This is a genomic window from Mesorhizobium sp. CNPSo 4671 (genome assembly GCF_057784245.1).
The window spans coordinates 554,563-664,976 of record NZ_JBWLUW010000002.1; the positions used below are offsets into that span (position 1 = coordinate 554,563).

The 110,414-nt window shown below is 63.5% G+C and carries 113 protein-coding genes and 3 pseudogenes (2 of these 116 only partly in view); 66 read left to right on the forward strand and 50 right to left on the reverse strand.

Annotated elements, in window-relative coordinates; all coding sequences use genetic code 11:
- A protein-coding gene (locus AC04SF_RS07190; protein ID WP_488477149.1) for a glucosamine inositolphosphorylceramide transferase family protein crosses the window boundary here: on the reverse strand, positions 1–1,131 show its 5' portion. 372 nt of this gene lie to the left of the window's left edge; only the first 1,131 of its 1,503 coding nucleotides appear in the window; its start codon is at positions 1,129–1,131; its stop codon lies off the left edge, out of view.
- A gap of 346 nt (positions 1,132–1,477) precedes the next feature.
- Between AC04SF_RS07190 and AC04SF_RS07195 the strand changes: the two genes are divergently transcribed.
- Together AC04SF_RS07195 and AC04SF_RS07200 are read left to right on the forward strand one after the other, a co-directional pair.
- Entirely contained in the window at positions 1,478–3,568 is a 2,091-nt protein-coding gene (locus tag AC04SF_RS07195) for a GumC family protein (RefSeq protein ID WP_488477150.1), read from the forward strand.
- A 1-nt stretch (position 3,569) separates the two neighbouring features.
- Positions 3,570–4,898: a VpsF family polysaccharide biosynthesis protein gene (locus AC04SF_RS07200; RefSeq protein ID WP_488477151.1), complete on the forward strand. Its 1,329-nt coding sequence runs from the start codon at positions 3,570–3,572 to the stop codon at positions 4,896–4,898.
- An 86-nt stretch (positions 4,899–4,984) separates the two neighbouring features.
- Here the strand turns inward: AC04SF_RS07200 and AC04SF_RS07205 are convergent, their stop codons facing one another.
- Both AC04SF_RS07205 and AC04SF_RS07210 read right to left on the reverse strand, forming a co-directional pair.
- Entirely contained in the window at positions 4,985–6,262 is a 1,278-nt protein-coding gene (locus tag AC04SF_RS07205; RefSeq protein WP_488477152.1) for a glycoside hydrolase family 5 protein, read from the reverse strand.
- Positions 6,259–7,428, reverse strand: coding sequence for a DUF1972 domain-containing protein (locus tag AC04SF_RS07210; protein WP_488477153.1), 1,170 nt, complete (start codon positions 7,426–7,428; stop codon positions 6,259–6,261). Before AC04SF_RS07210 ends, AC04SF_RS07205 begins: the two co-directional genes overlap by 4 nt.
- Positions 7,429–7,857: 429 nt before the next feature.
- Here AC04SF_RS07210 and AC04SF_RS07215 point away from each other — a divergent pair, with 429 nt between their 5' ends.
- The 5 genes from AC04SF_RS07215 (at position 7,858) to AC04SF_RS07235 (ending at position 13,201) form a co-directional block, all read left to right on the forward strand.
- Complete coding sequence (locus tag AC04SF_RS07215) at positions 7,858–9,027, forward strand: glycosyltransferase (protein ID WP_488477154.1); 1,170 nt, start codon at positions 7,858–7,860, stop codon at positions 9,025–9,027.
- A complete protein-coding gene (locus AC04SF_RS07220; protein ID WP_488477155.1) occupies positions 9,024–10,325 on the forward strand; it encodes an MATE family efflux transporter in 1,302 nt (433 codons plus the stop codon). Before AC04SF_RS07215 ends, AC04SF_RS07220 begins: the two co-directional genes overlap by 4 nt.
- Before the next feature lie 3 nt (positions 10,326–10,328).
- Entirely contained in the window at positions 10,329–11,558 is a 1,230-nt protein-coding gene (locus tag AC04SF_RS07225) for a GNAT family N-acetyltransferase (RefSeq protein ID WP_488477156.1), read from the forward strand.
- Positions 11,559–11,589: 31 nt separating this feature from the next.
- A complete protein-coding gene (locus tag AC04SF_RS07230; RefSeq protein WP_488477157.1) occupies positions 11,590–12,813 on the forward strand; it encodes a GNAT family N-acetyltransferase in 1,224 nt (407 codons plus the stop codon).
- A gap of 79 nt (positions 12,814–12,892) precedes the next feature.
- Complete coding sequence (locus AC04SF_RS07235) at positions 12,893–13,201, forward strand: EthD family reductase (protein WP_488477158.1); 309 nt, start codon at positions 12,893–12,895, stop codon at positions 13,199–13,201.
- Between the two features lie 174 nt (positions 13,202–13,375).
- On the opposite strand, the gene AC04SF_RS07240 is transcribed toward AC04SF_RS07235, so the two are convergent.
- Positions 13,376–13,687, reverse strand: coding sequence for an EthD family reductase (locus tag AC04SF_RS07240; protein ID WP_488477159.1), 312 nt, complete (start codon positions 13,685–13,687; stop codon positions 13,376–13,378).
- Positions 13,688–14,103: 416 nt separating this feature from the next.
- Here AC04SF_RS07240 and AC04SF_RS07245 point away from each other — a divergent pair, with 416 nt between their 5' ends.
- From AC04SF_RS07245 to AC04SF_RS07285, 9 genes are all read left to right on the forward strand, one after another.
- Positions 14,104–14,328, forward strand: a complete 225-nt coding sequence (locus AC04SF_RS07245; RefSeq protein ID WP_488477160.1) for a hypothetical protein — start codon at positions 14,104–14,106, stop codon at positions 14,326–14,328.
- Between the two features lie 265 nt (positions 14,329–14,593).
- Complete coding sequence (ligD, locus tag AC04SF_RS07250) at positions 14,594–17,104, forward strand: DNA ligase D (protein ID WP_488477161.1); 2,511 nt, start codon at positions 14,594–14,596, stop codon at positions 17,102–17,104.
- Between the two features lie 159 nt (positions 17,105–17,263).
- On the forward strand, positions 17,264–17,551 hold the full coding sequence (locus AC04SF_RS07255) for a GIY-YIG nuclease family protein (RefSeq protein ID WP_488477162.1): 288 nt from the start codon (positions 17,264–17,266) through the stop codon (positions 17,549–17,551).
- A gap of 421 nt (positions 17,552–17,972) precedes the next feature.
- Positions 17,973–18,881: a non-homologous end joining protein Ku gene (gene ku / locus AC04SF_RS07260; protein WP_488477163.1), complete on the forward strand. Its 909-nt coding sequence runs from the start codon at positions 17,973–17,975 to the stop codon at positions 18,879–18,881.
- Positions 18,878–20,002: a tetratricopeptide repeat protein gene (locus AC04SF_RS07265; protein WP_488477164.1), complete on the forward strand. Its 1,125-nt coding sequence runs from the start codon at positions 18,878–18,880 to the stop codon at positions 20,000–20,002. Before ku ends, AC04SF_RS07265 begins: the two co-directional genes overlap by 4 nt.
- Before the next feature lie 216 nt (positions 20,003–20,218).
- Complete coding sequence (locus AC04SF_RS07270) at positions 20,219–20,863, forward strand: alpha/beta hydrolase family protein (RefSeq protein ID WP_488477165.1); 645 nt, start codon at positions 20,219–20,221, stop codon at positions 20,861–20,863.
- Between the two features lie 7 nt (positions 20,864–20,870).
- The gene (xth, locus tag AC04SF_RS07275) at positions 20,871–21,641 is read left to right on the forward strand and encodes an exodeoxyribonuclease III (RefSeq protein WP_488477166.1); all 771 of its coding nucleotides are present in this window, start codon (positions 20,871–20,873) and stop codon (positions 21,639–21,641) included.
- Between the two features lie 433 nt (positions 21,642–22,074).
- Positions 22,075–23,769 (forward strand): peroxidase family protein, encoded by a 1,695-nt coding sequence (locus AC04SF_RS07280; protein ID WP_488477167.1) that lies wholly within the window; start codon positions 22,075–22,077, stop codon positions 23,767–23,769.
- A gap of 237 nt (positions 23,770–24,006) precedes the next feature.
- The gene (locus tag AC04SF_RS07285) at positions 24,007–25,200 is read left to right on the forward strand and encodes a hypothetical protein (protein WP_488477168.1); all 1,194 of its coding nucleotides are present in this window, start codon (positions 24,007–24,009) and stop codon (positions 25,198–25,200) included.
- A 1-nt stretch (position 25,201) separates the two neighbouring features.
- Here the strand turns inward: AC04SF_RS07285 and AC04SF_RS07290 are convergent, their stop codons facing one another.
- From AC04SF_RS07290 to AC04SF_RS07300, 3 genes are all read right to left on the reverse strand, one after another.
- On the reverse strand, positions 25,202–25,312 hold the full coding sequence (locus AC04SF_RS07290; protein ID WP_192021935.1) for a putative RiPP precursor: 111 nt from the start codon (positions 25,310–25,312) through the stop codon (positions 25,202–25,204).
- A 326-nt stretch (positions 25,313–25,638) separates the two neighbouring features.
- Complete coding sequence (locus AC04SF_RS07295) at positions 25,639–27,021, reverse strand: phospholipase effector Tle1 domain-containing protein (protein ID WP_488477169.1); 1,383 nt, start codon at positions 27,019–27,021, stop codon at positions 25,639–25,641.
- Positions 27,022–27,123: 102 nt separating this feature from the next.
- On the reverse strand, positions 27,124–27,750 hold the full coding sequence (locus AC04SF_RS07300) for a glycoside hydrolase family 25 protein (protein WP_488477170.1): 627 nt from the start codon (positions 27,748–27,750) through the stop codon (positions 27,124–27,126).
- A 265-nt stretch (positions 27,751–28,015) separates the two neighbouring features.
- Between AC04SF_RS07300 and AC04SF_RS07305 the strand changes: the two genes are divergently transcribed.
- Positions 28,016–29,611 (forward strand): WD40 repeat domain-containing protein, encoded by a 1,596-nt coding sequence (locus tag AC04SF_RS07305; protein ID WP_488477171.1) that lies wholly within the window; start codon positions 28,016–28,018, stop codon positions 29,609–29,611.
- Positions 29,612–29,688: 77 nt separating this feature from the next.
- On the opposite strand, the gene AC04SF_RS07310 is transcribed toward AC04SF_RS07305, so the two are convergent.
- Positions 29,689–30,144, reverse strand: coding sequence for a DUF5071 domain-containing protein (locus tag AC04SF_RS07310; protein WP_488477172.1), 456 nt, complete (start codon positions 30,142–30,144; stop codon positions 29,689–29,691).
- Between the two features lie 107 nt (positions 30,145–30,251).
- Here AC04SF_RS07310 and AC04SF_RS07315 point away from each other — a divergent pair, with 107 nt between their 5' ends.
- The gene (locus tag AC04SF_RS07315; RefSeq protein ID WP_488477173.1) at positions 30,252–30,803 is read left to right on the forward strand and encodes an isochorismatase family protein; all 552 of its coding nucleotides are present in this window, start codon (positions 30,252–30,254) and stop codon (positions 30,801–30,803) included.
- A gap of 334 nt (positions 30,804–31,137) precedes the next feature.
- A complete protein-coding gene (locus tag AC04SF_RS07320) occupies positions 31,138–32,373 on the forward strand; it encodes an amidohydrolase family protein (protein ID WP_488477174.1) in 1,236 nt (411 codons plus the stop codon).
- A 292-nt stretch (positions 32,374–32,665) separates the two neighbouring features.
- On the opposite strand, the gene AC04SF_RS07325 is transcribed toward AC04SF_RS07320, so the two are convergent.
- From AC04SF_RS07325 to AC04SF_RS07340, 4 genes are all read right to left on the reverse strand, one after another.
- Positions 32,666–32,914, reverse strand: coding sequence for a hypothetical protein (locus AC04SF_RS07325; protein WP_488477175.1), 249 nt, complete (start codon positions 32,912–32,914; stop codon positions 32,666–32,668).
- A gap of 61 nt (positions 32,915–32,975) precedes the next feature.
- Positions 32,976–33,182 (reverse strand): hypothetical protein, encoded by a 207-nt coding sequence (locus AC04SF_RS07330; protein ID WP_488477176.1) that lies wholly within the window; start codon positions 33,180–33,182, stop codon positions 32,976–32,978.
- Between the two features lie 300 nt (positions 33,183–33,482).
- A complete protein-coding gene (locus tag AC04SF_RS07335; protein ID WP_488477177.1) occupies positions 33,483–34,478 on the reverse strand; it encodes a DUF535 family protein in 996 nt (331 codons plus the stop codon).
- An 89-nt stretch (positions 34,479–34,567) separates the two neighbouring features.
- Positions 34,568–35,308, reverse strand: coding sequence for a sulfotransferase family protein (locus tag AC04SF_RS07340; RefSeq protein ID WP_488477178.1), 741 nt, complete (start codon positions 35,306–35,308; stop codon positions 34,568–34,570).
- A gap of 236 nt (positions 35,309–35,544) precedes the next feature.
- Between AC04SF_RS07340 and AC04SF_RS07345 the strand changes: the two genes are divergently transcribed.
- Positions 35,545–35,760, forward strand: coding sequence for an exopolysaccharide production repressor protein (locus AC04SF_RS07345; RefSeq protein WP_488477179.1), 216 nt, complete (start codon positions 35,545–35,547; stop codon positions 35,758–35,760).
- 33 nt (positions 35,761–35,793) lie between these two features.
- Here the strand turns inward: AC04SF_RS07345 and AC04SF_RS07350 are convergent, their stop codons facing one another.
- Positions 35,794–35,940: a hypothetical protein gene (locus tag AC04SF_RS07350; RefSeq protein WP_488477180.1), complete on the reverse strand. Its 147-nt coding sequence runs from the start codon at positions 35,938–35,940 to the stop codon at positions 35,794–35,796.
- A gap of 521 nt (positions 35,941–36,461) precedes the next feature.
- Here AC04SF_RS07350 and AC04SF_RS07355 point away from each other — a divergent pair.
- Entirely contained in the window at positions 36,462–36,761 is a 300-nt protein-coding gene (locus AC04SF_RS07355) for a DUF1236 domain-containing protein (protein WP_488477181.1), read from the forward strand.
- A 100-nt stretch (positions 36,762–36,861) separates the two neighbouring features.
- Here the strand turns inward: AC04SF_RS07355 and yghU are convergent, their stop codons facing one another.
- Positions 36,862–37,728, reverse strand: a complete 867-nt coding sequence (gene yghU / locus AC04SF_RS07360; protein WP_488477182.1) for a glutathione-dependent disulfide-bond oxidoreductase — start codon at positions 37,726–37,728, stop codon at positions 36,862–36,864.
- Positions 37,729–38,002: 274 nt separating this feature from the next.
- Here yghU and AC04SF_RS07365 point away from each other — a divergent pair, with 274 nt between their 5' ends.
- Together AC04SF_RS07365 and AC04SF_RS07370 are read left to right on the forward strand one after the other, a co-directional pair.
- Positions 38,003–38,908, forward strand: a complete 906-nt coding sequence (locus AC04SF_RS07365; protein ID WP_202353310.1) for a S1C family serine protease — start codon at positions 38,003–38,005, stop codon at positions 38,906–38,908.
- A 16-nt stretch (positions 38,909–38,924) separates the two neighbouring features.
- Entirely contained in the window at positions 38,925–39,911 is a 987-nt protein-coding gene (locus tag AC04SF_RS07370) for a LysR family transcriptional regulator (RefSeq protein ID WP_488477183.1), read from the forward strand.
- On the opposite strand, the gene AC04SF_RS07375 is transcribed toward AC04SF_RS07370, so the two are convergent.
- On the reverse strand, positions 39,908–40,636 hold the full coding sequence (locus tag AC04SF_RS07375; protein ID WP_488477184.1) for an SDR family oxidoreductase: 729 nt from the start codon (positions 40,634–40,636) through the stop codon (positions 39,908–39,910). The genes AC04SF_RS07370 and AC04SF_RS07375 overlap by 4 nt on opposite strands.
- 126 nt (positions 40,637–40,762) lie before the next feature.
- Complete coding sequence (locus AC04SF_RS07380) at positions 40,763–41,218, reverse strand: MarR family winged helix-turn-helix transcriptional regulator (RefSeq protein WP_488477185.1); 456 nt, start codon at positions 41,216–41,218, stop codon at positions 40,763–40,765.
- Positions 41,219–41,283: 65 nt separating this feature from the next.
- Here AC04SF_RS07380 and AC04SF_RS07385 point away from each other — a divergent pair, with 65 nt between their 5' ends.
- Positions 41,284–41,757, forward strand: coding sequence for a cupin domain-containing protein (locus AC04SF_RS07385; RefSeq protein ID WP_202353313.1), 474 nt, complete (start codon positions 41,284–41,286; stop codon positions 41,755–41,757).
- A 28-nt stretch (positions 41,758–41,785) separates the two neighbouring features.
- Here the strand turns inward: AC04SF_RS07385 and AC04SF_RS07390 are convergent, their stop codons facing one another.
- Positions 41,786–42,397, reverse strand: a complete 612-nt coding sequence (locus AC04SF_RS07390) for a hypothetical protein (RefSeq protein WP_488477186.1) — start codon at positions 42,395–42,397, stop codon at positions 41,786–41,788.
- 132 nt (positions 42,398–42,529) lie between these two features.
- Entirely contained in the window at positions 42,530–42,874 is a 345-nt protein-coding gene (locus AC04SF_RS07395) for a VOC family protein (protein WP_488477187.1), read from the reverse strand.
- A 193-nt stretch (positions 42,875–43,067) separates the two neighbouring features.
- Here AC04SF_RS07395 and AC04SF_RS07400 point away from each other — a divergent pair, with 193 nt between their 5' ends.
- Positions 43,068–43,667 (forward strand): YdeI/OmpD-associated family protein, encoded by a 600-nt coding sequence (locus AC04SF_RS07400; RefSeq protein WP_488477188.1) that lies wholly within the window; start codon positions 43,068–43,070, stop codon positions 43,665–43,667.
- 4 nt (positions 43,668–43,671) lie between these two features.
- On the opposite strand, the gene AC04SF_RS07405 is transcribed toward AC04SF_RS07400, so the two are convergent.
- On the reverse strand, positions 43,672–44,301 hold the full coding sequence (locus tag AC04SF_RS07405) for a glutathione S-transferase family protein (RefSeq protein ID WP_488477189.1): 630 nt from the start codon (positions 44,299–44,301) through the stop codon (positions 43,672–43,674).
- Positions 44,302–44,471: 170 nt separating this feature from the next.
- On the opposite strand from AC04SF_RS07405, the gene AC04SF_RS07410 reads away from it, so the two are divergent.
- Together AC04SF_RS07410 and AC04SF_RS07415 are read left to right on the forward strand one after the other, a co-directional pair.
- Complete coding sequence (locus tag AC04SF_RS07410) at positions 44,472–45,170, forward strand: SDR family NAD(P)-dependent oxidoreductase (RefSeq protein ID WP_488477190.1); 699 nt, start codon at positions 44,472–44,474, stop codon at positions 45,168–45,170.
- Between the two features lie 17 nt (positions 45,171–45,187).
- Positions 45,188–45,817 (forward strand): NADPH-dependent F420 reductase, encoded by a 630-nt coding sequence (locus tag AC04SF_RS07415; RefSeq protein WP_488477191.1) that lies wholly within the window; start codon positions 45,188–45,190, stop codon positions 45,815–45,817.
- Between the two features lie 159 nt (positions 45,818–45,976).
- Here AC04SF_RS07415 and AC04SF_RS07420 read toward each other — a convergent pair whose 3' ends face one another.
- Together AC04SF_RS07420 and AC04SF_RS07425 are read right to left on the reverse strand one after the other, a co-directional pair.
- Positions 45,977–46,330, reverse strand: a complete 354-nt coding sequence (locus AC04SF_RS07420; RefSeq protein ID WP_488477192.1) for a hypothetical protein — start codon at positions 46,328–46,330, stop codon at positions 45,977–45,979.
- A 26-nt stretch (positions 46,331–46,356) separates the two neighbouring features.
- On the reverse strand, positions 46,357–46,668 hold the full coding sequence (locus AC04SF_RS07425) for a hypothetical protein (protein WP_488477193.1): 312 nt from the start codon (positions 46,666–46,668) through the stop codon (positions 46,357–46,359).
- A gap of 388 nt (positions 46,669–47,056) precedes the next feature.
- On the opposite strand from AC04SF_RS07425, the gene AC04SF_RS07430 reads away from it, so the two are divergent.
- Positions 47,057–48,679 carry an ABC-F family ATP-binding cassette domain-containing protein gene (locus AC04SF_RS07430; RefSeq protein WP_027052319.1) on the forward strand — a complete coding sequence of 541 codons (1,623 nt, stop codon included), beginning with the start codon at positions 47,057–47,059 and terminating at the stop codon, positions 48,677–48,679.
- A 71-nt stretch (positions 48,680–48,750) separates the two neighbouring features.
- On the opposite strand, the gene AC04SF_RS07435 is transcribed toward AC04SF_RS07430, so the two are convergent.
- Positions 48,751–49,191, reverse strand: coding sequence for a hypothetical protein (locus AC04SF_RS07435; RefSeq protein WP_488477194.1), 441 nt, complete (start codon positions 49,189–49,191; stop codon positions 48,751–48,753).
- A gap of 251 nt (positions 49,192–49,442) precedes the next feature.
- Here AC04SF_RS07435 and AC04SF_RS07440 point away from each other — a divergent pair, with 251 nt between their 5' ends.
- Both AC04SF_RS07440 and AC04SF_RS07445 read left to right on the forward strand, forming a co-directional pair.
- The gene (locus AC04SF_RS07440; protein ID WP_488477195.1) at positions 49,443–49,793 is read left to right on the forward strand and encodes a hypothetical protein; all 351 of its coding nucleotides are present in this window, start codon (positions 49,443–49,445) and stop codon (positions 49,791–49,793) included.
- A 71-nt stretch (positions 49,794–49,864) separates the two neighbouring features.
- A pseudogene (locus AC04SF_RS07445) lies at positions 49,865–50,770 on the forward strand (translation factor GTPase family protein); the annotation flags it as partial.
- Between the two features lie 41 nt (positions 50,771–50,811).
- On the opposite strand, the gene AC04SF_RS07450 reads toward AC04SF_RS07445, so the two are convergent.
- From AC04SF_RS07450 to AC04SF_RS07465, 4 genes are all read right to left on the reverse strand, one after another.
- A complete protein-coding gene (locus tag AC04SF_RS07450; protein WP_488477196.1) occupies positions 50,812–51,453 on the reverse strand; it encodes a glutathione S-transferase family protein in 642 nt (213 codons plus the stop codon).
- A 91-nt stretch (positions 51,454–51,544) separates the two neighbouring features.
- Positions 51,545–52,252, reverse strand: a complete 708-nt coding sequence (locus AC04SF_RS07455) for a hypothetical protein (RefSeq protein WP_488477197.1) — start codon at positions 52,250–52,252, stop codon at positions 51,545–51,547.
- Between the two features lie 98 nt (positions 52,253–52,350).
- Complete coding sequence (locus AC04SF_RS07460; protein ID WP_488477198.1) at positions 52,351–53,883, reverse strand: FAD-dependent monooxygenase; 1,533 nt, start codon at positions 53,881–53,883, stop codon at positions 52,351–52,353.
- A gap of 262 nt (positions 53,884–54,145) precedes the next feature.
- Positions 54,146–56,749: a bifunctional diguanylate cyclase/phosphodiesterase gene (locus tag AC04SF_RS07465; RefSeq protein WP_488477199.1), complete on the reverse strand. Its 2,604-nt coding sequence runs from the start codon at positions 56,747–56,749 to the stop codon at positions 54,146–54,148.
- 182 nt (positions 56,750–56,931) lie between these two features.
- Between AC04SF_RS07465 and AC04SF_RS07470 the strand changes: the two are divergent.
- A pseudogene (locus tag AC04SF_RS07470) lies at positions 56,932–57,048 on the forward strand (glycerol-3-phosphate 1-O-acyltransferase PlsY); the annotation flags it as partial.
- A 9-nt stretch (positions 57,049–57,057) separates the two neighbouring features.
- On the opposite strand, the gene AC04SF_RS07475 reads toward AC04SF_RS07470, so the two are convergent.
- Together AC04SF_RS07475 and AC04SF_RS07480 are read right to left on the reverse strand one after the other, a co-directional pair.
- Positions 57,058–57,477 (reverse strand): hypothetical protein, encoded by a 420-nt coding sequence (locus tag AC04SF_RS07475; RefSeq protein ID WP_488477200.1) that lies wholly within the window; start codon positions 57,475–57,477, stop codon positions 57,058–57,060.
- A gap of 42 nt (positions 57,478–57,519) precedes the next feature.
- Positions 57,520–59,070 (reverse strand): winged helix-turn-helix domain-containing protein, encoded by a 1,551-nt coding sequence (locus AC04SF_RS07480; RefSeq protein ID WP_488477201.1) that lies wholly within the window; start codon positions 59,068–59,070, stop codon positions 57,520–57,522.
- Between the two features lie 187 nt (positions 59,071–59,257).
- On the opposite strand from AC04SF_RS07480, the gene AC04SF_RS07485 reads away from it, so the two are divergent.
- From AC04SF_RS07485 to AC04SF_RS07495, 3 genes are all read left to right on the forward strand, one after another.
- Positions 59,258–59,953, forward strand: coding sequence for an alpha/beta hydrolase (locus AC04SF_RS07485; RefSeq protein ID WP_488477202.1), 696 nt, complete (start codon positions 59,258–59,260; stop codon positions 59,951–59,953).
- Between the two features lie 566 nt (positions 59,954–60,519).
- Positions 60,520–60,897 carry a hypothetical protein gene (locus AC04SF_RS07490; RefSeq protein ID WP_096448236.1) on the forward strand — a complete coding sequence of 126 codons (378 nt, stop codon included), beginning with the start codon at positions 60,520–60,522 and terminating at the stop codon, positions 60,895–60,897.
- 154 nt (positions 60,898–61,051) lie between these two features.
- A complete protein-coding gene (locus tag AC04SF_RS07495) occupies positions 61,052–62,032 on the forward strand; it encodes a GlxA family transcriptional regulator (RefSeq protein ID WP_488477203.1) in 981 nt (326 codons plus the stop codon).
- Positions 62,033–62,053: 21 nt separating this feature from the next.
- Here the strand turns inward: AC04SF_RS07495 and htpG are convergent, their stop codons facing one another.
- Positions 62,054–63,940 carry a molecular chaperone HtpG gene (htpG, locus tag AC04SF_RS07500; protein ID WP_488477204.1) on the reverse strand — a complete coding sequence of 629 codons (1,887 nt, stop codon included), beginning with the start codon at positions 63,938–63,940 and terminating at the stop codon, positions 62,054–62,056.
- A 236-nt stretch (positions 63,941–64,176) separates the two neighbouring features.
- A complete protein-coding gene (locus tag AC04SF_RS07505; protein WP_488477205.1) occupies positions 64,177–65,061 on the reverse strand; it encodes a hypothetical protein in 885 nt (294 codons plus the stop codon).
- Between the two features lie 342 nt (positions 65,062–65,403).
- Here AC04SF_RS07505 and AC04SF_RS07510 point away from each other — a divergent pair, with 342 nt between their 5' ends.
- Positions 65,404–65,685: a hypothetical protein gene (locus AC04SF_RS07510; RefSeq protein ID WP_488477206.1), complete on the forward strand. Its 282-nt coding sequence runs from the start codon at positions 65,404–65,406 to the stop codon at positions 65,683–65,685.
- Positions 65,686–65,784: 99 nt separating this feature from the next.
- Here the strand turns inward: AC04SF_RS07510 and AC04SF_RS07515 are convergent, their stop codons facing one another.
- From AC04SF_RS07515 to AC04SF_RS07525, 3 genes are all read right to left on the reverse strand, one after another.
- Positions 65,785–67,230, reverse strand: coding sequence for a DUF5939 domain-containing protein (locus tag AC04SF_RS07515; RefSeq protein WP_488477207.1), 1,446 nt, complete (start codon positions 67,228–67,230; stop codon positions 65,785–65,787).
- Positions 67,231–67,433: 203 nt separating this feature from the next.
- The gene (locus AC04SF_RS07520) at positions 67,434–67,772 is read right to left on the reverse strand and encodes a DoxX family protein (RefSeq protein WP_488477208.1); all 339 of its coding nucleotides are present in this window, start codon (positions 67,770–67,772) and stop codon (positions 67,434–67,436) included.
- The gene (locus AC04SF_RS07525; protein ID WP_488477209.1) at positions 67,769–68,230 is read right to left on the reverse strand and encodes an ester cyclase; all 462 of its coding nucleotides are present in this window, start codon (positions 68,228–68,230) and stop codon (positions 67,769–67,771) included. The genes AC04SF_RS07520 and AC04SF_RS07525 overlap by 4 nt, the downstream gene beginning before the upstream one ends.
- A gap of 72 nt (positions 68,231–68,302) precedes the next feature.
- Between AC04SF_RS07525 and AC04SF_RS07530 the strand changes: the two genes are divergently transcribed.
- Positions 68,303–68,944, forward strand: coding sequence for a TetR/AcrR family transcriptional regulator (locus AC04SF_RS07530; protein WP_096448222.1), 642 nt, complete (start codon positions 68,303–68,305; stop codon positions 68,942–68,944).
- 24 nt (positions 68,945–68,968) lie between these two features.
- Here the strand turns inward: AC04SF_RS07530 and AC04SF_RS07535 are convergent, their stop codons facing one another.
- Positions 68,969–69,595, reverse strand: coding sequence for a nucleoside hydrolase (locus AC04SF_RS07535; protein WP_488477210.1), 627 nt, complete (start codon positions 69,593–69,595; stop codon positions 68,969–68,971).
- Between the two features lie 285 nt (positions 69,596–69,880).
- Between AC04SF_RS07535 and AC04SF_RS07540 the strand changes: the two genes are divergently transcribed.
- From AC04SF_RS07540 to AC04SF_RS07550, 3 genes are all read left to right on the forward strand, one after another.
- Positions 69,881–70,963, forward strand: a complete 1,083-nt coding sequence (locus tag AC04SF_RS07540; RefSeq protein ID WP_488477211.1) for a hypothetical protein — start codon at positions 69,881–69,883, stop codon at positions 70,961–70,963.
- 40 nt (positions 70,964–71,003) lie between these two features.
- Positions 71,004–71,723: a hypothetical protein gene (locus tag AC04SF_RS07545; RefSeq protein ID WP_488477212.1), complete on the forward strand. Its 720-nt coding sequence runs from the start codon at positions 71,004–71,006 to the stop codon at positions 71,721–71,723.
- A 216-nt stretch (positions 71,724–71,939) separates the two neighbouring features.
- On the forward strand, positions 71,940–72,923 hold the full coding sequence (locus AC04SF_RS07550) for a methyltransferase (RefSeq protein WP_488477213.1): 984 nt from the start codon (positions 71,940–71,942) through the stop codon (positions 72,921–72,923).
- Positions 72,924–72,949: 26 nt separating this feature from the next.
- Here the strand turns inward: AC04SF_RS07550 and AC04SF_RS07555 are convergent, their stop codons facing one another.
- Together AC04SF_RS07555 and AC04SF_RS07560 are read right to left on the reverse strand one after the other, a co-directional pair.
- Complete coding sequence (locus AC04SF_RS07555) at positions 72,950–74,608, reverse strand: acyl-CoA synthetase (RefSeq protein ID WP_488477214.1); 1,659 nt, start codon at positions 74,606–74,608, stop codon at positions 72,950–72,952.
- 92 nt (positions 74,609–74,700) lie between these two features.
- A complete protein-coding gene (locus AC04SF_RS07560) occupies positions 74,701–75,594 on the reverse strand; it encodes a LysR family transcriptional regulator (protein ID WP_488477215.1) in 894 nt (297 codons plus the stop codon).
- A gap of 103 nt (positions 75,595–75,697) precedes the next feature.
- On the opposite strand from AC04SF_RS07560, the gene AC04SF_RS07565 reads away from it, so the two are divergent.
- From AC04SF_RS07565 to AC04SF_RS07575, 3 genes are read left to right on the forward strand one after another with little or no spacing between them, the layout of a single operon-like run.
- A complete protein-coding gene (locus AC04SF_RS07565; protein WP_488477216.1) occupies positions 75,698–76,438 on the forward strand; it encodes an SDR family oxidoreductase in 741 nt (246 codons plus the stop codon).
- A gap of 8 nt (positions 76,439–76,446) precedes the next feature.
- A complete protein-coding gene (locus tag AC04SF_RS07570; protein ID WP_488477217.1) occupies positions 76,447–77,340 on the forward strand; it encodes an SDR family oxidoreductase in 894 nt (297 codons plus the stop codon).
- Positions 77,341–77,369: 29 nt separating this feature from the next.
- Positions 77,370–77,582: a tautomerase family protein gene (locus AC04SF_RS07575; protein ID WP_488477218.1), complete on the forward strand. Its 213-nt coding sequence runs from the start codon at positions 77,370–77,372 to the stop codon at positions 77,580–77,582.
- Positions 77,583–78,007: 425 nt separating this feature from the next.
- On the opposite strand, the gene AC04SF_RS07580 is transcribed toward AC04SF_RS07575, so the two are convergent.
- Entirely contained in the window at positions 78,008–78,919 is a 912-nt protein-coding gene (locus AC04SF_RS07580) for a transcriptional regulator GcvA (protein WP_488477219.1), read from the reverse strand.
- A 212-nt stretch (positions 78,920–79,131) separates the two neighbouring features.
- On the opposite strand from AC04SF_RS07580, the gene AC04SF_RS07585 reads away from it, so the two are divergent.
- The 3 genes from AC04SF_RS07585 to AC04SF_RS07595 all read left to right on the forward strand — a co-directional run bounded on the left by AC04SF_RS07585 (position 79,132) and on the right by AC04SF_RS07595 (position 81,424).
- Entirely contained in the window at positions 79,132–79,314 is a 183-nt protein-coding gene (locus AC04SF_RS07585; RefSeq protein WP_488477220.1) for a YjiS-like domain-containing protein, read from the forward strand.
- Entirely contained in the window at positions 79,311–80,207 is an 897-nt protein-coding gene (locus AC04SF_RS07590; RefSeq protein ID WP_488477221.1) for an NmrA family NAD(P)-binding protein, read from the forward strand. Before AC04SF_RS07585 ends, AC04SF_RS07590 begins: the two co-directional genes overlap by 4 nt.
- A 122-nt stretch (positions 80,208–80,329) precedes the next feature.
- Positions 80,330–81,424: a KamA family radical SAM protein gene (locus AC04SF_RS07595; protein ID WP_488477222.1), complete on the forward strand. Its 1,095-nt coding sequence runs from the start codon at positions 80,330–80,332 to the stop codon at positions 81,422–81,424.
- Here AC04SF_RS07595 and AC04SF_RS07600 read toward each other — a convergent pair.
- From AC04SF_RS07600 to AC04SF_RS07610, 3 genes are read right to left on the reverse strand one after another with little or no spacing between them, the layout of a single operon-like run.
- A complete protein-coding gene (locus AC04SF_RS07600) occupies positions 81,400–82,065 on the reverse strand; it encodes a 4'-phosphopantetheinyl transferase family protein (RefSeq protein ID WP_488477223.1) in 666 nt (221 codons plus the stop codon). The two genes, AC04SF_RS07595 and AC04SF_RS07600, sit on opposite strands and share 25 nt — an antisense overlap.
- Complete coding sequence (locus AC04SF_RS07605) at positions 82,062–82,538, reverse strand: GNAT family N-acetyltransferase (protein ID WP_488477224.1); 477 nt, start codon at positions 82,536–82,538, stop codon at positions 82,062–82,064. Before AC04SF_RS07605 ends, AC04SF_RS07600 begins: the two co-directional genes overlap by 4 nt.
- A 23-nt stretch (positions 82,539–82,561) precedes the next feature.
- Positions 82,562–86,683 (reverse strand): Pls/PosA family non-ribosomal peptide synthetase, encoded by a 4,122-nt coding sequence (locus tag AC04SF_RS07610; RefSeq protein WP_488477225.1) that lies wholly within the window; start codon positions 86,681–86,683, stop codon positions 82,562–82,564.
- Between the two features lie 319 nt (positions 86,684–87,002).
- Between AC04SF_RS07610 and AC04SF_RS07615 the strand changes: the two genes are divergently transcribed.
- The 14 genes from AC04SF_RS07615 (at position 87,003) to AC04SF_RS07680 (ending at position 96,461) form a co-directional block, all read left to right on the forward strand.
- Positions 87,003–88,064 (forward strand): helix-turn-helix domain-containing protein, encoded by a 1,062-nt coding sequence (locus AC04SF_RS07615; RefSeq protein WP_488477226.1) that lies wholly within the window; start codon positions 87,003–87,005, stop codon positions 88,062–88,064.
- Between the two features lie 153 nt (positions 88,065–88,217).
- Entirely contained in the window at positions 88,218–89,180 is a 963-nt protein-coding gene (locus AC04SF_RS07620; RefSeq protein ID WP_488477227.1) for an AraC family transcriptional regulator, read from the forward strand.
- 168 nt (positions 89,181–89,348) lie between these two features.
- Positions 89,349–89,648, forward strand: coding sequence for a hypothetical protein (locus AC04SF_RS07625; RefSeq protein WP_488477228.1), 300 nt, complete (start codon positions 89,349–89,351; stop codon positions 89,646–89,648).
- Positions 89,649–89,879: 231 nt separating this feature from the next.
- Positions 89,880–90,128: a DUF680 domain-containing protein gene (locus AC04SF_RS07630; RefSeq protein WP_488477229.1), complete on the forward strand. Its 249-nt coding sequence runs from the start codon at positions 89,880–89,882 to the stop codon at positions 90,126–90,128.
- A 41-nt stretch (positions 90,129–90,169) separates the two neighbouring features.
- Positions 90,170–90,391, forward strand: coding sequence for a DUF680 domain-containing protein (locus AC04SF_RS07635; RefSeq protein ID WP_202353354.1), 222 nt, complete (start codon positions 90,170–90,172; stop codon positions 90,389–90,391).
- 129 nt (positions 90,392–90,520) lie between these two features.
- Positions 90,521–91,492 carry an MBL fold metallo-hydrolase gene (locus AC04SF_RS07640; RefSeq protein ID WP_488477230.1) on the forward strand — a complete coding sequence of 324 codons (972 nt, stop codon included), beginning with the start codon at positions 90,521–90,523 and terminating at the stop codon, positions 91,490–91,492.
- Between the two features lie 31 nt (positions 91,493–91,523).
- Positions 91,524–92,003: a tetratricopeptide repeat protein gene (locus AC04SF_RS07645; protein ID WP_488477231.1), complete on the forward strand. Its 480-nt coding sequence runs from the start codon at positions 91,524–91,526 to the stop codon at positions 92,001–92,003.
- Between the two features lie 260 nt (positions 92,004–92,263).
- Positions 92,264–92,785, forward strand: coding sequence for a DoxX family protein (locus tag AC04SF_RS07650; RefSeq protein ID WP_488477232.1), 522 nt, complete (start codon positions 92,264–92,266; stop codon positions 92,783–92,785).
- Between the two features lie 77 nt (positions 92,786–92,862).
- Positions 92,863–93,468, forward strand: coding sequence for a BA14K family protein (locus tag AC04SF_RS07655; RefSeq protein ID WP_488477233.1), 606 nt, complete (start codon positions 92,863–92,865; stop codon positions 93,466–93,468).
- A 107-nt stretch (positions 93,469–93,575) separates the two neighbouring features.
- Positions 93,576–93,899, forward strand: a complete 324-nt coding sequence (locus AC04SF_RS07660) for a DUF2934 domain-containing protein (RefSeq protein ID WP_488477234.1) — start codon at positions 93,576–93,578, stop codon at positions 93,897–93,899.
- 24 nt (positions 93,900–93,923) lie between these two features.
- Positions 93,924–94,073: a hypothetical protein gene (locus AC04SF_RS07665; RefSeq protein WP_013894378.1), complete on the forward strand. Its 150-nt coding sequence runs from the start codon at positions 93,924–93,926 to the stop codon at positions 94,071–94,073.
- A 214-nt stretch (positions 94,074–94,287) separates the two neighbouring features.
- Positions 94,288–95,043 carry a glycosyltransferase family 25 protein gene (locus tag AC04SF_RS07670; RefSeq protein WP_488477235.1) on the forward strand — a complete coding sequence of 252 codons (756 nt, stop codon included), beginning with the start codon at positions 94,288–94,290 and terminating at the stop codon, positions 95,041–95,043.
- Between the two features lie 57 nt (positions 95,044–95,100).
- Positions 95,101–95,829 (forward strand): class I SAM-dependent methyltransferase, encoded by a 729-nt coding sequence (locus AC04SF_RS07675; protein WP_488477236.1) that lies wholly within the window; start codon positions 95,101–95,103, stop codon positions 95,827–95,829.
- Between the two features lie 227 nt (positions 95,830–96,056).
- Positions 96,057–96,461: a hypothetical protein gene (locus tag AC04SF_RS07680; RefSeq protein WP_488477237.1), complete on the forward strand. Its 405-nt coding sequence runs from the start codon at positions 96,057–96,059 to the stop codon at positions 96,459–96,461.
- Between the two features lie 37 nt (positions 96,462–96,498).
- Here AC04SF_RS07680 and AC04SF_RS07685 read toward each other — a convergent pair whose 3' ends face one another.
- From AC04SF_RS07685 to AC04SF_RS07710, 6 genes and pseudogenes are all read right to left on the reverse strand, one after another.
- Positions 96,499–96,996, reverse strand: a complete 498-nt coding sequence (locus AC04SF_RS07685) for a hypothetical protein (RefSeq protein WP_488477238.1) — start codon at positions 96,994–96,996, stop codon at positions 96,499–96,501.
- Between the two features lie 139 nt (positions 96,997–97,135).
- Positions 97,136–98,085, reverse strand: a pseudogene (locus tag AC04SF_RS07690) (DMT family transporter).
- 163 nt (positions 98,086–98,248) lie between these two features.
- On the reverse strand, positions 98,249–98,914 hold the full coding sequence (locus tag AC04SF_RS07695; RefSeq protein ID WP_488477239.1) for a hypothetical protein: 666 nt from the start codon (positions 98,912–98,914) through the stop codon (positions 98,249–98,251).
- The gene (locus tag AC04SF_RS07700) at positions 98,895–99,308 is read right to left on the reverse strand and encodes a phage holin family protein (protein ID WP_488477240.1); all 414 of its coding nucleotides are present in this window, start codon (positions 99,306–99,308) and stop codon (positions 98,895–98,897) included. The genes AC04SF_RS07695 and AC04SF_RS07700 overlap by 20 nt, the downstream gene beginning before the upstream one ends.
- A gap of 14 nt (positions 99,309–99,322) precedes the next feature.
- On the reverse strand, positions 99,323–99,847 hold the full coding sequence (locus AC04SF_RS07705) for a hypothetical protein (RefSeq protein ID WP_488477241.1): 525 nt from the start codon (positions 99,845–99,847) through the stop codon (positions 99,323–99,325).
- A gap of 262 nt (positions 99,848–100,109) precedes the next feature.
- Entirely contained in the window at positions 100,110–100,550 is a 441-nt protein-coding gene (locus AC04SF_RS07710; protein WP_488477242.1) for a VOC family protein, read from the reverse strand.
- Positions 100,551–100,780: 230 nt separating this feature from the next.
- Between AC04SF_RS07710 and AC04SF_RS07715 the strand changes: the two genes are divergently transcribed.
- Positions 100,781–100,924, forward strand: coding sequence for a hypothetical protein (locus AC04SF_RS07715; protein ID WP_488477243.1), 144 nt, complete (start codon positions 100,781–100,783; stop codon positions 100,922–100,924).
- A gap of 165 nt (positions 100,925–101,089) precedes the next feature.
- On the opposite strand, the gene AC04SF_RS07720 is transcribed toward AC04SF_RS07715, so the two are convergent.
- Complete coding sequence (locus AC04SF_RS07720) at positions 101,090–101,869, reverse strand: hypothetical protein (RefSeq protein WP_488477244.1); 780 nt, start codon at positions 101,867–101,869, stop codon at positions 101,090–101,092.
- Between the two features lie 708 nt (positions 101,870–102,577).
- Between AC04SF_RS07720 and AC04SF_RS07725 the strand changes: the two genes are divergently transcribed.
- Both AC04SF_RS07725 and AC04SF_RS07730 read left to right on the forward strand, forming a co-directional pair.
- Positions 102,578–103,393, forward strand: a complete 816-nt coding sequence (locus tag AC04SF_RS07725; protein WP_488477245.1) for a hypothetical protein — start codon at positions 102,578–102,580, stop codon at positions 103,391–103,393.
- Positions 103,386–103,745, forward strand: coding sequence for a hypothetical protein (locus tag AC04SF_RS07730; protein WP_488477246.1), 360 nt, complete (start codon positions 103,386–103,388; stop codon positions 103,743–103,745). The genes AC04SF_RS07725 and AC04SF_RS07730 overlap by 8 nt, the downstream gene beginning before the upstream one ends.
- A gap of 34 nt (positions 103,746–103,779) precedes the next feature.
- Here AC04SF_RS07730 and AC04SF_RS07735 read toward each other — a convergent pair whose 3' ends face one another.
- Positions 103,780–105,426 (reverse strand): RNA/DNA-binding domain-containing protein, encoded by a 1,647-nt coding sequence (locus AC04SF_RS07735; protein WP_488477247.1) that lies wholly within the window; start codon positions 105,424–105,426, stop codon positions 103,780–103,782.
- A 78-nt stretch (positions 105,427–105,504) separates the two neighbouring features.
- Here AC04SF_RS07735 and AC04SF_RS07740 point away from each other — a divergent pair, with 78 nt between their 5' ends.
- From AC04SF_RS07740 to minE, 4 genes are all read left to right on the forward strand, one after another.
- Positions 105,505–105,648, forward strand: coding sequence for a hypothetical protein (locus AC04SF_RS07740; RefSeq protein ID WP_488477248.1), 144 nt, complete (start codon positions 105,505–105,507; stop codon positions 105,646–105,648).
- 292 nt (positions 105,649–105,940) lie between these two features.
- Positions 105,941–106,768 carry a septum site-determining protein MinC gene (gene minC / locus AC04SF_RS07745; RefSeq protein ID WP_488477249.1) on the forward strand — a complete coding sequence of 276 codons (828 nt, stop codon included), beginning with the start codon at positions 105,941–105,943 and terminating at the stop codon, positions 106,766–106,768.
- A 72-nt stretch (positions 106,769–106,840) separates the two neighbouring features.
- Positions 106,841–107,656 (forward strand): septum site-determining protein MinD, encoded by an 816-nt coding sequence (minD, locus tag AC04SF_RS07750; RefSeq protein ID WP_095200673.1) that lies wholly within the window; start codon positions 106,841–106,843, stop codon positions 107,654–107,656.
- Positions 107,653–107,928 (forward strand): cell division topological specificity factor MinE, encoded by a 276-nt coding sequence (gene minE, locus AC04SF_RS07755; RefSeq protein ID WP_202358746.1) that lies wholly within the window; start codon positions 107,653–107,655, stop codon positions 107,926–107,928. Before minD ends, minE begins: the two co-directional genes overlap by 4 nt.
- A gap of 521 nt (positions 107,929–108,449) precedes the next feature.
- Here the strand turns inward: minE and AC04SF_RS07760 are convergent.
- Entirely contained in the window at positions 108,450–110,234 is a 1,785-nt protein-coding gene (locus AC04SF_RS07760) for an ABC transporter ATP-binding protein (RefSeq protein ID WP_488477250.1), read from the reverse strand.
- Positions 110,234–110,414, reverse strand: the end of a protein-coding gene (locus AC04SF_RS07765; protein WP_488477251.1) for a glycosyltransferase family 2 protein. 857 nt of this gene lie beyond the right edge of the window; only the last 181 of its 1,038 coding nucleotides appear in the window; the start codon falls outside the window, past its right edge; the stop codon is at positions 110,234–110,236. Before AC04SF_RS07765 ends, AC04SF_RS07760 begins: the two co-directional genes overlap by 1 nt.

Sequence of the window (110,414 nt, forward strand, 5' to 3'; positions counted from 1 at the left end):
GTCGCGGACGGTGGCGAACAGCCACCAGCGCCCGCCATGCTCGACCAGAGTGGCGTCGCTGGCGACGATGTCGGACAAGAGCGTCGCTTCCTTGACCCAGCCGCCGGGAAAGGCGGTGGCGCGGTAGAGATCGACCGTGCGGTTGGCGCAGCTTTCCGGCACCATCCAGACTTCGCCGTCGCGCTCGAAGACGAAGGGGTAGGAGAGGTGATAGGGCAGGTCGAGCACCGGCTCGGGACGTCCGATCGGCCCTGATGGGCCGAACGGCACGGCGGAGATGATGGCCCGGCCCAGACGGTGGACATAGTCCTCGACAAACAGGGTCACTTTTCCCTGGTAGAGGATCGGAAACGGATCGGCATAGAAGCGGCTGCCATCGTCGGGCAGCACCTGCCAGCCCGTTGCCGGATGGGCGCGCAGGTCGTAGAGGTCGCGGCCATCGGTCTGGCGCCAGCCGACCTTCCAGTGCGGGGCGTTGTAGCAGAGGTGGTAGATCTTTTGGACGACGCGCCGCGCCAGCGCCTTGCCCGCCCTGATGCCGAGCTTGGCGGTGGAAGGTATCTGCGGCGAGGCACCGGCTTGCGCCGGCTCAGGCAGCACTGGCAGGGCGGCGCGTGCCGCGCCGGTCATTGCCGCAAGGATCAGGCTTGCCGTGCGTGCCAGCATATCCTGGAAGGCGGCGAGCGCGATGCCGCCATATTCGGTGCCCAGGCGTCCCTCGGCGACGGTGGCGCCGTTCTCCTCGATGCGGGCAATCGGCGTGCGGCCGTCGAGGATCAGCGCCAGCAGGGCGGCTTCACCGGCGGCGCCGTCATAGGTGACGCGCCAGACGCGTGTTCCTTCCGAGCTCACATCGCCGCAGAGGTCGATCACCAGATCGGGAGAGGCGGGTGGTTGCGTGCGATAGGGAGCGAGTGCCGACAGCGGCAGGCGCTTGGCCAGCCCGTCCGCCGGCAGGCCATGGAGGACCGTCTCAAGCTGGAACAGCGCCGCGATGCTGCCTGGAATGCGGCCCCCGGCCGGGCGGGCGTCGACGAAAACCTCGACCTGCGGCAATGCCGCAAGGCGTTGCAGCAGCGTCAGGTGGAAAGCACGGACGCATTCGCCGTCCAGGCGCAGGCTCACCTGCATGTCGCACCCCTAGCATTTTGTTGTTCTGTGTCTTGATGTTCGGAATCGGGCCGGTGTTCGAAAATTGGGCAGGGAAGATGGCCGCACGGACGGGCCGGAGTGAAGTGCTGCCCCATTTCCATACGTCCCCTGCTCGCCCGCGCCCGTGTTGACACGCTCGTGCCTTTATTAGGCAAACTCCGTGCCAAAAATCAGAAGAGCTCCCAACATAATTAACAGTGTTTTAACAGTTGGAGGAATAGCTAGTTGAAGCTGCAATTTAGACTTGCAGACACATGGAGTGTTGTCGGAGCGACCTTTGCAATCATCCCTGCTCTCGTTGCCGCAACAACATGCTCCCGAGGCAATGCAATATGCTGCCCCGGAGCCCGTGCCGACGGCGTCCTATGCATCCTCGACCGTCGAGCTGGGTGACCTGAAGCGCATATTGGTGCGCCGTCGTTTCCTGATCATCGCCACCGCGGCGCTGCTGACCCTCGTGACGCTGGCCTATGGGTTGCTCACGCCGGCGCTGTACAGCTCGGTGGCGGAAATCATCATCGATCCGCAAGACCTGCAGGTGGTCACCAACGACGTCAATCCGAGCCGCGTTCCGCCCGATGGCGGCATCACCATGGTGGAAAGCCAGGTCAGCGTCGTCCAGTCGACGGGCGTGCTGCTCAAGGCCATCGAGGCAACCAAGCTGACCGAGGATCCGGAATTCAACGGGCAGGGCGGGTTGTTGGGCCGTTTGCTCGGCGGCGTGCTGGGCTCGGGCTCGGCCGAAACCGACAGGACAGGCAAGACGCTCGATGCGTTGCGCCGGGTGCTGGCGGTGAAGCGGGCCGACAAGGTGCTGGTCCTCGACGTGATCGTGACCGCCAAGAGCCCCGACAAGGCGGCGAAGCTCGCCAATGCCATTGCGCAGGCCTATCTGGCCGACCGGGCGAGCGCGCGCGCGAAGATGGCCACGGATGCTTCCGACTCCATCACCGCGCGGCTGGACGAGCAGCGCAAGCGCGTGCAGCAGGCCGAGAACGCCGTCGAGGCCTACAAATCCGCCAACAACATGGTGATGGCGGCGGGCAATCTGGTCAGCGACCAGGAACTGACCGAGATCAACACGCAGCTCTCTGCCGCGCAGAGCCGCACCGCGGCACTGAAGGCGCAGGTCGACCAGTTGCGCCGGTCCGGCGGCGCGCCGGACGCGACCTCGGAAGCCATGCGTTCGTCGGTGATTTCGAGCCTGCGGGCGCAAGAGGCGACGCTTGTCGACCAGGTCTCGCAGCTCGGCACGGAACTCGGGCCGCGCCACCCCTCGATGATCGCCGCCCAGCAGCAGCTGCGCGACACGCGCGCGCTCATCGCGCGCGAACTCGGCCGCATCGGCGCCGCCGCCGAGACCGATTACGAGCGGGCGCTGGCCAACCAGCAGGCGCTGGAAGCCAAGGTCGCCGGCATGAAGAGCAAGTCGCTCGACACCGACCAGGCTTCGGTCAAGCTGCGCGAACTGCAGCGCGACCTCGAGGCGGTGCGCTCCGTCTACGCCACCTATCTGCAGCGGGCGCAGGAAACGCGCGAGCAGATCAATGTCGACAGCACCAATGCGCGCATTATCTCCGAGGCCATGCCCGCTTTGAAGAAGAGCTGGCCGCCCTTGCCGCTGCTGCTGTTCGGCGCCCTCTTCGGCGGGTTGGGACTGGGCACCGCGCTCGCGCTGATCGCGGAATATTCCTCGCCGACCGTGCTTTCCAGCGCGCAGATGCAATCGGTCATCGACGCGCCGGTGTTTGGCGTGCTGCCGGCAAAGGCGGGCAGTGGCCGCCGCTTGTGGCCTTTCGGCGGTGCCGCCGTTGCGGCAGGGCAGAAGACGGATGCGGTCGCGGGCCTGGCGCTGAGGCGCCTGTTCGCGTCCAGCCGGCGTCCGCCGAACTGGCCGCTGGTGCCGTCCGTCCTGCTGACGTCGCCGCCGGAAGACGCCGCGCATCGGGGCCGGGTGGCACGGCTGCTCGCCAATGCCGCGGCCGCCAGGGGCAGCCGCGTCCTGTTCATCGACACCAACAACGCCAGCGGCGGCAAGAAGGAGCCGCAACCCGGTCTCCTCGACGTGCTGCGCGGCGAATATGCCTTCGAGGCGGTGAGCCAGCGCACGGCCGGCAGCAATGTCGCGGTTCTGGGCAGGGGCCGGCAAACGGCCGTCTTCTCCGAGGCGCAGGGCGTCTATTTCACGCAGCACATGCTGGCCCAGGCGGGCCGCAACTTCGACCTCGTCGTCGTCGACGGCGGCGCGCTGGCCGACAATCTCAACGCCTCGCCGCTGGTCGCGATGGTTGACGAGATCGTCATGGTCGCGACTCTGAACTCGACGCCGATGGCCGACGTCACGGCGGCCTCGCAGGCCATTTCCGTCATGGGGCGGTTGCCGACCGGCGCCTTGCTGGTCGACGAGGCGGCCTGAGATGGCTGCCGTCCGGGCCACCAACCCGGCAACCGGCTGGGCCGGTTCGGGTCGAGTCGCCGGCAGCTCCGTCGATTGGCTGACCAGCTTTGGCCTGGTCGCAACGGTGGCGTTGCTGTTCAGCATCTCCGGCGGCATGCTGTGGCTGGTGGGCTACAATTACGATGGCCTGACCGGCAACCCTGCCACCAAGATCCATCCGTCGACCTATCTGCTCGTGCTGGTGTTTGCCTGGCGCGCCTGCACCTTCGGCAATCCGGTCGGCTATATGGTCGCCGTTGCCGACCGGCGGCCGGCCAGCACGCTGATGGCGGTCATGTCGATCGTGCTGCTGGTCGTCGTCATTGCCAGGCAGCGTCCCGGCATGGCCGGCATGATCGACACGTTCGTCGCGCCGGCGCTGCTGGTGATGATGCTGGGCGAGGACGACGAGAAGACGTTTGCCCGGATGCAGACCGTCGTTCACGCCATCATGACCGTGAACGCTCTGCTCGCCCTGTTCGAGTTCGCCACCAAGACGCTGATCTTTCCCTATCGCCTCGACGGCGAGGTGTTCATGAGTGACTTGCGCTCGACGGCGCTTCAGGGCCATCCGCTGTCCAACGCCACGGTCACCTCGATCTATGTGCTGGCGCTGCTCTCCGGTTCGAGATCGCTGTCCATGCCAGTGCGGCTCGGATTGATCGGCCTGCAATTCGCGGCGCTGGTCGCGTTTGGCGGCCGGTCCGCGATGGTGACGACGATCGTGCTCGGCGGTTGCTACCTGCTCATCCAGGGCCTGCGTAGCCTGCGCACGGGGCGCGTCAACCTGCTTGGCGCGGCACTCGGCCTCATCCTTGCCGCGCTGGTGCCGGTGGTCATCGCGGTCGCGGCGTCATACGGCTTCTTCGACGCGCTGCTCGAACGCTTCGTGTCGGACTCCGGCAGCGCCAATGCCCGCGTCGAAATGTTCGAGCTCTTCAAACATTTCGAACTGCGCGACCTGATCGTGGGGCCTGATATCGATCTCATCGAAAGCCTGCGCCGCATCAGCGGCCTCGAGCAGGGCATCGAAAACCCGATCATCCGCCTGATCCTCTACCAGGGCGCCTTCTTCACCCTGCTGTTGTTTGTCGGCTTCGCCCTGTTCATGCACGAAGTGGCGCGCCGCTGCCATGCCGGTATCTGGCTGACGATGCTGGGCTGGCTGATCCTGCTCAACACCTCCGAAAGCCTGGCCTCGAAGACGACGCTGATGACGAAGTTCGTGGTGATCGCGCTGGTGCTGTACCGGCCGGTGCGGGGTGTAGTGGGGCGGCCCCAGACGCAACCCCGCGTTTCGTTATCTTAGGGCCTGCGCCGCGTCGCTTCGCTCCTTGCTCCGCCCTAGGATGACGAACAAAGGGAGGCGCTCAGCCAATCGCCACGATCCACGACCTATTCTGGCATCCTCAGCCCGAGCGCCTCGACCATCGCAGGATCCAGCGCGCGGGTGGTGCCGTCCATCATGCCCATGCCGTCGAAGAGGTCCCAGAAGGCCCAGGGGAAGCCGGCCGCCTCGGCGCTCTGCCGGACATCTGATATGTAGCGGGCGCGGTCGGCGTTGGGGGCGGCGGTGTAGCGGGCGTCGGTGCGCAGCGCGCCGAATTCGCCCATGATGATGCGGTTGGGCGCGATGCCGTGGCTGTCGGCCCAAGCGCGTGCCTGGTTGAGATATTTGTCGATGAACCAGCGATCCGGCTGGGCGTCGAAATAGACTTTCAGCACGCGCTCGGTTTCCGCATAGGCGGCCTTTTTATCCGCTTCGGAGGTCTCGGTATCCCCGGCCATGCGCGCCCGGACGGAGGCGAGCGTCGCGTCGAGCGAACCGGCGGAGGCCGGCCACGGCACATTGTTCAGCGCGCGATAGACCGGCTCGCGCATCCACGGCGCGCCCTGGTGGCTGAACAGATAGGGCTCGTAAAAATGGAAGGTGAACAGGATCGGCTCGAAGGCCGCCAGCGGCGCCGGATCGAGTGCCGCGAGCCCGCTGACCATCGAGCCGCAGCCGCCGGTGACGACCAGCGGCAAGGTTTGGGATGACACCCTGGCCGCCGTCAGCAGGGATGCCTGTACCTGCGACCAGACGTTGGAATCGCAGGATTGCGCCGGCTCGTTGACCGGCTCCAGCGCCACCATGCCCGGTGTGAACCGCGCCAGCCTGCCGGCAAGCTCGCCCACCAGCCCGCGATAGGCCGCGAATTCGGGCGCGGCGGTGCTGGAGAGCATGCGGTCGGGGTTCCAGTAATGGGTGGCGCCATTGGCCTGGACGTTGACGATGATGCCAAGGCCGGCGTCGAGGCTGGCGGCGACGGCGGCGTCCACCATGTCCAGCAATTTTGCGCGCGTCGCGGCGTCGGCGGCCAGGAACGGGCCGGGATCGACGGGCAGGCGGATGAAGTCGAGCCCGGTCTGACGCAGCCGACCAAGGTCGTCTGGGGTCGGCACCGGCCGCTGCGACTGAAAGGGCGGCCAGTCATAATCGGTACGCGGCGCGGGAAACTCGCGCGTCAGCGCAAACCAGGGCCAGGCGTTGACGCCGCGCCGGAAGCGCCATTCGCCGCTGGCGGACTGCGCCGGCTGTGTGGACGAAAGCGGCGCCAGCACCGCGGCAGCGGGCACCAGCGCCGTCGAGAGCGCCGTGCTCAGGACCCGCCGTCGCGACCAGTCGGTCATACGGCGTCGGGCGAGGGGCGGTCGATCGCGGCCGTTCTTGGGGCGCTCACGCCGAGAAGCCGGTAGGCTTCATTCTCATAGGCCAGCAGGACATCGTCCCAGCGGAAGGCTTCGCGGGCGCGTTTCCTGGCGGCCTCGCCGCAGGCCTTGACCAAGGCGTCATCCTCCATCGCCTGCTGCATCCTCTCGGCGCAGCTCTGCGTATCGGTGAAATGGATGGCGGCGGCACCCGCGACCCACCTGTTGTAGGGATTGTCGTGCGCGATCACCATGTTGCCGGCGGCCAGCGCCTCGACCAGCGACGGGTTGGTGCCGCCCACCGTGTGGCCATGCATATAGGCGCGCGCGTGGTAGCGGAGCGCCTTCACCGCCGCCTGATCGTAGATGGCGCCGGGCAGGACCACCGAGGCGTTCGCCGCCTTGCGGACCGCGACATGATAGGGAATCTGGTCGAACAGCGTGCCGAGCACCACCAGCTTCATGTCGCGCTTCTGGCTGCAGAAGGCTTCGACGATCGGCAGGATGTTGTTGTCGGGCTCGATGCGCGCGATCGAGATCAGGTATTTTCCGGGCTCGAGGCCGAGCGCGCGCACCGGCGCCTCGGGCGCCGACGTCACCGGATCGGCGCCATAGGTGATGGTGGCGATGGCGCTGCGCGGCCGGCGCGTCGCCAGATGATCGGCGATGACCGGATGGTCGGCGACCAGGCGGTGCGATGCCCATGCGCCGATCCACTCATTGAGCCAGAACCAGGTGCGCGCCGCTGGTCCCCATTTCGGGCGGCGCCACTCGATGCCGTCCATATTGGTGATGATCTTGCGCCGCATCAGCCTGAGCCAGGTCAGGAAGACCGCGCCATTGTAGCCGAGCACCAGGCAGACGCCGGGCCGGCGCGCGGCGTCGAGCACGCACTGCCAGTCGAATTCCAGCGTCGCGCGCGGGCCTTTCGAGGCGACCTGGACGTGGATGAGGTCGATGCCGCGCCAGCTGTCGAGGCGCACCCGCTGGTCGACCCGCTCGACCTCTTCCTGGCAGTAGACGCCGACCTTCCAGCCGCGTGCGACCAGGAAAAGGGCCAACTTCTCGGCGAAGGTTTCGAAGCCGCCATGGGCGGCTGGGATGCCGCGCGTTCCCAGGATCAGGATGGCAGGCTGTTCCGATTTCATGGCTGCTGGCGCTTTCAAGTCCGCTCGGTCCGCTGAGGAAGGCTGTCTCATCTTAAAACCGCAGCCTTGCAATATGCCTGCCAGACGCGATTCCGGCCATTGTCGCACCCGGGTTGTAAAATATTTGTTCCAACCGCCGTGGTTGTTTCATTATCGGTCAACCTTCCCAACGTATGTGTATCGAAACGAGGCGATGCCGGGGCTAGTCGACCCGCAAATGGATATATTAGCTCGGCATAATCCTTGCAAATGGACTTCTGCGCGCCGGAATCGGCGGAGGGCGTGCAGCATTGATGTGGTGATCCGGGTTCAACATCCGTTTCATGACCACACTGATAACGAGGGAAGTCCAAAGGGGTGTTGGCTTGAAGTTTCCGGCGTCAGGCGGCGGAATCGTCTCACCACCCTGACAGAAAGATGCATGTGAAGATGCGGATTGCTTGCATCCATCAGGGCTACGAACTCTACGGTTCCGACCGCAGCTTCGCGGAGAGCGTCGCGGCGTTGCGCGCCGCGTTTCCGTCCGCCGACATCGAAGTGGTCTTGCCGCGCAGCGGGCCAATCGTCGAAATCCTGGAGCCTCATGCCAGCCGCATCGTCTTCGAACCGCTCTGGGTGCTCAGGCGGCAGGCGATGTTCAAGCTGGCGACCATCGAGATGGCGCGGCTGCCGGTGGCGCTGTGGCGGGCATGGCGGCGCCTCAGCGATTGCGACCTCGTCTATGTCAACACCTCGATCGTCGCCGATTATGCGCTGGCCTCGCGCCTGCTGCCTGCCAAGGCGCTGCTGCACATCCATGAAATTCCCGAAGGCGTGCTGCGCCGGATCCTCGTCGGCCTGATGCACTGGAGCCATGCCGACCTCATCTTCAATTCGAAAGCGACGCGCGCCACCTTCGGCGAGCCCAAATACGCGCGCTCTTACGTCGTCTACAATGGTGTTGCCGGTCCGGCGGCGGCGCAAGCGATGACCTATGACGGCCAACGCCCGCTGCGGGTGCTGCTGCTTGGCCGCATCAACCGGATCAAGGGCCAGGAAGTGCTTCTGGAGGCGATCGCCTCGCTGCCGGCGGAACTCAGATCGAGGATCGAGGTGCGGCTGGTCGGCGGCGCCTTCGAAAGTGTCGAGCGCGAGCGCGCGCTGGCCGAACTGGTCGAAACCATGGGGCTCACCGGACAGGTCAGCGCCTTGCCCTTCATCCCGGATCCTTCTGAGCATTATCGCTGGGCCGACATCGTCACCGTGCCGTCGCGGCGTCCGGAATCGCTCGGCCGCGTCGCCATCGAGGCGATGGCTTATGGCCGGCCGCCGCTGGTGTCGGCGATCGGCGGTCTGGTCGAGGTGGTCGCCGACGGCGAGACCGGCTGGCACGTTGCGCCGGGCGATGCACCGGCCCTTGCCGCGAAATTGCGCGAGATCATCCTCGCTCCTGAGGCATGGCGCGGTTTCATCGCCGCCGGGCGCAAGCGCTACGAGACGATTTTCAGCGAGCCGGTCGCAGCGGCCGCGATCGCGGCCATCGCTGCCGACAAGCTGAAAGCCGCGATCGCAAGGCCGGGCAGGGTGGCAAGCACGCGCCAGGCGGAGACACGGCCGTGAAGTTCCCGATCCATCTTGTGCGACGCCTCGTGCTGATGATCGGCGGCGAGGCGATGCAGAGCGGCTTTCATTTTGCCCTCAACATCGCGCTGCTGCACATGCTGTCGGCGCAAGGCTATGGCCTTTTCGCCATTGCCATGGTGATGGGCGGCGTCGGCCTGTCCTACATCCGGTCGCTCACCGCGGTTCCCGCCTCGATATGGATGGGCAAGAGCACCAACAGCGCCGGCGTCGATGCCCATGACGTGGCCTTCGGAACGGCGGCCCTGGTCGTGGCGCTGCTGATGGCCGTCGGCACGGCCGTCCTGATGCATCTCCTGGGCGACCCGAGCGGCATTGCCGCCGGCTGCTTCGTCGGCGCATGGTCGCTGCGCAGCCATATGCGCACGGCATTCTTCGCGCGCCGTCAGCAGGTGATCGTCTCCATCAGCGACGCGGCTTTCACGATCTCCGGCACCGTGTTCGCCGGGCTGGCGATCTGGTTCGCCGGGGCCGCGCTGCAGACCGTGTTCTATGCCCTTGCCGCAGCCAATGTGATTGGCATCTTCGTCCTGGTCCGGCTGGCGCGCCGCACGGTCCGCATCTCCTTCCGCATGCCGACGCGCCGGCGCTATACCAGGCTGTGGCGCCAGCTGTGCTGGTCGGCGTTCAGCGCGACCACCACCAACATCCAGGGTCAATGCCTGGCGTTGCTGGTCGCGGGCATTGCCGGGCCTGCCGCCTATGCACCGCTGGCGGCGGTGATCGTGCTGTTCGCCCCGCTGCGCATCATCAGCCTTGCTTTCGTCAACATGACGCAGCCGGAGCTCGCCAAGCTGATGCGACTGGGCGAAACGCGCCGCGTCTGGGCGCAGGCGAAAATCTGGTCGGTGGTCATGGGGCTGGGCGGCCTGGCCTATGGATGCGCCATCCTGTTCGTCCTGCCGATGATCAAATCCCAGGCTCTCCAGGATGCTTCGGTCGGGTTCATCGGGCTTTTCGTGACCGCGAATTTTATCCCGATCATGCTCTACATCATGCCCCGCATCGTGCTTGAGATCCTCGGCGATTTCCGCATAGTCGCCTTCATCACCTTGGGCGGCGCGATCGTCGGGCTGGCGCTGATCGCGATCCTGCTGGCAATCGCGTCTCCGCCGTGGGCGCTGCTGGGTTCCGCGGTCTCCGAGATCTTCGTGCTCGCGGCATCATGGTATTTCGTGCATCACCGCATGTGGAACATTGAGCACCCGGACCAGCAGCGCAACAGCCGCTTGGGCTCCTGGCGGCGGGCGGTCACGTTCGCCGCGGCGAGGCGATAGGAGATGGATTTGGCAGGCCAGGCAGTGCAAATTGCTGCGGTGACCGACTTGCCCGACGGGCAGGCCTCTCCCCCCGTCATCGTCGCCGCGAACGACGCCTACACGGCGCGATTGCACACCAGCCTCGAAGCGGTCAGGCCGCTCTGGCTGCGCTTCCAGACGGATGGTGTCTGCACCGCCCACCAGCATTTCGCGTGGGTGGAGGGGATCGTGGCGCGGCTGATGCCGGCAGGCGCGGAGCCGCTCATCGTTGAAGTGAACAACGCGGTGACGGGCGCGCCCTTGATGTTGGTGCCGCTGATGCTGCGGCCAGCCTTCCACCATCGGGTGATCGAATGGCTGAGTTGTGGCGTCTGCGACTATTCGGCACCGCTGCTGGCTGATGCGAGCGGGTGGACCGCACAATCCGCGCAGGCCGCGTGGGCGGCGGTGCGTTCCGTGCTGCCGGCGGCGGACCGTGTCAACATCCTGGGAATTCCGCGGCGGATCGACGGCGTCGCCAATCCGCTGGCACTGCTCGCGGCGTCGCGCGATTCCCTCCAGACCACCTTCGGCCTGGCCATCGACGGCGAGCCGGAAACCGTCCTCAAGCGCCTGTGCAGGCCATCCTTCGTCAAGGAATTCGGCAAGGACTGGCGCCGGCTCGAACGGCTCGGCGGCGTGGAACTGGTCGAGGCCGCCACGCAGGCCGAAGTGGAGCAGATCTTCGGCGAACTGATCCGGATGCGGCTCAGCCGTTTTCGCGAGCTTGGCCGCTTCGACCTGCTGACGCAGGCGGCGGTTGTCGATTTCTACCGCAACGCCGCCCTGCAGGGTCTGTCGGACGGTTCGGTGCGGCTCTTCGGGCTGCGCGTTGGCGATGCCCTGATCGCTGTCCAATATGCGGTGGTCCATCAAGGGACTGTTCATGCTCTGCTGATAGCTATGGACCAGAGCGTGGTACCCAACGTCTCACCGGGCCTCTTGATCATGGGCCGGCTGATAGGCTGGGCGCGCGAGCGGCGGTTCGATTATTTCGACCTGTCGGTCGGCGACCAGAGCTACAAGGAGCGTATGGGCGCCAAGGCTTCGGTACTGGCCGAGCTTCGCCATGGGTTGACGGTGCGGGGCCGTGTCGCGAGCAGTGCCATCGAGCTCCGCAACCGGACCGAAGCCTTCGTGCGTTCCAACCCACGGCTGCGCACTGCGGCCCAGGGGATGATGCGGGGTTTGCGGCGTCTTCGTGGAGGATGACGAGGGCGGGCCTGAACGATAGGAGAACTACGTGGCAGGCCTGGCAATGCGAACAGAAGCGGTGGCTGATGCACCGGGTCAACCGGTTTCTCCTGATGTCGCCGCTTTGGGTGCCGTCGCGCACTATACGGCGCGGCTGCACACCAGCTTCGACACCGTAAAGCCCCTCTGGCTGCGCCTTGAGGAGACAGGCCTGTGCACCGGCCACCAGGGTTTTGCCTGGGTGGAAGGGATCGCCAAACGGCTGATGCCCGGAAAGGCGGAGCTGCTCGTCGTCGAGGTGAATGACGCCGCCACGGGTGCGCCGGTGATGCTGCTGCCGCTGATGCGCCGCCGGGCTCGGGGCCACACTGTGATCGAATGGCTGAGCGGCGGCGTGTGCGACTATTCGGCGCCACTGTTGGCCGATGCGAGACCGTGGACCAGGCAGAGTGCGGACGCCGCCTGGGCGGCGGTGTGCGCCGTGCTGCCGCCAACGGACCGCTTCCACATCGCGGGAATTCCGCGACAGATTCACGGCGTCGACAATCCGCTGGCGCTGCTTTCGGTGGCGCGCGACTCGATCCAGATTGCCTCGGGCCTGGCGCTCGATGGCGAGCCGGAGACGCTGATCAAGCGCATCTGCAAGTCGTCCTTCGCCAAGAATTTCCACAAGCACTGCCGCCGCTTCGAACAGTTGGGCAAGCTCGATCTGGTCGAAGCCGAGACGCCTGACGCGGTGGAGGAGCAGTTCGCCACGCTTTTGGAACTCAGGCTCAACCGTTTCCGCGAGCTCGGGCGCTTCGATCTCCTGACGCAGGCGCCGGTCGTCGAGTTCTACCGCAACGCCGCCCTGCAGGGCCTGTCCGACGGCTCGGTGCGGCTGTTCGGACTGCGTGCCGGTGAAGCCTATCTCGCCGTCATCTACGTGCTGGTCATGAAGGGCACCTTGCACGCGCTTCTGCTCGGGATCGACCAGGACGCGGTTCCCAACGTCTCGCCGGGCCTGACGACGATCGGCAAGCTGATGGTGTGGGCATGCGAGCAGGGGCTCGGTTATTTCGACCTGTCGGTCGGCAGCCAGGGATACAAGCAGCATATCGGCGCTTCGAGCGCGGTGCTGGCAGAGTTGTGCGAGGCGGTGACGCTGAAGGGCAGGGGCTCGACCGCCTACATCAAGCTGCGCGGCAAGACCGAGCTTTTCGTGCGCTCCAAGCCGGGGCTGTACAAGGCCGTGCAGGGCGTGATGCGGCGATTTCGGCGATTGAAGAACTGAGGCGTTCGCCCAGACAGATTGACAAGCTCCCGCCAAAGCCATCACGCTCCCGAAAGAGCAACGGCTTCTGGAGGCAATGATGGCAAGCCTGGTGGTGATGTACGGCACACCCAGCGACCCGGCGGCGTTCGATGCCTACTACCGCAAAAAACACATTCCGCTGGCCAAGACCATCCCGGGATTGCGGCGTTACGAAATTAACCGCGGCCCGGTGATGACCCCGGCGGGACCGGCGAAGGTCCATCTGATCGCCACCTTGCAGTTCGACGACTTGGCCGCCATCCAGAATGCATTTGCCAGCGCCGAGGGGCAGGCGGCCGCAGCCGATCTCCAGATCTTCGCGACGGGTGGCGCCGATATGCTGATCTTCGACAGCGAGGATGTCTGAGACGAAAGCCGCTCGGCGACGGCGTTCTCGCCGAGGCATTTCAACTGCCGCTTGACGGCGCTAGCGCTCCCGTCCGCGCACTGACACGCAAATGGCCTTTCGACGTTGCCGTCAAACCCGCCGCCGCAAGACGACGGGTTTTTCTGCCCTGAGGCCTGCCCGCGAATTAACGATTCACATCGCCTCGGAATCGAAAAGCAGCATCGTCACACGGTCGTCAGGCGCGTATTTGCGACGGTCGACGGCGCAGGCCTTGCCGATCTCGCTGGCAAAGGCCGCGCGCATGGCGTCCAGGCTGTCGAAATAGAGGGTCGCGACAATGTAGGGCGTCTCGCCTTGCAACATGTTCACGATCGGCTGTTTGCTGACATCGTAGCGCCGCAGCCCGGGAAGCTGTTTTGCGAGCGGCAGATGGATGTCGAAATAGTGCCGCTCGAAGGCCGCTGGATCGGCGGGGGTTTTGTAGATGACAAGCATCTTGGCCATGATGGTGCTCCTGTCGTTTGACGTGATCGCGCCTGGTCGGCGCCACACCAATGTCGTTCGCCGGGGGCGGATTTCGACAGGGGCGCGGGATTTTCGCAGGACCAACGGCATGACCCCGCGACCGAAAACATTCCGCGCATCGCCATACTGGCCGCTGGCGAGTGGCTGCATGGCGGCGCACTTGATCCAAGTCAAAGCGGATCGGCGTCGATGCTGTTACCTGAGCCACTGTCTTGGGAAGGACACAAGGCGGTGGGTGGTTCCAGATCGGCAAGCTGAAAACAGCTCCGGTCTGGACTGCCTGCAAGTTTTTGCCGGCCACGCGCCGTGCTCGCGCCCGAAATTGACAGGACAGCGTGTCTCCGTCATCCTTGAGCCCAGTCGCCTGATGTGTCAGGGCGACCGAGGGCAGCGTCATGTTCAGTCCCGTCACCGGCCAGAATGCCAAACGCGCCGCGGTGCGCAAGGCGCTCGACGCCCACAAGGTCTACATCACCGCGCAGAGCTTTTCGGACGGCGCCTACCGCGCACGCGTGCTGGTCGACGGCGAGGCCTACTGGGTGGATGAATTCCGGCTGAGCCAGCTGCAGCAGGGCCTGTCGCCGTCCGAGCTCGAGCTGACGCCGGCTGCCGACGATTGAGCGTGGTGAACTGCACCTGATGCATGCCGCTCCTTTCCTTTCGTCATCCCAGGGCGGAGCAGGAGCGAAGCGACGTCGCGGAGACCCTGGGATCCATGCCGTGACATCAAATCGCCGCTGCGGTCCAAATTCTGCCCGGCCGCACTCTACGGCTGCAGTCACGGCATGGATCCTCGGGTCAAGCCCGAGGATGACGACCGCGGGGTTGGCGGGCAGCGAAGGAACGACGCGGTTGCTGGCTGCCACGCGCTTCGGACGCTGACCCATGCCCGCTCCCTCCAAACTCAAAACCTATCGCGCCAAGCGCGAATTCTCCAAGACGCCGGAACCGGCGGGCGGTCTGATCAGCGGCGACGGCAACCGCTTCGTCATCCACAAGCACCACGCAACCGCCGACCACTACGATCTGCGCCTGCAGGTCGGCGACGTGCTGAAGAGCTGGGCGGTGCCGCGCGGGCCTTCGCTCAACCCGGCCGACAAGAGGCTGGCGGTCGAGACCGAGGACCATCCGCTCGAATATATCGACTTCGAGGGCGTCATTCCCGAGGGCGAGTATGGCGGCGGGCCGATGATCGTCTGGGACACCGGCACCTGGGCGCCGATGGACGATGTCGAGAAAAGCCTGCGCACCGGTGCCTTCAAGTTTCGCCTCGCTGGAGAAAAGCTCAATGGCGGCTGGATGCTGACCCGGCTGAAGCCCAAGCCCGGCGAGGACGAGAACAAGAAGAACTGGCTGCTGTTCAAGGAGCGCGACCTCGCCGCCGACACCGCGCTGAACATCCTCGAAGCGCGGCCGGAAAGCGTCAAATCCGGTCTGCGCATCGAGGAACTGGCGGCAGCCGCGAAACCGGTCGCGAAATCTGCACCCAAGCCGGGTTCCTTGAAACCCGGTACGCTGCCAGGCGCGGTGAAGGCGCCGGCGCTGAGCCGCATTGAACCGCAGCTGGCAACGCAGGTGCCCAAACCGCCGGGCGGTGAAAGCCCTGCCGAAAACACAAACGAGCTCTGGCTGCACGAGATCAAATTCGACGGCTACCGCACCATGGCGCATCTCAGCGACGGGCAGGTGCGGCTGATCACCCGTGGCGGCATCGACTGGACGAAGCGCTATGGCGACCTGCCGCATGCCTTCGCCAAATTGCCGTGCCGCGAGGCGATCATCGATGGCGAAATCATGGTGCTGGATGCCAAGGGCATCAGCCGCTTCGCGCTGTTGCAGGACGCGCTGGCCGAGGGCGCCGGCAGCAAGCTGCATTTCTATGCCTTCGACCTCCTGCATCTCGACGGCTGGGACCTGATGAAGGCGCCGCTCATCCGGCGCAAGGCGCTGCTGGCCGAACTGCTTGGCGGTCTCGGGGCGAATTCCGCCATCCAGTTCTCCGACCATGTCGAGGGCTCAGGGCAGGGGCTTTACGATCAGGCGACGGAACTCGGGCTCGAAGGCGTCGTCTCCAAGCGCGCCAGCGCCATCTACCAGAGCGGCCGCACCAAGAGCTGGACCAAGTGCAAGGCGCTGCAGAAGGACGATTTCGTCATCGCCGGCTACACGATCTCGCAAGCGGCGGAAGGGCTGGCCGCACTCGGCATGGCCGAGTGGGAGGACGGCGAACTGCACTATCGCGGCAAGGTCGGCACCGGCTTCGACCGCGAGACGGCGGAGGATTTGCTCGCCCGGCTGGAGCCGCTGACTTCAGGCGCGACGCCACCCGAAGGCGTGCCGCGCGAGATCATGCGCGAGATGCATTGGGTGAAGCCGCTGTTTTCGGCGCGCATCCACTATGCCAACCGCACGGCGGACAATTCGCTGCGCCATGGCGTGTTTCGCGGGCTCAGGGATGTCGGCCTGTCGACGCCCGTCTCGCCCAAACGCAAGCGGCTGATCTCGGAGGCCGATCTCGCCACCATCTGGGTGACCAATCCGGAGCGGCGGCTGTTCGGCAAGACGGGCCCGACCAAGCTCGACATCGCCGTCTACTACGCGCTGGTCGGCGATTTCATGCTGCCGCACATCCTTGGCCGCCCGGTGTCGCTGGTGCGCTGCCCGACCGGCCTGCCAAAGGACTGTTTCTTCCAGCGCCACGCCTTCACCGGCATGCCGCCGTCGGTGGTGACGTTCCAGGCGACCAACTCCGAGGGCGAGACCAAATCCTATCTCTCGGTCGAGGGGGCAAAAGGCTATCTGGCGCTGGCGCAGTTCGGCGTCGTCGAGTTCCACACCTGGGGCACGCACCGCTTGAGCCTCGACAAACCCGACCAGATCGTCTTCGACCTCGATCCGGGCGAGGGGATTTCCTGGCGCGAGGTGGTCGAAGCTGCTGTCCACATCAAGGGCGAGCTTGAGGGGTTGGGGCTGGTGCCATTCGCCAAGACTTCCGGCGGCAGCGGCATCCACATCACCGTGCCGGTGACGAAGAAGCAGAACTGGAAGAAGCTGCATCAGGCGACCAGCGCCATATCAACCCATCTGGCCGCAACCGCCCCCGACACATTCACCACCACCATGGGCAAGGACAACCGCAAGAAGCGCATCTTCATCGACTATCACCGCAACGCTCGCGGCCACACCTCCGCCGCGCCCTATTCGCTGCGGGCGCGGACCAATCTGCCGGCCTCGACGCCGGTGAGCTGGGCGGACCTGGAGGCGATCGATGCGCCGCAGGATCTGAATTATTCCTCGCTGCCGGGGCTGTTGGAGACGTCGGGCGATCCCTGGGCGGACATTGATGAGGCAGCCCGGGATTTGCCGGTGATATCCGTGAGGGGAAACGAGCGTTGAGTTGGATCTCTAGGATATGGGCTCCTCAGCTTCGTCATCCTAGGGCGAAGCAGGAGCGAAGCTCCGTCGCGAAGACCCTAGGATCCATGCCGTGACAGTTGTCGTAGAATGCATCGGTCCAGAATATTCACCGCGCTCTTTGTCAGTTATGGCTGACATATGACCGGCTATGTTTACATGACCGCGAGCCAGAAGCGTGGTACCATCTACATCGGCGTCACCAACGACCTCGGTCGTCGCATGCCCGAGCACAAGTCCGGCCAGGGCTCGGGTTTCACCAGTCGCTACGGCGTGCAACGCCTTGTCTGGTACGAGGAATATTTCGACGTCACCGACGCCATCCAGCGGGAGAAGTCGCTCAAACGCTGGCCACGCCAATGGAAGATCGAATTGATCGAGAAGGGCAACCCGGATTGGTTCGAACTCTTTCGCGGAACTGGATGGTGAGGAACTTTCGCTTCGTCATCCTCGGGCTTGACCCGAGGATCCATGCCGTGACGGTCGGTCAGGAACTCGGCGGATCAGAATTCTGGACCGTTGCGGCGCTTGAAGGTCACGGCATGGATCCTAGGGTCTGCGCGCGTCGCTTCGCTCCTTGCTTCGCCCTAGGATGACGAAGGGATGGGTGGGGCGGCCAATCGTCAGCATCGCCAAGTTATCGACGCTTAATAAAATTTGAATTATCCTCCACCTCCGACCTCTCCGGCAGCCTAAAAACATTTCGTCAGGGATTTGCCGGTATTGTGCTGGGTCGGTGTAGGATTTGCGCGGCCTCGTTCGTCCTTCGGACGAAAAGCGCTGCAGAGGGCATGATCCCGAGATCATGCTCAAGCTAAAATGTCAGTGCATGGCCGCGTAGGAGTGTATCATGGCGCCCAGGGCAAGTTGGAAGGGTTACCTCAAGCTCAGCCTCGTCAGCTGTCCGGTGCGGCTATACCCCGCAACGACGACCAGCGAGCGCATCTCGTTCAATCAGCTGCACAAGAAGACCCATAACCGCATCAACATGAAGCCGGTCGATCCCGAACTCGGGCTGGTCGAGCGCTCGGACCTGGTCAAGGGTTACGAGTACGAGGACAAGCAGTACATCATCATCGATGATGCCGACCTCGACGCGGTGCGCATCGAATCCAACCACACGATGAACATCGAGGCCTTCGTCGACGAGGGCGAGGTCGATGTCATCTACCAGGACGCGCCCTACTATCTGGCGCCCGATGGCGCGATGGCGGAAGAGACCTTTGCCGTGCTGCGCGAAGCCATGCGCAAATCCGGCAAGCTGGCGATCGCGCGGCTGGTGCTGTCCAGCCGCGAGCGGGTGGTGACAATCGGCGCGCGCGAGAACGGCATGTTCGTGTGCACGTTGAGGAACCCGAACGAAGTGCGTGGCACCGCTGAATATTTTGGCAACATCCCGGCCGGCAAGCCGGATCCGGAAATGCTCGAATTGGCGGAAGCGCTGATCAAGCAGAAGGAAACCACCTTCGACCCGAAGAACTACGAGGACCGCTACGAGATCGCGCTGATGGCGATGATCCGCGAGAAGCTCAAGGGCCACAAGCCGATCATCGCGGCCGCACCTGAGCGAGGCAATGTCATCAACCTGATGGATGCGCTGAAGGCGAGCCTGTCGCAGTCGAAGCCACCGGCCAAGTCGAAGAGCAAGACCGACGAAGTAGCGGCCAAGCCCGCCGCCAAGAAGGCGGCAGCGGGCGGTGCTGCTGAAAATCCGCTGAAGGCCAGTCTGTTGAAGGCGGTCGGCAAGAGCAAGAAATGACGGCACCGGCCGTTTCGGTTCCGGGGGCCGTCTTCGGCACGATCGGCGCGCTGGCGGCGTTTCCCCTACGGCTCGCCGCGCGGGAGGTCGAGCGCCAGCACGGCCAACTCAGGCGCGGCATCACCAGGCGCACAACCCATGTCGTGTTCGGCCGGACACTTCTCGCCAAGGCTGGATTGACGAAAAACGGCGATGCCGGGATCGAGCGCCGCGTCACCGCCGAGCGCGCCGCCGGGCGTGCGCTGCTCAGCGAGAACGGTTTTCTGCGCCTGCTCGGCCTGATGAAGGCGCCGGAGGCGTCGTCACTGTCCAGGCAATCGCTGATCGAGCAATCGCGGGTATCAGGCTCCGATCTTGATTTGTTGTCTCTCTTCGATGCCTTCGAGCATGACAGCGAACCCTATTCCTTCCGCGACCTGATCCTGGCGCGCAAATATGCCGGCCTGGTGGCCGGTGGCGCGACCTGGGGCGCGATCGCGCGCTCCGTGCACCGCTCCGGCCCGGTCGCCTCGCTCACCGCCAAATCGCTCAATGTCGGCTCGCAGCACGGCCGGCCCGACGCGATCTATCTCGAAGGCGGCCAGAGCGAACTCGACGGGCAGTTACTGTTCGACCTGGGTAGCGCGGCACAAGGCGACGACACGCTGGAAGAGTTGTTTGCCGAGGCCGAAGCAGCGGAGGAGGATGGCGACCATGACGGTGCTGCCGCGCTCTACCAGCGCTGCCTCGCCATCGACCCGAGCGACGCCATCGCCGCCTTCAACCGCGCCAACTGCCTGCGCGCCGGCGGCCACGCGGCGGATGCCGCGCATGACTATGCCAGGGCGATAAAACTCGACCCGGCCTTCGTCGAGGCCTGGTTCAACCTCGCCGGGCTGATGAGCGAGCAAGGCCGCGACACCTCGGCGCGAAGGCACCTGCAGAAGGCGATCGCGCTCGACCAGAGCTATGCCGATCCGGTGTTCAACCTGGCGCGGCTGGAGTTCGACGCCGGCAATCTGCTGGAGGCGCGGCGGCTATGGGTGCGGTATCTGGAACTCGACGCGGAGTCCGAATGGGCCGGGGTGGCGGCCAAGGGCGTGCAGTTCGTGGATATGCAGCTGGCGCGGACGGCGGGGTAAACGTCTTTCCTTCTCCTCTTGTGGGAGAAGGTGGATCGGCGCGTCAGCGCCGAGACGGATGAGGGGTGCGTGAAGGAATGAGAGGTTGACGAGCCTGTTGCTTGCCGAGGCGTCGATGAGTGTGCGCGCCAAGCTGGAACACACCTCATCCGACCGAGCTTCGCTCGGCCACCTTCTCCCACAAGGGGGGAAGGGGTCACCAACGCTGGAGTTTCCATGACCAGTTTCCTCTTCGACGGCTTCGACACCGCTCCCGTCACCATCCTGCTCGCGCATGGCGCCGGCGCATCGATGGATTCGCCCTCGATGACCGCCACCGCCAAGGCTCTGGCCGCCGCGGGCTTCCAAGTGGCGCGCTTCGAATTCCACTATATGGCGGCCCGCCGCTACGGCCAGCGCAAGCCGCCGCCGCGCGCCGAGACGGTGAACCCGGAATACGTCAAGGCGATCGCCGACTTGCGCGCCAGGGGCGTGACCGGGAAACTCATCATCGGCGGCAAGTCGATGGGCGGGCGCGTTGCCTCGATGGTCGCCGACGAGATGTTCGCCAAGGGCGAGATTTCGGGGCTGATCTGTCTCGGTTATCCCTTCCATCCGCCCGGCAAACCTGACCAGCTGCGCACCAAACATCTGACCGGGCTGAAGACGCCGACGCTGATTTTCCAAGGCACGCGCGACGAGTTCGGCACGAAGGACGAGGTGGCGGGGTACGGGCTGTCGGAGAGCATCGAGGTGATCTGGCTCGAGGATGGCGACCATGATTTGAAGCCGCGCAAAAGTGTGTCGGGGTTCTCGACTGCCGATCATTTGAGGACGCTGGCGGAGACGGTGAGGGGTTGGGCGGGGCGGTTCGCGTCCTGACCCGCCCATGAAACTCGCCACCTTCAACATCAACAACATCAACAGCCGCCTCGAAAACCTTCTGGTCTGGCTGGCGGCGGCAAAGCCCGATGTCGTCTGCCTGCAGGAGCTCAAGGCGCGCGACATGCAGTTTCCGCGGACCGCACTGGCCGACGCCGGCTACGGCGCGGTGTGGAAGGGCGAGCCGACCTGGAACGGTGTCGCCATCCTCGCGCGAGGATCCGAACCCGTCCTGACCCGGGATGCGCTGCCCGGCGACGATGCCGACCGGCAGAGCCGCTATATCGAGGCGGCGGTCAACGGCATCGTCATCGCTTGCCTCTATGCGCCGAACGGCAACCCGCAGCCGGGGCCGAAATTCCAGTACAAGCTTGCCTGGCACAAGCGGCTCGAAGCGCATGCCGCGCAGCTTCTCGACACCGGCCTGCCTGTCGTGCTGGCCGGCGACTACAACATCGTGCCCGAGCCGCGCGACATCTATGCCACCCGCTCCTATGACGACAACGCGCTGGTGCAACCGGAAAGCCGGGCCGCCTTCGCGGCCCTTCTCGAGCAAGGCTGGGTCGACGCGTTGCGAAAAGTCTATCCGAAGGAGACGCTCTACACTTTCTGGGATTACCGCCGGAACCGCTGGCCGCGCGATGCTGGCCTGCGGCTCGACCACATATTGCTGTCGAAGGCGCTCGCCCGCCGGCTGAAGGGGGCGGGTATCGACCGCGACGTGCGCGGGCAGGATGGCGCCAGCGATCATGCACCAGTGTGGGTGGAGTTGAAGTGAGGGGATGGAACACCGGTCTGTCTCGGCATCCAATCGAAGAAAACCAACCGGTACAACGGGTTTGAATAAAAGGCTGTTTGTCGGTTTTTGATCGTCAGAAGCAGCTTTTGAGAATCCCACCGGAGAGGGCGTCTAGTCCAATGCCCAGCAGCAAATCTGCGAAAATGCAATGATTCCCTAGAGTTGTTTAATACAATAGATTTGTTGGCAGCAATTATCAAGTTTATTGATCAATATCTTGACTGGCGTCATATTTTATTGCGATATTAGCATAGACTGAAAAGCATAGGCCGATCCCAGAGTTAAAATGCGGGACGATCGGCCATTCCGTTGATCTTGATCATGAAATGGTGCCGGGGGCCGCTGCATATGCGTGGCTCTGCACTTTTGCGCGCATATTTTCCGATGAGCGAAATGATTTGCGGAGGCAATCATGCAACCCAGTGCAGCCAAAAGTTCGTTCAGCCCACATGGTGGCGGCATCAGAGGCGCCGATGTCTCGCGTCGGTCATCCCTATTCGAAGGCCGCTTCGGCCGGATGTTCAGGGAGCTCGCCCCAGCGGTTCATTCCCAGAGCGCGCTTCTAGCGCTGGGGGACGCGATGACGGCCGACCCCGAGAAAACCGCGGACAACAAGCCCATGGCCGCGGCGGAGACAATCAAGCATATTCAGGACGATGAAGAAAATACCGGCATCGCGGCCGGATATACCTATCTCGGCCAGTTCATCGACCACGACATCACTTTCGACCCTTCATCCTTGCTGATGCAGATGAACGATCCGGACAGCCTGGTGGATTACAGGACGCCCCGCCTCGACCTGGACAGCGTCTACGGCCGTGGGCCGGCAGACCAGCCCTATATGTATATCGACGGCAAGTTTCGACTGGGGAAGCAGCTGCTTGAGCTTAACAAGGCTTCGCCGTCGCGTGATCTCCCGCGCTACCGCGATCCGGAAAATCCTGGTTCCGCGGCGCGTGCGCTGATTGGGGACAAGCGCAACGATGAGAACGTCATCGTCTCCCAGTTACACGGCATATTCATGCGGTTGCACAACCGGCTGATGGACGAGCCAAAACTGAAAGGAGCCACCTTCGATGAAGTCCAGCGCATGGTGCGTTGGCACTATCAGTATGTGGTTCTCAACGACTTCCTGCCGCGCATCTGTGGTGCTGGGTTGATCGACGAAATACTCCCCCACCGCCGGTCCGTTGCCAGTGCCGCCGAAAAGAAGCCCAAGCTTCAGTTCTTCCATTGGCGCAACATGCCCTACATGCCATTGGAATTCTCGGTCGCCGGCTACCGGTTTGGCCATTCGATGGTGAGGCCGATCTATCGGCTGAATACCGAGCTGAATGGGGGCGACGATCCGTTGTCGGCGACACCTGACGAGAAGGCTCGCGGACTTGCCGGCCGCTTCTTCATATTTGCCGGCGTCGCCAGCAGAGGCTTGAACGGTTTCAACGAATTTCCAACCCAATGGGCCATCGACTGGAGCTTGTTCTTCGACATCGACGGCTCAGGCAAGAAGGGCGGCAAGCATCGGGCTCAGCCGGCGTACAAGATCGACACGTCGCTGGTGAACCCGCTTGGGTTCCTTCCGGAGTTTTCAAAGACGGTGCCGGCTTCACCGCCGCTCACGCTCGCACAACTGCAAGCCCAGCCGATCGACCCGAAGAACGACCCGGCCAATCTCGCGGCCCGCAATCTGCTTCGCGGCCTCGCCTTGCGTATGCCAAGCGGCCAGAGCGTGGCGCGGGCGATGGGTGTGCCGGTTATTCCCGATGCCGATCTGAAGATAGGAAAAGCCGTCCTCGACGACATGAAAACTGCCAGGAGCGTAGTCGATATCGATGGGGAATTCGCTGACAATGCGCCGCTTTGGTACTATGTGCTGGCGGAAGCGCAGCACGACTGGTTCAAGCGCGCGTCGAAAAAGGGCAGCAAGGGCGACGAAGAGCCGGTCCATCTGGGCCCGGTTGGAGGTCGTATCGTTGCGGAAACGCTGGTCGGCCTGGTCTATGGAGACGGTCATTCGTATCTGATCCAGGACCCGAACTGGGAACCGCCTATCGGAGGCAGGTCCCTGACCATGGGCCATCTGATAAAATATGCGCTTGGTGGCTGATCCGGCCCGGTCGGACATGTGAGAAAGTTACCGGTCACGGACCAGGTCACCGCACCGCCCAGGCCGGGTACGTAATGGCGCTGGCGATGCCTTGATGTCTATGCCACCAAATCGCCCGCGCCATCTGTGCAGCGGCTGTATCGCAAGCTAGGCTGCGACAAAGCAATCGCGCAGCCAGATTATCCATGAACGCCGTTCTCAATAGCGACCGTCGATCACTATCGAGACTCTCCCGCCATGCATGATTTCGGCCTCGTCGAAATCCTGTTGGCGGCCGTCGTCATCCTTGTGGTCGCGGCATGCGTCGTCTGGCTGTTGCGCAAGGCGCGTGTTCGGCGTCGCGCCAGGCGACGGGCGGATCCGGCCAACGATTATGCGGTGCGTACCGACTGGGAGCGCAGCACCGGCACGGTCAACTACTCGTCCTTCGTCTATTTCGATATCGACCGCGACGGGACGTATGGAGTGGGCGACCGGCCGATGGCCGGCGTCATGGTGCGGCTGTTCGATGGGCAGTGCGGCTTCGTCGCTTCGACCAGGACAAACAATGGCGGCTTTGCCAATTTCGCCATGTCGACGTCTTCGGCCAATGCCATGATCCGCACGCCCGGCACCTACCGGTTCGCGATTTCAATGCCGCCGGGCTGGCGCTCGCCCAGCGCCAACGAGACGCAATCGCAGGAGTTCTGGCTGGCGCCCGGCTCACCCGCCGGGCTGGTGTCGCAGGACCTGCCCCAGCCGGTCGGCCTGGCGCCGGCGCGCAGCCTGGCCGGCAAGATGACAGCAGGCGGCACGGCGACACTGTCGGTGATGGCGGACGGGCAGGTGCTGGAGAGCCGGGCGCTGGCGCCTGGTTTACCCTTCCGGCTCGACCTTGCCGGCGAGGCCGACATGGTGGTGATCGCCGGCGGCGGGCTTGACCGGCAACTTGCGCTTTCGCCCTATCCGACCGATCTCGGGCTGTTGTCGTCGCATACACTGCCGAACGAGGCCTCGCTGCGGACGGTCGGCTTCGACGACGTCACCGGGCGTGGCTTCCGCAAGATCCCGTGCGGGCATGCCGGGCTGCAATGGCACAACCTCAACGCCATGGCGCAGGACCACACCAAGGGCAGCGAAGGCTACGTCAACGGCAATGTCTCGGGCGATCACGTCGCCTATACCAGCAGCGGCTACCCGGCCGAGTTCAGCCGCGAAACCCCGTTCGGGTTCCACTCGGTGCTGCTGAGCGCCGCGTGGCTGAAGTCGGAAGGGGAGATCGCGCTGATCGAGTGTTGGCTGGGCGAGCAATTGGTCGCCAGCGATCAACTGACGCTGTCGGCACTGACGCCGCTGCACTACGCCCCGATGCTCAAAGCAGTAACCCGTGTCCGTCTTTCGACGAAACACTCTTGGCAAATGGTGCTGGACGACCTGATGCTGACGGGCTGACTTATTGCGGTATCGGAGGATTCGAGGTCACGACCGGGCCGTTGGTCGCAGCCGTGATCGATTTCAGATTGCCCTTCTTGATCAGAGCGGGCCGCTCATAAATCTTCTTCATAGTTTTGTCTCCCGATAATATTGCAGCAATAAAATCATAGGCATACGGAAATCACCCTAGGGGCCCAGAAATCACAACGCCGCCATTAGGCGTGGCCGTGACCAACTTCAGGTTGCCTTTCTTGACCAGAGCAGGCCGCTCATAGAGCTTCTTCATAGTCTGGACTCTCCAGAATATCCCCGGGCCAGAATATCCCGGGGAAGTCTGCCATATTGTCGGCCACTGTCAATCATGCCCGTCTGTATGGCTTGTTGTGAGCGCGGGGCTGCCGGCAGAGCCGACGACAGTATCGTGAGTCCACGGATGATATCCCCGAACCAAGGCGCCTATTTCCCGCTCCACAAATGGCTTGCCTTTTGCACCATGTGCGCCATTCGGCCCCGCTGTCCCAGCCTGCTGTTGGCCGCTGCGATCAAATCGGATCCACGCTTCTTCTCGACGGGTTTGCCATCCCAATCGACGATAAGGATATCGATGTGACCGGCCGGTCTATGGCCTGCGGGAAGCTGGTAGGTTGCCTCGATATGCTGCCATACGGCCAGCAGATTGGGCGGCCTGTAATGGTGCCCACATCGGTCGGTCAACACCATCTGGCCGAGGCGCTCGATCGCCGAAACATGGACCATTTCCGCGATCGGGTCGGCATGGCGATCGCGGCACACCTCCTGTTGCCAGAACCGAAGAGCCGTCACCGGTTTGTTGGCAATCGACCGGAAGGCGGGCCTGAAGATCTTGTAGGCCAGCGTTCTTGAATCGTGTTGCGTTGCCAGCGCGGAAGCGCGCGGCACCTCTTTCCAATGATGCTTCTCGTCAATCGGAAAATCCTTATAGAAAAACTTCAGCCGCCTAATCATCCAGTCGAGCGTGATGTCATCCAGCGCGTTGGGAAAGTCCGTGCTTCTAAGTTCCTCGGGAATGTAGCTGCCGCCGATGTCGGAATGGCTGCCGACGAACCAGACCTGTTCTGTAGTGGTTGCGTATTGCTTGAACTGCGGCTTGCGCCAGATCGTGGCCTGGAAGGGCTGCCTGTGTTCATCGAGGGCGATGGCGTGCAGGTTGAGATTGGTTATCGAGGCCAGGTTGACGTCGTGAAATGCGTAACGGTCGCGATTTGCTCTCCAGAAGGGTTCGAGCGGCACGCCGAGCGCGCCGACGGTTTCGAACACCGCGGTGCATTCGACCCTGAACTTTTTCACGTCGTGGGTGTAGCTCTGCAACGCCATCCAGGCGCCAGGCTGCCGGTCGTTGGGCGCGGTCCGGTAGAAGCCCCACGCCTTGGCCTCGAGTTCATCGGTGCAGTATTGGGTCTTCAGCAATCCCGCGGCCGCTAGATATCCGACCAGCGAACGCGCGGTGTAGGCGCCCCGGGAAAATCCAAAGACGAAGATCTCGTCGTCGGGCTTGTAATGATAGGACAGGAATTTGTAGGCGCGCCTTACGTTCTCGCCCAACCCTTCGCCGAAGACACCGCCGCGAAAGCGGTCCATGGCCCCCGTGCCGACCCCGCGCTCATAAAAGACGATGTTTTCGCGGCCGTCCGCCGAGAAACTTTTGACCAATTCCTGGCCCGAATGACTGGCTTTGGCGGGTGCGACATGTGGGACTGTGGTTTTGGTTCCCAATGTCCTGGCGATGATGTCTCGCAGGCGCACGATGTTGGTGTCTGCCGGCCCGACATCGGCGTCGTTCCAGGTCCCGTCCAGAAGCACAATGATGCGCCGAGGCTTCGGGGTCCCAGATATTGATTGGGGCGCAAGACCAGCGTTGGGCACCATGCACTTCCCGATTCTGTGAGGTTGCTACTCAAAGGGTCAAGAATTGGCCGCCCAGAAGCCAAGCAGGCCCGCTTTGTCGCCATTGTAGAAGTCGCGGTCAGACCGGCCAATCCCGCGAACAGTGTGCGGTTCGGGGCCAAAGGCGCCATCTGTGTATTGCCAGAGCGTCCAGCTTTGCCAGTTCGGCGGAACAACCGGGGTCGGCCCGTATTGCGCCAGCCAGAACCAGCATTGTGAAAGGATCGTGTCGGAGCCTGTGCCCAGCAATTGCTTGATGTAGTGGCCGGAATAGAAGCCCGGAAACCGCCCTGTCTTTTCACGGATATGAGTGACGAAGGCGCGCGCCTCCTCAAGGGTCATGCTCGGTCCAGTGGGGTTTGGCTCGAAATCCAGAACCAGCAGCACCTGGTTCGGATTTCCTACGGTGTTGAGGAAGTTTTCGGCTTGTCTTACGCCGTCGCTGCCGGTTCCGAAATGGTAAGCGCCCCAGAGGAGGTTAGCCGAAGCTGCTCGACCACGATTTCTTGTATAAGTGGGATCAACACCTTGCTGACCTTGCGTTGCTTTTTGGATGACGCCAACGATGCCGTCAGCGGCAGCATTGACGAGATTGACATTCCCATTGTGATGAGAAATATCGACCACACCATTAAAGTTCGGCATAATTGTCCCCCCGCATCTCAATATAATGATAGTCTAATTTAGGATTGCCGACAAGAGATGTTTCTGTATTGCTGCGGGCGGGACGGCCTTGCGGTGAAGGCTTCTGGTGCGGCTGGCGTGTCGTATGCTTGCCGCCTGTGCCGATTGCCGGGTCGGCGGCACTTTGCGGCACGCCTTTTCCGCTGGTAGTCTCAGGACCATGCGGCGCGACAAGGCTCGCGCGCCGTGCGAGACGGGTAGCGCATGCAGCCCGAGCGGGGCGTCAATGAACAAGTGGGCTGACAGGCTGTTTGCGGTTCTGCTTCTGGCAGCCGCGCTGGCCTGCCTGGCGCGCATCTACCTGCTGCTGAGCGGCGGGACTTTCGTTTGGAGCGGCGCGCCGCATGCATGGCGGGATCCCACCTCCTTGCGATTGGCCGCGTTGCTGGTGGCGGCACTTGCCTGCCTGCTAGGGGCCTTGCTGTTCTGGGCGGGACTGTTGCCGGGGCGCCCTGCGCACCTGGCCGGGGCGCCGGTGTTCGGCCGCGCGGCCGAAGTGCAGGAGACCGGCAGGCCCGGCCTGCGCAAGATTTTCTTCGTCTTGCCGTTGATCGTGCTGGCGGCGCTGGCCGTCGATCGGTTCAGCCCGTGGGGCGGCGGCGGGATTGCCAGCCAGCCAAACGAGCCCAAGGCAGCCGAACCCAAGGGCGGCGAGCCCAAGCCCGATGAACCGAAACTTGCCGAACCCAAACCCGCTGAGCCGAAGAACCAGGATGTCGCCAGCGCGCCGCCGGCTCCGGAGCCGGCACCTGCGCCAGCCCCGCCACCGCTAGCCGCAAATCCGCCGCCGGCACCCGTGCCGCCAGCACTGCCCGTGGCCGTATCTCCGCCAGCGCCCGTTGCCCCGCCGGAGGTCGCGGTCATCCCGCCGCCCACCGTGGCGCCATTGCCGCCACCGCCGCCGGCAGCGCCGACGCAGCCCGACGGCCATCGCGACGCGGTCGTCTGGCTGTCGGTGGCGCCGGACGGCCGGACGATCATGAGCGCCAGCACGGATCGTGTGATCAAGCTGTGGGACATTGGGGGCAAGCACCTGATCCGCAATCTCGGCGTCCACAAGGACATGGCGCGCACCGCGCTCTACATGCCCGACGGCGTCAGCGCGCTGACGGGCGGCGACGACGGCGAGATCGTGCTGCGCAAGCTTGCCGATGGTGCCGTGCTACATGTCTTCCAGGCCGGCCAGAATGGCGGCGTCAACAAGCTCGCCATCAGCCTGGACGGAAAGCGCGCCGTCAGCGGGCACGACACCGGCAATGTCATCGTCTGGGACCTCGTCAACAATTCCGTGCTGCATGTGCTGACCGGACACGACTGGTCGATCAGCGCGGTCGCCGTCTCGCCGGACGGCAAGCAGGCGCTGAGCGGCAGCATCGACGGCACGCTGAAACTCTGGGACATCGAAAGCGGCAAGCAATTGCGCAGCTGGCACGGCCACGAGCAGGGCACCTATGGCGCCGTTTTCACCGCCGACGGGCACCATCTGGTCACCGGCAGTGGCGACCTGACGATCAAGGTCTGGGATCTCGACAGCGGCCGCGAGGTGAAGCGCTTCGAGGGCCATGAAGGCACGGTCTATACGCTGGCGCTGTCGGCCGACGGCAAGCGCCTGCTGTCCGGCTCGCTCGACGGCACGGCGCGGCTGTGGGACATCGAAACCGGCAACCAGATCGCCCTGTTCGACAGCCAGACCGGCCCGATCTACGCGGTGGCCTTCGCCCCCGACGGCACGGTTCTGACCGGCGGCTACGACCGCACCATCAGGGACTGGCCGGCCAGCGGCGGCGATGGCGTGGTGCTGTTTGCCGGCGCGCCGGGGTGAGGGCTGAAATTAGCTGGAGCGTCAACTGACGATCCATTGTCGAGCAGAGCCGGTTTATGGCTTCACGTGTCGATGGGTTAGAGGCGAAGCAATATCGCGCGCGCCTCGGTGTCGACTTCCTCTCGTCGGTCATCTTCGCTCGGATAATCCGCCAGTCGGCGCAAATCCTGTTCGAGGCCGCGAAGAACGTCGATTGGCAATCTCTGCAAGATCAAACCGATGCAATGCCACTTTTGAGTCCCATCCGTTCCCTGAAGGATTTGTGAGATCGGATCAATCAGCGGTCGCCCCAGAGTGACAAGATAGTCGGCGAGGGGTCTGGCTACCGGCCAATTGCTATCGGCAGTCCAATCAAGCAATTCGTTCAAAATCGGTGCAATCGCGGGATAGCCTGCTTTGATTATCAAAGGGATTGAGTCGAGATCGCGCTTGTTGCGCGGCAGGAGGCTCTGCAGATCAATCATACAGCTCGCTTTCTCCATCAATGTTTCGTTGAAGAATACCAGAAGGTTGCTGTCAATGACGGCACGCATGCCGGCCTTTCCAGCAGGCGAACGCCGAGACAGCCGGCACCTTCCACTAACGCCAGGTCCGCCATTCCCGTCCTTGACCCTCCCTCCGCCCAGGCTATGTTCGCGCCATGTCAGCACCCAGCCTCACTGCCAAAGCGCCGCTCATCGTCATCGATCTCCAGACCGGCATGTTCGACGGCGTGCATGAGCCGCCGATCCATGATGCGTCTGCCATTGTCGAGCGCGCCCGGGCGGTGATCGACTGGGCAAGGCGCGGTGGGCGCAAGGTCGCTTTCATCAGGCACGATGGACCCGAGGGCGATCCGTTGGCGCCGGGTGAGCCGGGCTGGCCAGTCTGGCCAGCACTTGGCCAAGCCGACGATGAACCGACCTTCGCCAAGTCCGTACGCGATGCTTTCAGCAATCCGGCCTTCGGCGACTGGGTGGCCGGGCAGGGCGCGGGTGCTGTGGTGATCCTCGGCGCGCAGACCGATTTTTGCGTCGCGGCGACTGTCAAGGCCGCGATCGCCAGGGGGCTCGGCGTCACCGTGGTTGCCGATGCCCACAGCACCCTGGACAGCGCCAGCGAGAGCGCTGAGCAGATCATCGCCCGGCACAATGGCGAATTCACCAAGGCCGGTGTCAATCTGGTGACGACGAAGGCGCTGGTTGGCGGCTGAAGCGGCAGCAAGTCACGACAGCCCGGCTTGCCGGACGGATCACAATGCCAAGCTCCTGCCATGGTCGACGCGGGCGGGGGGGCGCATTGTTGGGATGGCTGGGCGCCCGCGTCAACCAGGGCGGCTCGTACCGCCGCGATAGCACAATGGCACATTGCGGGGCCGCCGAAACTTCCGTGAAAGCGGAATAGGCAAGAGCCGCGGTGCGGATTCGCGCTCTGCCTCGCCGGGACATGCGCCGGGGGCAATTTCGTGAAACAGTTTTTCGTCCCAGCCGCATTGACCCGCGGCGGGCGGGCGGCGAGGACTGGCGTTTTCAACAGGGATGGCGCCCATGGGCGAGCAAACAATTTTGGGCGAACAGACGATTTTCCACAACGCGAAACTTGCCGATGGGTCGCTGGCGAACCTCTTCGTCACCGGCGGCCGCTTCAGTGCCGTCGCGCCGGCCGGCAAGGTGTCGCCGGCTGATCCTGCCGCCATCGATCACATCATGATCGATCTCGAAGGCCAGCTTGTCGTGCCGGCCTTCGTCGAAGGACATATGCATCTCGACACCTCGTTTTATGGCGATGCCTGGCGCCCGCACATTCCCTGCACCAAAGGGTTCGACGTGCGCGAGCGCGTGGCCTTCCAGGCGCAGAACCTTGCCGCCGCGGCGCCGATGGCCGAGCGGGCGAAGAACCAGCTCGAACTCTGCGTCGGCAATGGCAGCCTGGCCATGCGCAGCCATGTCATGGTCGATGCCTCGGTCGGGCTGAAACATGTCGAAACCATCCTGGCCGTGCGCGAAAAATACCGCGACCTTATCGACATCCAGCTCGTCGCCTTCCCGCAAAGCGGTATTCTGTCGTCCCCCGGTACGGTGGAGCTTCTGGATGAGGCGCTGAAGCTCGGCTGCGACCTCGTCGGCGGGCTCGATCCCGCCAGCTTCGACCGCGATGTGAAGGGCCATCTCGACGTGGTGTTCGCCCTGGCGCAGAAACATGGCGCCGGCGTCGACATCCACCTGCATGATGGCGGCACGCTCGGCCTGTTCCAGGTCGAGGAGATCGCGGCGCGGACAAAGGCTCTCGGCATGGCAAGCCATGTCGCCATCAGCCACGCCTATGGGCTGGGCGACATCCCGGCCGACGCGTTGGCGAAGGCCGGTGCGATGCTGGCGGCGGCCGGAGTCGCGATCATGACCAACGCGCCCGGCAACCACGCCTTCCCGCCGGTGGCGGCCCTGCGGCAAGCCGGCGTCACCGTGTTCAGCGGCTCCGACAACATCCGCGATTCCTGGTGGCCCTATGGCGATGGCGACATGCTTTCGCGAGCCAACATGATCGGCTACCGCTCCGGCTTCTACGAAGACCACGAACTGGCGGCGGCCTTCGATGTGGTGACCCATGCCGGCGCCAAGGCGCTGGGGCTGGAGGGCTACGGCATTGTGGTAGGCGCCAGCGCCGACTTCGTCGCCATGCGGGCGCAGCACGTGCCCGAGGCGGTGGTGGCCGTGCCGAGGGACCGCACAGTCTACCGGCGGGGCAGGGCGGTGGCGAGCGGCGGGACGGTGCTGGCGCGCTGAAGCCATGGCTTGGGGAAGGATGGGGGCCCGGCGGCCAGTGCAAGGGAGACACGCCGAGCCCCGCCGGCTTTCTGGCGGGAGCCGACATAATTAGATTAGCAATATCTAATGTAATTGCAAGATGGCGGCGAAGCTTCGTTGGGAACAGGGCTGCCGGCTAGAAGCCGGCGGCGCCCGCAACCATCATTAGCAAAACGGCAGCCGCAATGCCCCAGACCGCCGCCGCCGCCAAAACTCTCGCGTTCGGACGGAATCTACGATGCTGCCTTGGCAATTGGATTTTTGGCATGGCTCAGCGGTAGTCGAAATCGCAGACCCGTACCCTTTCGACAACCCAATGGTGATGGCGCCAATGCTTTCTGATCTTCACGAAGCAATGCCGGTTGTGATGTTTGCGCCAGCGATGATCGCGCCAGTGATGCCGGCCGTTATGCATGCCATTGTCCGTGGTGATGACGAGGCTGGCGGCCTGCGTCGGAGCGATGTTGACGGGGGACAGGACAGAGACAATGAGAAGTGCCGACAGCAGAATGGTTTTCACTTTGGATCCTCCAATTTATGTCCATGAGAGGGCGGCGGAACGTTTACGGAGCGGCTTTCGATCAGTTCGCCGCTCCGCGATCGGCTTGCTGAAACGATCGCGCCGGCACCGAAGACAGGGCGCGTGAGTCCGAAGAAGCCTCGCCGAAATAGAGCAGACCGCCGAGCACCAGGAATACAATCCCCACCGCCGCCAGTCCGACCATCAACACCGCGATCGCCGTACCCGGGCCGTGGCCCGTTCTGGTGATGATGGACCGATGGTGCATCGCTCTTCCTCCGAAATCGAGTCCGGTCCGCAGACCTTGCGGCAAACGACGACAGAGGCGGGATGTTCCCGATGAAGAGCCGCGTCGGCCTTTTGCGTTTCCTTTTGGGACCAAGGTCTTAGGTGGCTGGAGCAAAGGTCCGGTGAGTCCTGTTCGGTTCCGGCAATGTCCATTGGATGTTCCGCTATTTTAGCCAATTGAGATGTAATCCCTTTACCCTCTTGAGGGGCAAAGGCGGGCGTCGAAAGAGCAAAATGGCGACGTCCGACATGCCCGAAGCGATGTGCCATTCTCCACATTTCATCGGACCAAAGGCCCTTCGTGAGGAACTTCGTTCAGTCCGGGCGGCGGAGCAAAGAGGCTCATGCCAAACGCCAGGAATGCGAACTTGTGGCCCTCTCGCCGGTTGAGCGGCTCTGCCATGTCGCGACTGCGCACCGGCATGGCAAAGCCGAATTCGCCGCCCTGCCATCCGCCGCGGTCGATCCAGTACCGGTCCATGTCGGCACGCTTGCCGGCCCTTTTTTCGGGCGAGCGGAAGTTGATGGAGTGCCTGGCGTCGCAGACGCCAAGAAAATGGTTGGCGCCGCCACCGATGGCGATGCCTTCCATGACCAGCAGTGCCGCATCCTTGGGCCTCAGTCCGCACAGGTCGCGCGTGGCGTCGATGACGGCGCGCTTGGCCTCCGGCTGCCGGCTGCCCTGGAGCCCGCCGATGGCGACGGTGTAGCGGCCGGCGCCCAAGGGGCTGGCGCCCAAGGGGCCGGCGCCCAAGGGGCCGGCACCCAGGGGATAGAGGATGAAGCTCAGCCTGACCAGGTCGAGCCGGTCACTCTGTCGCGTCAGCCTGATCGAGAAGGCGCCTTCGTGGCTGGTGCCGGAATGAACGGACAGCCGCATGGTCAGCACGTAGGCATCGCGCCGTCCGGTCACTTGGCCGATGTCGATGGCCCGCCCGCGCCAGGCTGCTTCCAGCCGGTCTCGCGGCAAGCCCGCCGCCGCGAGATTGAAATGGTCGACCAGAAGGTCGAAGCCGCGATGGCCGGGCAGCCCAAGGGCGAAGAATTTGTAGGGCTTCTTGCGCAGCAGGTCGTCATGCGGGCAGCCGAGCCCATGCCGACGCCGGAAATCCATGAGGAAGCGGAGCCATTTGAAGACACTCACCGGTTTGCAGGCGAAGCGGGTGAGAAAGATCCTGGACTGCCGCATCCCCAGCCGCCCGCAAAGGCCGACGACCTGGCTGAAGACGCCTGCGGTTTTCCGCAGCCAGGCGCGCTCGCCCGTTTCGAAACTCAAGATCCATCCCACATGGCTGTCGTGGGAGCGGGTTTAGCCCGGAGGGATTACGCCGACATTGCGGGGAGCGAGGTCCGTCAGATCCCCTTCTACCCCAGCCACCACCACAGCGCCGCAACCACCGCCACAACAGCGGCAATCGCCAGACCCAGCATGATGTACGACCCCTTGATGATGTCGCGGATGATCTTCTTGATCGTCTCGCGGTCGTTGAGGTTGGGGAAGGGCTCGTTGGGCAGCGCCACGCCGAGGAACTCGCAGAGCGGCGCCCAGCCTTCGGTCACCTTGTAGACCAGCAGCTTGTGCGGCGGCACCGCCGCCTTCACCTCCTCGATATAGGCGTTGTATCGCGCCACCGCCTTGGCACGGTCGTCCATCACGCCGTCCAGCGTGCGGCCCCATACCAGCTTGCGCGACATGTCGCCGAATTTCCGCCCGAAAGGGGTCAGCCATTCCAGGATCTTGAACTGCCAGACATTCTCGGTGAAGTAGATCGTATCGATCGTGCTTTCGTACCACGCCTCGGCGCCGCTCGGGTGTAAGGTCAAAAGCACCTTGGCGTCGGGATAGGTGGCCAGCAATTCCTTCCATACGCAGCAGCCGGGGTTGTCGACGGTCGCCGTATAGTTGGCGAAGACACGGTTCCAGTCGTGCTGGCTGCCGGGCGGGCTGTTGGCCACCTTGCGCCAGAAGTCGAGATGGCCCTTGTTGGCCTTGTTCATGATCACTTCCTGCATGTGATAGCAGGGCAGGCCGAGCCTGTTCAGCGCGGCAAAAGTCGACCACGTGCCGGTGCGGCCGAAACCGGCCCCAATCAGTTTGAGCGTCATTCCCCCATCCCTGCGGACTTGTTTTCTAAGTTACCTCGGCCCGTGAGCATCAAATTGCTCCTGACCAGGCCTGCGCGCAATAGCCGTTGCCGAACCGGCCGATCACATACTTGCGAAGTTGCTAAAATAATGGAACGCTGTGTGCGGGCAATGGGAGTTGGGGAAGGGAGTCGTTGGAACCGGATCGGTTTCGGCGACTTTGGGCATCTATGTATTTTGGACAATTTCTCGTTGGGATGTCGGCCACTTCAGTCATTGTCGCGGTCTGGACCTATATGGCCACCGGTTCTTTCTGGGAGGCGCTAGCCTGGACGATCGCTGTGCTGGTTGTCCTGCAGGCCGGCTATTTCGTGCTCGTCGTGCGGCTGATCTTCAAACGCGCGCACGAGGCGACAAGCCGGGATGAGGTCGACGCTGTTCCGCCACTGCATCGCGACGGCGTCTGGTTTTGAGGCTGGGCACCCGGGATCGATCGACGCTTCGCGTTACCAGCCCATCCATTCGCGCGTGCGCCAGGCAAGACCGGCAAAGGGCGCCAGCAGTGCGATGACGACAAACATCAGCGTGAAGGGATGCTTGGTCACGGAGGGTCGGGGAGCCATGTCGCGATCGTCCTTGCTGGAAGATTTCATTTGGGAAATGTCGGGCACAACGTCATCACCGCGACATGGTTGCATCTGACGAAGGCCGTGCCGCTCGGCGGCTGGAACCAGACGATGGCGCCGGCGTTTTTCTGTTGTGACCGGTGAGGCTGCCACCTCCGTCGGCGCCGTTTGAGGCTCGCTCTGCTCCCGGCAGGGCGGGCCTTTTTCGTGCGTCGGGCGAAGCATTCGGGGAACGACGCCGCGCGTTCAACGTTAGCTGTTGCTAAGCAATGACGGACCGGCTTCACCTTCGTAAAGAGGCATTCCGATGCGTCTTTCCGACGCAAGTGGGCTCTGCGGCGAAATTCTCATGTAATATTGGAATCGCACGTAATTGATTATGGAATTTCGAAGCATATCAAGCTGTGATAGCTCACATTTAAAAACAATCGAAATCAGCGTTTAACGAACAATCTGCGTATTTATTCCAGAATTTGAGATGGAACCTAGCTGCTGTCACCGAGTTTCCCTGCCGGGTATAACCCAGATAGCTAACATGGAGACTTGTTATGAGACACTATCTTTCGAGTGCGGCAGCCGCGATCGTCCTGATGGGCGGCATTGGTGCGGCCTTGGCGGACACTATCGTCGTTCAGCCGGAGCAGGAGACGGTGGTTCGCGAATATGTCAAGAAGCAGCCGCTGGCATCCGTGAATTTGCTAGGCCTCGAGCTCAAGCTCGGCTCGCCAGTGCCGGACAAGGTCGAATTGCGCGAAGTGCCGAACGTCAAGTATCGCGTCGCCGTGATCAACGACCAGACCGTGCTCGTCGACCCCGATACACGTCAGATCGTCGAGGTTCTGCACTGATCCAGGGCTCGGCCAGGGCAGGTGGGCATGAGGCCAACTTAGCCCTGGGAAAAAGCCCGCCATCGGCTTCGCGGCCGTGGCGGGCTTTCTTCTGAAGTTCCTATTCGGCGGCCAGCTTGTCCTGCGTCTTGGTGTCGAAATCGCCGGCGTCGTGGCGCTCGTGCAGCTGCAGGGCCGGTTCGCCGAAGGCGCGGTTGACCATGCGGCCGCGCTTGACCGCCGGGCGAGCGTCGATCGCCTTCGCCCAGCGCTGGACATGGCTGTACTCCTGAACGGACAGGAAGTCGGCGGAATCATTGTACATGCGTCCGAGCGCCAGCCCGCCATACCAGGGCCACACCGCCATGTCGGCTATCGAGTAATCCTTGCCGCCGAGATATTCCGTCTCGGCCAGCCGGCGGTCGAGCACATCCATCTGGCGCTTTGTTTCCATGGCGAAGCGGTCGATGGCGTATTCGAATTTCTGCGGCGCATAGGCGTAGAAATGGCCGAAGCCGCCGCCCAGATATGGCGCGGAGCCCATCTGCCAGAACAGCCAGGACAGCACTTCCGCGCGGGCCGGCTGTTCGGTGGGCAGGAATTCGCCGAACTTTTCGGCGAGATAGACCAGGATCGAGCCGGACTCGAAGATGCGCACCGGCGTCGCGCCACTGCGGTCCATCAGAGCCGGGATCTTGGAGTTGGGATTGACCTCGACAAAGCCGCTGCCGAACTGGTCGCCATCGTTGATCCTGATGAGCCAGGCATCGTATTCGGCGCCCTTGTGGCCAAGCGCCAGCAGTTCCTCCAGCATGACAGTCACCTTGACCCCGTTCGGTGTCGCCAGCGAATAGAGCTGCAGCGGATGCTTGCCGACGGGCAGTTCCTTGTCATGCGTCGGTCCGGCGATCGGCCGGTTGATGCTGGCAAAGGCGCCGCCATTTGCCTTGTTCCAGGTCCATACTTTCGGCGGGGTGTATTCTGTCATGTCGGCCTCGGGTTGGGGAGTGGGAGGATGGATTGGTCGGATCCATCTACAGCTAGGGCTGCGGAGGCGGAAGTTCAACTTGCGTTGAACTATTGTCGATGTTGGTGAAGCGCCTGCGCCCGGCCCTTCGCAAAGCTCAGGGCGTTCGAAGCTCGAAAAGCCAAGCAATTGGCTTTTCGTCCGCTGCGCGGACCGCTTCTCACCCCTTGCGCGCTCCTCTCAACGGCATACCTATAGAACAAGCCGCCAAGCATTTGCATCGCAGGACAAAATCATGGCCATCAATCCCAATCCGCGCTCCGTCGTCGCCGTGCGCGCCACCGTTCCCGACGATGCTTTTACCGCTGGTGCGCTGGGCACGCTTAGGGAAGGCAGCGGCGTCGTCATCCGCAATGACGGGCTGGTGTTGACCATCGGCTATCTCATCACCGAGGCCGAGGAGGTCTGGCTGACCGCGCATGACGGCCGCGTCATCCCGGCGCATGCGCTGGCCTATGACCAGGAGTCCGGCTTCGGCCTGGTCCAGGCACTGGCGCCGACCGGGCTGCCGGCGGTGGCGCTCGGTGATGCCGGCAAGGCCCGGATCGGCGACGCGGTGGTGCTTGCCGACGGCGTCGGCCGGGCGGTCGAGGCGAAAATCGTGACCAAGCAGGAATTCGCCGGCTATTGGGAGTATCTGCTCGACGAGGCGATCTTCATCGCGCCCGCGCATCCGTCCTGGGGCGGGGCGCCGCTGTTTAGCGCCGATGGCGCGCTGCTCGGCATCGGCTCGCTGCGCCTGCAGATGAGCCGCGCCGGCGAGGTCGCCGATATCAACATGGTGGTGCCGATTGATCTGCTGCCGCCGATCCTCGACGATCTCTTGACGCGCGGCCAGGTGGCCAAGCCGCCGCGCCCGTGGCTCGGCGCGCTGTCGGCCGAAAGCGACGGCAAGGTGGTGGTGATGAGCGTCACCGAGGGCGGCCCGGCGGCCAAGGCCGGCCTGCGCCAGGGTGATGTCATCTCCGAGGTTCGCGACGGCGCCGTTGACGGGCTCGCCGACTTCTATCGCAAGCTGTGGGACAGCGGCTCGGCCGGCGCCGAGATCCCGATGCGGGTGGTGCGCGACGGCCGCGAAACCTGGCTGCGCGTCAAATCCGGCGACCGCGGCAGCTTTTTGAAGAAGCCACAGCTGCAGTAGCCGCGTTGCATCGGTAATGCATCCAAGACTGCTCAGGACCTTCCTTGCGGTGGCGCGTAGCCGCAACATCACCCGCGCCGCCGAGGCGGTGAACCTCGCCCAATCGAGTGTCAGCGACCAGCTCCAGACCCTCGAGGCCGAACTGGGTGCCGCCTTGTTCACGCGCTCCAAGGCCGGCCTGGAGCTGACGCCGGCGGGGCTGGCGCTGAAGCCGATCGCCGAAGAGTTGCTGCGGCTCGATGGCGAGGGACGTGCGGCCGTGCTGGCGGCGGTGGGACAAACAAGCGGAACGCTGACCATCGGCGCGCTGGAAACGATCGCCTCGGCCCGGCTGGCGCCCTGGCTGCCAGGGTTTCAGGCCAGCCATCCCGGCATCACCGTACGGATGAAGGTGAGCGACAGCGGCACGCTGCGGCGCCTGCTGGAGGACGGTGACATCGACGTCGCCTTCTGCTTCGAGCGGCGCGATGGTGCGAAGGACGCCGATGCGCGCCTGGCCAGGCGCACGATCGGGGCCGAACCGTTGGTTCTGGTCGCGGCTCCCGGGCAAGTCACCGCGCCGCGCGACCTGGCCGCCCTTGCCGCGCTACGCTTCGTGGCGACCGAGCCCGGCTGCATCTACCGGCGTATGTTCGACACCGCCTTTGCCGAGGCTGATATGGCGGCGCCCAGACTTGCCGCGGAAGTCGGCAGCGTCGGTGCCATTGCCCGGCTGGTGGCGGCCGGTGCCGGGCTCGGCCTCGTTCCACGCCTCGCGGTCAGCGACGCGCTTGGGCGTGGCGATCTTGTCGAACTGCCGTGGCCCGGCCCAGCACAGGCGGCACCGCTGGTGATGATCTGGCGACGCCGGCGCGTCCAGCCGCCGGCGCTCAAGCAATTGCTTGCCGCCGCGCGCGACACGCTGGTGCCGGAACGTCTGGAGGCGGGTTCAGAACTTGAATCGGCTGATGGCTCCAAGCCATTGTTTCCAAACAACTCCTTGGAAGAGAACGTCATCAGCTAAACCAGCCGGTGCCCGCCTTCGACATGCAGCGTCGTGCCGGTGGTAAAACCGTTGCCGATGAGGAAGAAAATGGCGTCGGCGATGTCTGCGGGTTGGCCGACCCTGCCGACCGGCAGCCGCTCGGCCATCGCGGCCAGCGTTTCGGCCTTCCTGTCGCCGGCGACCTGCGCCCAGATCGTGGTGTCGACCCAGCCGGGTGAGACGGCGTTGACGCGGATCGGCGCGAGTTCGACGGCCAGCGCCCGCACCAACCCTTCGAGCGCGGCGTTGACGGTGGCGACGACCGAGCCGCGCGCGGCCGGCCGGTAGGCGGCGATGCCGGAGACGAAGGTCATCGAGCCGCTCGCTGCCAGCCGTGGGGTGCCGTGCTTGGCAAGCAGCAGCGGGCCGAAGAGCTTGCTGTCGACCGCGCGTTGCGCCGCCTTGAGGTCAAGCTCCGGCAGCAGCCTGTAGGCGCCTTCGATGTCGGCCGCCGTGCTGACGATATGGTCGAGCCCGCCGATGCGCGCGAACAACGCCGCAACCTGGTCTTCCCGGGCGATGTCGACCACGGCCACCTCCAGGCCGGGGGGATTGCCAAGCGCCTCGCGTGCCTGTTGCAGCCGGTCCTCACCGCGCCCGGCAATGACGATTTCGGCACCGGCCTCGACGCAGCGCCTGGCCAGCGCCAGGCCCATGCCGGAGCCGCCACCGACGATGAGGATCTTCTGGTTCGAAAGGTTCATTTCGCTCTGCCTTTGCTGGATGGGACAAGGGCAGGGAATTGGCAGGTCGGCGTGCGGAGGGGAAACGGAAGAAACCGATGGTGCCATCGGAAAAGCCGATGATGCCGCGCACCAACGCGGTTTCGTTCAGCGTACCAGCGGGCTGTCCCAGACGACGAACAGCAGCGCTTTCAGCTGATCGAAGCGCTCCGGTCCGAGCTCGGTGCGCCACTCCTCCTCGATGTCGCGCAATATGTCGACCATCTTCCAGAAGGCGGCATGGCCGCGTTCGGTGGCGTGCACAACGCGCGCGCTGCCTTCGCCGTCGGAGCGGACGAGATAGCCGTAGCCCTCAAGGCTGCTGAGCAGCTGGTTGATGGCCTGTTTGCTCATGCCGGCACGTTCGGCAATGGTGCCAGGGCGCGCGCCATCCGGGCCGGGAAACTGTAGCACGGCCATATGCGGCAGGCGCAATTCGTCGAAACCGGCGGCGTTGAGCTCCTTGATCAGCCGGCGCTGGATGGCCTGCGCCGGCACGCGCAGCAGGGCGCCGATCAAAAGGTTCTCGGTCTTGGTCTGCAGAACTTCGGTGGAGGTGGCCATTGACGATCCGGTAAATTGAGTTTACTGGTTGCTAGTAAATGTAATTTACCGGAAGGGTTTGCGCAATGTCAGCCATGGATCTTCAGGTCAACCCAGCCAATGAGACCATCGGCACCAAGGGGCTGTCGGTTCGCTTCCTGGTATCGGGCGAAAATTCGAACGGCAGTGTCGCCGCCTTCGAACTGATGGTGCCGGGCGCGCAGCGCCTGCCCGCGCCGGCGCACAGCCACGATCATTACGAGGAAACGATCTACGGCATTGACGGGGTCCTGACCTGGACCGTGGACGGCAAGCCGATCGAGGTTGGGCCAGGGGAGGCGCTGTGCATCCCGCGCGGTGCCGTCCACCGCTTCGACAACAATGGTACCAGGGATGCCAAGGCGCTGTGCGTCATCACGCCGGCGGCGATCGGTCCCGACTATTTTCGCGAGGCATTCGGCTTACTCAACGCCGCCGCCGGCGGGCCGCCTGACAAGGCCAAGATGATGGAGATCATGCGCCGCCACGGGCTGACGCCGGCAATGCCGCCACCGGCCTGATGCCGGCCGCAAGGGCAGGGCGCGTTCCTTATTCCTGGCAAGCGGCGAAGGCGTCGCCTGAATTCCAGTCCTTGAAGGCAACGATCTGGCCTTCAGCCGACACGGTCTTGTGCTTCGTGCTGCCGTCCGGCTGCTGCTTCGAACTGGTGCCCTTGCCGGTCAGCACATTGTAGTCACAGGCGCTGGCGGCATTCTCCTGCAGGTAATCATCGGAATCGTAGGCGAAGCCGGCAACGATGAAGGCGCCGTTGCGCCAGGCGATGGTCAGCGTCTGGTTGGTGCGCTCGCTGCCGATCTCCGGCGCCGGCAGATAGAATTTGATAGAGCCGTTGGGCAGCATCGTCAGTTCCGGCTCGGTGGCGGAGTTCTCGTAGCCCGGCCGGTCGTAGCCGTTCCAATCGCCACCGATCTGCTCGCGCACGATTTCGACGGGCTTGAGGTAATTGTGCTCGATATCCCTGAGGAAGAAATGGATGTCCATCGGGTCGCTCGGCCCGGTCTCGACCACCATGGCAAGGTCGGGAGCGCCGTCGCCATTGAAGTCGCCGGTCAGCGCGGTGATGATTTTTTGGGTTTCGATCGGCTTGGCGAGGGCCACGCCCGGCAGCAACAAGGCAAGGGCGAAGAGCAGAAATTTCATGGCTTGTTCCCCCGAGACCGAGATGGCCCACCCAAGCACGACCATGGCAGGTATTGCGGGATTTTCTACGGCAAAGGCGGAAGAAAATCTTTCAGGTCGGGGACAGCGGCGCGCGAAGGAAGGCCCGCCTTCCTATTCCCGGTTGGCGCTCGCAAACACCACCAGGTTCCCGTCGGGATCGCGCATGCGCATGATCCAGAAATGGTCGGCCTCCTCGATCGGGCCGGGCTCAAGGCCGGCATTCACCAGCCTCTGCCTTTCGGGCGCCAGCGGCAGCACGCCGAGCGTCAGCGTCGAGCTGCCGGCCTTGTCCTTGTCCTCGAAGAGCTGCACCTCGGCGCTTTCGGTGAATTGCCACTCGGCCAGTCCCGGCATGGGGCGGCGCAGCGGCGGCTTGCCGAAGAGTTTTTCGTACCAGCCGATGCTGGCCTCGAGGTCGGAGCAGCTGACATGGGCGAAAATGGTTTCTATTGCCATCGTGACCTCCATCGAGCCGGTTGCACTCTTGCCGGAACGCGGCGATGGGTGGTGCGTTCCGTCGCTTCGCGGCAGCGTGTCCCATTGCTGACGAAAACTGACAGTGGACCATGCCACGATGCGGGGAATCGCACGATGACGGAGGCAAGATGACCGCGCCAGCGACAACAATTCTGAACCGGCAGGCCCGCTGATGGCGCCGGTCAAGGTCGATCCCGACAAGGTCCGGGAATTCCCCGATGCGGCGAGTTTCTACGCCTGGCTCGGCCAGCACCACGCCACGGAAAGCGAGGTGTGGATCAAGGTGCACAAGGTCGGGTCTGGACTAAAGTCGATCACGCCGAAGGAGGCCATCGACGTGGTGCTGTGCTTCGGCTGGATCGACGCGGTGCGCAAGGGGCTGGATGAGAACAGTTTTCTCCAGCGCTACACGCCGCGCGGCAAGAGGAGCATCTGGAGCAAGATCAACATCGACAATGTCGCGCGGCTGATCGAGGAGGGCCGCATGACCGGGCATGGGCTGAAGCAAGTCGAGGCCGCCAAAGCCGACGGGCGCTGGGCACGCGCCTATGGCGGCAGCAAGGAGATGAAAATCCCCGACGATCTGCAGGCGGCCATCGATGCCGAGCCGGCGGCCAAGGCCATGCTGGAAAAGCTCAGCGCGCAAAACCGCTTCTCGCTTGCCTTCCGCACCCACAACATGAAGACGGAGGCCGGCCGCAAGAAGAAGATCGAGACCTTCGTCGCGATGCTGAAACGCGGCGAGACGATCTATCCGCAGGGCAAGAAGTAGGCGTTCAGCCGCCCGAGTGCGGATCGATGCTGTAGGGATGGACCGGATAGCCCTGGCCGATGGCATCGCGCACGCGGCCGGTCCAGGCGAGGAATGCCGGGTAGTCCGTTGGAGAAAAACCGCAATCCCCGGCGCGGTGGCTGTAGGCATAGACGGCGATGTCGGCGATGGTGAGGTCGTTCCCGGTCAGGAACGGCATGTCGGCAAGGCTGCGGTCCAGCGCGGCGAGTGTGCGGGTGCCGGCCTCGCGCTTGCCGGCAACCATGGCCTGGTTGCGCTCGAGCCGTCCGGTCAAGGTCCAGAAACGCAGCGAGCCGATGACGGGCTCGACATTGTACTGTTCGAAGAACAGCCACTGCATGATCTTGGCGCGCCGGTAGCGGTCCGCCGGCAGCAAGGGCGTGGCTTCGGCGAGATAGGTGAGGATCGCATTGGATTCGGCGATGGCGCTGCCGTCCTCGAGCTGGAGCACGGGAACGGCAGCGGCCGGGTTGAGTGCGTGAAACGCATCGGTGTGGCTCTCGCCCTCGAAAATCGAGACGATGCGGGTCTCGTAAGGGATCTTCAGCAGGCCGAGCAGAACCCGGACTTTCCAGCCATTTTGCGATGGCAGATAATCGTGAAGCGTGAGCATGGCCGGTCCTCGTGATGGCTGGACGATCGCATGGCGCGATGCCGGACGACACCCGATTCCTGCGCAGTTAATTCATGCACTCCATCGCACAATGACTGCGATCTCCACCGCCTAATAAACCAATTCCGTCCGTGCCATCTTTTCCCTGAGACGACACACAGAGGCAACCCATGACCACACCCCCCAACAAAGTCGCCCTCGTCACCGGCGCCAATCGTGGCATCGGGCTGGAGACCGGCCGCCAGTTGGCGAAAATCGGCTTCACCGTGCTGCTCGGCGTGCGCGACCGCGCCAAGGGCGAGGCGGCGGCGAAAGGGCTTGATGGCCATGTCGAGGCGATCGCGCTCGATGTTGCAGCACCTGACGCCGCAGCAAGGGCAGGCGATGAGGTGCAGCGCCGGTTCGGCCGGCTCGACGTGCTGATCAACAACGCCGCCATCCACTACGACAGCGGCTCGCGCGCCTTGCAGCCGGACTGGACCGTGATCCGCGAGGCGTTCGAGACCAATGTCTTCGGCGCCTGGCGGGTGGCTGCGGCCTTCGCACCGCTGCTCAAGGCTGGCGGGCATGGCCGGCTGGTCAATGTCTCTTCCGAAGGCGGTTCGCTGGCCTCGATGGGAGCGGGCGCACCGGCCTATTCCACGTCGAAGGCGGCGCTCAATGCGCTGACTTGCGTCTTGGCGGCCGAACTGCGCGGCTCCGGCGTGCTGGTCAACGCCATCTGCCCTGGCTGGGTCGCCACCGACATGGGCGGGCCGGGCGGGCGCCCGGTGGCGCAAGGGGCGGCGGGCATCGTCTGGGCCGCGACCTTGCCGGATAACGGCCCGACCGGCGGCTTTTTCCGCGACGGCAAAAGACTGCCGTGGTGAGCGAGCAGGAGGCGAAGATGAAGATAGGCATTCTGGGCGCCGGCATGATCGGCGGCACGGTCGGACGGCTGTGGGCTGAGGCCCGACATGAGGTGACCTTCGGTGTGCGGCATCCCGAACGGTTGCACTCGATGCTTTCCGGCCTTGGCGGCAAGGCCATGGCGGGATCGGCCCTCGATGCCGTCGCCGGCGCGGATGTCGTGCTGGCCGCCATCCCGTTTCGGGCCTGGCCGGGCGTCGCGGCCGAGATCGCGGCAGCGCTCGGCGACAAGGTGCTGCTCGACGCCACGGTGCCCGACCCGCCGCGCGACGGCGCGTTCGGCGATGCCGCGCTTGCCCGCAAGGACGGCGTGGCCTTTGCCGTCGCGCCGCTCCTGCCGCGCGCGAAACTCGTTCGGGCCTTCAGCACTGTGATGTGGACGACGCTGCAATCGCAGGCGCATCGCGCGGGCGACAGGATAGGCATTCCACTTGCCGGCGATGATGCCGGGGCTATCGCCCTGGCAGGGGAGTTGGTGCGCGATGCCGGCTTCGATCCGGTCGTGGTCGGACCGTTGTCGCAGGCCCGCCGCTTCGATCCAGGCACTGCCGTCTTCGACAGCGGTATGAGCGGACGGCAGGTTCGGGCGGCACTCGGGGTGGCTTGAGGCGGTTCACGATCTGAATCGTGGAATTGCTGTAAGTGCTTGTTTTTGCAAACGTCCAGCCATGGTGCCTGGCCACAATCGCACACAAGAAAAAGCCGCCCTCGCTTTTCAGCGAATGGCGGCCCTTTCCCGGGAGGAAGTCAGAAAGAAAGTTAGCGATCAAGCCGCCTTGGCGTGCTTGTGGCCATGCTTCCTGTAGGTACGCTTGTGGGTGTGCTTCTTGGCGACGTGCCGGTGGTGATGCTTCTTGCCCGCGTGCCGGTGAGCGTGCTTGCGAACATGCCTGTGGTGCTTCTTGTGGTGCCGGTGACGCTTGTGCGCGGCCGCCTTGACCGGTGTCTTCGCTGCGTCCACCGCAGCGGGAGCCGCCGGAGCGGTCGCGGGGGCGGTCGTCGTTGCCGGAGCGGTCGTCGTCGTGGTGGTCGTGGCCGCCGCATTGGCGGTGCCGACAACCGGAATTGCCAGACCGAGAGCGATGGCCAGGCCGAGCGCGGAGAGGAGGGGCTTGTTCATGATGGGCTTTCCTTCAAAAATTGCTGTCACTGGTCGAGGTCGACCGGTGTCACGCCGAGAAGTTTCAGGGCGTTGGCGTAGGTCCGGATGCCTTGCGCCTGCTTGCGCTCGGCACAGAACCGGTTCGCCTTGTCCTGGAGTGCCGTTGCCTGCGCGATCTGGCTCGCGCTGGCACCCGGTTCGGCTTTGGTCCGGATGGCTCCGTCGAGTTGAAGACCGAGCCGGCTGCAATATTCGCTCCGGGTAACCGCCGCTTCCGCACCCGATTGCGCGACCGCAAGCATGGCAAGCGAAATGCCGGCGAGGGCAGCCATCCATCCGGTCGAACGTCGTTGCATTGTCGGGACCATCCCTTTGCGTTGTGTGCGACCGCTGTCCGGTCGCTGCGAGGATGGTTATGACAGGCGATGTTTTCCTCAGTTTTTCCCGGATGTTGAATCTTGTTTCTGAAGTGTGTCTGGCCGGGTTTTTCCTTCTCCCCTTGTGGGAGAAGGTGGATCGGCGCGCTAGCGCCGAGACGGTTGAGGGGTGGGTGACAGAGTGCCGTCGGCGCCAAGCTGGAGCACCCCTCATCCGACCTCGCTTCGCGAGGCCACCTTCTCCCGCAAGGGGAGAAGGGAAGGCAGCGCTCCGCCCGCTGCGGCGCTTGCGCCTCTTCCTTTGCGGCCGTCCTTCGCGTAAGGCGCCGGGCAAATCCTTTCAGCGCAGGCACAGTCCGGAAACCGCATGATCAGACTTGAAAGCATCAGCAAGCAGAACGGCCGTCAGCTTGTCTTCATCGAGGCGTCGGCTTCCCTGCAGAAGGGCGAGAAGGTCGGCCTTGTCGGACCCAACGGCGCCGGCAAGACGACCTTGTTTCGCATGATCACCAGCCAGGAGCAGCCCGACGAGGGCCAGGTGCAGGTCGATCGCGGCGTCACCATCGGCTATTTCAGCCAGGATGTCGGCGACATGGCGGGCCACAGTGCTGTCGCCGAAGTGATGAACGGCGCCGGGCCGGTGAGCGACGTGGCGGCCGAGATGGCGGAGCTGGAGGCGGCGATGGCCGATCCCGACCAGGCCGACCGGATGGACGAGATCATCGAGAAATATGGCGAGGCGCAGCATCGTTTCGAGGAGCTCGACGGTTATGCGCTCGACGGCCGCGCCCGCGAGGTGCTTGATGGCCTCGGTTTCTCGCAGGAAATGATGGACGGCGATGTCGGAAAACTCTCCGGCGGCTGGAAGATGCGTGTGGCGCTGGCGCGCATCCTTTTGATGCGGCCCGATGTCATGCTGCTCGACGAACCGTCCAACCATCTGGATCTGGAAAGCCTGATCTGGCTGGAGCAATTCCTGAAGGGCTATGACGGCGCGCTGCTGATGACCTCGCACGACCGCGAGTTCATGAACCGCATTGTCAACAAGATCGTCGAGATCGATGCCGGTTCACTCACCGCTTATTCCGGCAACTACGAATTCTACCAGCAGCAGCGGGCGATCGCCGATAAGCAGCAGCAGGCGCAGTTCGAGCGCCAGCAGGCGATGCTGGCCAAGGAGATCGCCTTCATCGAGCGCTTCAAGGCGCGCGCTTCGCATGCAGCCCAGGTGCAGAGCCGGGTGAAAAAGCTCGACAAGATCGATCGCGTCGAGCCGCCCAAGCGCCGCCAGATCGTGAATTTCGAGTTCCAGCCGGCGCCGCGCTGCGGCGAGGATGTCGTGACCTTGAAGAACGTCCACAAGGCCTATGGCAGCCGCAGCATCTATGAAGGGCTCGACTTCCAGGTCCGCCGCCGCGAACGCTGGTGCATCATGGGCGTCAACGGCGCCGGCAAGTCGACGCTGCTCAAGCTGGTGGCCGGCGCTTCCGACCCCGACACCGGCACGGTGGCGCGCGGGCCGAGCGTGAAGATGGGCTATTTCGCCCAGCACGCCATGGAGCTGCTTGAAGGGGAACGCACGGTGTTCCAGACGCTGGAAGACAATTTCCCGCAGGCAGGTCAGGCGCCGCTTCGGGCGCTTGCCGGCTGCTTCGGCTTTTCCGGCGACGAGATCGAGAAGAAATGCCGGGTGCTGTCAGGCGGCGAGAAGGCGCGGCTGGTGATGGCGCTGATGCTGTTCGACCCGCCCAACCTCCTGGTGCTGGACGAGCCGACCAACCACCTCGACATCGCCACCAAGCAGATGCTGATCGAGGCGCTGTCGCAGTATGAAGGCACCATGCTGTTCGTCTCGCACGACCGGCATTTTCTGGCAGCACTTTCGAACCGCGTGCTGGAACTGACGCCCGAAGGCATCCACACCTATGGCGGCGGCTACACGGAATATGTCGAGCGCACGGGGCAGGAGGCGCCGGGCTTGCGGAGCTGACAACAAGGGCGGTCGTCGAGCTGACGCCTCCCTCTTTGGTGTCCAGCGTGCCCCCGAAAGGGGGGAGGCCATTACTTCAGCGAGATGGCAAAGCCGCTGAGATCGGCGTTGACCTGCAGGCCAACCTGCTTGCCGGTGAGTTCGAGCTGGGCACCCTTGTCGTTTGTCATGACGATTACCTGGGCGCCCTTGCCGATCGTGCCGCCGCCACCCGCCGCGCCATAGACACCCGTCACATCGCGGGCGCGCCTGATATGGCGCACCGTGCCGTGGAAATAGGTCTTGGAAACGCCGAAGGCGAGGCCACCCGAAACGGCGCCGATGGAGATTGGATACGACTTACCGTGGAAGGTGAACGTGCCTTCGCCGCCGGAGCCGCCGACGAAGAAGGCCGCCTTGTAGACGGCAAAGCGGATCGTGCCGCTGTCGGCGTGCGCGGCGCTGGCAAAGCCGATGCCGGCAGTGGCGATGGCGGCAACCGCGACGGAACGAAACCTGGACGAAATCTTCATATGAGAGCTCCTCAAAATCGCTGCTTGCCCAACCGGTCGGGCGCGTCAGCGCTGTGTCAAAGTTACAACTGAACAGTCTCGCCTGTCATTTGGTTCCAGGCGGGCGGCCCGAATCTGGCTGCGGGAAGATCGACATGAAGCGAGGCCTATGGCAAGCGCAGGGGCGGGACATCGCGGATACGTGATTGGCATGGTGGAGACGCCGGCCAGGTCTGCGGAAACCGGGAAGGGCTTCAGAGATGAGAATTGCGATGCGCATTGCAATGTCCGCATTGGCCGCGACGCTGGCTGGATGCGCGACCTCTCCGGTCGACTACGGCGCGTCGCTGTCTCCGCAGGACCCAAAATGGGCGTCGCCGCAATGCCAGCAGGCCCGGGCGGCGGCTGCCGACTACCAGCTTCGCGAAAAACAGCACCCGGGCTGGGAATTCGCGGCACTTGGCCCATATGGGTTGGGGATCATAGCGGCAACCAAGGAGGCCGAGCAGAAGCAGCGGAAGCTTCACGCCCGCGACGTGCACCTGCAATGCTCGAGCCTTCCCCTGCCGAAGGAGTTGCAGGGCGATCTGGGCCCGGCGGTCGCAAAGGCGAAATATCCGTAGCCGTCCGGCCTGGGCGGGGAAGCGGATGTTGATGGCGCTGGTCCTCTCCCGTTGCGGACATCCGGCCAAGCTGCGATCCTGTCGTCATGCAAAAATTTGGCGCGCCATGGCCTTTGCTGCAATTCGCGATCGAGGCGAAGTCGAGAGCCGATGAGGGCAAGCTGCGTATCGTCCTGTCGAGGCTGGCGGACGAGGATTCCTGCTTCCAGGTCAAATGGGACGAGGAATCGGGTCAGACGATCATCGCCGCCATGGGCGAAGTTGAACTCGACAGCATCATCGACCGCGTGCGCCGCGAGTTCAATCTTGCGGTGAATGTCGGAGCCCCGCAGGTTGCCTATCGCGAGACGATCACCCGCAGCCATCAGCAGGACTACACCCACAAGAAGCTGTTGGCCGGCACGGGTCAGTTCGCCCGCGTCAAGATCATGTTCGAGCCGAACGCGCACAATCCGGACTTGGTGTTCGCGTCCAGGATCGCCGGCGGTGCGATCCCGAACGAGATGGCGGGGGTCGAACAGGGGCTGCGCAGCATCCAGTCGCAGGGGCCGTTTGCGGGCTTTCCGATGATCGGCGTCAAGGCGACGCTGGTGGACGGCGCCTGGCACGAGACCGACTCCTCGGCCCTGGCTTTCGAGGTTGCGGGCCGCGCCTGCTTTCGTGAAGCCGCGCCACATCTCGGCGTGCAACTGCTCGAGCCGATCATGAGGGTCGAGGTGGTGACGCCGGCGGACTATGCCGGCAGCATCACCGGCGAACTGAAGAGCCGCCGTGGTCGGATCGGGGACCAGGAGACCCGCGACAGTGCAGTCGTCATCAACGCGATGGTGCCCCTCGTAAACATGTTCAAACTGGAGGACACACTCCGGTCGCGTTCGAACGGGCAGGCGCGCTTGAGCGTCAGCTACGCCGCATACGCTCCCGTCCCGCTCCCTAACGATGGTGACCCGCCGCCCGCTGCGGCCGCGTTCGCCTGACGTCCGCTCGCCGCCGCTGTGATCGCGCCAAGGGTGCGGCCTTATGATGGGGCGTTGATGGCGAATTGCGCGGCGAAAGCCCTGGCATAAGCGGGCCGGGCTTCGCCGCGCGCGACATAGGCAGCGAGGTTTGGATATTCGTCCAGAATGCCTGACATTCTCAGGCGAAGCAGCACCGAAGCCATCAACAGGTCGCCGGCGCTGAATGCGCCATCGAGCCATTCGGCGGCGCCGAGGTAGGCCGAGAGCTTGTCCAGCACTGCCCGAACACGGTCTTTCACCAAGGGCAGGCGCTCCTCGGCCCAGGACCTGTCGGCTTCGAATATCCTGGCCGTCGTCAAATCGAGAACCGGCGGCTCGACGGTGTTGAGTGCGGCAAACATCCAGGTGATGGCACGGGCGCGGGCATCGCGATCCCTGGGCAGCAGGCCCGCATGCTGCTCGGCAAGATGAAAGACGATCGAGCCGGTCTCGAACAGGCACAGAGATCCCTCCTCATAGGTGGGGATCTGGCCGAAGGGATGGATGGCCAGATGGCCAGGCGCCTTCATCCCGGCGAAGGAAACGAGACGAACCTCATAGGGCTGGCCGACTTCTTCGAGCGCCCAGCGAACGCGCGTATCGCGCGCCAGTCCCTTGCCGCCGTCGGGCGAGCGTTCAAAGGCGGTGATGGTGGGGATCATTGGCAGGCTCCGAAGGGTTGGTGTCCAGGTCTTGCGCTTGCACACAGAGGACGAACGACCGGGGCTGTTCCCGACACGCTGCCTCGTTTTGTTAGCGCAGCAGGCCTTCCGCCTCGAACGTATCCCAGCCTTCCAACTTTGGCTGCGGAGCGCCTTCCTTTCCCGAAGTCCTGGCGCTGCGAGCCTTGCGCTCCCGTTTTCCCGCTCGCGTCAGTGCGGCCTTGCCGGCGCCGCGCCGCCTGTTCTCTGTGACTTCCCGCGCATCTTCCTCCCGCCAGCCTGTCGCCAGGTCGCGATCGAGAATGTCCTCGATGTGGTGTGGGTCGAAGACGTGGAAGGTGACGGCCTTGGATCGCCCGCGCATCTTGACGGTGCGCGTGCCGATGCTCTTCAGGCGACCATCCCTCAGCCATTTGTGACGCTCGCGGGCCGAGATGGTGAGAATGTCTTCTGCCTCGCGCGGAAGCACGGCCAATGCTTCGATCCCCTCCAGTGTCCTGGAGATGGTTGCCGAGGCCGCCTGGAAGGCATCCGCGTCGGTCTTCAACATGCGCAAGACGATGCGGCCCGTCTCGGCCTTGGCGAATTTCCTCACCACCCATGGCAGGCGGGCTCGAACTTCACGTTCGATCCCCTTGAGGCGCATGGCGGAGCCAAGCGTTGCCGATGGCGGCAGCGGCCATTCGGCGACCACAGTGGTGCCCTTGCCGCGCTCGGATGCGCGGTCAGGGCCGGTGGCAATTGCCGCAACGATGCCACTCAGGACCTTTCGCAGGGAACCACGCTTCTTGTCTGTCATGTTTCATGTTCGCTCATCAGCTGCCTTCATGGAACGGCAGTTCGCACAGCAGACAACCGAAATCAGGCTCAAACAGTTCCTTTAGCACGCGCAGGCAACTATCCGGGTTCGCCAAACCACAGCGCCGTCGCCAGAGCAGCTTCCTCAAGGTCAGGCTCAGCGTTAGCGGCCCAGGCGACGACCCCATCCGGGCGCACGAGCAGGGCGCTCAGGCCGAGCCGCTCCCTGGCATTCTCGGCGACATAGCTGATCCGCTCGCTCCAGCGGCTGGCAAGCGCCTGAAGGGCAGGGTGGGCGTCGAAGTCCAGCAGCAGGCCTTGCCCGTGCCTCAAGCGTTCGCCGAGCCTCGTCCCGTCGGCCAGTTCGAAATCGGGCGCGCTGCGGCCGACCAGCGGATGGCTGCCGCGGAGATCGTAGCGCAGCGAAACGCCCCAGACGCGCTGGGCGAAATAGGTCGCGCCGTCACGTGTGTCGATGAGATCGCGGATGATGGCTTCGAGCGCGCGCGAACTGCGGCTTGGCCGCATCAGCGCGACCTGGGCGCGCGACCAGTCGAGAACCTCAGCGCCCACCGGATGCCGCTCTTCGAAATAGCTGTCGAGCAGGCCGGCCGGCGCGTTGCCGCGGATGGTGGCGGCAAGCTTCCAGCCAAGGTTCATCGCGTCGCCGAGCCCGAGATTGAGCCCCTGGCCGCCGAGCGGGGAATGGATGTGCGCGGCGTCGCCGGCTAGCAGCACCCGGCCGTTGCGGTAAGCGGTTGCCTGGTAGGCGCGATCGGTCCAGGTCGTGGCGAGGCTGAGCGCCGTCACGGTGATGTCGGTGCCGGACACGCGGCGCAACACCGCCTGCACATGCTCTGGCGTGATCGGCTCCGTCCGGTGGAAAGCGGCCCCGTCGAACTCGACCATCGCGATCGTGCCTGGCTTTGAATAGGTATACATGCCCGTCGGCGTGTAGTGGCGGCCGGGGCTCAGTGTGTCCGGATCGGCGATTTCGACTTCAACGGAATAGCCGGTGAATTCGGCATCCGTGCCGGTGAAGGCAAAGCCGCCAAGCTTGCGGACCGTGCTGCGGCCGCCATCGCAGCCGACGAGCCAGCTTGCATGAAAAGTCTCACCACCGGCGCTGACGGTCACGTCCTCGTCCGACTGGCTGAAGCCGTCGACGCCAAGGCCGCGCCTGATCTCGACGCCCATGGCGCTCGCGCGGGTGGCGAGCGTGGTTTCCAACTGCTCCATCTCGACCGCCATGCTGGTGCCCGCCGGGCCGGGCAGGCGATAGGGCCATTGCGAGCTGTCGATGGCATCGAGGTAGAACTGGATGCCGGCGAAATGGCCGCCCGGGCGGCGCGGCTGCTGCATCCAGTGCGCGGCGGCCAATTTGGCGCCACCCGGGCCATCCTTCGCGGGCGGCGCAATGTCGTCGAGCAGGCCGCGACGGTGGAAGGCCTCGATGGTGGGGACGTTAAGGCCGCGCATGCCGAAGGGCAGCCGCTTCAACGGCGAGCTGGGATCCTCGGCTTTTTCTAGCACCAGCACGCAGAGGCCTGCCAGGCGCAGCTCGCAGGCGAGAAACAGGCCGACAGGACCGGCACCGGCAATGACGACATCATAGGGGATCGGGTTGTGCATGAACTACTCCTTGGTCGATGTGTTCGACCGGAGCGTTCCTCGAGTTGAGAGCCACACGGACGAACGATGGGACGCTCGATCAGCGTCCGATGTTCGTCGCGGGGATCTCGTGCACGAAGCCAAAGACCAGAGCTCTCGTCACCGAGAGGAGTTGGGCTTACCAAACCAACCCTGCCTTTTCCGACGGGGCTATATAGCGAAGCAGCGATTGGCCTGCAACAGGGCACGGCGGCGGCCAAGGGCAACGCCAAGGGTACTGCCATTACCCCGCAGCCAGCCATTTGCGCGATTGCGCGAAGGCCTTGAAGGCCTTGGCCTCCATCGGGCGGCCGAAAAGGTAGCCTTGCAAGATATCGCAGCCAAGTTCCTTGAGGATGCGCGCGTGCTCCATCGTCTCGACGCCCTCGGCAACGACTTCGATGCCGAGCGATTTGCCGATTTCGATGATCGACGCCACCAGCTGCCGTTGCGCCATTGAGCCGGTAATGGGTGTGATCAGTTGGCGGTCGATCTTGAGGCGACGCGGCCGCAGCTTGAGCAGCGAGACGATCGAGGCGTGGCCGGTGCCGAAATCGTCGATCTCGATGTCTATGCCGAGCTCCTTGATGTGGTCGATATTCCAAGTGACCAGATCGTCGTTTTCATCGAGGAAGATGGACTCCACCAACTCGAACGACACGGTTCCCGCCTTGATGGCCAGCTTGCGCAGGCCCTCGATCAAGTCCTTATCCTCCAACCGCCTGGCAGAGACATTGACCGACACGCGCGGGATGTTGAGATGACTGCGCGACCAGCGCTCGAAATTCTCCAGCGCGTGTTTGAGGACGATGCGGTCGATCAGCGCCACGACGTTGAGTTCTTCGGCCACTTTGAGGTAGGCGTCGGGGGCCAGGATGCCCCTTCGCGGATGCCTCCAGCGCGACAACGCCTCGACGCCGACGATCTCAAGCGTCCTTGCGTCGAACTGCGGCTGATAGTGGGCGACGAATTCGTGCCGCTCCAGTCCGCCGAGAATCTCGTCGGCGATCTGCTTGGTCCGCACGATCTCGCTCTGCAATTCCTCGTTGAAGAATTCGTGGCGGTTGCGGCCACGGCTCTTCGCCCGGTAAAGCGCGAGATCGGCGTTGACCAGCAACTGCTTCACGTCGACGCCGCTGTTGGCGGCGATGCCGATGCTGACCCCGAAACGGCATGGATGGCCGCGATAGTCGACCGGCTGGCGCATCTCCTCGATGATGCGGCCGGCAAGCGCCGAGAGCTGGTCGTCGTCAAGTCCACGGCTCACCACGACGAACTCGTCGCCGCCGATGCGCGCAACGAAATCGTCACGGCCCGCATTGGCCTGGATAACCTTGGAGGCATGCACCAGCATGGCATCGCCCGCGGCGTGGCCGAGCGTGTCGTTGATCTGCTTGAAGCGGTCGAGGTCCAGGTGCAGCAGTGCCGTGCGCCGGTCCGGTTCGCCGTTTTCGGCCAGCAGTTCATCGAGATAGCGGCGGTTGGGAAGGCCGGTCAGCGAATCGTGCAGCGCCGCATACTCGATATGTGCCTTGGCGAGATTGAGTTCGGCATTCTTCGATTCCGTCAACTGGCGCTCGCGAATGAGGTTTTCGTTGAGCAGCACGTCGCTGCTCACGTCCCATTCGGCGCCGATCAGCTTGGGCGTTCCGCCGATGTCCTGGAAGTAGGTCGCGCGCGTGCGCACATGGCGGACGGTGCCGTCGGGGCGCAGGAGCCGGTATTGTGAGGAGTAGGGGCCTTTTTTGGCCGCGGCGAGATCGAAGTCCTGTCTCGCCCTTGCAAGATCGTCGGGATGGATCGCCTGCGCCCAGTCATCATAGCCGCGCGGCTTGCCGTCGGCTGACTTGCCGTAGATCTCGTTGACGCGGTCATCCCACACCATTTCGTTGGTGGTGAGGTCGTGTTCCCAAACGCCGATACCGGAGGCTTCAAGCGCCAGTTCCAGGCGCCCGGACAGGCGTCTCAGCTCCGCGTAGTTTTTCTGCCTTTCGCCGAATAGCCGACCGGCCACCATGATCGGCACCACCACCAGCGCTCCGGCGAGCAACATGAGCGACCGCAAGGTCCACTCGTTCTTCGGAGCCGCCGGCCAGCCGCCCCTGGGAATGGCCGAAATCTGCCAGGAGCCTGATGGTAGCTGCACGTCGGCTGATACGGGATTTCCGGCGACGACCTGGTCGCCGCCGAAAAAGCGGTCGCCGCCGCCGCCCAGCGCATCCTTGCCGGTGAGTGCGACATCGATGTCGAGATCCGGGTCGGTCAGCCCGCTTGCCGCGTAGAGCCGGTCGACATCGACCACCGCGGAGACGATGCCCCAGAAGCGGTCGCCGCCGCCCGCCGTCGGCACGAACACCGGAATGCGGCCGATGAAGCCGCGCCCGCCCTGGGCAAGGTCTACCGGGCCGGCAAACACCAGCACCCGCTGGTCGCGCGCCCTCAGCGCCGCCATGCGCTGCGCTTCGTTCTTGCGGTAATCGAGCCCGATGGCCTTCTCGTTGCCTTGCATCGGGTACATCAGCGAGATGACCAGGTCGGGTGCGCCGGCAATGTTGCGCAATTGCGATTTCTGCTCGAACAGATTTCCGGCAAGCGAGGCAAATCTCTGCTGGCCCATATAGGGTTCCGTATCGATGGCCGAGACCAACCCCTGAACAAGCTGGAGATTGCCGTTTATGTTGCCTTCGAGCTTGGCGCGGATGATGTTGACCTTGGCCAGCACGTCGGCGCGCGCCAGTTGGTCGGAAACCCTTCTGTTCTGCTGGTCGGCAACGATGGAGCAGACCAGAAGCACGACAAAAGCGATCGCCGCCGGCAAGTTGGCGGAAGAAAAGATGGCCCGTCTCACGCGGCCGAGGCTGAATCCAGTAATGGCCAATTCGACCCGGATACCTTTCCTGAACTATAGCTCATCGATCGAGCCTAGTAGCAAACGCTTAAATTTGCCCTTCCAGGTTGGCGGGAAGTTTCGGTATCCGCTGTGCGGGGCATTTCAACTTACTGGGCGGAGTAGTGCTTAAACCACCGGCGTCGTCGGCGCTTTACGTGATCGCGCGCCATCGCGCCAACATCCGATGGCTGCTGGCCGGGACCGAGCCACGCCTGGGGCGAGATAGCCCGGACACGAAAACAGAACCGCAGATCTAGAGCGTCGGCTCACACAAACACGATCGGGTTTTTCTCGCGCCGTGCGATGCCGATCAATTCCGCTAGTCCATCGGCAAATTCCCGAACCCATGCGTCGGTGCTGGATTCGATGAGCTTCAAGTCGTGTTCGAGCTCGACGAAGCTCGGCTCCTCGATCGTGTCTCCCATATGACTACCGGAATAAAGCACAAGCCGTTCCAAGGCCGATCCTTTGCCGACATGGCCCGTAATCCACTCTCGGAGGTAGCCGACATGCGAGATGTTTCCGATGCGCCACGCACGAGCCCTGAGCGCCTCGAGCGCGAGATCCACGTTCTCGGGATGGATTACCTCGCATTCACCCGTTATCAGCTCTCGTTGAAAGCGATAGCCGGGAAATTCCCGCTCCATCGCCGAGACACTTTTGAAAACTGCGGCGTCGAGACCCATGTCGATCTTCCTTGCAAGCCCAAGGCAAATGGGCGCGCGGTGTTACGCCGGCAATCCCGCCATCCGCATCGCGTCGGTCACCTCGCCGACAATGTCCGGCGCCAGCCCCACCGCCGCTGACCAGCGGCCAATCGTAAAATGCGGGTCGAGCGCCAACATCCGCGCTCCCGCCGCCTTGGCCTCGTCGAGCCGGCCGAGCCTGGCAAGCGGTGCGGCCAGCCATCCGTGCAGGATGCTGAAGCCGGGGTTCATCTCCACCGCCCGCCGGCCTGCCACGACAGCCTGCTCATGCCGGCCGGCGAGGAAATTGCCGAAGCCGATCATGCCTTGCGGCACGCAGTTCATGGCGTCCAGCGGGCTCAGTCGCAACGCCTGCTCGCACCAGTCTATGGCGCGGGCCGCGTCGCCGCCATAGGCCACCGGCACGCAGCCGAACGTATAGACGAAGGCGCAGGAGGCGCTGAGCGCCAACGCTTGCGAAAACGCCTCGTCGGCCAGCCTGCGGTCATGCTCGACCAGGCCGATGGTGAAGCCGGCCAGCGCCAGCGCCATGGCGTCGCCCGAGCCGTGCTCGATGGCGGCATGGGCATGGCGGGACGCCTTCTCGCGGTGGTCCGCCCGCATGCCCCCGCGGATGAAAAGGGTTTGATGCGCCCAGGCGGCAAAGCCGTGGACGAGCGCATAACTCGGCTCGATGGCCAGCGCCTGGTCGAGCAGCGGCAGGCCCTTGGCAGCGCCTTGCGGCATGAAGGTGTAAACGTCGGGCAGCGCGCGCAGGAAAAGATCGTAGGCGTCGAGACTGTCGGGCCGCCTGCGCTTGACGCGTTCGATCTCGGCCCGGCGCAGATTGGGCTCGATGGCCGCGACCACGCTGATGGTGATCTCGTCCTGCAGCGCGAACACATCGGTCAGCTCGCGGTCGTAGCGCTCGGCCCAGAGATGGCTGCCGTCTTCGGCGTCGACGAGCTGGCCGGTGATGCGCACCCGGCTGCCCACCTTGCGCACTGAGCCTTCCAGCACATAGCGCACGCCGAGTTCGCGCCCGATTTGCTTCACGTCAACGGCGCGGCCCTTGTAGGTGAAGGAGGAATTGCGGGCGATGACGAACAGCCAGCGAATGCGCGACAGGCCGGTGATGATGTCCTCGACCATGCCGTCGGCGAAATAGTCCTGATCCGCATCGCCGCTGAGGTTGACGAAGGGCAGCACGGCGATGGAGGGGCGGGCGGGAATGCCGAGGCCAGGCTTCGCCTGCTCCACCGGTGCCGTTGCCTCCGCGCCGGCCTCCTCGCGTACGGTGCCGACGAAGCGAAAGCCCCGGCGCGGGAAGGTGCGGACGAGGCGCTGCTGCTCGCCATTGTCCTGCAGGGCGCTGCGCGCGGCGTTGACGCGGCTGGCCAGCGTCGCGTCGGAAACGATGCGCCCCTGCCAGACCGCATCGACCAGATCGTCCTTGCTGACCACCCGCTCCCGATTGCCGATCAGATATTGCAGCAAGTCGAACACCTGCGGCTCGACGGCGATCAGGTCATTGCCGCGGCGCAGTTCGCGCCGGTCGCCGTCCAGGGCGAAATCCTCGAAAAGATACGGCAAATTGCTGGCTCCGGAACGCGGTTCATAGCGATTCCGGACACTGTATCCGTGTGGCGCCCTTAAAATCAAAGCCATCTCAAGGGAAAATCAAGGGGTCCTGAAGGTCGCCTCAAAGCGCGCGCGCCGGCCCTGCGGCATAGTCCTCCTGCAACCAACGCAGACAAACACTTTGAAACGGAGAACCCAAATGTCGAACACCACAGCAAATTCCGTCGTCCTCGTTCATGGCGGCTTCGTCGATGGCTCCGGCTGGGAAGGCGTCTACCATCAGCTCAAGAAGGACGGCTACGACGTCACCATCGTCCAGAACCCGACCACTTCGCTCGCCGACGATGTCGCGGTGACCAAGCGCGCCATCGCTGCCGCTCCCGGCAATGTCATCCTGGTCGGCCACTCCTATGGCGGCGTCGTGGTGTCGGAAGCCGGCACCGATGCCAAGGTGGCTGCTGTCGTCTATATCGCGGCTTTCGCGGCGGATGCCGGCGAGTCGGTCTCGACCCTGATCGCCAACCCGCCTCCCGGCGCGTCCGTGCCGCCGATCCTGCCGCCCGTCGACGGCTTCCTGATGCTCGACAAGGCCAAGTTCGCCGCTGCCTTCGCCGCCGATGTGCGTCCCTCGCTCGCCTCCTTCATGGCGGACTCGCAGGTTCCGTGGGGCATTCCGGCGCTCGAAGGCAAGGTCACCAAGCCGGCCTGGAGGGTGAAGCCGAGCTGGTATCTCGTCGCCACCGACGACCACATGATCCCGCCGCCGGCTCAGCGCCAGATGGCGACCCGGGCCGGAGCGACGACGGTGGAAGTGCCCGGCAGCCACGCGGTCTACGTCTCCGATCCCTCGGCTGTCGCCAAGATCATCGAACAGGCGGCTGCCGGCGTGAAATGAAGCACGTTGCTTCTGATGGACAGCCCGGGCGTATGACCGCGCGCCCGGGCTTCGCTGTTTGAGCAAAGGGTACCTTTCAACTCCACCTAACGAAATGAAGATAGGTCATCTGTACTCACGTATGCGTTTGAGCAATAGTGTAGTTAGTTAAGCGACATTTGATTGGAAGGTGCGTGATTGTGCCTAGTAGGACAGATGAGACATATAACGCGCATATGTCGACCTATCGCCACTATCTTCGAAGTATAAACCGTCCCCTGGCGGAGGGGTATATACGTCGGGAAGGCCAGCATGTGCCCGCCGCAATCTTGGAGTTGGCCAAAGCGGTTCCAGTGGCTCTGGCTATCGCGCGGCTTCACGAAGCAATTCTTTGCTCGCCTGCGAGAAATTTCTGGGCGGTAGTCCGCGAAACAAAAGGCGTGCTTTTCGTTCGATCGGCCGACACCGGTCAGGAGCACCCTTGGCCATGGGGTCGAACAAAAAGTGGTAATATGCGCTTCAGGCTGCCCGGGCACCTCGTTTTCTCGCCATGGCTCCCAGATTTCCATGGTGGGCTGAGAAGTCGAATGATCTGGCTTCAGCGAGTGGCGGGCCAACTCGAAACTCTGGAAAACGAGGATTACTTTTCTGTCTCGCACCTTCCCCATTGGATTTGGGATGCAACGCTGGGAGCCAAGCAAATCATTCGGGAGATCCAAGCGTTTCAAGGATTTGCCATGCCGGACAGCATAGCGGCCCTGGACAGGTGGTCCAACGAACCCCAGCGTGGTTCCAATATTGTGTTGCGGATTTCGCAGGGGACGCTTGTCTACGACGACGGCTCGGATCATTGCGAAATTGAAATTTCCGAGACGCTCACCCAGCCTCTCATCGCCCCATCGACGCCTGATCGACCGTTGATATTGCACTCGGTCCGAGCCGGAGGACAATCCTATTGGGCTTAAAGCCGTGACGGCACGTGTCGAGGGAAGGCGCTATGGACCGCGCGGCCAGCAACAAGCGAGAAGTCCGGTGCCGCTTTTGGCAAACACATCATCCGGTGTTCCAGGATAATGTGTTGGCTGAATAAGCTTGAGACAAGGCGGTTCCGGACACACAATGGCCAGACGGTTTGCGTTTCTCCTGGTGCGCGACTTCACGCTGTCGCCGCTGTCGCTGTTCATCGACACGCTGCGGCTGGCGGGCGATGAGGGCGACCGCAGCCGCAGGATCGAGTTCGATTGGGAGATCGTCGGCGAACGCGGCCTGCCGATCCGGGCAAGCTGCGGTGTCGAATTGCTGCCGACCAAGGGGATCGGCAATCCTGAGGATTTCGACAATATCGTCGTGGTGGGCGGCCTGCTCGACACCAACCGCAGCCTCAGTTCCGACAAGGAGGCCTTCCTGTTGCGGGCGGCCGAGAAGGGGGTGCCGCTGACGGCGCTCTGCACCGGCAGCTTCGTGCTGGCGCGCTATGGCCTGCTCGATGGCTACGCCGCAGCCGTCAGCTGGTTCCACATCAAGGATTTCCGCAGCCAGTTCCCCGATGTCAACGCCCATGCCGACAGCCTGTTTTCCGTCGACCGTGGCCGCTCGACCTGCGCCGGCGGCACGGGTGCGGCCGACCTTGCCGGCCATTTCGTGTCGCAGTTCATCGGCCACAAGGCGGCGGAAAAGGCGGCCAAGATCCTGGTGCTCGACCGCATCAGAAGCAGCCGCGACGTGCAGCCCGTCGGCGACCTGTTTCCGGCGGCGTCGAGCCGCGCGGTGAAGCGCGCACTGCTTTTGATGGAGAGTAACCTGCAGGAGACGCTGTCGGTCAGCGAGATCGCGAGCCGGCTGAACTGCTCGCGGCGCCAGCTCGAGCGTCTCTTCGGCACCGAACTCGGCATCGGCCCGATGGCGGCCTATCTCGCGCTAAGGGTGCATCATGCCAAGTCGCTGCTCGAAGGCAGCGACCTGCAGATCGGCGACATCGCCTATCGCTGCGGCTTCACCAATGCCGGTCATTTCAGCCGTGTGTTCCGCCAGCAGACCGGCATCACGCCAACCCATCTCAGGCATCCCAATCGCATGCCTGCCGGCATGGCGTTGGGATGAGGCCGGGAACGAAGCGGCGCCTCAGCCCTTCGAAATGCCGCGCTCGATCAGCCGGGCCAGGCGCTGCGAAAATGCCCTGGCATCCGCCGGCTTGTCGCCGTCGAGCACGCGCGCCTCGTCGTAGAGGAGGTGGGCGGCGTCGTCCTTGAAGGCCTGGTCCTCATCGCCCAGGCCGGCCAGCGCCAGCACACGCTCATGCCGCGGGTTGATTTCGAGGATGGGCTTTGCCGCTTTGTCGAGACGGCCGGCGGCGTTCATCAGCCGTTCGAACTGCCGGTCGGGACCATGTTCGGGGGCGACCAGGCAGACCGCGCTTTCGGTCAGGCGGTCGGAGGGCTTGACGTCCGAGACGGCGTCGCCAAGCGCTGTCTTGACGAAGGCGAGGAAGCCGTCGACCTCGGGCGTTGCCGCCGTCTGCGGCCTGTTCGCCTCGTCGAGCAGTGGAATGTCGGACAGCTCGGCCACGCCTTGCGTGACCGACTTGAACGGCTTGCCGTCGAAGTCCGGCGCCATGGTCACCCAAAAACTGTCGACCGGATCGGTGAGCAGCAGCACCTCGATGCCGCGCGCCTTGAACCCTTCGAGCTGCGGCGAGGCTTCGAGCCGGGCGCGGTCGTCGCCGGCCATGAAGAAGATCGCCTTCTGGCCTTCCTTCATCGCGGCGACATAGTCGGCGAGGCCACGCCAGCCTTCGCCGGAGGCGGTCGAGCGGAAACGGGCAAGCTTCAGCAATTGCTCGCGCCGCTCGTAATCCTCATAGAGCCCTTCCTTCAGCACAACGCCGAAATTCTCCCAGATCTTCGCATAGGCCTCGGCCTCGTTCTCGGCCAGTTTCGAGAGATCGCCGAGCACGCGGTTGGTCAGACCTTTGCGGATCGACGCGAGCAGCGGGCTTTCCTGGATCATTTCGCGCGAGACGTTGAGCGGCAGGTCGGCGGAATCGACCAGCCCGCGCACGAAGCGCAGATAGCGCGGCAGAAGGTCGGCGTCGTCGGTGATGAAGACGCGGCGCACATAGAGCTTCATGCGGCCTTTGCGGTCCTGGTCGAACAGATCGAACGGGCGCGACCCCGGCACGAAGGCGAGCACGGAGTATTCCTGCCGGCCCTCGGCGCGGAAATGGATGGTGGCGGCCGGCTCGTCATACTGGCCGGCGACGCTGCGGTAGAAGTCGGTGTATTCCTCGGGCTTGATCTCGCTCTTCGGCCGGACCCAGAGGGCGGTGCCATCGGCGATGTCGCGCGCCTCGGCGCCGGGTTTTTCGACGAGCGTGATCGGCACCGGCACATGGCCCGATTGCGACTTGGCCAGCTGCTCTAGCCGGTAGGAGCCGGTGTAGGAGACGGCATCGTCCATCAGATGCAGCACGACACGGGTGCCGCGTTTGGGAGCGGCTTCGAGCGGGGCGGGCGCGATCTCATACGAACCCTTGCCGTCGGACGACCAGCGCCAGGCCTCCTCGCTTCCGGCCAGGCGGCTGATGACGTCGACGCGGTCGGCCACCATGAAGGCGGAATAGAAGCCGACGCCGAACTGGCCGATGAGTTGCGTGTCCTCGCTGCCTGAGCCGACACGCTCGATGAAGGCGCGCGTGCCGGAGCGGGCGATCGTGCCCAGCGCCTCGGCCATGTCGTCGCGGCTCATGCCGATGCCGTTGTCCTCGACGGTGATCTGCTTGTTGTCCGGATCGGCCGAAATCGAGATGCGCGGCTTGGGATCCTCGCCCAGCAATTCCGGACGGCTGACGGCCTCGAAGCGCAGCTTCTCGCAAGCGTCGGCGGCATTGGAAATCAGCTCGCGCAGGAAGACGTCCTTATCGGAATAGACCGAATGCACCATCATGTGCAGCAACCGCGAGACATCCGCCTCGAACGCCCTGGTTTCCGTCGCTTTCGTATCCGTCGTCATTCAGATTTCCCCACACTGTTCATCTGCCCCGCCGCGCCGAATTGCGTGCGGGACTTCCTTTCAACCATTTTTTGCGGTGCTGGCAACCCTATCGGTCGGGCCAGCGCGCCGACGATATGGTGGTGGAATGCGAGGGCAACAAGAGGGCGCCGGCGGTGAAACTATCGATCTCCCCCCTTGTGGGGGTTGAGGAGCGGTCCGCGCAGGTGGGGAGATTGGCAGCGTCCGCGTCGCGCCTACTTCCCCGCCATGTGATCGGCCAGCGCCTGCGCCTGGGCGAGCAGCGCGGGGAAGGCCGCATCCGCCGGCAGGCTCTTGCCCAGGCAGACGCGGAAGTCGTTGTCGCCCTTCGTCCAGGCGGCGTTGGCGGCGTCGGATGTGTTCTCGTCGCTGTCGTCTGTGGCCTGCTTGGCCAGCTTCTGGGCGGCAGTGTCAGCGCCGGTCCACACGGCGTCGCAGGCCGCGATCTTCGGGATGGGCGGTGTCGCCGGCGCTTCGGCGATCAGGACGCTGTTGCCCTTGACGACCGTGACGACGACCTCCTGGTTGTAGTTCGGCCCGATATCCTGTGCCCAGCCGCCGAGCCGGGCGATCGCCATGTCGGCGCCATCCGGCTTCTTCAGCGCAAAGTCGAGCGTGCTGGTGAAGGCGGCGTCGCTGCCGATGGCCTGGGTGTAGAAGGCATCGAGCTTCAGCGCCGCGTCGAAGCCGGTAGGCAGTTTGAGATCGGCATCCGTCTCGGCGGCGCGCGACTGCAGCCATCGCTCGACCAGGCCGCGTGTCGATGCCACGATGCTGGGGCCATCATCGGTGCCGTGGCGCAGCCCGTCCAGCATGCCGAAGCCGATATCGGAAGAACTGAGGCTTTCGAGATTGATCGTGCCGGCCGCCGGAAAATCCTTGACCGTGAAGGGGCCAAGCAAGGCGGTGAGACGCTTTTCGAGGTCGGCGCGGGCCTTTTCATTGGCCGCATCGAGCGTTTCCACCGGGGTGTTGGCGCTGTCCATCGCCGCGATTTCCGCAATCGCCTTGTCGCGCGCGGCGATATAATCGTCCTCGGGTGCGGCGGCGAAGGCCGCACTGCTCGCAAGTGCAAACATGACCGTCCAGACCAACCGCATGACAGAACCTTTCTTCGTGGCGGATCAACAGGTCCGGCAGCCATCGGGCAGCTTTGCGGCTATTGCGCGGCAGGAAACGTCGAGGCGAAACATCCTGATTGGCGAGGGATGGCAAGCACCGCCATTAACCATCAGTTAACTATCCGGTCGCCTTTGAATCAAATTTGGCGGATATTGTTTTTGGGCCGAACGAGGGTGGTCGAGGGTCTGGAGAAGACAGCAATTGTCAGCCTGGCGCGCAGCATTCGTTCGTGCGCGGCAGTGAACTTAAAGAAAAGAAGCGACGGATCACCGTCGCCTTGCGGGGAGGCGTCAGCATCATTCTTGATGAGGATCGCCAGAATGAAGATCGAAGATGCGGTTACTGCCGTAACAGCCGAGGCCAACGCGCTGCTGTCATGCCTCGGCCAGCCCGTCGTCGCCTACCACGTCACGGCCATCATGCGGGAGGCCGACCGGGAACATGCCAGGCAGATGCAGCTTACCCTGATGCGGCGAAGCATCGAGGCACTCGTCGATGACGGCCTGGAGGATGTGGCCGCGGAGCATTTTGCCGCGCAGTTCGACGGACGCGTTGGCTCGACGTGGAGACTGCTGCACGCATCCGATGGCGTGGCGCACTGATCTCGGCCAACTGAGCTGATCGAGTGCCAATTGACCGTGTTGCCAATGGCTGCAATGTGCCGCACAGGGCGTGCGAAAGGGCGTGGCACGTAATCGCGTCTATCCCCGCACGATGCGATAGACAGTAGCGTCACCCTCCACACCACGAAGAGGCGCGTCAAAAGCCACGACACGATGGCCGGCAAGCATTTCGCGAACCCCGGGCGCGGAATAGAGCGCCTCGGAAATGCAGACCTGTCCGGCTTCTGCCAAGGACTGCACGCGCGCGGCGACATTCACCGTCTGGCCGAAATAATCGAGGTTGTCGTTGAGCGTCACGGCGATCGACGGTCCACAGTGGGCGCCGATCTTGAGGATGATCCCTGGCCCGTCATGGTCGCCGTTGAAGCGGTCGATTTCTTCAAAGATGCGGAGTGCAGCCGAAATCGCATCCGACGGCTGCGAGAACACAGCCATCACCGCGTCCCCAATCGTCTTGACCACCGCTCCGGAATGCTGCTGAACCGCCACGTTGACCAAAGCGAAATGCTCGCGGACCAAAGCATAGGCGTTGAGGTCACCCAGTCGCTCATACATGGCGGTCGAACCCTTGAGGTCCGTGAACAGGAAGGTGATCTGCCGGATGCCGAGCCCCTCCTTCTCGTCGACACGCTCTGACCGGAAGAGCTGGCGGAAGGTTTGCCGCGCAAGCAGCGCTCCACCGGAAACATAAGGGTCGAAATCGAGCGCCGGCTTGGTGGTCAGCGCGACAAGCTCGGGCGGCCAGTTGATGACAAGCAACGAACCTCGCGCCGTCCCCCTATTCGCGACCTCAATGACAATCGGACCAGGTGGCACGGCGGGCAACGCCGGCAAGAAGCGTTTGCCGTCATAGTCGATCTTCAGACGTGTCGGAGCCGACACCGGATCGCCTGATATCGGCACAGCGAATGCGGCCTGTGTCTGCACGTTGACGCCCGAAAGGGCGCCCGGTCCCAGGTCGGCGCGCAGCACTGTGGTGGTGCCGGGCGGCAGAAACGTCATGCCCCGAACGAAGCCGCGCAGAACGTCAAGAAAGCGAACGTCTTGCCCCGGCAGCCGCCCGTCATGTCCGAAGTGGAGCTTCCAGTGAAAATCCTCGACAGGGAGCGTCTCGGGGTCGTGGTAGGGCAGGCGCCGTAACTTCGGCGATACCGAGAAGGTGACCTCGATGAAGTCGTCGAGGTCGGTGTCGCCCGATACGTCGCACAGGCCACAGACGTAGTGGGTCTTCAGCGTGCGCAGGGCGCCGAAACTATCGAGCACCATCCCGGACTGGGGACAGAGCACATCCCAGCTCATGTCGAACAAGCCGCAGCGGGTAGCATGCAGGAAGAGGTCGATTGCTTCAGGCTCGGCGATTGCGCGGTCGCGAGCAAAGGACCGCGGATTGACGCGATAGAGTGAATGGTCGTCGGCGCTCTTGATCAGCGTCTCGAATTTCGAGATGACGCGTGGGCTCCAGGCTCGCGCCTGCTCCACCTTGGTCATCTTGCTTTCGAGAAGACGATCGTCGACTACCGTCACGTCGGATCCTCAACCTTTCCTCGCGACAGCCTACTAAAAAACCAGCGCGATGCGAATGGACTGAATTCCCTTTGTTGGCACGCGGTTTGTCCAGGAGGCCCAGAACGGGACGCCGCGCACTGGAGCAGACGCGCTGAAACGGCGGCAGTTCTCGCTGCTACCGTTGCATGAGCTCAATGGCCGCGACATTGAGGATTGCATCCTTAGGCCCAAACCTGCAGCACGGCTGCGTCTGCCAGCATCATGACAGTAAAGCCGATCGCCGGGGCGAGGTGCTTGAAGCCCTCGCGTGCCTTGATCAGCGTGCCCAGCGCGGCGAGGATCAAAAGCGTGAGGCCGACCAGCGCGATGATGCGCGTGGATGGAAACAGCAAGGCCGCTGCCCCTGCGATCTCCAGACCCGCCGTCAACAAACGCCACCCTTTGGGATAGCCCCAGCGTTGGAAATCCGCTTCGGCGTTGCCGGCATTGACGAGGTTGGCCAGGCCGGCGCCGGCGAACGCCAGCGCAACGATCCCGTTCAAGACCAGGGCGATGCTCATCGCGGAGCTCCTTGCGTCGGGTTGGCACCCGTGGGGTTGGCACCCGTGGGGTTGGCACCCGTGGGGTTGGCACCCATCTGGTGTAGAACCTCCTGCAGATTGAGCTCGTCCCAGTGCTCGACGAACCGATCGCCTTCGACGCGCCAGATATCGATCGAGCGCATGGTAATTTCGGCGCCCGATGCCGGAACGCCAATGAACGGTCCAGTGTGGCGGGCCGTGTAGGTGTAACGGCCGACGACGCGGTCGCCGACGGCAAAGGCGTCCTCGACGACGACGTGGGTGTTGGAAAGGGTTTCGAACCAGTGGCCCATGAACTCGACGACACCGGCCAGGCCGGGCCGGACGCCGGGGTTGTGGTTGACGTAGTCTTCAGAAACCAGTTCGGCGAAGCGTTCAGCGTTGTGGCTGTTCATGATGTCGGCGAACAGATGGGCCAGATCGACGGGGTTGCGCATGTTGACCTCCATGGGCTATAAGGCGATACAAAATCGTATCGTATAAAATCATATAAGACGGAATCGTATCGTATGCAAGAAGGAAGCTCCAGAAAGTGGCGAGACGACGATCCGCGCAGGCTGCGGATGGCCGAGACGAGGGCTTCGATCCTGCGCGCGGCGCGTCCCATACTGCTGAGGGATGGCCTCGGCGGCACGACGCTGGACCGGGTCGCGGCGGAAGGGGGGATCGCGAAAATGACCCTCTATCGTCACTTCCCAAGCAAGGAGGCGCTGTTTGAGGGATTGGTCACCGCGATGTGCGAGTACATGCGCGAGGAGATCGAGAACGCCGCGCCCCCCGACATCAACAAGCCCAGGGCGGACCGGCTTGCGGAAGAGCTGCACGCCTTCATTACGGCCCTTCTTGAGCCGGACGCGCTGGCGCTCTATCGCTTGATCGTCGCTGACGGATGGCGCTTTCCCGCTCTGTCAAAGGTGTTTGAGCTGTCCGGCATGCGCGTTATCCGGCAGCGGATAGCGGGGTTGCTCGAGCCTGGTGCGGTCCCTTCCAGCACGTCACTGACAATCGCTGGCGGGATCGTGGCGCTGGCACTAGGGGATGCCTATCAGCGCGCGATCATGGGCATCGTCGAAGAGGGAGACGCCGAGGTGTTCGAACACCAAATCGAAGATGCCATTGCTTACGGGCTTAGCCGCCTTAGCCCTTCTTGAACGTCCGCTATCACTATTTGATTGTCACGATTTCTGCCTGACCAACCGTTCCAGCGCATCCACGATCAGGTCACAGAACTTCGCATGGTCGAGCCTCATCGCCACGCTGTGGCGGAAGTCGGTCTGCTCGCTCGCCGTGCCGCCGAAATGGTGCATGCCGCCCATCTTCTCGAAATTGCACACCGTCATGCCCTTGGTCCACCGGCCGGCGAGCTCGACGCGGATGTCGGCCTTCTCGGTGGTGAAGACGCTTCCGTCGATCATGGCCGCGACGCAGCAGGCGTCGTGGATGGCGGGGTACTCGATCTGCAGCAGACCGCCATGCATGGTCGCGATGAACGCCCAGATATCGAGGATGAACTTGGCCATCGGGCCGCCGATGGCGCGCACCCGGTCCTGCAGGTCCGGGGTGGCCAGTGCCTGGTGGGTGAGGTCGAGCCCCACCATGGTGACGTCCCAATTCGCCCGGAACACCACGTCGGCGGCCTCCGGATCGCCATAGACGTTGAACTCCGCAGCCGGCGTGATGTTGCCGCGCGTGTAGGCACCGCCCATGGCGACGACCTTCTTTACCCGTTCGACGATGCGCGGGTCCTTGCGCACGGCGAGCGCGATGTTGGCGTAGGGACCGACGGGCACCCGCCGGAGCATGCTCGGCGCCGCTGATCCGAACAGAGCCGTCTCAGGGGAAACGTTTCGTTCGTTCGAATGACAACAGCCAAGGAAATTGAAGATAGCGTCCAGGTGACGCGGCATCCAGCGCCGGGGCTCGAACTAAGTGGAGAATACGATCGCGGTGAGGGTCGCGCCAAGTGAGGTTAAGTGATGGATCACTTGCAGGGGACTACGTCAAAATATCCATGCTGTGACTTCACCCTTGTTAAACGACGGCCTTCGATTGTACTTCACGGGATGCGTGGCATGGGGTGCAACGCCATGCTGTCCCTCGTTTCGTCGATCCTCATTCTGCTGTTGGCGTCTCCGGCAAATAGCCAGCAGGCGCCCGATGCATCCGTGACGCTCAGCGAAACTCAGGCTCTCAAGGGCGCGCGAACGCTGCCCGGCGAGGATGAGCAGGCCTTGCGCCGCGAATTGGCCGCGGCACGGGCTGAGTTGGCCAGGCAAGCGCAGGCCCTGAAACAGCAGCAGCAGACAGACGAAGCGCTCACGGCCAATCTGGAGACCGCGCAGCGTGCCATCGAAAATTTCCGGGCGGAAGCCAGTCTCTGGGATAGCAAGAAAGACGCGATGCCCGAAGCGCCACTCTCCACGGATGCCCCTCGGGCCAATGCGGCGCAGGCGCTTGATGAGGAACGCCATAAGGTTGAGCTCCTGGAACAGGAACTCGCCACGGCGCGTCAGACGATCGATGCTCTCAAGACAAGCGCAAATCTGGCCACAGCGGAACAGGCCAAGGGCGCGAGGGACCGGCAAGTGGCCGACTCCGCTGCGACGCAGGCGCTTGATGAGGAGCGCCAAAAGGTCGAGTTCCTGGAACGGGAACTCGCCACGGCTCGCCAAACGATCGATGCCCTCAAGACAGGCGCAAATCTGGCCGCGATGGAGCAGGCCAGGGCCGCGAAGGATCGGCAAGTGGCCGACGCCGCTTCAAACCAGGCCAGAAAAGCACTCGAGCTGGAGCGTCAACGAGCGGATTCAGCCAGGCGTGATCTCGACAGCGCCCGCAAGGAACGCGACGCCTTGCAGCAGAGCTCGACAGACTTGAGTGCGGCGCTGGACCAGGAACGTGAAAGGGCCAACGGCTTGGCCCGCAGCCTCAGTGCCGCGCGCGAGGAAATCGACGCCATCAAGGACAAGCGTCGGACAGCGGCCGTGGTGCGCGCGCCTAAGGCCTCCAAGAGTGCGCTCGCAAGTTCACCACCGCGTTCGGTCGCAGCCCGTAAACCGGGCTTGCCGAAAAAACGTAAGGTGAAGGGCCCAAAGTCACCGCAGCCTGTCATGCTGGCAACCATTGCTCTTCCCCCCGCCTTGCTGCCAACCCGGCCGCTTCCGCCGTGAACACAAGGTGAGTGAAATGCATAGTGCAGGGAGGATGACGGTGAAAAAATACTTCGCAGCCGCGCTGACGATCGGTATCGCAACCGGGCCTGCCTCGGCGCTGGATGCAGGTTTAGGCGGTAAGGTCGGCGGTCTTGGGGTCAGTGCTGGAGTGAGTGCCGGTTCGCAAGGCGCATCCGTAGGGGTGGGCGCAAGCGTCGGCGGCGTTGGCGGAGCAAACGTCGGAGCTTCGGTTGACGCAGGCAGCGGGTCGGTCAACGCCGGTGTCAGTGCCGGCGGCAACGTAGGCACCTCCAGCGGAGGCCTTTCCACCGGTGTCGGCCTGGGCGCCGCTCCGTCCGCCGAAAACGGATCGGCAACCGCTCCCGGTGGTCAGGCCGCTGCCACGACAGCCACGGCCTTTACCAAGACCACCAGGCAATCGATCGTCCTGCCATCTGTCCTCAGGCCCTCCAAGGACGGCCAGGGCGACCTCACCAGGGGATATCCCTTTGGATCCCTGGAAGCGCTGACAGCGAAGCCCGGCACGCCAGCCGCGGTCGTACAAGCCTGCCGCGCGGCGATCATGTCCGCTGCCAAGCCGCTTGGCGCCGTCCGTGTCCGCGCGGTCAGCGCAGGTGTCTTGCATCGACGTGGAGGTGCACTGACGGCGCCGATCAAGGTGCGAATAGACTATGCCAGACGCGGCGGCATCGAAGTCCGGCAAGCGCAAGTCGGGTGTCGCCTCGATAAGGCAGGCAGGGTCACTGCGGTCATCTAGAACCAAACTGCAAGAGGGCAGGCAGTGCTGCGGGTTGGTCAAAGCAGCGATAGACATTCGCCGAAGCCGACGTTGGTTCAGCTTTGTCAGCCGTATCCGTTACCGCATCGTGTCGGCCGCTCGAAACAATGATTTTGTCTTCACTTTCCGGAGAACGGAGGTTCTAATCTTATGGGAGCCGCGAAGTCGGTCCTGGATCGCGCAAGGGGACCTGACATGGCGGATTCTGATCGGATCGACAGACTGATCGCAGCGGTACCCTCCGCCTTGGCGCTTCGAGCCGGGCTGGACCTTGGCGTCTTCACCCGGCTCGGTGACGATGCCGCGACTGCCGACAGCCTCGGGGCCGCGCTCAAAGTCGATCCCGATCGTCTGTCGCGGCTGCTCTACGCACTCGCCAGCATCGGTCTCCTCGAAGTCACGGGCGGTCAATTTCGCAACGGAGCCGAAGCGTCTGCCTTCCTCGACGCGTCCAAGCCGACCTATCGCGGCGGCGATCATGCGCTGCTGCGCGAACTCTGGGGAGCGGACCTTTTGACCGCGGACTCGCTGCGACAGAACCGGCCGGCCGCGCTGCACGACTTTTCCGAAGCGGGGCCTGAGTCCGCGGCGGCCTTCAGCCGCATGCTCGCACCGGGCGGGGTGATTTTCGGCCGGCATCTGGCCCGCGAGATCGACCTCTCTGCAATCGGCTCGGTGATCGATATCGGCGGCGGGGCGGGGACCATTCTCGTCGGGCTTCGCGAGCAGCGGCCGCGGATTGCGGCAACGCTGATGGAACTGCCAACGGTCGCAGCGGTCGCGCCTTCTATCCTGGCAGAATACGGTGCCAGCGAGGTGACTGTTGAAGAGGGGGACATAACTGTCGCGCCATCGATCGGCCGGCACGATCTGGCGATCCTGAAGGCCGTCGTCCAGGTGCTTCCGCCGGACCAGGCACGCCGTTCGATCCTGAACGCGGCGCGTTGCCTCAACCCCGGAGGCGAGATCGCAATCGCGGGGTGGGGTGTCGTCGATAACGACCGCCTCGGCCCGCCCGAGGGTGTCTTTCTCAACCTCACCTTCCTGAACCTCTATCGCCACGGCGAATCCTACACGGAAGGTCAGTATCGGGCGTGGATGACCGAGGCTGGATTGCAGGATATATCGAGGTCGCGCCTGACGGATGGCACCACCTTGTTTCGTGCGCGCCTCGGCTGAAGATTCGCGGTCCGATTGCGGGTGTATCACCTCTTCCGCTTCTCCACCTCCGCCTTCCTCAGCAGGAACCGCTGGATCTTGCCGCTCGGCGTCTTCGGCAGCTCCGTCACAAAATCGATCTCGCGCGGATAGGCGTGGGCCGAGAGCCGTTTGCGGACATGCTGCGCCAGTTCCTCGGCAAGCTCGGGGCTGCCGTGGAAGGCGGGCGACAGGATGACGAAGGCCTTGACGATTTCGGTGCGCTGCGGGTCAGGCACGCCGACCACGGCCGCCTCGTTGACGGCGGGATGTTCGATGAGCGCGCTTTCGACGTCGAAGGGGCCGATGCGGTAGCCAGACGAGGTGATGACATCGTCGGCGCGGCCGATGAAGGAGACCGAGCCGTCCGGCTCGTATTCCACCGTGTCGCCCGTGCGGTAGTAGCCGCCCACAATCGCCGGCGTCCGTTCCTGGTGGTAGCCGTCGAACCAGCGCAGCGGCGAGTTGGCGATGTCGACGGCCAGGATGCCGGGCTGGTTGGGACCGAGTTCGCGGCCTTCATCGTCCAGCACAACCATGCGGTAGCCCGGCATGGCGAAGCCGGCGGAGCCCGCGCGTACGGTATGCGCCAGGCCATGATGGTTGTTGACCATCATGCCGTTCTCGGTCTGGCCGTAATGGTCGTGGATCGGCGCATTGAGGTGGGCGTCGAACCAGCGGATCACTTCCGGGTTGAGCGGCTCGCCGGCGCTGCTGACGACGCGCAGCCGGCCTTTTATACGGGCGGCGGCTTCAGGTCCTTCGGCGAGCAACAGGCGGAAGGCGGTGGGCGAGCCGGCAAGGCTGGTGACGCCGAGCCGCTCGATGACGTCATAGGTGCTCTTGGCGGTGAAGGCGCCCTCGTTGAAGGTGGTGGCGATGCCGAGCAGCAAAGGGCCCGTGATGGCGTAATAGAGGCCGTAGGCCCAGCCTGGGTCGGCGATGTTCCAGAAGACGTCGTCGGGGCGCAGCCCGATGGCGTCGCGCATATAGGCGCCGAAGGCGAGCAGCGCACTGAGCGGCACCGGCACGCCCTTGGGCAGGCCCGTCGTGCCCGAGGTCGACATCATCATGAACAGGTCGTCACCCTTGCGCATGACGGGTTCGCAATCGGGGGAAGCGGCGGCGAGGGCGGCGCGGAAATCGATGTCGCCTTGGGGCAAGGCATCGCCGGGACCGAGGATGGTGGCGATCGGCGGGCAGGTCTCGATCTCATCGAGCTTGCCGCGATTGGCCGGATTGGTCACCACCAGCTTGGCCCCGCTGTAGCCCAACCGGTGTTCAATGGCCTTTGGGCCGAAAGCGGTGAACAGCGGCTGGTAGACGGCGCCGATGCGCCAGGTGCCGAGGATGAGCGCAATGAGTTCGGGAATGCGCGGCAGCATGCCGGCGACGACATCGCCGGGACCGACACCCACCTCCTTGAGCAGGTTGGCGACGCGGCCCGACATATCAGCGAGATCTTCGAAGCTGAATTCGCGCAGTTCGCCGCCGGCCGAGATCGCGCGCAGCGCCAGCCGGTTCTCACCGGTGTGGCGGCCGCAGCATTCGACATAGGCGTTGATGCCGGTCGCCGGATCGCCGCGAAGCCTGGCGATCTCATCCTCGATGCGAAAGGCCGCAACGGCGTCTTCGTAGCGCGGCAAGCCGGCTTGTTTGCTGGTCATGTCAGTCCTCCCTGGCGACGCGCCATCTCCCCATGGCGTGCGGTCGCGGCAATAGTGACATTAGATGGCGCCGACGAGCAACGATCGATGCCCTAAAGGTTCGCCTCGGCGAAGATGTGCGCGGCCCAGTCGAGGAAGACGCGCAGGCGCGGCGAGAGCTGGCGGTTCTGCGGGTAGAGCGCCGACAGCGGTGTCGGCGAGGGCGGGTAGTCGGCCAGCACTTCGACCAGCGTGCCCTGAGCAAGGTCCTTCTCGAAGCGATAGCGTGGCGCCTGGATGAGGCCGAGGCCGAGCCGCGCGAGGTCGGCGGCGGTGTCGGAATTGTTGGCGGCGACGCGGCCCGGCAATCGGACCTCGCGCGTCTTGCCGCCAACGGTGAATTCGAAAGGCAGCACCTCGCCGCTGCGCGACGAGACGAAGCCCACCGCCTGGTGGCCGTCGAGCGCGTCGGGGGAGGCGGGTGTGCCGTGGCGTTCGAGATAGGCGGGGCTGGCGCAGGTCATCTCGCGGATCATCCCCAGCCGGCGCATGATCATGCCGCTGTCGGGCGGCTCGCCGACGCGGATGACGCAATCGACGCCCTCGCGCACGAGGTCTACCAGCCGGTCGCTCTGGCCGATCTGCAGGTCGATGCGGGGGTAGCGCCCAAGAAACTCGGGCAGGCGCGGCAAAAGGAACGTGCGGGTGAGCAGCGTGCTGGCGTCGATGCGCAGCAGGCCGAAGGGCTCGGCGTTGCGGAAGGCGGCTTCCGCATCCTCGATCTCGGCCAAGATCGACAGGCAGCGCCGGTAATAGGCCTCGCCGTCCTGCGTGGCGTTCACTTGCCGCGTCGTCCGCTCCAAAAGCCGGGCGCCGAGATGCTCTTCCAGGCGGCGGATCGCCTCCGTCGCGGTTGATCTGGGCAGGCCGAGGTCGGCGGCGGCAGCGGTAAAACTGCGCCGCTCCAGAACGCGAACGAAGAGCCGCATCGTGTCCAGGCGATCCATGGCCTTTGTTCGCAGTTTCCGAATAGTGATGTCAATAGGCGGCTGATTATCCGGAAATTGTCTTGGCCTATATCCGTGTCACTGACAACACGGAGAGACTTCCATGACATCCCAACCAACCAGAACCGCGATCGTGACCGGCGCCTCCAAGGGCATTGGTGCGGCGATCGCACAGCGGCTGGCCCGCGACGGCTTCGCCGTCGTCGTCAACTATGCACGGGGCCGCGCCGAGGCCGAAGCGGTCGTCGGCGCGATCGAAGCCGAAGGCGGCAAGGCGATCGCCGTGCAGGCCGATATTGCCGATCCCACGGGCATCGCCACCCTGTTCGACGCCGGCGAGAAGGCGTTTGGCGGCGTCGACATCCTCGTCAACAATGCCGGCATCATGAAGCTTTCGCCGATCGTCGCGACCGACGACGCCGCGTTCGACACGCAGGTGGCGATCAACCTGGGTGGTGTGTTCCGCGGCATGCGCGAAGGCGCAAGACGCCTGCGCGATGGCGGCCGCATCGTCAATTTCTCCTCGAGCGTCGTCGGCATCTACCAGCCGGGTTACGGCGTCTATGCCGCCACCAAGGCGGGTGTCGAGGCGATGACGCACATCCTCGCCAAAGAGCTTGGCGCGCGCCGCGTCACCGTCAACGCCGTGGCGCCCGGACCGGTCGAGACCGCCTTGTTCACGGACGGCAAGAGCGCGGCGCAGATCGAGGCTACGGCCAAGATGATCCCGCTTGGCCGGCTCGGCCAACCCGACGACATTGCCGGCGTGGTCGCGTTCCTGGCCGGGCCGGACAGTGACTGGGTCAACGGACAAATCATCCGCGCCAATGGCGGCGTGATCTGAAGGAGGCAATGATGAAACAGACAATTTTGATCACCGGCGCCTCCAGCGGTTTTGGCGCGATGACGGCGCGGGCGCTCGCGAGAGCCGGCCACACCGTCTATGCCTCGATGCGCGACCCCTCGGCGCGCGGCGGTGCGGTAGCCGAGATGGAAAAGTTCGCTCGTGACGAGGGCGTGGCGCTGAAGACCATTGCGCTCGACGTCACTTCCGACGCATCGGCGCAAGCGGCGATCCGGCAGATTCTCAGCGAAGCCGGCCGGCTCGATGTGCTGATCCACAATGCCGGGCATATGGGGTTCGGCCCGGCCGAGGCGTTCTCGCCCGAGCAGCTGGCGCAGCTCTATGATGTCAACGTCGTCGGCACGCAGCGCGTCAACCGCGCTGCCCTGCCGCATATGCGGTCTCTCGGCCGGGCCCAGATGATCTGGGTCGGTTCGAGCAGCACGCGCGGCGGCACGCCGCCGTTCCTGGCGCCCTATTTCGCCGCCAAGGCCGGCATGGATGCGCTGGCGCAGAGCTATGCGCTGGAACTCGCCCGCTTCGGCATCGAGACGACGATCGTGGTGCCGGGCGCCTTCACCAAGGGCACCGAGCATTTCCACCACGCGGCGGTACCCGCCAACGCGGCGCGCGCCGACGCCTATTGGTCCGGTCCCTATGCCGGCGCCGACCAGCAGGCACTGAAGGGGCTGGCGTCCCTGGAGCCGGCGGATGCCGATCCTGCCGAGATCGCCCGAGCAATCGTCGACCTTGTGGCCATGCCGCACGGCAGCCGCCCTCTGCGCGTCCACATCGATCCCTCCGACGACGGTGCGGCAATCGTCAACGGCGTTGCCGACCGCGTGCGCGCGCAACTCCTGGAGCGGATTGGCCTTGCCGACCTACTCCATCCCAAAGCCTGAATCCAACCTCAAACAGAAGGAATACGACCATGCCGTTCGCCAACATAAAAGTACCGCAGGCAGCACTCTCCAAGGCGCAGAAGGAAGACCTCATCCACCGGACCACAGCAATGTTCGTCGACTTTTTCGGCGAGGTAGTGCGCCCCACCACGATGGTGCTGGTCGAGGAGATCGCCGACGGCGGCTATGGCCGCGCCGACGAGGTTTTCGTGATACCGGAAGCCTATCGCGCCAAGGAGTAGCTGCTCCGAGTTGATACCCGTCATATGACGACTGGTCGCCGCGGACGCTAACGTCCACTCTGTCCGCGGGCCTGCATGTCGGTTCCCTGAAAACCAATGCCCCCTTTGGGGCGACATGCATCAGGCGGGGGCCAGGTGGACAGCCCCGAGCTGTCCAACTGTCTGGCTCGTGCTTTTGGGTCCACTTCGGGGGACGAGGAAGCAAGTCAAAAAGGTTTGCGCCAGCACCCCCACCCGGACCTTCGGTCCGACCTCCCCACAAGGGGGAGGTAGGGAGCCCAGCTTTTCCACGCCTCTACAAAGTGCGGATGGGCAGGGCGGTTCCTTACCCTCCCCCTTGTGGGGGTCCGAAGGACGGGCGAGACCCGTGGCTCGCCCCGGCAAGTCGCTGCGAAGCAGCGGGGAGGTGGTCTGCGCGGCGCTGCTCAATCCCTCCCAGGCATACCAACCCAGTCAGCCGCCACCTCGGCAAAGAGCCAGTCGCGGAATGCCCTGACCTTTTTCTGGCGCAGCGCGCCTTCTGGATAGACGACGTAGTAACTGGCCGCCGATTTCAGCGCGAGGTCGAAAGGCCGCACCAGCCGCCCGGACGCCAGGTCGGCCGAGACCAGCGCGCTGCGGCCGAGCAGGACGCCTTCACCATGCACTGCGGCCTCGACGGCGAAGGTGGCGGAATCGAAGCGCACGCCGCGTTTGGGGTCGATGCGGTCGACGCAGGCCTGTTGCAGCCATGTCGCCCAGTCGATGCGAAAGGCGTCGTGGATCAATTTGTGATGCCGGAGATCCGCGGGCTGGCGGAGCGGATGGTCGCCGGTCAGCAGCTCCGGGCTGCAGACGGGGAAGACCTCCTCGTCGGCGAGGAATTCCGCCGTCACGCCGGTGTAGCCGCCCTTGCCATAGCGGATGGCGATGTCGATGCCGTCGCTGACGAAATCGGCCAGTACGCCCGATGTCGCCAGCCGCACGTCGATATCGGCATTGGCGCGGTGGAAGCGATGCAGCCTCGGCACCAGCCAGCGGCCGGCGAAGCCATCCGATGTGGAGACGCTCAGGATGCGCGTCGAGCGGTCGGGCGTGGCGGCGATGGTGGCGGTGGCGATCCGGTCGAGCGCCTTGCCGACCTCGACCGCGTAGGCAGCACCGACGGCGGTCAGGCGAACCGACCTTGTCCCGCGATCGAAGAGCTGGATGCCTAGCCTGTCCTCGATGTTGCGGATGGCGCGGCTGACCGCGCCATGGGTGAGGTTGAGCTCCTCCGCTGCCTTGGAGAAACTCAAATGCCGGGCGGCGGCGTCGAAAGCGGGCAAAGCGGTAAGGGGCGGCAGTGTGCGCGGCATGATCTCGATCTGTGAGCGTTGCTCACAAATCCTGCACAAAGAGTCGTTTGTCGTCCAGCCCGGAAATGCCCAATATCAGGGTGTACCGGCGCACAGACATCAAGTTTTCATCCGTCGATGCGCCTGACGACCAGACATAGTGTGAGCAATCGTCATGCTCGCCCCATTGGGGCGGCACGGGTCCGCTTGCGCCCAACGAACAGGAGACTGACATGACCTTAACCCTTGGACCCATCGGCGCCGCGATGAGCGGCCTTGCCATGCGCAGCACCGCAGCGTTCGAGCGCCGCCGTGCGCTGCGCCGGATCTCCCGGCTTTCCGACCGTCGTTTGCATGACATCGGCCTGGAGCGCGACTGGGACGGTTCCATCCTTGGTTATGGGAGGGCGATATGACCAGCACCCTCATCATCGGAGCGACGGGGCTTCTGGGCTCAGAGATGGCGAAGGCCAGCGCGCAGAATGGCGACAGCCTGCATGTCCTGGTCCGGCCGGCAACGTCAGGCAATGAAGAGGGGATGCGCCCATTCCGAGACCTCGGCGCCACGGTGCATGTCGGCGATCTCGACGACTATGACAGCCTTGTGCGCGCCGTCGGCGAGGTGGATCGCGTCATCAGCTCGGTGCATGTCGGCTCGGCCAGCGAGATGACACTGGTGCGCGCCGTGAAAGATGTCGGCGTCTCCCGCTTCGTGCCCTCCGCCGGCTTCGGCCTCGACTTCGCCGCCGCCGCACCCGGCTCGATCGCGCCGCTCGACATCAAGAGAACCGTGTTCGACGCGGTCAGGGATGCCGATCTGCCCTATACGGTGATCTACACCAACGGCTTCTTCTCGACCTGGGTGGCGACGCTGGGCGACCTGACGCGCTTCGGTTCGGCGTCCCTGCCGCCGGATGAGGTCACGGTCTATGGCGACGGCAATGTGCCGGCGACCTTCGTCAGCGAGAAGGACATCGCTGCCGTCACCATGCGCGCGCTGGAGGATCCCGGTGCCGTGCGCCGCGAAATCCGGATTGCGCAGAACAGGATCACGCAGGGCGCGATGATCGATCTCTGGCGCCAGGTCAGCGGCCGCTCACCGCACATCGCGAAGATGAGCGCCGAGGAACTGGAGGCGATGATCGCGGCAGCGCCCGGCCTTGGATTGCTGCGGGCGTTCTGGATCCGCGGCGAGACCGCGCATGCGACGGACACGCCGGAGGCCGGGGTGCTTTATCCGGAGCTGAGGTTTGAGACGATTGAGAGTGCTTTTGTGGCGATGGCGGCGAGGGGTGGAAGGGCTGGGTGAGGGGCTCGCTGAACGGCAAAGGTGATGCCGTAAGGCGCGACGGGGATGGTTGGCATCGCGACGGTGGTTGACCGCGCCGCCCATCCGGCCGATAGGTCCGCGCGACCACTCCGAGACCTGTTATGACCGACCTCAAAGATGTAACCCAGGCCCCCGACTGGCGGGACGATGTCCGCCAGGGCGTGCGCCATGTCCGCGATCTCGACCGGCTGCCGCTGTCGCTGACCGAGCGCGCGGCCGCTCAAGCTGCCGCCGCGCTCCACAAGGTGCGCGCGCCAAAAACCTATCTCGACCTGATCGACTGGAACGACCCGGCCGACCCGATCCGCGCGCAAGTGATCCCGTCGCCTGACGAATTGGTGGAAACGGAGGGAGAGCTTGGCGATCCGATCGCCGACCATGAGTTCAGCCCGGTGCCGCGATTGACGCATCGCCATGCCGACCGGGTGCTTTTGTTCCCGACCTATCAATGCGCGGTCTATTGCCGGTTCTGTTTCCGCAAGGAATCGCTGACCTCGATCGGCCGCGGTTATACGCGCGAGGCGCTGGAGCCGGCGCTGGCTTATATAGCTGATCATCCCGAAATCCGCGAGGTGATCCTGACCGGCGGCGATCCGCTGTCGCTGCCGGACAAGGTGCTGGCCGAAATCTTCGCCCGCATCGAGGCGATCCCGCATGTGCGGCTGCTGCGCATCCACACACGCGTGCCGGTGGTGCTGCCATCGCGCATAACATCCGGGCTGGTCGAGGCGTTGCAGGGAAGGCTGATGGTCACGGTCGTCACCCATTTCAACCACGCGCGCGAGATCACCGATGCCACCGAGACAGCCTGCCGGACGATGCGGCAGGCGGGCTTCGTGCTGCTCAACCAGAGCGTTCTCCTAAAAGGCGTCAACGACAGCGTCGAGGTGCTGGAAGAGCTCTGCCGCGAGCTGATGTACCGGCTGGGCGTAAAACCCTATTACCTGCACCATGGCGATCTGGCGCGCGGCATGGCGCATCGGCGCACCACGATCGCGCAGGGCCAGGCACTGGTGGAAGCGCTCAGGGCGCGCCTGTCCGGCATCTGCAACCCCGTCTATGTGCTCGACCTGCCGGAAGGCGGCGGCAAGGTGCCGCTCGGGCCGTGTCCTGTCGAGGGGCGTGACGGGGACAGCTGGCGGATACGCGGGCTGGACGGCGCGGTGCGGGACTATCGGGAGATCGTGGGCGAATAGGGTGGTGCGCTACTACCGACAAACGCCAGCACCACCACGCGCGGGGCAATGCAGTAGACGAGGCTGGCGCTGCGGCCTGTCGTTGTCGTCGCGCGGCCCGCCTTGAGATCGACGGAGATATCCTCATAGCCCAGCACCTGGCGGTCCAGCGGATAGACGGCCTTGTAGACCGCTTCCTTGGCGGCAAACAGGATCCGGCCGGCAAGAGACTGCTCGGCTGTGTCCATCCGGTCCGCAGCGATTGCAACGAGCGCGAAAATATCATCGGGCAGGGGCAGCGCGGGCTCGACGTCGATGCCGAGCGAGCTGATATCGGCAATTCGCGCGACCGCCGCCACGGCCATGTCGTCGTCATGGGCGAGCGAACCAATTATCCCGGCTGGCCAGACCGGAGCACCGGATGGCGCGCGCGGGATGGCGACGTCCTTGATGCCGATATCGGCCAGCAGCCGGTGTGCGATCCAGCGGGCCGCTCCGCTGGCGCGCCGCATGGCCGGCTGGCGCGCGGGGATGGAACGCGCTTCCTCCGGGAGCAGAAGGGCCTCGTCCGCGTCGCCTATCACCCTGCATCCCGTCCGGACACCTCGGGGAGCGATTGCCGCCATCGCCTCGGTCAACGCGTCTTCGGGCGACCGCGTCAACGGCCATCCCTCAGCAGGACGAGGTCGGCGATCATTTCGCCATCCTCGTCGAGCCCTTCTTCGACGAAACCGGCAGTGCGATAGAGCTGGCGCGCTGCTTCATTCTCGGGTTCATAGCAGATGGAGACGTGGCCGATGTGGCCGAGCCCGGCGATTTCCTTGAGCACTTCACGCAACGCGGCCTTGCCGTAGCCTCTGCCCTGCCAGGCGCGGTCGATCATGAGGCGGTAGATCCGCGCCTCGTCGTCGTCGTGCGGCGCCTCGTACATCAGGAACCCGACGACACGATCCCCGGCCATGATGACGCGCGGCTGCGCGTCCCTGTCGGATCTGGCTTCGCGCAGCGAGTCCGCGTTGCTTGCGACGAAATCCATCTGCTCCGGAGCCAACTGCAGTGCGGTGACCAAAGTGCTGGTGGCCGGGGTCACTGGGGCGATCCGGATGTCGATGGTGCTTCCGGATCGCTCTGCCACGTGACCTCCGATGCTATCGGGCGTCAGGATGACGCCCTGGCCTCCACGATCGGCTCGACGAATCGGTGCAGCTTGGCCGGGTTGCCGCGCCAGATCGAGTTGGGCTCCAGCTCTTCGCCCTTCATCACGAAGGAGTCGGTATCGACAACCGATCCTTTGCCCATGACGACGCCGTAATGGATAAAGGCGGAAGGCCCGAGCGTGCAACCGTCGCCGATGCGGATGAAGTCCGACTTGAACGCACCTTCCTCCAGCGAATGGGCCTGGATGACGCAGCCCTCGTTGAGCGTGGCATCATCGCCGATCTCCACCAGCGAGCGTTCGGTGAGGTTGGCTCCGCCGTCATAGACGCGCTTGCCGACCTTGACGCCCAGCAGGCGCAGGATCATCGGCCGGAACGGCGTGCCGGCGAACAGGCGCACGATCGGCGAATCCGCCAGCTTCCAATGGCGTTCATGGCGCCAGAAAGCGACGTCGTAGATCGTCGTCATTTGCGGCTTCAGCCGGCCGAAACCAAGGCTTGCCCGCTCGACGAAGATGTAGAACGGAATGGTGATCGCCGAGGTCAGGAGCACGGCGACGAAGAGAGCGACCTCCGCCCATTCGGTGTAGTAGTTCAGCGCCCGGTCCCAGATCGCCAGGGTGGCGAACAGCATGACCCATTGCGTTGCCATGAACAGAAGGATCGTCACCAGATTGTGGCGGTTCTTGAACGGGATGCGCTGGCGCCGGTCGGCCTCGTCGACGCCGGCGATGAGTTCCTTGTCGCGGTTGACCATGCGCGGGATTTCAAAGGCAGGCGAACCCAACAGGCCGACATTCTCGCGAAGCGGGCCGTCGATGGGGATCATCACCTTGGTGCCGAGCAGGACGTTGTCGCCCGTGCGGCCATCCGGCGGATAGTAGATGTTGTTGCCGAGATAGTTGCGCTCGCCAATGCGGGTCGGCTCCAGCCGGAACGCCGAGGCGGACTTGTGCACATTGATCATGTACAGGCCGTCCGAGACCATGGTCTCGGTGCCGATCTCGCACAGAAGCGGGTTGTCGTGCTGCTGGTTGGAGCCGAAATTGGAGCCGGTCTGCACCACCTTGTTGAGGTTCCAGCCGATGGCGCGCATGTAGTGGACGATGGCCGAGCTGTCGCCGAACAGCAGCCCCAGCACACGCGAATTGCTGGAGAATTCGGAGACGGTCTGCAGCCAGTAGCGGAAGCCATAGAGCGTATAGGTGCGGCCGGGCTTCAGGATCAGGCTGAAAACGCGCGGCAGGACGGTGGCGGCGAAAAAGGCCACGGCGATATAGCCGAACAGCGTGACCGTGGTGCCGATGGCGACAAGACCGATCGTCTCCTGATAGTCGTCGCCGACATATTCCCAATAGCTGTGGAACAGCAGCGGCAGCGGGGTGACGACGGCGAACAGCAGGAACAGCTGAACGGCCTCGTAGAGGAAACGCCGGACCTCGTAAGGGTTCGCGGTGCGCACCTTGCAATAGTCGGCCGTGGTCGGCACGGCCGGCGATCCGTGCCAGTGCTCGCCATCCGGAATGCTTTGCCCGCGCTGCAGCGAGGACGAGTGGCCGAGCTGGCCGCCGTTGCCGATCGAGGTGTCGATGTCGAGCGTCGAGCCGACGCCGACGAAGGCATCGCGACCGATGCTCAGCGGCCCGGTGTGGATATAGCCGGCCTGCGCCCGATAGCCGAGGATCATCGATTCCTTGCGCAGGATGGTGTTGGCGCCGATCGAAATGAGATCCGTGCAGACGGGCACGGATTTGGATTCGATGACGGCATTGTGCCCGAGCTTGGTGCCCAGCAGCTGCAGATAGATGCTGTAGAGCGGGCTGCCGCGGAACAGCACGACGGGCGCCGAGCGGATCAGCGTCTTGACGACCCAGAAGCGATAGTAGCGCCATCCCCAGATGGGAAATGCTTCAGCCTTCCAGCGGCCGATGAGCAGCCATTTCGCGGCAACGGCAAAGCCGGACATGCCGAAAAACACGCCGGTCGAGAGCGCCACGCACCTGATATAAAGCTGCAGCGGTTCGTCGAGTGCGTCGTAGACCCAGTCGAGACCGTGGTTGAGGACCCACAGCGCGGCATAGCTGTAGACAAGGTAGAACGAAAGCTGGCCCGCGCCGCAGCTCCAGTAGGCAAAGTTCGAGGCCTGGCGGGTGAGGACAGGCTCGTTGGTGGCCGTCGTCATCTCTTCCGCCACGCTCAGATGCTTGGCCAGGCGCGCGACCGTCGGATAGAGATAGATGTCGCGCATGGACGTCGTCGCCCATTCCTTGCGGGTGCGCACACGGGCGCAGAAATGCGCCATCAGCAGCGAGTTGGCGCCGAGATCGTCGAAGAAATTGTCCTCGACCGACACCGCGTCGAATTTCAGCACAGCGGCCAGCGCGTCGGCCAGGAAAATTTCGTCGTCATTGCCGGGCGCAACCATGGCGCGGTCGGCCGAAAGCCTGGTGCTTGTCGGCTTCGGCAGCTGGCGAAGGTCGACCTTGTTCGACACCGTCATCGGGATTGCCGGCAGTTCCTCCAGATAGGAGGGCACCATGTAGTCCGGCAGGCGCCGCTTCATCGTCTGGGCGAGATCGGCGCGCGAGAGCGCCGGCGCTCCGGCCTTGGCTGCGTAGTAGGCGACGAGCTCGACACGCCCGGGCTCGATCTCCCAGGTGGTGACGGCGGCCTGCGCGATCTCAGGCTGGTCGAGCAGCACCGCCTCGATCTCACCGAGCTCGATGCGGTAGCCGCGGATCTTCACCTGGGTATCGATACGCCCGGCATATTCGATCTCGCCATCGGCGTTGATCCGGCCAAGGTCGCCCGTGCGGTAGATGCGCTTCGACGGGTTGTTCGGCAGGCCGAGGAAATCGGGGATGAACTTCTGTTCGGTCAGGTCTTGCCTGTTGAGATAGCCGACCGCGAGCCCGATGCCGGCGATGCCGATCTCGCCCAGTTCGCCAGGCTCGGCGAGCTCCGGCAGCGAAGCGTCGAGAATGACGATGGAATAGGTGGGCAGCGGCGCACCGATGGTGACGGGCTTTTCCGGCGTCAGCGCGCCCATAGTCGCCGTGACGGTCGCTTCGGTCGGGCCGTAGGTGTTGAGGATCTGCCGCCCCGGCTTCGACCAGCGCACCACCAGATTGTGCGGGCAGGCCTCGCCGCCGACCAGGAGCGTGCGCAGGCTAGGCACGTCAGATGTCATCGACGACAGCAGCGTCGGGCTGCAGGCCATGCAGGTGACGTCATGAAGACGCAGGAAATCGGCGAGTTCCTCGCCGACGAGCGGCATCTGGCCGGGTGCGGGCACCACGGTCGCGCCGGCGACGAACGGCACCCAGATCTCTTCGGAGGAGAAGTCGAAGGCAATCGTCATGCCCTGGTAGACGCGATCGCCCGGCCGGTAGCCGTAGGATGCGGCGGCGACGCGGATGAAGTTGACAAAGCTCTGGTGGCGGATGGCCACGCCCTTCGGCCTGCCGGTCGTGCCCGACGTGTAGAGGATATAGCAGATGTCTTCGACTGCAGCGGGGGCCGGCGCCTTGTGCGGCTTCAGGGGCGCGTCGGACTGTTTGGAGATCTCGGCGGCGGCGCTGTCGATCAGCACAAGCGGAACCGGCAACTGGTCGGCCCGCGAGGCATAGGTGGCGATGGTGACGACCAGGCTGACGTTGGCGTCCTCGATGATCAGCGCCATGCGCTCTTGCGGAAAGGCGGTGGCCAGCGGCACGAAAGCGGCGCCTGCCTTCACCACGGCGAGCAAGGCGACATAGGTTTCCGCTGAGCGGTCGAGAATAAGTCCGACCCGGTCACCCGGCCGCACGCCGCGCCTGACCAGCAGGCGGGCGAACTGGTTGGCCCGCCTGTCGAGCTCCTGATAGGTCCAGACACGTCCTTCGGAGATCACCGCCGGCAGGGTGGCGAATGTTTCGGCGAGTTGTTCGAAGACCGCATCGAGCCGCTCGCCGGGCTGACCTGCCCGGGCGAAGTCGGCGCCGGTCAGAATCTGGCCGTGCGTGGCAAGGGACCGCTGAGCATTCCTGATAAGCGCATCGACGCTTGCGGCGCTGGTTTCGGGCTCTCCGTCCAGTCTTGCCGTGTCCCTGTCGAGTGCGGCGATATCGACACCGTGATCCATTTCCAAACTTTCTCGTCCTGACCCAGCATTGCCGAGCGCGTCATGCCGCCGTGTCGGTAGACAGTTTTGGCTGCGCCGCCGCCGCGATTTGTGCGTCTGTGCGGCGGCCGATTCCCGGCTGTTGGGGGATGCTTATGCCATCCGATCTTTTCGGCAGTTTTTCCGAACTGTTGAATATTGTTTCTGAAGTGTGTCTGGGCGGGACATTGTGAACTGGGGAGGGGCTGGTGGAGCCGGCCTGCGCTTGCCGTGCAAACCCGGTGTTGTCGCGGCTCGGCAACCATGCCTATGCTGCGCCGTTCGCGGAGGATCGTGGCGGATGGCGACGGCAGGCAACGGTCAAGAGCCGGGCGGGGCGCTCGCGGATCGCGGGGTCCCGCGCTCCGTGCTGGATTCAGCGGGCCTGGCGCCCAGCCAGGCCATCGCGCTGTGGCAGGAGAACATGAGTTTCTTCTACGACGTTCGCCTGCGCAATGGTGGCGACGATCGGTTCCATGTCCATGCGGAAGCGTTTGATTTCGGCGAGATCGCGCTCAGTTCGTACCGATGCGTCGCGCAGAACTTCGACCGCTCGCGCGCCCGCATCGGACGCGACGGCCTTGACCAGATCACCGTGCAGCTCTGCCTGCGCGGCAGCCACGGCCGGCGCGATGGCGGACCGGATGAAAAGGCCTGCCCGGGCGACCTGATCGTCTCCGACCTGGCGCAGGCCCAGTCGACAGGGACGTCCGGTATCGACAGCCTCAACCTGACCATGCCGCGTCGCCTGCTGGCGCCGCTTCTGAAGGCGCCCGACGAGCACAATCTGCGCGTCATCCCGGGCAACGCGCCTTTGACGGCGCTGCTGCGCGGCCATCTGCTCAGCCTCTACCAGGCCGCGCCGGCCATGAGCGGCAGGGATGCCGAGGCGGTGACCAGGCCGACCCTGGAACTCGCCGCCGCGGCGATCAATTCGACCGTGGCGGAGGAAAACGCCATTTCGGTGCAACTGGCGCTGAGCGGCGAAATCCGCCGCCATATCGACAGGCACATCAGCGGCCGGGACCTCGCCGCCGAAATGATAGCCGCGCTGTTCGGCATCTCGACGCGCAAGCTCTATTATATGTTCGAGCCGCATGGCGGCCTCTCCAGATACATCCAGGAGGAGAGGCTGCGCCGCTGCCGCGCCGAACTTGTCGATCCCGGCCGTAGGCACGAAGCCATTGGCGAGATCGCCGGCCGCTACGGTTTCGCTCACCGCAAGAGTTTTGTCCGCGCCTTCCGGCGTTCCTTCGACATGACGCCGCGCGAGATGCGGGCGCTTGCCGCGGAGGGCCGCGGCCTGGCCCGCGGGCATGGCGCCAACCGCAGCCTATGGCATTGGATCCGCGAACTCCGCTGAAGCCCGGACAGCAGACAATCCGATGCCGATCTTGCGCCTGTGGCCACATTCCTTGCGCCTGCCGCCACTTTTGCGCGGAGCGTCCACATAGGCCTTGAACTGTCCCTGTCGCCCGCACGAAAACCCCAGGGGAAGAACGGGGATCGAACGCAGGTGTCCAGCCCGGACAATGTCATCGTCCTGTCCACGGACGAGATTGCCGATCGCGAGCGCGAAGAAGCCGTGCGCGAATTCTACGGCCGCATCTGCATGCGGCTGGACCTCGCCCCGCTGGAGGGCGGCGCACTGCGTCTGAGCGCCACCACGCTTCTGCTGCCTGGGGTGAGCGTGGCCGAGGGCAAGGTTGCGCCGATGGCCTGGGAACGCACGGCAGCGCTGCGGCAGGATGCCAATGACGACCTCGTCGTGTCCTGGATCGCCGGCGGCTGGGCTTTTGACACGCCAAGCCATGGAACGGTGGAGACACCGGCCGGCGCGCCCTGCATCATGCCGATGGACCGGCGCTGGCGCGCCAGGGCGCCGAACGGCGAGTGGACCATCTGCGCCCGCTTTGCCAGGTCGACGCTGGAGCCGCTGGTGCGCCATGTCGGCGATCTCAGGCCCGATGCGATCAACCCCGCCACGCCGGAGGCGCGGCTTCTGCTGGCCTATCTCGGCGCGGTGGCGCGCGGCGGGATGAGCGCCGGGTTGGCGCCACTGGCGGCCCAGCACATTGCCGATCTGTTCGCGGCCGCGGTCGGCGCCAGCCGCGAGGTCAGCGAGGTGATCGCCGGGCGCGGCGTCCGCGCCGCGCGCATCGAGGCCATCAAGCGCTACATCGAGGAGAATCTGCACAAAGCGCGGCTGTCGGCGGAGATGGCGGCAAGGGGCCTCGGCATCAGCCCGCGCTACATCAGGCGGCTTTTCGCCGAGGAGGGGCAGGGCTTTTCCGACTATGTCATGCAAAGGCGGCTGGAGCGGATCCACCGGCAGCTCGCCAGCCCGCTTTTCGCCGCGCGGCCGATCGCCGATCTCGCCTTCGAGGCGGGACTGGTCGAGCCGTCGACCTTCTACCGGCAGTTCCGCTCGCGCTATCGCATGACGCCTTCCGAGGTGCGCGCCGGCCTGGCGCAGTGAGGCGCCTGTTCCGCCAGTGCCATGCGCCTGTGCCGCCAGTGCGATACGCCCATGGCTTTGCATCCGCATAGTCGCGCCGGCGGACGCGCTGCATGAGGCATGCGCGGGAACGGAGGCTGGGCGGCCGGGCCTCCGTGACATCGGGAAAACTGGCCACAGGAGGCAACAATGCGTGCGGCGAAAAGATTGATATTCGGGATCTCGGTTTTCTGCGCCCTTCTTCCTACCGAGGTCTTCGCGGCCTACAAATGCTGGAATCCGGCGATCTGCAAGGCGGTCTGCGGCGCCGAGATCTGCGGCAAGATCAGCGCCAGCAATCGCGACATGAAGACGCTGGACCAGGGCGGGTCCGGCCAACTCGCCGCGTCCAGCGGCGGCTCATCTTCCGGCACCAGTTCCAAGAAAACCTACACCTGTTCGAACCCGGCGATCTGCATCGCGGTCTGCGGCAAGAAGACCTGTCCGTAGGCGGACCGGTCTGGCGCATCCTTGAAGGCGTCGGTGCGCTGCGCCGGCGCCTTTTGTGTGTCTAGGTCGCGCCTATTGGGCTCTGCCAAGGTTGCGTTCATCAAGCCCTGCTTCCCCTTCCAAAAAAATCTCGCCACCCCCGGGAATAAAGCACCGCCTTGCCGGGTCTTCCCTTCAGCGGGGCCAAACTGCCGGCCCGCGACCCGGAGAAACGAAACAAGGATTTGTCAAATGACCAAGCTCGCTCTCGGCGTGGCTGCGATGTTGCTTGCCTCGAGTGCTGCCTTTGCCGGCAGCGATCATTTCGGTGGCAACACTGGAAACCAGCCTGTCGCTTCCGTCGACACCAATGCCACCGCTTCGATCCCCTACACCGCGCACCAGAACGGCGTCGACACCAAGGTGACGACCGGACCGAGCCAGGAATCGGTGCAGGACATCATCAACCGGCACAACGACCAAGGCCTCTGGGGCCGCTGAGCGCGCCTTCAAGCAATCGCTCAACAACAGGAGCCATCGATATGAAAAACATCGCTCTCACCGCCGCCGCCATCCTCGTGGCCACCACCAGCGCCTTCGCCGGCAGCGATCATTTTGGCGACCGCACCGTCAATCCGGCGGCCGCCTCCGTCGACAACACCTACACCGCCTCGATCCGCAAGCCGGACATGGTTCGGCACGGCATGCAGGCAACGACCAAAACTGATGCGGACGAACCAGGCCAGGGCATCTGGGGCAACTGAGTTCAGGGGTTGGGACAGCCTCGAGGTCCCGACCCGGTCCGCGATCAGGACGGAGGGCCATGTGGCGTGGCCCTCCGTCGCTCCTTCCGCGATTTCTTGACGCCACCGCAACCCACAGGAGACCACACAATGTTCAGCATGACACGCCGCACAGTGCTTCAATCCGCCGCCGCCGCCGCCGCTTTCGGCCTTGCCGGCAAGCTTGAGTTCACCCGCCCTGCTTTCGCAGAGACACCGGTGGAGCCGACCGTCGGCTTCTACAAATATACGGTCGGCGACATCGAGGTCACCGCCATCTATGACGGCATCTGGAAGAAGCCGCACGACCCGGCCTTCATCAAGGATGTCTCGGTCGACGAGACCAAGGCAGCACTCGCCAAGGCCGGGCTGACCACCGACTTCATGCCCATTCCGCTCACCGTCGTCGTGCTCAAGATGGGTGGAAAACTGATCATGATGGATGCCGGCTCGGGCGTCGGCCAATGGCAGGCCAATGCCACGCACCTGCCGGCCAACATGGCCGCCGCCGGCATCGACTACAAGGCGATCGACACCATCATGATCTCGCATTTCCATCCCGACCACGTCTGGGGCCTGATGGAGAAGGGCACCAACACGCCGGTGTTCCCCAATGCCGAGCTCATCGTCAACGCCACCGAATACAATTGGTGGACCGACCCCAGCCGGCTGGCCAAACTGCCCGAGGGCCGCAAGCCGGCAGGCAAGCGCATCGCCGAGAACTTTCCGAAATGGAAGAACTGGAAGCTGGTTCAGGACGGTGCGGAAGTCACGCCCGGCATCCAGATCATCGCGGCCCCCGGCCATACGCCCGGCCATTCGGTCTACCTCGCCAATTCCGGCAAGGAGCAACTGATGATCTCGGCCGACACCATGTATGTGCCCGCACTTCTGGCTCCGCATCCGGAATGGCAGGGCGCCTACGACCAGGATGGGCCGACCGCGATCACCACGCGCCACAAGCTCATCGACCGGGTGATCGCGGACAACATCCGCATTTCCGGTTCGCACTTCCCGTTCCCGGGCACCGGCGTCTTCGTCAAGGACGGCAATGCCTATGGCTTCACGCCGGTTCAGGTTTGAACGCGGCAACCCAAACCAAGCGAGAAAGACAATGAAACAGTCCCTTTTGGGCAGAAACGCCCTGTTCGGCCTGCTCGGTGCCGTTGCCGTGCTGACCGTCGTTCCCGTCGCGACGATCATGCCGGCCTATGCGGTGGATGACATAGAGGGCGCGGACGCGCCCGACCTCACCGCCGTCCAGGCCAAGATCGCCGCCAAGGACTACAAGGGCGCGCTGGCCGAACTGCGAGACCTCGCGCAGGACAATCAGCAGGCCGACGTCTACAACCTGCTCGGCTTCACGCTGCGCAAGACCGGCGACGTCACCACCGCGCTGACCTACTACAACAAGGCGCTGGAGCTGAAGCCCGACCACAAGGCCGCCCGCGAATATCTGGGCGAGCTCTATGTCGAGACCGGCGACATGGACAAGGCCAAGGCGCAGCTGGCCTCGCTGCAGAAACTCTGCCCCGCCGGCTGCGACGAGCTGTCCGACCTGCAGAAAGCCATCGACACCAAGGTGACGCAGTAGACCCAAGCGCCTTTCCTCTCCCCCACGAACGTGGGGGAGAGGTGGCTCGGCGAAGCCGAGACGGAGTGGGGGCCTGGCACTGACCTAACCCCTCACGCCAATCCCAGTTTGGGCGCTCGTGGCTGGCGCCCATTGCCGGAGCCGGCGCCTCTCCCTCGAGCCGGCTCCGGCCTTTTCGAACATCACGTCAGGCAAGCGCCGTTCCCGCGCGCCTACGGCGGGCGGCGCTTGCCTCATGCTAAAAAATGGAGGCTGACCCCATGACACCGAACGACGTCGCCGCGAAGCTCACCGGCCTCGCCACGAAATACCACATCAGGGACGTGACCCTGCTTGCCGGCCGCCTGCTTATGTCCTTCATCTTCCTGCATGAGGGCGTGACGCTGGCCACCCATTTCGACGCCGCCGCCAAAGCGATGGCAGCACTTGGCGTCGGCCTGCCGCTGTTCATCGCCACCATCGCGCTGCAACTGGGGGCAGGGTTTTCCGTCGCATCAGGCTTGCTGACGCGGCTGGGCGGCATCGGGCTCGGCCTGTTCTGCCTGGCCACCGCCTTGTTGTTCCACACCAACCTCTCCAGCCAGAACGAGCTGCTGCATTTCGAAAAGGATCTGGCCATTTCAGGCGGCATGTTCGTGCTGGCCGCCGTCGGCGCCGGCAGGCTGTCGCTGGACTGGCTGCTGGCCCGCACCCTGCAAAAGCGTGAGCGCGACAAGGAGATGGTCAAGGCATTGCTGGCGGTGGAGAACGAGTTCTCGGTGGATGTGCGGTTGCCGGTTTGAGGCACCTTCGCCAAACGCTCGCCCGCTGGAACCAGTCCCGACGCTCCGCATTCTATTAGCAGGGGCTCAAGGAGTGTGTGATGAAAGCGGTTTTGGCACTGGTCGCAGGCTTTGTCCTTACCCTTGCGGTCTTTGCCAGCGGGCTGGCTTTCGCCGCTTGGCTGATTGTCGCCAAGCCCGCGCATCAGGCCAGGCCCGCCGACAGTGTCTCGCAGTTGTGGACCAAGGACGCACAGCCCGTGGACAAGGCCGCGCCGGGGCTGGAGCGCGTGGCCGCCGCGCAGCCCGCCGCCCCCGATGCCGCCGCCAGGGTGCAGTCGCCCGAGCCGACCAATACAGTCGCGGTGGCGCCCGATGCCGGCGCGCAGCAGGCCAGGCTGCCGGCCGCCCATGTCAGCTGGTGCGCGGACCGCTACCGCTCCTACAATCCCGACGACAACAGCTACATGTCCTATAGCGGACAGCAGCGCCCCTGCGTGTCGCCCTACCTCGACACCACTGCCGCCGCCGACCGGGCCGCGCCCGCCGAAGTCAGCTATGTCGAGGGCGCCGCGCCCCTGGTTGCGTCGGCCGATCTTTCGGACGACCACGTCCAGTCCTGCTTCAGCCGCTACCGCTCCTACCGTCCCGAGGACAACAGCTATCAGCCCTATTCCGGTGGGCCGAGGCGCCAGTGCGAGTAGGGGCGGGGGCTGCTTCAAATCGCGCGCCTGGCCATTTCGATCACGCAATATTTTTGGATCAATTCCACCGGCCCGGCGTTCATCCCTCACACAAGGGAGAAACCGACATGACCGACGACCGCAACGACAAGATCCGAGACCGCGCCTACGCCATATGGCAACGCGAAGGCGGCGCTGATGGCGACCACGAGCGGCATTGGCACCAGGCCGAAATGGAGATCGACCGGGAAGCCGCACTGCCGCTGACGGCCGACGACGCACTGCCTGAGACCCGCGAGATCGCCAGCACCGATGTGCTGGAGGTCGAGCAACTGGCCATGCGCACCGGCATTTCGGGCGACGAAGCGCAGGCGCTGCTCGACCGCCTGGGCAGCGACCGCGCGGCGGTGGAGCAGGCAGCGCGCAGCCTGAAGGCCAGGGGGAAATCCTGATCGATCCTGGCAAGGGAGAGCGAGATGATCCGCAAACTCAAGGACGGAAAATACCGGCTTTATTCGCGCAAGAAGGATGAGAAGACCGGTAAACGGCGGAATCTGGGGACGTTCGAGACGCGTGAAGCGGCCGAGAAGCATGAGCGGGAGGTGCAGTATTTCAAGCGGCATTGAGGGCTCTGACGGTCGCGATGGCGCTAAGCTTGCGAGCTTTGGCCCAGCGGCTGCGATCATTTGGTGCTCACGGAAAGTTGACTGCCGCTTGGAGCATCCCTATAGAGAAGAGAGGGGCGATAAGAACTAACGATGAACTTCCTGCCTAGGCGGGCATAAAGTAGATATCGCTAATTTTGCTTTAGGGCCTGGGGGGGTGTCAGTGAAGTGTTTTATGATCAATCTTGACCGATCAGTTGATCGGCTCGCTGACGTTACGGCAGAATTTTCCCGTATTGGAATTCCTTTTGAACGTGTTGCCGGTATCGATGCGGCACGTGGGGCTCCTTTTACCGCGCTCCCACTGACCGGGGCGGAAGTCTGCTGCTTTCTTAGCCACCGTCTCTGCTGGCAGAGCATCGCGGACGGCCCCGATCGGTATGGCGCTGTCTTCGAGGACGACGTTGTTTTCAGCCACGACGCCGGACCGATGCTGTCCGATGTCAGCTGGATCCCGAGAGACGCGGATGTGGTCAAGCTCGAAACATTCTTCGTACGGGTGAGGATCGGGAGCCGGGATGTTTCCGCTCAAAATGGATACTCGGTCAGGAGACTGGCCGGACGGCACATGGGCTCGTGCGGCTATCTGATTTCGAAGGACGCCGCCCAAAAACTGCTCAAGGGCACGAATCGTCTCAAAGCGGCGGTCGATTTCGCACTCTTCAATCCAACCGAGATGACGACCGCGCGTAACGCGACCTATCAGTTGATGCCCGCGCTCTGCACGCAAGCGCATTTCGTTTCGGAAAACGGCGGGCCTGCGACCTTAATTCAATCCAGGTCGCCGCCCGCCAGAAACAAACGCGTCATCGAAAGGATCCGGGCAGAGTCGACTCGCATTTTCGGGCATTTTCGAAACAGAAGCTTTTTCGCCACCGAGAAGGTCGACGTCGTGCCGCTACGCTTCCCGCTGGCAGCGAACGTTGCATAGCCCCGAAACTCCCCAACAAGTTTGACTAGGTTTGGAATGAATTTTTAGGACTGCATTATGAGCCAGAACACCTATGACAGCGATTTTTTCAGGGAACGCTCGGGCGAGATCAGAATTGCGAAGGAAATACTCGGGCACGTCTTTGAATATTTCAAGCCTGAGTCCGTTGTCGACCTCGGGACAGCAACCGGGTCATGGCTATTGGCGGCAAAACAAATGGGGGTGGCCCGCGTAAATGGTATCGACGGACCTTGGGTGCCCGCGGAACAGAGGCTCATTTCGGAAGCAGAGTTCGTGCTGGGGGATTTGGAGGACTCGATCCCCGACCTTGGACGCTTTGACCTCGCAATTTGTACGGAGGTCCTGGAGCATGTCTCGGCTCCAGCTTCGGTGCGCGCTGTCGAATGGCTTTGCCGGAGCGCACCCGTTGTTCTTTTCTCAGCCGCCATTCCTTCCCAGGGAGGCACCCACCACATCAACGAGGCCTGGCAGAGCCATTGGTCGGCCCTGTTCAAGCAACAGGGCTACGAGCCCTTCGATCTCATTCGCCCGAAGATATGGTCAGACAGCAGTTTGCCCTTTTGGTACAGACAGAACATCCTGATCATGGCCAATGATCAGGCTGCCGAGAAACTTGGACTTGGCAGCCCTTCAACAATGCTCGATTGCGTTCACCCGGACCTATATCTTGACCGCCTCAGGATGATTGACGGGTTGCGCCGACGCACATTCAAAGCAAAGTTTCGATCATTCATGCGACGTCTAACTCGAAGTCCGCGCGAATGAGGGCATAACACATGCCACCATTTCGCCGGCGCCGCCAGGTCGATGGCAGCGCAAGGCGTCGGTCGCGCTGCCGCAGCCGCAGGCCTGTGAAATCCTGGCTCGCGGAACACCGACGGAAGCGACAATCTTTCCCGTTTGCGTCCATTCGGCTAAGCTGCGACCGACGCTAACCGATCTGGAGAGAGGCCGCCGGGGAATTCGATATGCGGACCAGGTACGCAATCCTGATGGGGCTTCTGTTGGTCGCTCCCGCGGCCGCTGAGGACGCGCAGTGCCCGGAAGGTGCGCAATTGGAGCAGGACATTCAGGCCGCCCCCGGTTGCCTGGCAGCTCACAAGTTGCACCAGGCCTGCGCCTGGGGATCGAGCGGCGACGAATTCATGTCGGAGGACGTGATCGACAAGTGCAAGGCTGGATTCTTCGATCGACTGACCCGCAAGCAAATGCGCCTGTATGAAAAGCGCCTCGATGCATGCGGCGAACGCTACCCGGTCACCCAGGATGGTGGGTCGATCCAGATATACTTGTCCTCGATGTGTGACGAGGATCTCGCGGCGACCTATTTCAAAGCCGCAAAGGGTGGGCAGATTGTGGGGACGCCACGCTGGCGGGTGCCCAACATATCTGAGTGAACCGATTGTCCGGTTCGGGAGACCGGCCATCCGCAACTCATCCCTCGGCCGGCTCTTCATAGATGCCGGTGATGAGGAGCCATGCGCCTGAAATCAGGAAGGCGAACAGGACGATGGTTCCAAGGGCCGCGATGTAAAGGCCAACGCCGCGCCCGAGAATAAGCAAAATCGCGCCGGCAACCTCGGCCAGGTAGCACAGCGTGCCGCCCGCCAGCCGCGGCCCGGTCAAGCCGATGGAACTCATCCCCGCCGCAATGGCTACAACATACCCTCTGACGAATATGAATGTTGCGATGCCCCAGAGGAAAAGCCATTCGAAGCCGAGTGCCGGAAGATATTGACCGCCCAGAAGCGCAAGGCTGCATGCCATGAAAATCGCGCTGAAGCCCGACAGCATGTTGATGGCCCGGTTCTTGTGCGTCGTGTTGCGGACAATGCGTTCGGGATTGATCGAGATCGCGACGAAGATCAACCCGGCAAGCCCTGCCGCGCCGCCGCCCACCATGACGAAGAAATTGCTCCATTGATCCAACATGACTTGCCCCTCAGGTCCGCGCTTCAGGCGGCTCGATGGAGGCGCAGGCTAGCATGGGTGTGTTCTCGAACTCCACGGGGCGAGGCAGCCGATCGGCAGGGCTTTTGGGGGATAGGTCCGGGATCTGCCGTCAAGATTTCTACGCCACGTGTGGCTGAGCTGGCCTGACCACGGTGGCGAGCACGATGCCGGCGACGATGAAGGCCGCACCGACCAGATCGTAATCGTGCAAGCCCTCGCCGAGCAGCAGGTAGGCGAGGATGGCGACGAACACTGTCTGCAGGTAGAGCAGCATGCTTGCCCGGCTCGCGCCCAGCGTTTCCACGCTTTTGTTGTAGAGATAGTACATCAGGGCGCCGCCGGGACCTGCCAGATAGGCGAGTGCCAGAAGGCTGTGGACGTTCATGGCGGAGCGTTCGTCGTTGAACAATTCCCACACATGGAAAGGCAAGGCGACCAGCGCACCGGCGCCGAGCAGCAGCACGACCATCGGCAGGAGTTCGATGCCGAATTTGGCACGGCGCAAAAGCACGGTGTAGAGGCCCCAGCAGAACGCGCTGCCGACGATCCAGAGCTCGCCGGCGTTGACCTTGAGTTGCAGCAGCGCCGTCAGGTTCCCGTGGGCGACGATGAAAATCATCCCGGCGAGCGCAGCGCGCCAAGCGACTTCCACAGCCCGAGCGGCTCGCCAAGAACGAAACGGGCGAGCACCATCGTCATGACAGGCGACAGCGCCATGATGATGCCGGCCGTGGTGGCGTCGGTGTGGTTGAGGCCATGGTAGATCATGCCCTGGCAGAGCGTCAGGCCGATCGCCCCGACGGCGACGACCTCCACGGCGCGCGTTCGCAAAAGCCCGATCATCGCGTCGTGATGACGGTGCACGATCGGCAGCAGGATGGCGCAGGCAAGCGTCAGCCGCCAGAAGCAGAGGCCCCAGGGCGGCATTTCAGGCGCCACCCATTTGGCCGCGATATAGACACCCGCCGATAGCAGCCAGCACAGGACGGCGGCCGGATAGCCGGCCAGGGAGGATATGGGGCCGGCCGCGGGTTGCGCGGCTTGATGCGCTATCGGCATTGCCTGCATGTCATGTCCTCCCCCTTGGATGACGTCGGCCCGACGGGGCAATATAGCCTGCGTCGTTGGGTCGTGCATCCGTTTTGAAAGGGAGGGAAATCTGCGCTCGCAGGCGTTCCGGCTTGGCGTCGCGGTGGCTGGCGCAAGAAGTGCGCCTGACGCTGTCCGGCAATCACGCGTCGGGCGGCTCGCGCACCTCTTCATTACGCACGAAATAATCGCTCGCCAACGCCAAGACAGCCAAGAAGGCGGCGCTATACCGCGCAAAGCCAAAGGACTCCGCCGCCGCAAGTTTAGCGCCGCGCTTATGCTCACTGACGAATCTAGCCGCCACGTCCCGGACTTCGTCGGCGGCCTTGCCGAACAGCGCCTGCTCTTTGGCTGTTGGCTGAAATGCCCGGCCGATGAGATGGCCGAGAAATAGCCCTCCTGCGGAGCCGGCTATGACCTTCGCTCGCTCGAGGTTTGACACGGCACTTCGCGGAAGTGCGTGGTAACGGCTTGGTCCAGCATCGGCATGCCCGCCGCTGGTAAGTGTTTCAATGTCCGCGCCCGCACTTCCGGCGGCGACATTGCCGCCAGCGCTTCTCCTGCCGGCATCGAAGACAGCAACGGCACCCAGGGCCACAGCGGCCGCAGTGCCGCCATTCTCCTTGACGGCATCCGAGACGCCACCAAGGACCCCCATCACCTTCTGTTTGGCGTAGTGAGTGGAGGCTTGCACCACATGCCTGGGTTGGAGCCTGCGGCTCACCTCGCTGACCGGCCCAAACAGCGCTTGCCGTTCAGCGCGGCTTTGCACCAGGATATCCCGGATCTCATTGCTGGGTTGAGCCATAGCGTATCCCCTGCTTCAAGGCTGCGAGGTCTGTCCGCACCTGGTTGACGGTTTCTACGGGCGTGATGGTCCATCCGATCAGCGCGCGCCTGGCCAAATGAAGAGATAGCATGCCTGCGGCGATCAAAGCGGCGCCGACGATCAGGCACGCAAACATCGCGCCGATCCCGAAATGGATCATCGCAAGGATGACGAACTGGACCAGCGCGAATGCCGCCAGGACAAAGAACATTGCGGCAGCCACGCCGCATGCGCCCGACGAAACGATCGTCGTGGTCTTGGCCCGCATTTCCGCTTCAAGCAGACGAAGATCGAGGCGCATCAGCGACGCGAATTGGCTTACCGCTTCGCTGAGCACACTCCCAAAGGGCCGGTGATCCATTCCATCATCCATGCGCGTGATCCTTCTCAGGACCGATCGGAGCTTCGCATGATCCGCGTCAGCACCACGCCGGCGAGGATGCCGACGCCGAAAAAGGCTGCCGGCTGGCGTTGCGCGAACTTGGTGACGGAATCGAGCAATTCGCCGACATTGCGGTCCCTGATATCGGTCGAGATCCGCTCGACGCCTTCGGCAGCATTGCGCACCATGCTTGCAACCTGAGGCGATTGCTTCTCGATGCCGTCGGCCGCATCCTTCACGGAGTGGGCGATGTTGGCGATCGCATCGGCGCCTGCGGTCTTGTTGGACTCGACAGCCTCCTTGAAGGCGCCGGCGGCATTGGATGCCACAGACCCGGCATAGTCCTTGGCATCGCTCGACACCGAAGCCGCGGCATTTTTCAGATGCGAAGCGGTTTCTGCCGCACTCGTCTTCAACTTGCCGAGCGCTTCCTTGCTGTCGCCGGCACGTTCAGTGCCCGCATTGCCCTGCCAGCCATTCTCGTTGGCGATTCCTGATCCCGAAAGGTCGTCTGTGTTTAAGGTGTTCACGGTGAGTCACTCCTGTGTTGATAGGAGTTGAACTTCGCCATCAACAAGCGGTTCCGGCAGCTGGCAAAAATCCCTGAGCTGATCGGAATCTCGGCACAGATAAGCGACGTGTGGCAGGATACCCTGCCAGAACACGCAACGAAGTGCGCCTGGCGCTGCAATCTCAAACAGTACGCCTAAAGCGGAGGGTCGGCTCTCGGCCCCTGTCCAATCAGCTTGTCGTGGTGCGAACGCAGCTGGTGCTTAGCCACACTCCAATTCTCTAAGACTGCAAGCTGCGCCTCTCCTCCGCCTTGTCGCCGGAAGGCATTGCGGAAAAATCCATCCACATCGCGCCCACGGCGTGGCCATCGGGATCTGCGAGGTCGCGTGTATACATGAAGCCATGATCTTCGATCGGATTGATGTCGGCGGTGCCACCATTCGCGGCAGCAGCTGCGGCCATCGCATCGACCGCCTCGCGGCTGTCCAGGGACAGCGCCAGCATGACCTCGCTGGAGGTTGATGGCGGGATGGGGCGCGTGGTCATGGTCTGCCATTTTTCATGGCTGAGCAGCATGAAATTGATGTGGTCGCTCCACACCATCCCCGCGGCCGTCTCACTGGTAAAGCCGGGATTGTTCTTGAACCCGAGCGCTTCATAGAACGCCATGGATGCCTTCACGTCGCTCACCGGCAGGCTCACGAAAATCTTCTTGCTCATCGATTGTACCTTTTGTTGTTGAGATGCCAGTCCAGGCTCCTGCTTTAAGACGGTTGACCGCCCGCCGATCCGACACCGCATCTCAACTTTTTTAAAGCGTAGGCGCAGCGGCATATCGGGCGACGAGGCGCAGGCCTGGGCACAGACCGCACCGCGACGGAGCAGGCCGCGCGCGGCCTCAAGACCAGGCGGAAATCCTGACCGGGCTAATCCTAGCGAGGGAGAGCGAGATGATCCGCAAACTCAAGGACGGAAAATACCAGCTTTATTCGCGCAAGAAGGATGAGAAGACCGGGAAGCGGCGGAACCTCGGCGCGACGCGGGAAGCGGCGGAGAAGCATGAGTGGGAGGTGCAGTATTTCAAGCGGCGGTGAGGGGGGTGATGTCTGCCTTTGACGGGTCGCGATGGCGATCCACCACAGGCTTGCGTGACCGGTTTAATTTTAATCCCGCTAGCTTTGCGCCTCATATGCGACGTTCCGGAACGACGGATCTTCCCGAAAGCCGTCGCCCCATTTACGTTGTTGTGGACAAGTCTTTCACGAAGATGTCTCATCCGGGGCGTCACCCGCTTTCATGAACTCGTCAAAGGCTGCAATTGCATTGTCATCCGGAATTTCGGAGCGGTCTACGAAAGCTCGAATCCCATCCGCAATCTGACGGCGGTTCAGCGTGCCGAGAATGACTTGACCGCTTTCGAGTTGGTAATCGAGCGAACCCGTCCACATGTTCACGCGGCCGTAGCCGGGCGAGAACGCAACGGATTTAGCTTTACCACTGACTTCATGTTTTGCCATCGACACCCGCAAAAACTCAATTTGCCCGAACAGAATATGAGTCAGGCGGAGATCTTCGCGTAGGCGGTCGACGACGGCGGGATTCTTCAACACCCTTTCAAGCTGATCGGCGCGAGATAGTTTGTTGGTGTGGATGAAGCCCTTTTCCAGTCGCAACGCGTCAATCCTAAGTTTCAGTCCCCCGTTGTCATGGAGCTTGATCGCTTCCTTCACCCGCGCACGCCATGTCCGAAGAAGTTCGTAAACGCTGAAAATCCACATCTGGGTTTGCGCGTTCAAAAACATCAGGCGACCGTAGTCCCGACCCTCGATATCCTCCTCTAGAACCTCTTGCTCTATTCCGGAAATAAACTGGTCGACCATCGCCAGGTTGTTTGCTTGCATGGTCAGGAACATGTCGTCGAAAAGCCCGAGGGAGCGTAACGCATGCCGAAAGGCGTTCCAATCTATGTCATCGAATGCTGGGTATTCCGGACTTTCGTTATATTCATTGTCGAAATCCTCGTCGTGTTCATTGGCCATCTTGCTTATCCTCTTTGCTTATCCTCTCAGCAAACGCTGCATGCGCAGTGAACCTTATGCGTGACGAACTTTAGAGTTTTCACCAGTAGCTACGGAAAAGGCCCCGGCGTAGCCGAGGCCTTTGAATTGGTGCGGGGGAGCGGGTCTACCCGCTCTTGCAGCATCTCTCAGCTAACCTTGGTTCCATCCGTGCTCAAATGCCGATTAGCGTGGCCGCTCACCCTTCCAGGCCCCGCAGTGCTGCGAGCGTCTCCAAACCAAACCTAACGGCTGCGTTCATCTTCATCTCCATCATCGGAACTGCGTTGAGAATAACCTCTATGCAGAGCCAGACGATGAACGACCACGCAACGACATCTGTGACAGATATTCCCAAGGTCACGCATGCTGAGACCTGAATTCGTCGTCGCCTATATAGGTTTGCCTTCAACTTGTCGCAAGGCTCGAGGCCAGGTCACGTCGGTTGCCGCCTCGGCGAAAAGGTACGTTATTGAAATCCGAACCTCGAAGGTTGCCAGTCCGCTCAGCAAGGCACCGCATTCCAGACGTTGAGTTTAACCGTGCAATTCCCAAAAGCAGATAGTCCGCTAGTATCCTGGCCTGCGTGACGGGCTGGGCCTATTGGATCTCTCGAGCTCACCATCGATCTGACCGGGCGACCAGCGAGATTGTAAGAAGCGCGAGAAGATTGTGTTAGGTGGGGGAAGCGTGGGGGAAGCAAAGCGCAAACAGAGCCGGTATCAGCGGCTTCTCATCGAGCATCCACTGTGCTGTTTTTGCGGAGGGTTGACACCAGCGACTACGATCGACCACGTGCCGCCGCAAGCATGTTTTCCCAAAGGCTTCTTTCCGGAAGGCTTCGAGTTCCCTGCCTGCGAAAGTTGCAATGGCTCCTCCAAGAAGGATGATCAGGTCTTCGGCTATTACATGCAACTCGGAGACCCGAACGTCGTCACGAAGGATCTTCAGTCGATTTGGAAGCTGCAGGACGGAATACGCAACAATTATAAAAGTGCTATGCCAGACCTAAGACTCAGCAACTCCGATAAAGCACAGGGGCTGAAGCAGATGGGCATCGAGCTACCAGAGGGCACGGACCTGTCTGAGCTGCCACTGGCCGTATTGTCGGATGAATTTATGGCTGCACAGGTGACGATTGGGCGGAAGCTCGCGTGCGCCGTCTATTATCGCGAAACGGGACGTACCCTGACAACGGAACACTTTATTTGGACGGCAACCATACATTCTCGGCATCCAGCCGCCAAAGTCTTCTCCGACTACGTGAATCGTGCCTTCCCCGACCAGGCAGTTGGCGGACGTGGCAACATAAAGGATTACGGTCGACGGTTTGGATACCGCTTCGGCTACAAGGACAAAGAAGACTTCATGGGTTGCGTCGCTCAGTTCGGCGTTGGCTTCATAACAACATGCCTCGCCGGAAAGCGGGGAGAGATGTCTAAAACGCTGCCTGAAGGGCAGGAGTATTCGATCTTTCTGCCATCGGCGGATGTTAAAAATGCCTAACCGCCGGCTCACAGCTGAGGAGCGAGAAAAGGCCAATGTAGTGCTCACTGAGGTTCGCTCAGCCTTGCGTGTGTTGGCCGGCGACGATCCCGAGCTGCTCTTCGCTTACCGCCGCAAGGTTGCAAAGGAACTTGTCTACGACGAGCGCAAGAAGCCAATGCAGCGTCGGGCGCTAAAGCGGAAGAAGTGGGCCTTGCAGGACCACAAGTGCGCGCATTGTCGTGAAGATTTGCCCCTTGCATATTCCGAACTGGACCGATTTAACGCTGCGGACGGCTACACCGCCGAGAACACCGAATTGATCCACGACCGTTGTCATCGTGAGCGGCAGGCAGCGAAAAGGTACGCTTAAATCGATAGAATTATCCCTTTCAGATACGTAGCATTTATTGATCAGGGTTAGAATCCCCTGTGCCTCCCTTTCGCCTCAGAATGTAATGGGCGGAAGAGTCCCGGTCTCTGTTGGATTTTGCCACCCTCATGACAATGCCGGCGACCACCAAACGGGTGAGGATTTTCTTCGCTGTTCCCCACTCGCGATGAATTATCCGCATGATGTCGGTCACATTGGCTTTCCCACGTTCAGCGAGGAAGTTGACGATCTGCTTTTCGTCCTCTCCAAGTATTTCGTAGAGGTCCTTTCCGATTAGCTTGAGCGCCTTGGCGTCTACGAATTCCTTCCGTGCATGGATGTCATTTCTGAGGGTCACATGCACTTGGGAATGACCGGTGTCTCGCTGAAGGAACTCGGGAGCTGGAAGGTTCGCGTTGATCATACCGTCACGCATACGGACCGTGCCCTCATTCGCTTCCTTAACATAGTCCATATAGAACAACGCGCCCATGAGGTACGGATTGCGGGGATTGTGACCGTGGTAGATCGTGTCAGCCGTTACAGGAGGCGGGAACCCGCCGGGGCTCTCAACAACCAAGTGATCGTCAAAAAGCTTCACAAAGATGTTCATATTTTTGAAGTTGTACGACCGATGAACGCAAGCGTTGACGATGGCCTCGAACCACACATCACGTGGGTATTCCGGTTTATTTTCAAATCGGCCATCTTTCCCGAGTCGCGTGAACGCGCGTATCTGACTTGCCATCACATATTCGGCTTCTTGCAGCATACGTGGGAGAGGGCCGTCCACCATTTCATCTCGGACTACGTTGTAGTCCTTGCCTGTCTTCTCCCGGTCACCATCGTACCGAAGGAATCGAATTTTTGCCCCCGGAACAACTGCTCGAGGATCATTCGCAAAAAGGACCGTGCACGCTAGGTTGGGAATGAATTTCCCGTTCTTGATTTCGCCAAGGTGATTCAGCTTGAGGATTTGCTCGCGCGTCTTCCCCTCTCTGAGGCGCCTCACGGCTATGTACTTTGCACAAAACTCATCGACAAGAAGCTCGTCAAAATCCTCGGGGTAGTTCAACGTCGATGGCTCTTTTTCGTATGCGATCTGCCCCTTGCTTATCCGAACTTCGCGCTTCTCTTCTTCGGATAGTTGGCGTTTTTTATCGCCAGTTCTCACAAACGCTTCGCCGCGGATGGTTTCGACAAGTCTGTCCTCGCGATAAAGGACTCGAAAGACGAGCAAATAGTCCGACGAGCCGTCAGCATGGGTGAGCGGTATCTTGCGGACATCGTAGTGTGCATCGGAGCAATGGTCGGCTCCCGCCGCCTCAAGCCTGGATATCTTTTCAGTACCCTGCCGTAGGCACCCTGTCAGACTGCCGTCCTTGTCGCGGCCTACAACAATTAGACCTCCGGACGGTTGAGTGTTTGCCCACATGGAGAAATAGTCGCCTAGGTCTCGCGGGTTGATACCTGCCGATTTCCATTCGACGCGGTTGTCTTCATTAGGAAAGTTCGTAAAGGCGACATCGCCTTCTTTGACAAGGCTGTTGAAAATATCATCAACAGTCCAAAGCTGCGGCAGCGTGGTGGGCGGCGGCGGCGGGACCTCGAGATTGAGCGAATATTGGCCATCCGCGTTGTCGCGGGGCCTCGAGTGTCCCCTCGAGTGTCTCGAAATCATAGCTATTTCAATGCCCTAAGCCCGAATGGGTTTTCCTCTAGCCTTAGGATAGACTGCTTGGCCTATCGGAGTCGAGCAATGGCAGATCTAAGCTTAAAGAAAGCTATGGAAACTGATCGATTAGAAGAATTCATCCTCCAGCAAGAAGCGGCTGGCTTCGGCCCAATTGAAGAGGCTGCCTTTCTAAAAGCAGGCTCCAAAGAACGCGACCACCTTAACTGACCGCCAAATTCAAGAGGGCAGGCTAGGCATGGTGATCTGCTTGCTCCGACGAGCCGATCGGTGAACTGTTGCGTTATCTGATCGTAGCGCACGTCCGCGTCGCAGCCGCTGTCGTCGAGACAGGCGGCTTTCGGCTGTATCAAGACATTCAGCGTGTTGCGGGTAGCGACCGTAACTGGCGTTTAGCCGACCTTCCAATTTCTCGAAGACTGCCAAGCGGCGCCCCCTCTCATTAACCATTCGTTAACCATTCCCTCGCTAGCGTTTACCTCTCAGTAAGGATTCGCCAGCCGTGACCTTTGCCGCTCCCCTCGAGGCCAAATCCATTCGCTTTCGTGCCCGTTCTTTCGTCGCTTTCACCTTGACCCCGGAAGCGCCCATGGCGGAGTGGCTGCAGGGGCTGGATCACTGGATCGGCAACTCGCCGGGCTATTTTGCCGGGCGGCCGGTGCTGCTCGATCTGAACGTGCTGAAGCCGCAGCCGAGCGAGATCGCGGCGCTGGTGGCGGAGCTGGGTACGCGCGGCATTCGCATCTATGCCATCGAATTGGAAGGGGCCGCACTCGGCCCCGAACTGCCGCCTTTGCTGGTCGGCGCCAAGGAGGCGACGACGGATGGGCTGCTGCCTGGCCGCAAGGGCGGGCAAGAGGGTTCCGGCAGGGAAGGCCAGGCCGAGGGCAGGGCGCCTGACCACCGCATGGAGGCGCGGGCGGATGCTGGCAGCGTTGCCAAGGGCAAGGCTGGCGCAAGCAAGACCGGGGAAAGCGAGCCGCAGGTTTCGCACTACGATTCGGGCACGCTGATGATCAAGGCGCCGATCCGCTCCGGCCAGGCGATCATGCATGCGCATGGCGATGTGATCGTGCTGGGCTCGGTCGCGTCCGGTTCGGAGATCGTCGCCGCCGGTTCGATCCATGTCTACGGCACGCTGCGCGGGCGCGCTTCGGCGGGTGCGCTGGGCAACACCGGCGCGCGCATCTTCTGCCGCCGCAACGAGGCCGAGCTTCTGTCGGTCGACGGCTGGTACATCACCGCCGAGGAGATGGAAGGGGTGTCGCGCGGCAAACCGGTGCAGGCCTTCCTCGACGGCGGGGGCCTGCGCGTCGAGACACTGAGCTGAAGCGACTGACTGAATTGAAGGCCGTCAGGGCGGCCGGGACAACAACTGATAACAACGACGGAGGCTTTTTTCATGGGCAAGGTAGTGGTGGTCACTTCGGGCAAGGGGGGCGTCGGCAAGACCACCTCGACGGCAGCACTCGGAGCCGCCGTGGCCAAGACCGGCAAGAAGGTGGCGCTGGTCGATTTCGACGTCGGCCTCAGGAATCTCGACCTCATCATGGGCGCGGAACGCCGCGTGGTGTTCGACCTCGTCAACGTCATCCAGGGCACGGCAAAGCTGTCGCAGGCGCTGATCCGCGACAAGCGCGTCGACACGCTGTTCCTGCTGCCCGCCTCGCAGACGCGCGACAAGGACGCGCTGACCGAGGAGGGCGTCGGCGAAGTCATCGACAAGCTGCGCTCGGTGTTCGACTATGTGTTCTGCGACAGCCCGGCCGGCATCGAGCGCGGCGCGCAGCTCGCCATGCGCTTTGCCGACGAGGCGGTCATCGTCACCAATCCGGAAGTGTCGTCGGTGCGCGATTCCGACCGCATCATCGGCCTGCTCGACGCCCGCACCATGCGCGCCGAACAGGGCGAGCAGATCGCCAAGCATGTGCTGGTCACCCGCTACGACGCCGGGCGCGCCGCGCGCGGCGAAATGCTCAGCATCGACGACGTGCTGGAAATCCTGTCGGTGCCGCTGCTCGGCATCATCCCCGAGAGCCAGGATGTGTTGCGCGCTTCCAACCTCGGTTCGCCGGTGACGCTGTCTGAGCCGCTCAACACGGCGGCCAAGGCCTATATCGACGCCGCAAGGCGGCTGGAAGGCGAGGACCTGCCGGTCGTCGTTCCCTTCGAGCGCAAGGGCTTCCTCGACCGGCTGTTGGGAAGGAGGGCGGCATGAACGTGTTGTTCGACCTCTTCAAGCGGCGCTCCAGCGCGCCGGTGGCGCGCGAGCGGCTGCAAGTGCTGCTCGCCTATGAGCGCCGCAACCGCAGCCAGCCCGACCTCGTCTCCATCCTGCGCGAGGAGATCATGGCCGTCATCGCCAAGCATGTGCAGATCGACCAGGATTATTTGCAGGTCTCGATGGACCGCGGCGAGACGATGTCGACCCTGGAGATCGATATCCAGATCCCCAACAAGAGCGCCGTGCCGATGGCGATCGCGGGGTGATCTTTATCCTCCCCCTTGTGGGGAGGGTCGATCCGCAAAGCGGATCGGGGTGGGGCAGCGCGACGCAGCAGGCCTATACTCCGAAGACTGGCGCCAGGCGCCCCCCTCTGTCCAGCCGGACATCTCCCCCTCAAGGGGGGAGATTGGCAGTTTCCGCGACAGCTCACTCCTTGCGAAATTGGTGGTTGGCGAAAGCCGACCGACATCTGATCTCCCCCCTTGAGGGGGAGATGCCCGGCAGGGCAGAGGGGGTGCTGTCCCGCCGACGTTGCCAGTCTCCCACCCCCTCACGCCACCGTTTGCGCGAGAGAACGAAAGGAGCAAGAGGAGGCCGGCGCCGCATCTGGAGAGTAAGCGATGGGCACCGGCCCGGGCGGATCGACAGGTCCGCCGCGAAGGAACGGTAGCGAGTCCGCGCACCGCATGGCATTGGTGCGATCGCGCAGGGTGCCAGCGGCAAGTCATCAGCCATTGATTCGAACGGCCGAGGCCGCACCGGGGATCGCTGCCCGAACCCATGGTCAGTCCAGCGGTTCATGCTGGTAGAGCTCGTCCATGCTGAGCGATGCCAGGGCGCCGAAAGGGGCCTGTTTCTTCACCCGGCCGCCGCTCAGGATCACCACGTCGTCGCAGAACGAGATGGTGCTGTGATGATGGCTGATGACGATGGTCGTGCGCCGTCCCGCCCTCGACTTCAGGGTCTCGACGATGGCCGCTTCCGATAGCCCGTCCACCGCATTGGTGGCTTCGTCGAGGATGAGCAGATCGGGATCGCGCACCAGGGCCCTGGCCAGCGCGATCCGCTGCCTCTGTCCAGCTGAGAGATTGACCCCCCTGTAGCCGACGAGCGTCTCGTAGCCCTGGGGCAGCCGCTCGATGAATTCATGCGCCTCGGCCAGTCTCGCGGCGCGCTCGGCGTCGCCGATCGTCGCCGCATCCTGCCCGTAGCTTATGTTGTCGAAAATGGTGCCATCGACCAGTTCCAGCTCCTGGCTGGCCAGCGCGATGTGGCGCCGCCACTGGCTGGGGTCGATCCGGTCCAGCGGCGATCCATCGACGAGGATCCTGCCGCTGTCCGGTTCCACGAAGCGGCACAGAAGATTGACGATCGTCGTCTTGCCGGCGCCCGAGCGGCCGATCAGCGCCGTCGAGCGACCACTGTTGATTGCGAACGTCGCCGCATGCAGCACCACTTCACGCCGGTCCGTGCCGGAATAGGTGAACGTCACCTCATCGAACTTGATGCCCTGGCGCAAACTGTGGAACGGCCCGTCGCCTTGCGGCGGCCTGGGCTTGCCTGCCGGGTCCAGCATCCATGTCACCTCTTCCAGCGATCCGCTGAGGCCTTGCAACTGGCTCCATGACCCCTGCAGGGCCCGCATATGCGGCTGCAGCCTGTAGAGCAGGATGACGAAGGCGATGATCAGCGGGAAACTCACCTGCGCCAGCCAGGCGCCAATCACCACCGCCAGGAACAGCATGGCGTGGAGAACCTCGGTCAGCGGCGGCAACGCGCCCTGGCGGACCTGCAGAACGAAGGAGGCGCGGCGCACCGCGTCGGAGGCGGTGTCGAAGATCGCCTTTTCCCGGGCCTCCTGGCCGAAGATGCGGATCAGGCGTCCGGCATGCACCAGATGCAGCATCTGCGAGGCGAGATGGCTGTTGCGCGAAGCGACGCTGCGGCTGGGGCCTTTCAGATTGGCCGAGAGGATGGCGTGCGCGATCTGGACGAGCGCCAGTCCGAGCGTGACCAGCAGCGTCATCCACCACGACAGCAGCAGCAGAAAGGCCAGGAGAATGATGGCGGCCGATGCGCTGACGATCGCCGACAGCATGATCTGGATGGCATCGGACGCCCGCCAGGATTCGTTGGAGATGATGTTGAGCAGCCGCCCGGGGCTCTGCCGCAGGAAGAACGGGTAGCCGACCCGCAGGAGCTGCTCCGACAGTGCGCTGCGGATCGAATGGCTGGCCTTGCCGGAGATGAAGGTCGTCAGCAGCGTGTTGGCGAAGGCAAAGACGTTCTTCAGGACGATCGAGCCGAGGATGGCGGCCGAGATGACGACAAGCCGGTCGCGCTCGCTGAAGCCCGATCCGACCTGCTGGAGAACAGCGGAGAACCCGGCCATTCCCGGCGCGTCGCCGTGCCCCATGATGATGCCCAGCAGGGGGATGATCAGGCCGATGCCGAACCCTTCGAGGGCGGCGCTGACCAGGCCGAGCACCACCACGGCCGGAACCAGGCGCAGTTGCCGCTTTCCGAAAGCGCGGAACAGCATCGGCAGGCCAGGCGGGAGCAATGGCATCAGAACGGTGCCTCGGCATTGGCTTGTTGATCCTGCCGCACCGGCTCGGCCTGCGGCCGTCCCGCCAGCAGTAGAGCCGCGTATCTGGCCGCGCCGAGAACATTCATGCCGACGATCGGCCAGTGCGACAGATCGAGTTCAGGGTCGAAGGCGGGCCCGCCCGCCAATTCCCGGAAAGCC

Coding starts and splice junctions, on each gene's coding strand:
- AC04SF_RS07290 (WP_192021935.1), bottom strand. CDS start 25,312: ATGAAGAAGATTTATGAGCGGCCCGCTCTGATCAAGAAGGGCAATCTG.
- AC04SF_RS07210 (WP_488477153.1), bottom strand. CDS start 7,428: ATGAAATCGGAACAGCCTGCCATCCTGATCCTGGGAACGCGCGGCATC.
- AC04SF_RS07320 (WP_488477174.1), top strand. CDS start 31,138: ATGGGCGAGCAAACAATTTTGGGCGAACAGACGATTTTCCACAACGCG.
- AC04SF_RS07355 (WP_488477181.1), top strand. CDS start 36,462: ATGAGACACTATCTTTCGAGTGCGGCAGCCGCGATCGTCCTGATGGGC.
- AC04SF_RS07640 (WP_488477230.1), top strand. CDS start 90,521: ATGTTCAGCATGACACGCCGCACAGTGCTTCAATCCGCCGCCGCCGCC.
- AC04SF_RS07375 (WP_488477184.1), bottom strand. CDS start 40,636: ATGAACCTTTCGAACCAGAAGATCCTCATCGTCGGTGGCGGCTCCGGC.
- AC04SF_RS07420 (WP_488477192.1), bottom strand. CDS start 46,330: ATGAACAAGCCCCTCCTCTCCGCGCTCGGCCTGGCCATCGCTCTCGGT.
- AC04SF_RS07200 (WP_488477151.1), top strand. CDS start 3,570: ATGGCTGCCGTCCGGGCCACCAACCCGGCAACCGGCTGGGCCGGTTCG.
- AC04SF_RS07475 (WP_488477200.1), bottom strand. CDS start 57,477: ATGGGTCTCGACGCCGCAGTTTTCAAAAGTGTCTCGGCGATGGAGCGG.
- AC04SF_RS07410 (WP_488477190.1), top strand. CDS start 44,472: ATGACCACACCCCCCAACAAAGTCGCCCTCGTCACCGGCGCCAATCGT.
- AC04SF_RS07695 (WP_488477239.1), bottom strand. CDS start 98,914: ATGGCTCAACCCAGCAATGAGATCCGGGATATCCTGGTGCAAAGCCGC.
- AC04SF_RS07560 (WP_488477215.1), bottom strand. CDS start 75,594: ATGGATCGCCTGGACACGATGCGGCTCTTCGTTCGCGTTCTGGAGCGG.
- AC04SF_RS07615 (WP_488477226.1), top strand. CDS start 87,003: ATGGCGACGGCAGGCAACGGTCAAGAGCCGGGCGGGGCGCTCGCGGAT.
- AC04SF_RS07760 (WP_488477250.1), bottom strand. CDS start 110,234: ATGCCATTGCTCCCGCCTGGCCTGCCGATGCTGTTCCGCGCTTTCGGA.
- AC04SF_RS07345 (WP_488477179.1), top strand. CDS start 35,545: ATGTCGGCCACTTCAGTCATTGTCGCGGTCTGGACCTATATGGCCACC.
- AC04SF_RS07270 (WP_488477165.1), top strand. CDS start 20,219: ATGACCAGTTTCCTCTTCGACGGCTTCGACACCGCTCCCGTCACCATC.
- AC04SF_RS07505 (WP_488477205.1), bottom strand. CDS start 65,061: ATGCGGTTGGTCTGGACGGTCATGTTTGCACTTGCGAGCAGTGCGGCC.
- AC04SF_RS07650 (WP_488477232.1), top strand. CDS start 92,264: ATGACACCGAACGACGTCGCCGCGAAGCTCACCGGCCTCGCCACGAAA.
- AC04SF_RS07720 (WP_488477244.1), bottom strand. CDS start 101,869: ATGGCCAATGAACACGACGAGGATTTCGACAATGAATATAACGAAAGT.
- AC04SF_RS07660 (WP_488477234.1), top strand. CDS start 93,576: ATGACCGACGACCGCAACGACAAGATCCGAGACCGCGCCTACGCCATA.
- AC04SF_RS07535 (WP_488477210.1), bottom strand. CDS start 69,595: ATGCTCCGGCGGGTGCCCGTCGGTCCCTACGCCAACATCGCGCTCGCC.
- AC04SF_RS07625 (WP_488477228.1), top strand. CDS start 89,349: ATGCGTGCGGCGAAAAGATTGATATTCGGGATCTCGGTTTTCTGCGCC.
- AC04SF_RS07380 (WP_488477185.1), bottom strand. CDS start 41,218: ATGGCCACCTCCACCGAAGTTCTGCAGACCAAGACCGAGAACCTTTTG.
- AC04SF_RS07645 (WP_488477231.1), top strand. CDS start 91,524: ATGAAACAGTCCCTTTTGGGCAGAAACGCCCTGTTCGGCCTGCTCGGT.
- AC04SF_RS07580 (WP_488477219.1), bottom strand. CDS start 78,919: ATGCCGCGCACACTGCCGCCCCTTACCGCTTTGCCCGCTTTCGACGCC.
- AC04SF_RS07735 (WP_488477247.1), bottom strand. CDS start 105,426: ATGATTTCGAGACACTCGAGGGGACACTCGAGGCCCCGCGACAACGCG.
- ku (WP_488477163.1), top strand. CDS start 17,973: ATGGCGCCCAGGGCAAGTTGGAAGGGTTACCTCAAGCTCAGCCTCGTC.
- AC04SF_RS07400 (WP_488477188.1), top strand. CDS start 43,068: ATGGCGCCGGTCAAGGTCGATCCCGACAAGGTCCGGGAATTCCCCGAT.
- yghU (WP_488477182.1), bottom strand. CDS start 37,728: ATGACAGAATACACCCCGCCGAAAGTATGGACCTGGAACAAGGCAAAT.
- AC04SF_RS07240 (WP_488477159.1), bottom strand. CDS start 13,687: ATGGCCAAGATGCTTGTCATCTACAAAACCCCCGCCGATCCAGCGGCC.
- AC04SF_RS07630 (WP_488477229.1), top strand. CDS start 89,880: ATGACCAAGCTCGCTCTCGGCGTGGCTGCGATGTTGCTTGCCTCGAGT.
- minE (WP_202358746.1), top strand. CDS start 107,653: ATGAACGTGTTGTTCGACCTCTTCAAGCGGCGCTCCAGCGCGCCGGTG.
- AC04SF_RS07680 (WP_488477237.1), top strand. CDS start 96,057: ATGGGGCTTCTGTTGGTCGCTCCCGCGGCCGCTGAGGACGCGCAGTGC.
- AC04SF_RS07670 (WP_488477235.1), top strand. CDS start 94,288: ATGATCAATCTTGACCGATCAGTTGATCGGCTCGCTGACGTTACGGCA.
- AC04SF_RS07435 (WP_488477194.1), bottom strand. CDS start 49,191: ATGAAGATTTCGTCCAGGTTTCGTTCCGTCGCGGTTGCCGCCATCGCC.
- AC04SF_RS07440 (WP_488477195.1), top strand. CDS start 49,443: ATGCGCATTGCAATGTCCGCATTGGCCGCGACGCTGGCTGGATGCGCG.
- AC04SF_RS07205 (WP_488477152.1), bottom strand. CDS start 6,262: ATGACCGACTGGTCGCGACGGCGGGTCCTGAGCACGGCGCTCTCGACG.
- AC04SF_RS07370 (WP_488477183.1), top strand. CDS start 38,925: ATGCATCCAAGACTGCTCAGGACCTTCCTTGCGGTGGCGCGTAGCCGC.
- AC04SF_RS07665 (WP_013894378.1), top strand. CDS start 93,924: ATGATCCGCAAACTCAAGGACGGAAAATACCGGCTTTATTCGCGCAAG.
- AC04SF_RS07490 (WP_096448236.1), top strand. CDS start 60,520: ATGATCTGGCTTCAGCGAGTGGCGGGCCAACTCGAAACTCTGGAAAAC.
- AC04SF_RS07415 (WP_488477191.1), top strand. CDS start 45,188: ATGAAGATAGGCATTCTGGGCGCCGGCATGATCGGCGGCACGGTCGGA.
- AC04SF_RS07485 (WP_488477202.1), top strand. CDS start 59,258: ATGTCGAACACCACAGCAAATTCCGTCGTCCTCGTTCATGGCGGCTTC.
- AC04SF_RS07235 (WP_488477158.1), top strand. CDS start 12,893: ATGGCAAGCCTGGTGGTGATGTACGGCACACCCAGCGACCCGGCGGCG.
- AC04SF_RS07385 (WP_202353313.1), top strand. CDS start 41,284: ATGTCAGCCATGGATCTTCAGGTCAACCCAGCCAATGAGACCATCGGC.
- AC04SF_RS07310 (WP_488477172.1), bottom strand. CDS start 30,144: ATGCGTGCCGTCATTGACAGCAACCTTCTGGTATTCTTCAACGAAACA.
- AC04SF_RS07540 (WP_488477211.1), top strand. CDS start 69,881: ATGCTGTCCCTCGTTTCGTCGATCCTCATTCTGCTGTTGGCGTCTCCG.
- AC04SF_RS07495 (WP_488477203.1), top strand. CDS start 61,052: ATGGCCAGACGGTTTGCGTTTCTCCTGGTGCGCGACTTCACGCTGTCG.
- AC04SF_RS07300 (WP_488477170.1), bottom strand. CDS start 27,750: ATGCCGAACTTTAATGGTGTGGTCGATATTTCTCATCACAATGGGAAT.
- AC04SF_RS07395 (WP_488477187.1), bottom strand. CDS start 42,874: ATGGCAATAGAAACCATTTTCGCCCATGTCAGCTGCTCCGACCTCGAG.
- AC04SF_RS07265 (WP_488477164.1), top strand. CDS start 18,878: ATGACGGCACCGGCCGTTTCGGTTCCGGGGGCCGTCTTCGGCACGATC.
- AC04SF_RS07455 (WP_488477197.1), bottom strand. CDS start 52,252: ATGACAGACAAGAAGCGTGGTTCCCTGCGAAAGGTCCTGAGTGGCATC.
- AC04SF_RS07525 (WP_488477209.1), bottom strand. CDS start 68,230: ATGCGCAACCCCGTCGATCTGGCCCATCTGTTCGCCGACATCATGAAC.
- AC04SF_RS07280 (WP_488477167.1), top strand. CDS start 22,075: ATGCAACCCAGTGCAGCCAAAAGTTCGTTCAGCCCACATGGTGGCGGC.
- AC04SF_RS07365 (WP_202353310.1), top strand. CDS start 38,003: ATGGCCATCAATCCCAATCCGCGCTCCGTCGTCGCCGTGCGCGCCACC.
- AC04SF_RS07550 (WP_488477213.1), top strand. CDS start 71,940: ATGGCGGATTCTGATCGGATCGACAGACTGATCGCAGCGGTACCCTCC.
- AC04SF_RS07570 (WP_488477217.1), top strand. CDS start 76,447: ATGATGAAACAGACAATTTTGATCACCGGCGCCTCCAGCGGTTTTGGC.
- AC04SF_RS07340 (WP_488477178.1), bottom strand. CDS start 35,308: ATGACGCTCAAACTGATTGGGGCCGGTTTCGGCCGCACCGGCACGTGG.
- AC04SF_RS07245 (WP_488477160.1), top strand. CDS start 14,104: ATGTTCAGTCCCGTCACCGGCCAGAATGCCAAACGCGCCGCGGTGCGC.
- AC04SF_RS07595 (WP_488477222.1), top strand. CDS start 80,330: ATGACCGACCTCAAAGATGTAACCCAGGCCCCCGACTGGCGGGACGAT.
- AC04SF_RS07460 (WP_488477198.1), bottom strand. CDS start 53,883: ATGCACAACCCGATCCCCTATGATGTCGTCATTGCCGGTGCCGGTCCT.
- AC04SF_RS07350 (WP_488477180.1), bottom strand. CDS start 35,940: ATGAAATCTTCCAGCAAGGACGATCGCGACATGGCTCCCCGACCCTCC.
- AC04SF_RS07255 (WP_488477162.1), top strand. CDS start 17,264: ATGACCGGCTATGTTTACATGACCGCGAGCCAGAAGCGTGGTACCATC.
- AC04SF_RS07715 (WP_488477243.1), top strand. CDS start 100,781: ATGATCCGCAAACTCAAGGACGGAAAATACCAGCTTTATTCGCGCAAG.
- AC04SF_RS07425 (WP_488477193.1), bottom strand. CDS start 46,668: ATGCAACGACGTTCGACCGGATGGATGGCTGCCCTCGCCGGCATTTCG.
- AC04SF_RS07730 (WP_488477246.1), top strand. CDS start 103,386: ATGCCTAACCGCCGGCTCACAGCTGAGGAGCGAGAAAAGGCCAATGTA.
- AC04SF_RS07575 (WP_488477218.1), top strand. CDS start 77,370: ATGCCGTTCGCCAACATAAAAGTACCGCAGGCAGCACTCTCCAAGGCG.
- AC04SF_RS07740 (WP_488477248.1), top strand. CDS start 105,505: ATGGCAGATCTAAGCTTAAAGAAAGCTATGGAAACTGATCGATTAGAA.
- AC04SF_RS07710 (WP_488477242.1), bottom strand. CDS start 100,550: ATGAGCAAGAAGATTTTCGTGAGCCTGCCGGTGAGCGACGTGAAGGCA.
- AC04SF_RS07225 (WP_488477156.1), top strand. CDS start 10,329: ATGGATTTGGCAGGCCAGGCAGTGCAAATTGCTGCGGTGACCGACTTG.
- AC04SF_RS07510 (WP_488477206.1), top strand. CDS start 65,404: ATGAAGATCGAAGATGCGGTTACTGCCGTAACAGCCGAGGCCAACGCG.
- AC04SF_RS07635 (WP_202353354.1), top strand. CDS start 90,170: ATGAAAAACATCGCTCTCACCGCCGCCGCCATCCTCGTGGCCACCACC.
- AC04SF_RS07305 (WP_488477171.1), top strand. CDS start 28,016: ATGAACAAGTGGGCTGACAGGCTGTTTGCGGTTCTGCTTCTGGCAGCC.
- AC04SF_RS07450 (WP_488477196.1), bottom strand. CDS start 51,453: ATGATCCCCACCATCACCGCCTTTGAACGCTCGCCCGACGGCGGCAAG.
- AC04SF_RS07405 (WP_488477189.1), bottom strand. CDS start 44,301: ATGCTCACGCTTCACGATTATCTGCCATCGCAAAATGGCTGGAAAGTC.
- AC04SF_RS07390 (WP_488477186.1), bottom strand. CDS start 42,397: ATGAAATTTCTGCTCTTCGCCCTTGCCTTGTTGCTGCCGGGCGTGGCC.
- AC04SF_RS07330 (WP_488477176.1), bottom strand. CDS start 33,182: ATGCACCATCGGTCCATCATCACCAGAACGGGCCACGGCCCGGGTACG.
- AC04SF_RS07315 (WP_488477173.1), top strand. CDS start 30,252: ATGTCAGCACCCAGCCTCACTGCCAAAGCGCCGCTCATCGTCATCGAT.
- AC04SF_RS07530 (WP_096448222.1), top strand. CDS start 68,303: ATGCAAGAAGGAAGCTCCAGAAAGTGGCGAGACGACGATCCGCGCAGG.
- AC04SF_RS07195 (WP_488477150.1), top strand. CDS start 1,478: ATGCAATATGCTGCCCCGGAGCCCGTGCCGACGGCGTCCTATGCATCC.
- ligD (WP_488477161.1), top strand. CDS start 14,594: ATGCCCGCTCCCTCCAAACTCAAAACCTATCGCGCCAAGCGCGAATTC.
- AC04SF_RS07685 (WP_488477238.1), bottom strand. CDS start 96,996: ATGTTGGATCAATGGAGCAATTTCTTCGTCATGGTGGGCGGCGGCGCG.
- AC04SF_RS07700 (WP_488477240.1), bottom strand. CDS start 99,308: ATGGATGATGGAATGGATCACCGGCCCTTTGGGAGTGTGCTCAGCGAA.
- xth (WP_488477166.1), top strand. CDS start 20,871: ATGAAACTCGCCACCTTCAACATCAACAACATCAACAGCCGCCTCGAA.
- AC04SF_RS07565 (WP_488477216.1), top strand. CDS start 75,698: ATGACATCCCAACCAACCAGAACCGCGATCGTGACCGGCGCCTCCAAG.
- AC04SF_RS07285 (WP_488477168.1), top strand. CDS start 24,007: ATGCATGATTTCGGCCTCGTCGAAATCCTGTTGGCGGCCGTCGTCATC.
- AC04SF_RS07430 (WP_027052319.1), top strand. CDS start 47,057: ATGATCAGACTTGAAAGCATCAGCAAGCAGAACGGCCGTCAGCTTGTC.
- minD (WP_095200673.1), top strand. CDS start 106,841: ATGGGCAAGGTAGTGGTGGTCACTTCGGGCAAGGGGGGCGTCGGCAAG.
- htpG (WP_488477204.1), bottom strand. CDS start 63,940: ATGACGACGGATACGAAAGCGACGGAAACCAGGGCGTTCGAGGCGGAT.
- AC04SF_RS07590 (WP_488477221.1), top strand. CDS start 79,311: ATGACCAGCACCCTCATCATCGGAGCGACGGGGCTTCTGGGCTCAGAG.
- AC04SF_RS07555 (WP_488477214.1), bottom strand. CDS start 74,608: ATGACCAGCAAACAAGCCGGCTTGCCGCGCTACGAAGACGCCGTTGCG.
- AC04SF_RS07215 (WP_488477154.1), top strand. CDS start 7,858: ATGCGGATTGCTTGCATCCATCAGGGCTACGAACTCTACGGTTCCGAC.
- AC04SF_RS07520 (WP_488477208.1), bottom strand. CDS start 67,772: ATGAGCATCGCCCTGGTCTTGAACGGGATCGTTGCGCTGGCGTTCGCC.
- AC04SF_RS07610 (WP_488477225.1), bottom strand. CDS start 86,683: ATGGATCACGGTGTCGATATCGCCGCACTCGACAGGGACACGGCAAGA.
- AC04SF_RS07585 (WP_488477220.1), top strand. CDS start 79,132: ATGACCTTAACCCTTGGACCCATCGGCGCCGCGATGAGCGGCCTTGCC.
- AC04SF_RS07675 (WP_488477236.1), top strand. CDS start 95,101: ATGAGCCAGAACACCTATGACAGCGATTTTTTCAGGGAACGCTCGGGC.